The organism is Pigmentiphaga sp. MLSB6-MA01 (genome assembly GCF_058793475.1).
Map to the genome: position 1 here is coordinate 55,060 of NZ_JBXAFV010000010.1, position 110,528 is coordinate 165,587.

At 67.4% G+C, this 110,528-nt stretch carries 109 protein-coding genes and 1 pseudogene (2 of these 110 only partly in view); 51 read left to right on the top strand and 59 right to left on the bottom strand.

The features are described from left to right. The 12 genes from AC1Q6E_RS17005 to AC1Q6E_RS17060 all read right to left on the bottom strand — a co-directional run. Nucleotides 1–208, bottom strand: partial view of a 3-isopropylmalate dehydratase large subunit gene (locus AC1Q6E_RS17005; RefSeq protein WP_492573156.1) — the beginning only. The gene continues 1,052 nt to the left of window position 1, outside the view; only the first 208 of its 1,260 coding nucleotides appear in the window; the start codon lies at nucleotides 206–208; the stop codon falls past the left edge of the window. Nucleotides 209–227: 19 nt separating this feature from the next. Continuing rightward, nucleotides 228–1,148: a 2-dehydropantoate 2-reductase gene (locus AC1Q6E_RS17010; RefSeq protein WP_152798342.1), complete on the bottom strand. Its 921-nt coding sequence runs from the start codon at nucleotides 1,146–1,148 to the stop codon at nucleotides 228–230. 11 nt (nucleotides 1,149–1,159) lie between these two features. Continuing rightward, complete coding sequence (locus AC1Q6E_RS17015) at nucleotides 1,160–2,326, bottom strand: enolase C-terminal domain-like protein (RefSeq protein ID WP_152798343.1); 1,167 nt, start codon at nucleotides 2,324–2,326, stop codon at nucleotides 1,160–1,162. A gap of 183 nt (nucleotides 2,327–2,509) precedes the next feature. Continuing rightward, entirely contained in the window at nucleotides 2,510–5,185 is a 2,676-nt protein-coding gene (gene acnA, locus AC1Q6E_RS17020) for an aconitate hydratase AcnA (protein ID WP_492573157.1), read from the bottom strand. 1 nt (nucleotide 5,186) lies between these two features. After that, nucleotides 5,187–6,158: a tripartite tricarboxylate transporter substrate binding protein gene (locus AC1Q6E_RS17025; RefSeq protein WP_296561130.1), complete on the bottom strand. Its 972-nt coding sequence runs from the start codon at nucleotides 6,156–6,158 to the stop codon at nucleotides 5,187–5,189. A 5-nt stretch (nucleotides 6,159–6,163) separates the two neighbouring features. Next, the gene (locus AC1Q6E_RS17030; RefSeq protein WP_296561131.1) at nucleotides 6,164–7,348 is read right to left on the bottom strand and encodes a mandelate racemase/muconate lactonizing enzyme family protein; all 1,185 of its coding nucleotides are present in this window, start codon (nucleotides 7,346–7,348) and stop codon (nucleotides 6,164–6,166) included. Continuing rightward, nucleotides 7,345–7,653, bottom strand: coding sequence for a hypothetical protein (locus AC1Q6E_RS17035; RefSeq protein WP_296561132.1), 309 nt, complete (start codon nucleotides 7,651–7,653; stop codon nucleotides 7,345–7,347). The genes AC1Q6E_RS17030 and AC1Q6E_RS17035 overlap by 4 nt, the downstream gene beginning before the upstream one ends. Continuing rightward, nucleotides 7,640–8,020, bottom strand: coding sequence for a hypothetical protein (locus AC1Q6E_RS17040; RefSeq protein WP_152798346.1), 381 nt, complete (start codon nucleotides 8,018–8,020; stop codon nucleotides 7,640–7,642). The genes AC1Q6E_RS17035 and AC1Q6E_RS17040 overlap by 14 nt, the downstream gene beginning before the upstream one ends. Next, nucleotides 8,017–8,715, bottom strand: a complete 699-nt coding sequence (locus AC1Q6E_RS17045) for a succinate dehydrogenase/fumarate reductase iron-sulfur subunit (RefSeq protein WP_152798347.1) — start codon at nucleotides 8,713–8,715, stop codon at nucleotides 8,017–8,019. The genes AC1Q6E_RS17040 and AC1Q6E_RS17045 overlap by 4 nt, the downstream gene beginning before the upstream one ends. 29 nt (nucleotides 8,716–8,744) lie before the next feature. Then, nucleotides 8,745–10,505 carry an FAD-binding protein gene (locus AC1Q6E_RS17050; RefSeq protein WP_492573158.1) on the bottom strand — a complete coding sequence of 587 codons (1,761 nt, stop codon included), beginning with the start codon at nucleotides 10,503–10,505 and terminating at the stop codon, nucleotides 8,745–8,747. Then, nucleotides 10,502–11,203 carry an RraA family protein gene (locus AC1Q6E_RS17055; RefSeq protein WP_296561134.1) on the bottom strand — a complete coding sequence of 234 codons (702 nt, stop codon included), beginning with the start codon at nucleotides 11,201–11,203 and terminating at the stop codon, nucleotides 10,502–10,504. Before AC1Q6E_RS17055 ends, AC1Q6E_RS17050 begins: the two co-directional genes overlap by 4 nt. Nucleotides 11,204–11,342: 139 nt before the next feature. After that, on the bottom strand, nucleotides 11,343–12,299 hold the full coding sequence (locus tag AC1Q6E_RS17060; protein ID WP_152798350.1) for a LysR substrate-binding domain-containing protein: 957 nt from the start codon (nucleotides 12,297–12,299) through the stop codon (nucleotides 11,343–11,345). A gap of 172 nt (nucleotides 12,300–12,471) precedes the next feature. On the opposite strand from AC1Q6E_RS17060, the gene AC1Q6E_RS17065 reads away from it, so the two are divergent. Together AC1Q6E_RS17065 and pcaDC are read left to right on the top strand one after the other, a co-directional pair. After that, complete coding sequence (locus AC1Q6E_RS17065; RefSeq protein WP_296561136.1) at nucleotides 12,472–13,833, top strand: lyase family protein; 1,362 nt, start codon at nucleotides 12,472–12,474, stop codon at nucleotides 13,831–13,833. Between the two features lie 3 nt (nucleotides 13,834–13,836). Beyond that, nucleotides 13,837–15,009 carry a bifunctional 3-oxoadipate enol-lactonase/4-carboxymuconolactone decarboxylase PcaDC gene (gene pcaDC / locus AC1Q6E_RS17070; RefSeq protein WP_152798352.1) on the top strand — a complete coding sequence of 391 codons (1,173 nt, stop codon included), beginning with the start codon at nucleotides 13,837–13,839 and terminating at the stop codon, nucleotides 15,007–15,009. 84 nt (nucleotides 15,010–15,093) lie between these two features. On the opposite strand, the gene AC1Q6E_RS17075 is transcribed toward pcaDC, so the two are convergent. After that, nucleotides 15,094–16,122: an amidohydrolase family protein gene (locus tag AC1Q6E_RS17075; protein ID WP_492573159.1), complete on the bottom strand. Its 1,029-nt coding sequence runs from the start codon at nucleotides 16,120–16,122 to the stop codon at nucleotides 15,094–15,096. Then, on the bottom strand, nucleotides 16,119–16,895 hold the full coding sequence (locus tag AC1Q6E_RS17080) for an SDR family NAD(P)-dependent oxidoreductase (protein ID WP_296561141.1): 777 nt from the start codon (nucleotides 16,893–16,895) through the stop codon (nucleotides 16,119–16,121). Before AC1Q6E_RS17080 ends, AC1Q6E_RS17075 begins: the two co-directional genes overlap by 4 nt. A gap of 210 nt (nucleotides 16,896–17,105) precedes the next feature. On the opposite strand from AC1Q6E_RS17080, the gene AC1Q6E_RS17085 reads away from it, so the two are divergent. Continuing rightward, on the top strand, nucleotides 17,106–18,038 hold the full coding sequence (locus AC1Q6E_RS17085; RefSeq protein WP_152798355.1) for a LysR substrate-binding domain-containing protein: 933 nt from the start codon (nucleotides 17,106–17,108) through the stop codon (nucleotides 18,036–18,038). Nucleotides 18,039–18,053: 15 nt separating this feature from the next. Here AC1Q6E_RS17085 and AC1Q6E_RS17090 read toward each other — a convergent pair whose 3' ends face one another. The 10 genes from AC1Q6E_RS17090 to AC1Q6E_RS17135 form a co-directional block, all read right to left on the bottom strand. Continuing rightward, the gene (locus tag AC1Q6E_RS17090; RefSeq protein ID WP_492573160.1) at nucleotides 18,054–18,917 is read right to left on the bottom strand and encodes an alpha/beta fold hydrolase; all 864 of its coding nucleotides are present in this window, start codon (nucleotides 18,915–18,917) and stop codon (nucleotides 18,054–18,056) included. Between the two features lie 30 nt (nucleotides 18,918–18,947). After that, nucleotides 18,948–19,991, bottom strand: a complete 1,044-nt coding sequence (locus tag AC1Q6E_RS17095; protein ID WP_152798357.1) for a class III extradiol ring-cleavage dioxygenase family protein — start codon at nucleotides 19,989–19,991, stop codon at nucleotides 18,948–18,950. A 52-nt stretch (nucleotides 19,992–20,043) separates the two neighbouring features. Next, a complete protein-coding gene (locus AC1Q6E_RS17100; RefSeq protein WP_152798358.1) occupies nucleotides 20,044–20,604 on the bottom strand; it encodes a carboxymuconolactone decarboxylase family protein in 561 nt (186 codons plus the stop codon). A 14-nt stretch (nucleotides 20,605–20,618) separates the two neighbouring features. Then, the gene (locus tag AC1Q6E_RS17105; RefSeq protein ID WP_152798359.1) at nucleotides 20,619–21,110 is read right to left on the bottom strand and encodes an aromatic-ring-hydroxylating dioxygenase subunit beta; all 492 of its coding nucleotides are present in this window, start codon (nucleotides 21,108–21,110) and stop codon (nucleotides 20,619–20,621) included. 5 nt (nucleotides 21,111–21,115) lie between these two features. After that, on the bottom strand, nucleotides 21,116–22,453 hold the full coding sequence (locus AC1Q6E_RS17110) for an aromatic ring-hydroxylating oxygenase subunit alpha (RefSeq protein WP_492573161.1): 1,338 nt from the start codon (nucleotides 22,451–22,453) through the stop codon (nucleotides 21,116–21,118). Nucleotides 22,454–22,492: 39 nt separating this feature from the next. Then, nucleotides 22,493–23,299: an SDR family NAD(P)-dependent oxidoreductase gene (locus AC1Q6E_RS17115; RefSeq protein ID WP_492573162.1), complete on the bottom strand. Its 807-nt coding sequence runs from the start codon at nucleotides 23,297–23,299 to the stop codon at nucleotides 22,493–22,495. A gap of 2 nt (nucleotides 23,300–23,301) precedes the next feature. Next, on the bottom strand, nucleotides 23,302–24,174 hold the full coding sequence (locus tag AC1Q6E_RS17120) for a Bug family tripartite tricarboxylate transporter substrate binding protein (protein ID WP_296561150.1): 873 nt from the start codon (nucleotides 24,172–24,174) through the stop codon (nucleotides 23,302–23,304). 429 nt (nucleotides 24,175–24,603) lie between these two features. Further along, nucleotides 24,604–26,451, bottom strand: a complete 1,848-nt coding sequence (locus tag AC1Q6E_RS17125) for a PhoX family protein (protein ID WP_492573163.1) — start codon at nucleotides 26,449–26,451, stop codon at nucleotides 24,604–24,606. 145 nt (nucleotides 26,452–26,596) lie between these two features. Then, entirely contained in the window at nucleotides 26,597–27,370 is a 774-nt protein-coding gene (locus AC1Q6E_RS17130; protein ID WP_492573164.1) for a citryl-CoA lyase, read from the bottom strand. A gap of 59 nt (nucleotides 27,371–27,429) precedes the next feature. After that, on the bottom strand, nucleotides 27,430–29,022 hold the full coding sequence (locus AC1Q6E_RS17135; protein WP_296561151.1) for a class I adenylate-forming enzyme family protein: 1,593 nt from the start codon (nucleotides 29,020–29,022) through the stop codon (nucleotides 27,430–27,432). Between the two features lie 147 nt (nucleotides 29,023–29,169). Between AC1Q6E_RS17135 and AC1Q6E_RS17140 the strand changes: the two genes are divergently transcribed. The 5 genes and pseudogenes from AC1Q6E_RS17140 to AC1Q6E_RS17160 all read left to right on the top strand — a co-directional run bounded on the left by AC1Q6E_RS17140 (nucleotide 29,170) and on the right by AC1Q6E_RS17160 (nucleotide 34,898). Beyond that, on the top strand, nucleotides 29,170–30,144 hold the full coding sequence (locus AC1Q6E_RS17140; RefSeq protein ID WP_152798365.1) for a Bug family tripartite tricarboxylate transporter substrate binding protein: 975 nt from the start codon (nucleotides 29,170–29,172) through the stop codon (nucleotides 30,142–30,144). A 68-nt stretch (nucleotides 30,145–30,212) separates the two neighbouring features. Further along, nucleotides 30,213–30,905: a GntR family transcriptional regulator gene (locus AC1Q6E_RS17145; RefSeq protein WP_152799039.1), complete on the top strand. Its 693-nt coding sequence runs from the start codon at nucleotides 30,213–30,215 to the stop codon at nucleotides 30,903–30,905. A gap of 436 nt (nucleotides 30,906–31,341) precedes the next feature. Then, nucleotides 31,342–32,598, top strand: a pseudogene (locus AC1Q6E_RS17150) (malic enzyme-like NAD(P)-binding protein); the annotation flags it as partial. 231 nt (nucleotides 32,599–32,829) lie between these two features. After that, complete coding sequence (locus AC1Q6E_RS17155; RefSeq protein WP_296561153.1) at nucleotides 32,830–33,792, top strand: D-2-hydroxyacid dehydrogenase; 963 nt, start codon at nucleotides 32,830–32,832, stop codon at nucleotides 33,790–33,792. 101 nt (nucleotides 33,793–33,893) lie between these two features. Next, nucleotides 33,894–34,898, top strand: coding sequence for an Rpn family recombination-promoting nuclease/putative transposase (locus AC1Q6E_RS17160; RefSeq protein ID WP_492573165.1), 1,005 nt, complete (start codon nucleotides 33,894–33,896; stop codon nucleotides 34,896–34,898). A 6-nt stretch (nucleotides 34,899–34,904) separates the two neighbouring features. On the opposite strand, the gene queC is transcribed toward AC1Q6E_RS17160, so the two are convergent. The 3 genes from queC to AC1Q6E_RS17175 all read right to left on the bottom strand — a co-directional run bounded on the left by queC (nucleotide 34,905) and on the right by AC1Q6E_RS17175 (nucleotide 37,130). After that, the gene (gene queC, locus AC1Q6E_RS17165) at nucleotides 34,905–35,615 is read right to left on the bottom strand and encodes a 7-cyano-7-deazaguanine synthase QueC (RefSeq protein ID WP_152798369.1); all 711 of its coding nucleotides are present in this window, start codon (nucleotides 35,613–35,615) and stop codon (nucleotides 34,905–34,907) included. Continuing rightward, entirely contained in the window at nucleotides 35,615–35,776 is a 162-nt protein-coding gene (locus AC1Q6E_RS17170; RefSeq protein ID WP_296561156.1) for a DUF6726 family protein, read from the bottom strand. Before AC1Q6E_RS17170 ends, queC begins: the two co-directional genes overlap by 1 nt. 100 nt (nucleotides 35,777–35,876) lie before the next feature. Continuing rightward, nucleotides 35,877–37,130: an MFS transporter gene (locus AC1Q6E_RS17175; RefSeq protein ID WP_152798370.1), complete on the bottom strand. Its 1,254-nt coding sequence runs from the start codon at nucleotides 37,128–37,130 to the stop codon at nucleotides 35,877–35,879. 86 nt (nucleotides 37,131–37,216) lie between these two features. Between AC1Q6E_RS17175 and AC1Q6E_RS17180 the strand changes: the two genes are divergently transcribed. Then, nucleotides 37,217–37,996 (top strand): AraC family transcriptional regulator, encoded by a 780-nt coding sequence (locus AC1Q6E_RS17180; RefSeq protein ID WP_152798371.1) that lies wholly within the window; start codon nucleotides 37,217–37,219, stop codon nucleotides 37,994–37,996. A 22-nt stretch (nucleotides 37,997–38,018) separates the two neighbouring features. Here AC1Q6E_RS17180 and AC1Q6E_RS17185 read toward each other — a convergent pair whose 3' ends face one another. After that, complete coding sequence (locus AC1Q6E_RS17185; RefSeq protein ID WP_296561160.1) at nucleotides 38,019–38,876, bottom strand: TrmB family transcriptional regulator; 858 nt, start codon at nucleotides 38,874–38,876, stop codon at nucleotides 38,019–38,021. A 58-nt stretch (nucleotides 38,877–38,934) separates the two neighbouring features. Between AC1Q6E_RS17185 and AC1Q6E_RS17190 the strand changes: the two genes are divergently transcribed. Both AC1Q6E_RS17190 and AC1Q6E_RS17195 read left to right on the top strand, forming a co-directional pair. Then, nucleotides 38,935–39,903 (top strand): Bug family tripartite tricarboxylate transporter substrate binding protein, encoded by a 969-nt coding sequence (locus AC1Q6E_RS17190; protein WP_152798373.1) that lies wholly within the window; start codon nucleotides 38,935–38,937, stop codon nucleotides 39,901–39,903. A 1-nt stretch (nucleotide 39,904) separates the two neighbouring features. Continuing rightward, entirely contained in the window at nucleotides 39,905–41,035 is a 1,131-nt protein-coding gene (locus AC1Q6E_RS17195) for a CaiB/BaiF CoA transferase family protein (protein ID WP_296561162.1), read from the top strand. A gap of 67 nt (nucleotides 41,036–41,102) precedes the next feature. Here AC1Q6E_RS17195 and AC1Q6E_RS17200 read toward each other — a convergent pair whose 3' ends face one another. Further along, the gene (locus tag AC1Q6E_RS17200; RefSeq protein ID WP_152798375.1) at nucleotides 41,103–41,996 is read right to left on the bottom strand and encodes an MBL fold metallo-hydrolase; all 894 of its coding nucleotides are present in this window, start codon (nucleotides 41,994–41,996) and stop codon (nucleotides 41,103–41,105) included. A gap of 101 nt (nucleotides 41,997–42,097) precedes the next feature. On the opposite strand from AC1Q6E_RS17200, the gene AC1Q6E_RS17205 reads away from it, so the two are divergent. From AC1Q6E_RS17205 to AC1Q6E_RS17225, 5 genes are all read left to right on the top strand, one after another. After that, complete coding sequence (locus tag AC1Q6E_RS17205) at nucleotides 42,098–43,066, top strand: LysR substrate-binding domain-containing protein (RefSeq protein WP_492573166.1); 969 nt, start codon at nucleotides 42,098–42,100, stop codon at nucleotides 43,064–43,066. A 137-nt stretch (nucleotides 43,067–43,203) separates the two neighbouring features. Then, entirely contained in the window at nucleotides 43,204–44,013 is an 810-nt protein-coding gene (locus AC1Q6E_RS17210; protein ID WP_492573167.1) for a DODA-type extradiol aromatic ring-opening family dioxygenase, read from the top strand. A gap of 75 nt (nucleotides 44,014–44,088) precedes the next feature. Next, a complete protein-coding gene (locus tag AC1Q6E_RS17215) occupies nucleotides 44,089–44,496 on the top strand; it encodes a DoxX family protein (protein WP_152798378.1) in 408 nt (135 codons plus the stop codon). Between the two features lie 4 nt (nucleotides 44,497–44,500). Continuing rightward, nucleotides 44,501–45,385, top strand: a complete 885-nt coding sequence (locus AC1Q6E_RS17220; RefSeq protein WP_152798379.1) for a LysR family transcriptional regulator — start codon at nucleotides 44,501–44,503, stop codon at nucleotides 45,383–45,385. A gap of 65 nt (nucleotides 45,386–45,450) precedes the next feature. Further along, nucleotides 45,451–47,286 (top strand): ABCB family ABC transporter ATP-binding protein/permease, encoded by a 1,836-nt coding sequence (locus AC1Q6E_RS17225; RefSeq protein WP_492573168.1) that lies wholly within the window; start codon nucleotides 45,451–45,453, stop codon nucleotides 47,284–47,286. Between the two features lie 13 nt (nucleotides 47,287–47,299). Here AC1Q6E_RS17225 and AC1Q6E_RS17230 read toward each other — a convergent pair whose 3' ends face one another. Together AC1Q6E_RS17230 and AC1Q6E_RS17235 are read right to left on the bottom strand one after the other, a co-directional pair. After that, a complete protein-coding gene (locus tag AC1Q6E_RS17230; RefSeq protein ID WP_152798381.1) occupies nucleotides 47,300–47,959 on the bottom strand; it encodes a bifunctional 4-hydroxy-2-oxoglutarate aldolase/2-dehydro-3-deoxy-phosphogluconate aldolase in 660 nt (219 codons plus the stop codon). A 79-nt stretch (nucleotides 47,960–48,038) separates the two neighbouring features. Beyond that, entirely contained in the window at nucleotides 48,039–49,244 is a 1,206-nt protein-coding gene (locus tag AC1Q6E_RS17235; protein ID WP_152798382.1) for an MFS transporter, read from the bottom strand. 105 nt (nucleotides 49,245–49,349) lie between these two features. Here AC1Q6E_RS17235 and AC1Q6E_RS17240 point away from each other — a divergent pair, with 105 nt between their 5' ends. Both AC1Q6E_RS17240 and AC1Q6E_RS17245 read left to right on the top strand, forming a co-directional pair. Continuing rightward, nucleotides 49,350–50,255 carry a LysR family transcriptional regulator gene (locus AC1Q6E_RS17240; RefSeq protein WP_152798383.1) on the top strand — a complete coding sequence of 302 codons (906 nt, stop codon included), beginning with the start codon at nucleotides 49,350–49,352 and terminating at the stop codon, nucleotides 50,253–50,255. Continuing rightward, nucleotides 50,239–50,535: an acylphosphatase gene (locus AC1Q6E_RS17245; protein WP_152798384.1), complete on the top strand. Its 297-nt coding sequence runs from the start codon at nucleotides 50,239–50,241 to the stop codon at nucleotides 50,533–50,535. The genes AC1Q6E_RS17240 and AC1Q6E_RS17245 overlap by 17 nt, the downstream gene beginning before the upstream one ends. On the opposite strand, the gene AC1Q6E_RS17250 is transcribed toward AC1Q6E_RS17245, so the two are convergent. From AC1Q6E_RS17250 to AC1Q6E_RS17270, 5 genes are all read right to left on the bottom strand, one after another. After that, complete coding sequence (locus AC1Q6E_RS17250; protein ID WP_296561168.1) at nucleotides 50,536–52,008, bottom strand: aldehyde dehydrogenase family protein; 1,473 nt, start codon at nucleotides 52,006–52,008, stop codon at nucleotides 50,536–50,538. Between the two features lie 27 nt (nucleotides 52,009–52,035). Beyond that, complete coding sequence (locus AC1Q6E_RS17255; protein WP_492573169.1) at nucleotides 52,036–53,826, bottom strand: thiamine pyrophosphate-binding protein; 1,791 nt, start codon at nucleotides 53,824–53,826, stop codon at nucleotides 52,036–52,038. A 39-nt stretch (nucleotides 53,827–53,865) separates the two neighbouring features. Further along, the gene (locus AC1Q6E_RS17260) at nucleotides 53,866–54,840 is read right to left on the bottom strand and encodes a Bug family tripartite tricarboxylate transporter substrate binding protein (RefSeq protein ID WP_296561172.1); all 975 of its coding nucleotides are present in this window, start codon (nucleotides 54,838–54,840) and stop codon (nucleotides 53,866–53,868) included. A gap of 309 nt (nucleotides 54,841–55,149) precedes the next feature. Next, nucleotides 55,150–55,944: an enoyl-CoA hydratase-related protein gene (locus tag AC1Q6E_RS17265; protein WP_152798388.1), complete on the bottom strand. Its 795-nt coding sequence runs from the start codon at nucleotides 55,942–55,944 to the stop codon at nucleotides 55,150–55,152. Nucleotides 55,945–56,016: 72 nt separating this feature from the next. Further along, nucleotides 56,017–56,721, bottom strand: a complete 705-nt coding sequence (locus AC1Q6E_RS17270; protein ID WP_152798389.1) for a hypothetical protein — start codon at nucleotides 56,719–56,721, stop codon at nucleotides 56,017–56,019. 192 nt (nucleotides 56,722–56,913) lie between these two features. Here AC1Q6E_RS17270 and AC1Q6E_RS17275 point away from each other — a divergent pair, with 192 nt between their 5' ends. The 5 genes from AC1Q6E_RS17275 (at nucleotide 56,914) to AC1Q6E_RS17295 (ending at nucleotide 61,888) form a co-directional block, all read left to right on the top strand. Further along, nucleotides 56,914–57,741 carry a DUF3014 domain-containing protein gene (locus tag AC1Q6E_RS17275; RefSeq protein WP_492573170.1) on the top strand — a complete coding sequence of 276 codons (828 nt, stop codon included), beginning with the start codon at nucleotides 56,914–56,916 and terminating at the stop codon, nucleotides 57,739–57,741. A 223-nt stretch (nucleotides 57,742–57,964) separates the two neighbouring features. Then, complete coding sequence (locus AC1Q6E_RS17280; RefSeq protein WP_152798391.1) at nucleotides 57,965–58,951, top strand: tripartite tricarboxylate transporter substrate binding protein; 987 nt, start codon at nucleotides 57,965–57,967, stop codon at nucleotides 58,949–58,951. Nucleotides 58,952–58,971: 20 nt separating this feature from the next. Then, nucleotides 58,972–59,697 (top strand): SDR family NAD(P)-dependent oxidoreductase, encoded by a 726-nt coding sequence (locus AC1Q6E_RS17285; RefSeq protein WP_296558394.1) that lies wholly within the window; start codon nucleotides 58,972–58,974, stop codon nucleotides 59,695–59,697. Nucleotides 59,698–59,706: 9 nt separating this feature from the next. After that, nucleotides 59,707–60,591 (top strand): polysaccharide deacetylase family protein, encoded by an 885-nt coding sequence (locus tag AC1Q6E_RS17290; RefSeq protein WP_152798393.1) that lies wholly within the window; start codon nucleotides 59,707–59,709, stop codon nucleotides 60,589–60,591. Between the two features lie 16 nt (nucleotides 60,592–60,607). Beyond that, entirely contained in the window at nucleotides 60,608–61,888 is a 1,281-nt protein-coding gene (locus tag AC1Q6E_RS17295) for a M24 family metallopeptidase (RefSeq protein WP_296558392.1), read from the top strand. Nucleotides 61,889–61,901: 13 nt separating this feature from the next. Here AC1Q6E_RS17295 and AC1Q6E_RS17300 read toward each other — a convergent pair whose 3' ends face one another. Continuing rightward, nucleotides 61,902–62,885, bottom strand: coding sequence for a LysR family transcriptional regulator (locus tag AC1Q6E_RS17300; protein ID WP_492573171.1), 984 nt, complete (start codon nucleotides 62,883–62,885; stop codon nucleotides 61,902–61,904). A gap of 100 nt (nucleotides 62,886–62,985) precedes the next feature. Here AC1Q6E_RS17300 and AC1Q6E_RS17305 point away from each other — a divergent pair, with 100 nt between their 5' ends. The 4 genes from AC1Q6E_RS17305 (at nucleotide 62,986) to AC1Q6E_RS17320 (ending at nucleotide 68,013) form a co-directional block, all read left to right on the top strand. Then, nucleotides 62,986–63,672, top strand: a complete 687-nt coding sequence (locus tag AC1Q6E_RS17305) for an isochorismatase family protein (RefSeq protein WP_152798396.1) — start codon at nucleotides 62,986–62,988, stop codon at nucleotides 63,670–63,672. Between the two features lie 239 nt (nucleotides 63,673–63,911). After that, nucleotides 63,912–64,415, top strand: coding sequence for a (2Fe-2S)-binding protein (locus AC1Q6E_RS17310; protein WP_152798397.1), 504 nt, complete (start codon nucleotides 63,912–63,914; stop codon nucleotides 64,413–64,415). Continuing rightward, nucleotides 64,412–66,685, top strand: a complete 2,274-nt coding sequence (locus tag AC1Q6E_RS17315) for a xanthine dehydrogenase family protein molybdopterin-binding subunit (protein WP_296558387.1) — start codon at nucleotides 64,412–64,414, stop codon at nucleotides 66,683–66,685. The genes AC1Q6E_RS17310 and AC1Q6E_RS17315 overlap by 4 nt, the downstream gene beginning before the upstream one ends. Beyond that, entirely contained in the window at nucleotides 66,685–68,013 is a 1,329-nt protein-coding gene (locus AC1Q6E_RS17320) for a cytochrome c (protein WP_152798398.1), read from the top strand. The genes AC1Q6E_RS17315 and AC1Q6E_RS17320 overlap by 1 nt, the downstream gene beginning before the upstream one ends. Nucleotides 68,014–68,163: 150 nt before the next feature. On the opposite strand, the gene AC1Q6E_RS17325 is transcribed toward AC1Q6E_RS17320, so the two are convergent. From AC1Q6E_RS17325 to AC1Q6E_RS17365, 9 genes are all read right to left on the bottom strand, one after another. Next, nucleotides 68,164–69,255 (bottom strand): aromatic ring-hydroxylating oxygenase subunit alpha, encoded by a 1,092-nt coding sequence (locus AC1Q6E_RS17325; RefSeq protein ID WP_152798399.1) that lies wholly within the window; start codon nucleotides 69,253–69,255, stop codon nucleotides 68,164–68,166. Between the two features lie 198 nt (nucleotides 69,256–69,453). Continuing rightward, nucleotides 69,454–70,440 carry a Bug family tripartite tricarboxylate transporter substrate binding protein gene (locus tag AC1Q6E_RS17330; protein WP_296558381.1) on the bottom strand — a complete coding sequence of 329 codons (987 nt, stop codon included), beginning with the start codon at nucleotides 70,438–70,440 and terminating at the stop codon, nucleotides 69,454–69,456. Nucleotides 70,441–70,482: 42 nt separating this feature from the next. Then, nucleotides 70,483–71,058 carry an NAD(P)H-dependent oxidoreductase gene (locus AC1Q6E_RS17335; protein ID WP_152798401.1) on the bottom strand — a complete coding sequence of 192 codons (576 nt, stop codon included), beginning with the start codon at nucleotides 71,056–71,058 and terminating at the stop codon, nucleotides 70,483–70,485. A 35-nt stretch (nucleotides 71,059–71,093) separates the two neighbouring features. Further along, nucleotides 71,094–71,615 carry a DinB family protein gene (locus AC1Q6E_RS17340; protein WP_152798402.1) on the bottom strand — a complete coding sequence of 174 codons (522 nt, stop codon included), beginning with the start codon at nucleotides 71,613–71,615 and terminating at the stop codon, nucleotides 71,094–71,096. A gap of 20 nt (nucleotides 71,616–71,635) precedes the next feature. After that, nucleotides 71,636–72,700: an ABC transporter substrate-binding protein gene (locus tag AC1Q6E_RS17345; RefSeq protein ID WP_152798403.1), complete on the bottom strand. Its 1,065-nt coding sequence runs from the start codon at nucleotides 72,698–72,700 to the stop codon at nucleotides 71,636–71,638. A 31-nt stretch (nucleotides 72,701–72,731) separates the two neighbouring features. Continuing rightward, nucleotides 72,732–73,343, bottom strand: coding sequence for a nuclear transport factor 2 family protein (locus AC1Q6E_RS17350; RefSeq protein ID WP_492573172.1), 612 nt, complete (start codon nucleotides 73,341–73,343; stop codon nucleotides 72,732–72,734). A 10-nt stretch (nucleotides 73,344–73,353) separates the two neighbouring features. Beyond that, entirely contained in the window at nucleotides 73,354–74,559 is a 1,206-nt protein-coding gene (locus tag AC1Q6E_RS17355) for an FAD-dependent monooxygenase (protein WP_152798405.1), read from the bottom strand. After that, entirely contained in the window at nucleotides 74,556–74,765 is a 210-nt protein-coding gene (locus AC1Q6E_RS17360; protein WP_152798406.1) for a DUF2783 domain-containing protein, read from the bottom strand. Before AC1Q6E_RS17360 ends, AC1Q6E_RS17355 begins: the two co-directional genes overlap by 4 nt. A 14-nt stretch (nucleotides 74,766–74,779) precedes the next feature. Next, on the bottom strand, nucleotides 74,780–76,453 hold the full coding sequence (locus AC1Q6E_RS17365; protein ID WP_492573173.1) for an FAD-dependent oxidoreductase: 1,674 nt from the start codon (nucleotides 76,451–76,453) through the stop codon (nucleotides 74,780–74,782). 223 nt (nucleotides 76,454–76,676) lie between these two features. Here AC1Q6E_RS17365 and AC1Q6E_RS17370 point away from each other — a divergent pair, with 223 nt between their 5' ends. Beyond that, nucleotides 76,677–77,192, top strand: a complete 516-nt coding sequence (locus tag AC1Q6E_RS17370) for a MarR family winged helix-turn-helix transcriptional regulator (protein WP_296558368.1) — start codon at nucleotides 76,677–76,679, stop codon at nucleotides 77,190–77,192. Nucleotides 77,193–77,223: 31 nt separating this feature from the next. Here the strand turns inward: AC1Q6E_RS17370 and AC1Q6E_RS17375 are convergent, their stop codons facing one another. Further along, nucleotides 77,224–77,793, bottom strand: a complete 570-nt coding sequence (locus AC1Q6E_RS17375) for a flavin reductase family protein (RefSeq protein WP_152798409.1) — start codon at nucleotides 77,791–77,793, stop codon at nucleotides 77,224–77,226. Nucleotides 77,794–77,836: 43 nt separating this feature from the next. Between AC1Q6E_RS17375 and AC1Q6E_RS17380 the strand changes: the two genes are divergently transcribed. Beyond that, the gene (locus AC1Q6E_RS17380; RefSeq protein WP_152798410.1) at nucleotides 77,837–78,418 is read left to right on the top strand and encodes a GNAT family N-acetyltransferase; all 582 of its coding nucleotides are present in this window, start codon (nucleotides 77,837–77,839) and stop codon (nucleotides 78,416–78,418) included. 7 nt (nucleotides 78,419–78,425) lie between these two features. On the opposite strand, the gene AC1Q6E_RS17385 is transcribed toward AC1Q6E_RS17380, so the two are convergent. Next, nucleotides 78,426–78,764 carry a tRNA-binding protein gene (locus AC1Q6E_RS17385; protein ID WP_152798411.1) on the bottom strand — a complete coding sequence of 113 codons (339 nt, stop codon included), beginning with the start codon at nucleotides 78,762–78,764 and terminating at the stop codon, nucleotides 78,426–78,428. Between the two features lie 70 nt (nucleotides 78,765–78,834). Between AC1Q6E_RS17385 and AC1Q6E_RS17390 the strand changes: the two genes are divergently transcribed. Further along, the gene (locus AC1Q6E_RS17390; protein ID WP_152798412.1) at nucleotides 78,835–79,620 is read left to right on the top strand and encodes a class I SAM-dependent methyltransferase; all 786 of its coding nucleotides are present in this window, start codon (nucleotides 78,835–78,837) and stop codon (nucleotides 79,618–79,620) included. A 39-nt stretch (nucleotides 79,621–79,659) separates the two neighbouring features. Here the strand turns inward: AC1Q6E_RS17390 and AC1Q6E_RS17395 are convergent, their stop codons facing one another. The 5 genes from AC1Q6E_RS17395 to AC1Q6E_RS17415 all read right to left on the bottom strand — a co-directional run bounded on the left by AC1Q6E_RS17395 (nucleotide 79,660) and on the right by AC1Q6E_RS17415 (nucleotide 84,948). After that, nucleotides 79,660–80,967 carry an MFS transporter gene (locus tag AC1Q6E_RS17395; protein ID WP_152798413.1) on the bottom strand — a complete coding sequence of 436 codons (1,308 nt, stop codon included), beginning with the start codon at nucleotides 80,965–80,967 and terminating at the stop codon, nucleotides 79,660–79,662. 73 nt (nucleotides 80,968–81,040) lie between these two features. Beyond that, on the bottom strand, nucleotides 81,041–82,036 hold the full coding sequence (locus AC1Q6E_RS17400; RefSeq protein WP_152798414.1) for a tripartite tricarboxylate transporter substrate binding protein: 996 nt from the start codon (nucleotides 82,034–82,036) through the stop codon (nucleotides 81,041–81,043). Nucleotides 82,037–82,097: 61 nt separating this feature from the next. Beyond that, nucleotides 82,098–83,096, bottom strand: a complete 999-nt coding sequence (locus tag AC1Q6E_RS17405; protein WP_152798415.1) for a 2Fe-2S iron-sulfur cluster-binding protein — start codon at nucleotides 83,094–83,096, stop codon at nucleotides 82,098–82,100. Nucleotides 83,097–83,107: 11 nt separating this feature from the next. Continuing rightward, a complete protein-coding gene (locus tag AC1Q6E_RS17410) occupies nucleotides 83,108–83,605 on the bottom strand; it encodes an aromatic-ring-hydroxylating dioxygenase subunit beta (RefSeq protein WP_492573174.1) in 498 nt (165 codons plus the stop codon). Next, on the bottom strand, nucleotides 83,605–84,948 hold the full coding sequence (locus tag AC1Q6E_RS17415; RefSeq protein ID WP_296559343.1) for an aromatic ring-hydroxylating oxygenase subunit alpha: 1,344 nt from the start codon (nucleotides 84,946–84,948) through the stop codon (nucleotides 83,605–83,607). Before AC1Q6E_RS17415 ends, AC1Q6E_RS17410 begins: the two co-directional genes overlap by 1 nt. A gap of 102 nt (nucleotides 84,949–85,050) precedes the next feature. Between AC1Q6E_RS17415 and AC1Q6E_RS17420 the strand changes: the two genes are divergently transcribed. From AC1Q6E_RS17420 to AC1Q6E_RS17460, 9 genes are all read left to right on the top strand, one after another. Beyond that, on the top strand, nucleotides 85,051–86,013 hold the full coding sequence (locus AC1Q6E_RS17420; RefSeq protein ID WP_492573175.1) for a LysR family transcriptional regulator: 963 nt from the start codon (nucleotides 85,051–85,053) through the stop codon (nucleotides 86,011–86,013). A gap of 191 nt (nucleotides 86,014–86,204) precedes the next feature. Then, on the top strand, nucleotides 86,205–87,176 hold the full coding sequence (locus AC1Q6E_RS17425) for a dipeptidase (protein ID WP_296559345.1): 972 nt from the start codon (nucleotides 86,205–86,207) through the stop codon (nucleotides 87,174–87,176). 16 nt (nucleotides 87,177–87,192) lie between these two features. Then, on the top strand, nucleotides 87,193–87,957 hold the full coding sequence (locus AC1Q6E_RS17430; protein ID WP_152798420.1) for an RraA family protein: 765 nt from the start codon (nucleotides 87,193–87,195) through the stop codon (nucleotides 87,955–87,957). Next, nucleotides 87,954–88,319, top strand: coding sequence for an NIPSNAP family protein (locus AC1Q6E_RS17435; RefSeq protein ID WP_152798421.1), 366 nt, complete (start codon nucleotides 87,954–87,956; stop codon nucleotides 88,317–88,319). Before AC1Q6E_RS17430 ends, AC1Q6E_RS17435 begins: the two co-directional genes overlap by 4 nt. Nucleotides 88,320–88,363: 44 nt before the next feature. Continuing rightward, on the top strand, nucleotides 88,364–89,341 hold the full coding sequence (locus AC1Q6E_RS17440) for a Bug family tripartite tricarboxylate transporter substrate binding protein (RefSeq protein ID WP_492573176.1): 978 nt from the start codon (nucleotides 88,364–88,366) through the stop codon (nucleotides 89,339–89,341). 29 nt (nucleotides 89,342–89,370) lie between these two features. Beyond that, nucleotides 89,371–90,162 carry an IclR family transcriptional regulator gene (locus tag AC1Q6E_RS17445; RefSeq protein ID WP_492573177.1) on the top strand — a complete coding sequence of 264 codons (792 nt, stop codon included), beginning with the start codon at nucleotides 89,371–89,373 and terminating at the stop codon, nucleotides 90,160–90,162. A gap of 68 nt (nucleotides 90,163–90,230) precedes the next feature. Further along, entirely contained in the window at nucleotides 90,231–90,974 is a 744-nt protein-coding gene (locus AC1Q6E_RS17450; RefSeq protein WP_152798424.1) for an IclR family transcriptional regulator, read from the top strand. A 187-nt stretch (nucleotides 90,975–91,161) separates the two neighbouring features. Next, nucleotides 91,162–92,100, top strand: a complete 939-nt coding sequence (locus tag AC1Q6E_RS17455; protein WP_152798425.1) for an ABC transporter substrate-binding protein — start codon at nucleotides 91,162–91,164, stop codon at nucleotides 92,098–92,100. A gap of 68 nt (nucleotides 92,101–92,168) precedes the next feature. Beyond that, entirely contained in the window at nucleotides 92,169–93,137 is a 969-nt protein-coding gene (locus AC1Q6E_RS17460; protein WP_296559355.1) for a Bug family tripartite tricarboxylate transporter substrate binding protein, read from the top strand. 12 nt (nucleotides 93,138–93,149) lie between these two features. Here the strand turns inward: AC1Q6E_RS17460 and AC1Q6E_RS17465 are convergent, their stop codons facing one another. Both AC1Q6E_RS17465 and AC1Q6E_RS17470 read right to left on the bottom strand, forming a co-directional pair. Next, entirely contained in the window at nucleotides 93,150–93,884 is a 735-nt protein-coding gene (locus tag AC1Q6E_RS17465) for an ABC transporter substrate-binding protein (RefSeq protein WP_492573178.1), read from the bottom strand. A 59-nt stretch (nucleotides 93,885–93,943) separates the two neighbouring features. Continuing rightward, nucleotides 93,944–94,828, bottom strand: a complete 885-nt coding sequence (locus tag AC1Q6E_RS17470) for a LysR family transcriptional regulator (protein ID WP_296559357.1) — start codon at nucleotides 94,826–94,828, stop codon at nucleotides 93,944–93,946. A gap of 111 nt (nucleotides 94,829–94,939) precedes the next feature. Here AC1Q6E_RS17470 and AC1Q6E_RS17475 point away from each other — a divergent pair, with 111 nt between their 5' ends. Continuing rightward, a complete protein-coding gene (locus tag AC1Q6E_RS17475) occupies nucleotides 94,940–95,947 on the top strand; it encodes a Bug family tripartite tricarboxylate transporter substrate binding protein (protein WP_492573179.1) in 1,008 nt (335 codons plus the stop codon). Continuing rightward, complete coding sequence (locus AC1Q6E_RS17480; protein ID WP_296559361.1) at nucleotides 95,944–97,536, top strand: sulfatase family protein; 1,593 nt, start codon at nucleotides 95,944–95,946, stop codon at nucleotides 97,534–97,536. Before AC1Q6E_RS17475 ends, AC1Q6E_RS17480 begins: the two co-directional genes overlap by 4 nt. Nucleotides 97,537–97,560: 24 nt before the next feature. Here the strand turns inward: AC1Q6E_RS17480 and AC1Q6E_RS17485 are convergent, their stop codons facing one another. Then, nucleotides 97,561–98,217: a GntR family transcriptional regulator gene (locus AC1Q6E_RS17485; protein ID WP_296559363.1), complete on the bottom strand. Its 657-nt coding sequence runs from the start codon at nucleotides 98,215–98,217 to the stop codon at nucleotides 97,561–97,563. A 245-nt stretch (nucleotides 98,218–98,462) separates the two neighbouring features. Between AC1Q6E_RS17485 and AC1Q6E_RS17490 the strand changes: the two genes are divergently transcribed. The 3 genes from AC1Q6E_RS17490 to AC1Q6E_RS17500 all read left to right on the top strand — a co-directional run bounded on the left by AC1Q6E_RS17490 (nucleotide 98,463) and on the right by AC1Q6E_RS17500 (nucleotide 101,231). After that, on the top strand, nucleotides 98,463–99,389 hold the full coding sequence (locus tag AC1Q6E_RS17490) for a fumarylacetoacetate hydrolase family protein (RefSeq protein WP_296559365.1): 927 nt from the start codon (nucleotides 98,463–98,465) through the stop codon (nucleotides 99,387–99,389). 64 nt (nucleotides 99,390–99,453) lie between these two features. Then, entirely contained in the window at nucleotides 99,454–100,038 is a 585-nt protein-coding gene (locus AC1Q6E_RS17495) for a VOC family protein (protein WP_296559366.1), read from the top strand. 203 nt (nucleotides 100,039–100,241) lie between these two features. Then, complete coding sequence (locus AC1Q6E_RS17500) at nucleotides 100,242–101,231, top strand: Bug family tripartite tricarboxylate transporter substrate binding protein (RefSeq protein ID WP_152798429.1); 990 nt, start codon at nucleotides 100,242–100,244, stop codon at nucleotides 101,229–101,231. A gap of 33 nt (nucleotides 101,232–101,264) precedes the next feature. Here AC1Q6E_RS17500 and AC1Q6E_RS17505 read toward each other — a convergent pair whose 3' ends face one another. Together AC1Q6E_RS17505 and gcvA are read right to left on the bottom strand one after the other, a co-directional pair. Beyond that, on the bottom strand, nucleotides 101,265–102,287 hold the full coding sequence (locus AC1Q6E_RS17505) for a Bug family tripartite tricarboxylate transporter substrate binding protein (protein ID WP_492573182.1): 1,023 nt from the start codon (nucleotides 102,285–102,287) through the stop codon (nucleotides 101,265–101,267). 96 nt (nucleotides 102,288–102,383) lie between these two features. Then, nucleotides 102,384–103,298 carry a transcriptional regulator GcvA gene (gene gcvA / locus AC1Q6E_RS17510; RefSeq protein WP_296559371.1) on the bottom strand — a complete coding sequence of 305 codons (915 nt, stop codon included), beginning with the start codon at nucleotides 103,296–103,298 and terminating at the stop codon, nucleotides 102,384–102,386. Nucleotides 103,299–103,452: 154 nt separating this feature from the next. Here gcvA and AC1Q6E_RS17515 point away from each other — a divergent pair, with 154 nt between their 5' ends. From AC1Q6E_RS17515 to AC1Q6E_RS17535, 5 genes are all read left to right on the top strand, one after another. Beyond that, on the top strand, nucleotides 103,453–104,247 hold the full coding sequence (locus AC1Q6E_RS17515; protein ID WP_296559373.1) for a class II aldolase/adducin family protein: 795 nt from the start codon (nucleotides 103,453–103,455) through the stop codon (nucleotides 104,245–104,247). 10 nt (nucleotides 104,248–104,257) lie between these two features. After that, nucleotides 104,258–105,475 (top strand): NADP-dependent isocitrate dehydrogenase, encoded by a 1,218-nt coding sequence (locus tag AC1Q6E_RS17520; RefSeq protein WP_492573183.1) that lies wholly within the window; start codon nucleotides 104,258–104,260, stop codon nucleotides 105,473–105,475. 152 nt (nucleotides 105,476–105,627) lie between these two features. Continuing rightward, on the top strand, nucleotides 105,628–106,413 hold the full coding sequence (locus AC1Q6E_RS17525) for an enoyl-CoA hydratase/isomerase family protein (protein WP_296559377.1): 786 nt from the start codon (nucleotides 105,628–105,630) through the stop codon (nucleotides 106,411–106,413). A gap of 12 nt (nucleotides 106,414–106,425) precedes the next feature. After that, on the top strand, nucleotides 106,426–107,625 hold the full coding sequence (locus tag AC1Q6E_RS17530; RefSeq protein WP_296559378.1) for a CaiB/BaiF CoA transferase family protein: 1,200 nt from the start codon (nucleotides 106,426–106,428) through the stop codon (nucleotides 107,623–107,625). A gap of 49 nt (nucleotides 107,626–107,674) precedes the next feature. Then, a complete protein-coding gene (locus tag AC1Q6E_RS17535; protein ID WP_492573184.1) occupies nucleotides 107,675–108,643 on the top strand; it encodes a Bug family tripartite tricarboxylate transporter substrate binding protein in 969 nt (322 codons plus the stop codon). Nucleotides 108,644–108,677: 34 nt separating this feature from the next. Here the strand turns inward: AC1Q6E_RS17535 and AC1Q6E_RS17540 are convergent, their stop codons facing one another. Further along, nucleotides 108,678–109,451, bottom strand: coding sequence for an IclR family transcriptional regulator (locus AC1Q6E_RS17540; RefSeq protein ID WP_152798436.1), 774 nt, complete (start codon nucleotides 109,449–109,451; stop codon nucleotides 108,678–108,680). Nucleotides 109,452–109,504: 53 nt separating this feature from the next. Here AC1Q6E_RS17540 and AC1Q6E_RS17545 point away from each other — a divergent pair, with 53 nt between their 5' ends. Beyond that, nucleotides 109,505–110,434: a fumarylacetoacetate hydrolase family protein gene (locus AC1Q6E_RS17545; RefSeq protein WP_492573185.1), complete on the top strand. Its 930-nt coding sequence runs from the start codon at nucleotides 109,505–109,507 to the stop codon at nucleotides 110,432–110,434. Nucleotides 110,435–110,465: 31 nt separating this feature from the next. Beyond that, nucleotides 110,466–110,528: the beginning of a DUF2164 domain-containing protein gene (locus AC1Q6E_RS17550; RefSeq protein ID WP_152798438.1), read on the top strand. 216 nt of this gene lie beyond the right edge of the window; only the first 63 of its 279 coding nucleotides appear in the window; the start codon lies at nucleotides 110,466–110,468; its stop codon lies beyond the right edge, outside the window.

Sequence of the window (110,528 nt, forward strand, 5' to 3'; positions counted from 1 at the left end):
GTGGCGCGAAATGATCGCCCACCAGCACCGCCAGATCCGGGTCACGCAGCCGCGTCACGCCCATCTGCGCCAGCCGCTCGAAGGCGATCGGCCCGCTGACGTCGTTCAGCAGCGCGCGGTCGATCCGGGCCGTCACGATCTCGCCCGCGCGCACCCGGTCGCGTCCGGCGTGGCGGGCGAAGATCTTCTCGGTGGCGGTCATGCCCATGGCCGGCTCCCGGATGCCATCAACGTGCCGCGCGGCGCTCGCGCTGGCGGACCAGCGCCGTCAGCGTCGCGTTGACCGGCGCCTGCATGCCCGCCAGGGCCGCCTCCCGGGGCACGGCGCCGTTGATGACGTCGATCTCGCTGGGCCGCCCATTTTCGAGGTCCTGCAGCAACGAAGGCCTGGCGTCGGGAATCTTCGCGCCGAAAGCCCGCACGTGGGCCACCGGATCCTGCACGGACAGGGCGACGCCGCGCGCCCGGGCGACTTCCCAGGCCTCGACCGCCGCGGCCCGGCTGACCGGCCCCATGTCGGCGTCGTCCATGACCTCGCCCACCGTCATGCCGGTCAGCGCGCAGGGCGCGCTGTAGGCCACGTTGCAGATCAACTTCTCCCACTGCATGGCGGCGATGTTGTCCACCGCCTCGGCCTTGAATCCGGCCGCGCGCCACAGGCCGGCGATCTCGTCCACCCGCTCGCGCGCCAGCGTCGAATAGGCGCCCATGCGGATAATTTCCATTCCATTGTGGAAGGTGTGCCCGGGGCCGCGCATCTGCGCGCCGAAGCCGCCGGCGATGCCCACCGCCACCCGCTCCGCGCCCACCGCCCGCGCCACGAGATCGGCGCTGCCCATGCCGTTCTGGATGGTCAACACCCGGGTAGCGGGCCCCACGGCCGGGACCAGCCGGCCCGCCGCCTCGCCCACGTGCGCGGCCTTGACCGCCACGACGATCAGGTCCACGGGCTCGTCGGGCACCTGCTCCACGGCCCGCACCCGTACCACCCGGTCGCCGCTCGCCCCCTCCACCCGCAGGCCGTGGTCGCGCATCGCGGCGACGTGCTCGCGCCAGGTGTCCACCGCCACCACGTCGTTGCCGCTGCCCGCCAGCAGGCCGGCATAGATGGAGCCCATGGCCCCGCACCCCATCACCAGGATCTTCATGCGCGTCTCCTTCACGCCAGCAGTTGTTCGATCGCTTCGCGCAGCTCCGGCTTGCGCTCCAACCCAAAGCCCGGCGCGGCCGACGGCGCGATGCGGCCGTCGCCCGCCACGCATTCGTCGCAATAGCCGCCGAAGGGCTGGAACACGCCGGGATAGGCCTCGCAGCCGCCCAGTTGCAGCCCCACGGCGATGTGCAGGTTGATCAGGTGGCCGCCATGGGGATAGAGCTGCGCCCGCCGGTAGCCGTGCGCGTCCATCTCGGCCAGGATGCGGCCATACTCCGTCAGTCCGTAGCTCAGCCCCGCGTCCATCTGGAAGATGTCCCGGTCCGCCCGCATGCCGCCGAACCGCAGCAGGTTGCGCACGTCCGCGGCCGAGAACAGGTTCTCGCCCGTGGCCACCGCGCCCGGATAGCCTTCGATGAACCGGCGGTTGGCATCGAAGTCCAGCGGATCGCAGGCCTCCTCGAACCAGCGCAGCCCGTACGACGCCATGGCTTTCCCATAGGCGGCCGCCTCGCCTGCCGAGAAACGGCCGTTGGCATCGACCGCCAGCCGGGACCCGTCGCCCGCGACCTCCAGCGCCGCCTCGACCCGCGCGACGTCGGTGGCCAGGTCGGCGCCACCTATCTTCATCTTGAAGGCCGAGAACCCCATGTCGCGATAGCGCAGCAGTTCGTCGCGCAGGATGGCGCAAGGATCGCCGGGATAGTAATAGCCGCCCGCGGCATAGACGTCCACGTCGTCGCGCAGGCGGGAGACCCCGTGCGCGCGGCCGATGGTCTGGAATGCCGGCTCGTCGTCCAGCTTGGCGTTCAGGTCCCAGAACGCCAGCTCGAGCGCGGCCACCGCCGCGGCCCGGTCGCCGTGGCCGCCCGGCTTCTCGTTGCGCATCGCGCAGGCATACACCTTCGCGGGATCGAAGCGGCGGCCCGACGCGTCCAGCAGGGATTCCGGACCCGCTGCCAGCAGGCGCGGAAAGAAACGCTCGCGCAGCAATCCCCCCTGGGCATAGCGGCCGATGGAATCGAAGGCGATGCCGGCCACCGGTTTGCCGTCGCGCACGACGTCGGTGATGACCGCGACCAGCGAGACGGTGTGCTCCGAGAAGTTGACCAGGGCATTGGAGATGTTGCCGCGCAGGGGAACGGAGATCTCCCGCAGCTCTTTGATGATCATAGGTGTCGCATTCCTGTCGTCCTGGCGTGGCGTAGGCATCGAGGCCCGGCGGCCGTTGTCGATTCGTTGAAGGCGAGAATAATGCACACGTGTGCATTTATCAAGAAAAAAATTTGGCGCGCTTATCCGGTGATTGACCGAAAGGCGCGCCACATTGCACGTCCGGCCTCGACGCGACGGGTTTCAAATCCGTTCCAGCAAATACCGCAGAATCCCGCCATGCCTGGCGTATTCGATCTCCGTCCGGGTATCCAGCCGCAAAACCACCGGTACTTCGAGCCGCCCACCTCCTGCTCGCAGTATGGAAAGCCTCAATTCCGACCGCGGTTCCAACTTCATCGACAGGCCCGAGAGCGCGAACGTCTCGCTGCCGTCCAGGTCGAGCGACGCGATCGACACATCGGCAGGCAACTGGCAGGGCAGAACGCCCATTCCGGCAAGATTGCTCCGGTGAATGCGTTCGAAGCTGCTGGCAATGACTGCTTTCACCCCCAGCATGCGTGTCGCCTTGGCCGCCCAATCGCGGGCGCTGCCCGTGCCATAGTCATGGCCGGCGAAGACGACCAGGGGAACGCCAGCCTGGCGATAGCGCATGGCCGCGTCGAACAGCGGCATGCGCTTCCCCCCGGGATGGAACAAGGTCCATGGCCCCTCCCCCCCTGGAATCATCAGATTGCGTAGACGAATGTTGCCAAAGCCTCCGCGTATCATGACTTCATGATTCATGCGCCGCGCGCCGTAGGAGCCCAGGGCATCGGCTGGGACACCGCTGTCCCGCAGGTAGCGGCCGGCCGGAGAGTCGGCGTCGATCGGCCCGATGGGGCTGATGTGATCCGTCGTGACGGAGTCCCCCAGGATCAGCAACGCCCGCCCTCCGCCGAAGTCCTCCAGGGGGGATCGCCCCAGGGCCGGGTCGGTGAAATAGGGCGGCTCCTGGATGAAGGTGGATCCCGCGTCCCATGGATAGAGGCTGCCGGGTATGTCCGGCAGCCGGTCCCACCGGGAACTGCCCTGACCGAGCTGGTTGACGTAGATCTCGCGATAGGCCTGCGGATCGGTAACCGAGGCAAGCATCGATGCCAATGTGGCATCGTCGGGCCAGAGCTCCGCCAGGAATACCGGCTGTCCCGCCTGATCGATGCCCAGCGGATCGCTTGCCAGGTCGATGTCCACCGTTCCGGCCAGGGCATAGGCGACAACCAGGGGTGGGCTGGCCAGCCAGCTCGCGCGCAGCGCGGGGTGAATGCGAGCCTCGAAGTTCCGATTGCCCGACAGCACCGCGCACCCGACGACGCCGCTCGCGCGCAACATATCCATGGCCTCGGCGTCCAGCGGACCGGAATTGCCTACGCATGTCATACAGCCGTATCCCACGGCCTGGAAGCCCAGCGCGTCGAGCGAGCGCTGGAGATTCGTTCTCTCCAGATAGGCGGTCACCGCGCGGGACCCTGGCGACATGGATGTCTTGACCCAAGGCCGGACGACCATGCCGCGCTTGACGGCCGCATCGGCGATCAGGCCGGCAGCAAGCATGACCGAGGGATTGGACGTGTTGGTGCAGGACGTAATGGCCGCAATCAGGATGTCGCCATCCCTGGGTTGATACGTTCCGTCCGCATCCTTGTCCTGCCGCCAGCACGGCTCGCCCCGTCCGTACCCTCCCTTCCCGGCCGGGGTCTGAACGACCCGGCGAAAGACCTGCTTCACATCCCGGAGATCGACGCGGTCCTGAGGGCGCCTGGGCCCCGCGACCGATGGCCCCATATCCCCCAGATCGACGTCGACATACCGCGTATAGCGAACGTCGCGTTCGGCGGGGTCGCCAAAGCACCCCTGCAACGTCAGGTAGCGCTCCAGATCGGCGATCGCTTGAGGGCCTCGTCCGGTCTCTGTCAAATAGCGCACGCTTTGCCGATCGAAGGGAAAGAACCCCACCGTCGCGCCGTACTCCGGCGCCATGTTGGCGATCGTCGCGCGATCGGGTACGGTCAAACCCGCGACCCCCTCGCCGATGAACTCCACGAACTGCCCCACGACGCCGGCTGCGCGCAAGATCTGCGTAAGGTGCAGCACCAGGTCGGTCGCCGTCACCCCGGGCCGCAACGAACCCACCAGGCGTACCCCGACGACATCGGGGGCCAGGAAGCCGACCGGCTCCCCCAGCATGGCTGCCTGAGCCTCGATACCGCCCACGCCCCAGCCCATCACCCCCAGACCGGAGATCATGCAGGTATGCGAATCGGTACCCACCAACGAGTCAGGGAAATATACGTCGCCATCCCGCAGCAACCCGGTTGACAGGTACTCCAGATTGACCTGATGCAGGATGCCGAACCCCGGAGGAATCAGCCGGATGCCGTCGATCTCCCGCATCGCCCACTTGACGAAGCCGAATCGCTCGCCGTTTTGCTCGAATTCTCGTTGCTCATTGTGCTTGCGCGCACCAGGCACTCCGCTGACATCGACTTCGATTGCGTGGTCGATCACCATGTCTACCGGGACACGCGGGCGCACGCTTTCGAGCGGCCGCCCCGTTCGAGCGGCCGCGCCGCGCAGCGCGGCCAGGTCTCCCAGAAGGGGGATGCCCGCCACGTCCTGCAGCACGATGCGTCCCACCACGAAGGGGATTTCCTGCGTTCTTGCCGCATTCGGCTGCCAGTTCGCCAGGTCGCGGACATCCTGCTCCAGGACACGCGTGCCATCGCAATTGCGCAGCAACGACTCAAGAACGATACGCAAGGTGAACGGCAGCCTGCGGATCCCGGGCAGCCCGGTTTCCGCCAGCGCATCCAGAGAATAGAAGCATCCTGCCTGCCCGTTCACCCCCAATGGCCTCAGGCATCGATCGCGCAACGACATTTCAATCGACCCTCGCTCCCGACTGCTTGATGACCACTCCCCATCGTTCCATTTCGCTTCGGATGTATGCGTCGAATTGCTCCGGCGTGCTGCCGATCGGTTCTGCGCCGTCCGCGGCTATCTTCGCCCTTACGTCCGCCATCCCCAGCACCTTGACGGTTTCGTCGTGAAGACGATCGATGATCTCCTTCGGAGTGCCGGCCGGCGCCAGCAAGCCGTACCAGCCATATACGGAATAATCCGGATACCCCGCTTCCGCTACGGTGGGCACATCGGGCAGCAGGCTCAGGCGCTTCGAACTGGTGACCCCGATGACGCGCACCTTGCCGTCACGAACGAACGGCAGGCCGGACACGACGGTTGGAAAGAAGGCCTGCGTATGTCCGGCGATCGTGTCGACCAGCGCGGGACTGGCGCCCTTGTACGGAACGTGGATGGCATCGAATCCGGCCAGCATCTTCAACTGCTCCATGCCCAGGTGTCCCAGCAGACCGGATCCGGACGACGCATAGGTGACCCCCGGTGTTTTCTTCGCATAGGCGACAAACTGCGGCACGCTCTTTACCGGCAGTTGGGGGTTGACCACGAACAGGTAGGGCTGGCTGGTCAACTGCGTGATGGGAATGAAATCCTTCAATGTATCGAACGGCAGATTCCTGTAGAGATTGGGATTGGTCGCATGGCTGGCGGTGACGACCAGCAGCGTATAGCCGTCTGGCTTGGCGCGCGCGACCATCTCCGCCGCGATATTTCCCCCCGCGCCGCCGCGATTCTCGACGATGACGGACTGGCCCAGCCCGGCCGCGAGCTTTTCCGCCACGATCCTGGAGACGATATCCGTCCCGCCGCCCGGCGCGACGGGCAGGACCAGGCGAATCGGTCGTTCGGGGTAGCCCGCCCACACGCTCCATGGGGCCAGGCCCCAGGTGGCAACCAGGCTCATACAGAGCGTCGACATCATCGATGGCTTCATGGCATTTATCTCCGTGTCTCTCTGCCGATATGTTCGAGGCGTAGCGTGTAGCGACGCAGTGCCGCCTCATCGATGGTCACCCCGAGCCCGGCAGAGGTCGGAACTTCCACATTGCCGTCACGAATGACGAAATCGGTTTCCACAACAAGCGGGTCGGGCGCCACCGTATTCAAGCCGAAGGTGAACTCGGCGCCGCCAAAGAACCGGTCGGGACGCACTCCCGCGCAAAAGTGCGCCGCGGCCGCGGCTTCCAGTTGCGACTGAACCGCGAGGCCGCCACAATTGACGAGAAGATTCGCAGCCTCGGCAATCGCGGCCATCTTCCTCGCGGTGGTGAATCCGCCCACCTTGTAAAGCTTGATGCAATAGGCATCCACGGCGCGCGCGCTCGCCAGCGCCAGCGCATCCTGGAGCGTGAACAGGCTTTCGTCGGCCATGACGGGGATTCCACGCGCCACCTGCCTGATCTCGGCCAGGCCGGCCAGGTCGCGCCGGTCGACCGGCTGCTCGATATAGGCGATGCCGATCGTCCTCAAGGCATCGACGGCCTGCAACGCATCGGGGACCGTCCAACCGGTATTGGGGTCGATTCCCACCACAATCGAATCGCCCAACGCCCGACGCACGGCTTCGATATGGCGTACGTCCTGCCGCCAGCCTCGGTGGTCCCCGCCCTTGATGCACAGGATTCCAATGCCATACTGCTCGGCGGCCATCGTCGCCTCCGCGACAATGGCACCCACATCCCCGGCCAGGCTGACCGACCATTCCAGGGGAATACGGGTTCGACACGGTCCGCCCAGGAAGGTATGCGCCGGGACGCCGCAGGCCTTCCCCATCGCATCGATGACCGCCATCTCGAGCACCGCGCGCGCGGCCGGATTGCCGGCCAGGCGTCGATCGAACATCGCATTCATGCTTTCCAGGCCGCACAACTGCTGTCCTATCAGAGCCGGGCCGTAGATATCGCGGATCGCCGCCACGACACTGTGCGTCGTGTCCGCCACGAAATGTCCCGGAGCGATCGGCCGCACCTGGCCGTATCCCGTCACTCCGTCGGCATGGATCTTCACGAGCACGGGTTTGCCCAGTTCCTGTCCGGACGGACCCGTGTCATAGCTGCCGCTTGAGAACGTCCGCTGCAGTCGAACGGGCAGATCCGTGACGTGAACGTCGATCGCGTCGATCATGACAGGCCTGCCATGACCAGGATGCCCGCGACCACCACCACCGCGCTCCAGCTCCAGGCAAGGAAGGTCGCCTTTGAAGCATGGTTCGCCGCGGGTGCGATACGTCGCAGCCCCGAGTAGCCGTGCACCACGATAGACACCAGCAACAGCGCCAGCACCCAGCTCTGGCGCCCCATTTCCGGAGCCAGGGCGTGAATCGCCACCAGCGGCCCCAAGGCAAGGCCCGACAAACGCTGCACCCACCAGACCCATACCGGCGTGCGGCGGAACTCCCTGCCGAATACCTCCCGACTAGAAGCCGGCATAGCGCCCCCATTCCCGCAATAGCGGAAGCAGACTCAACCCCACGATGCCCCATAGCGACAGGCGATAGTCGATGCGCACACCGAGATCGCCGACCAGCAGCCTCAACCCATAGAGGGTGTGGAAGACCAGGCTGAAATAAAGCACGCCATGCAACCAGGGCTGCTGCTGCAGCGGCCCCAGCCATGCGGCGTTCAAGAACATGAGAGGCGGAAAATGGCGAACGGCCTGCACCAAGGTGTGAGCCAGCACGAATAGGATGATCACGACACCGCTCACCCGGTGCAGCAGGCGCGAGACGTTGCCAATGAGCAATCCCCGCGACTGCCGCGTCGTGTCCCGGGGCAGGGCGATGGCATGCGTCCTCATGACCTGCTCCTCGCGCCCAGCACAGCATCCCGCCGCAATTCCCGTATTTCCTGGGCGGGGCTCAGATCCGCCGGGCAAAGCTGGGTGCACACATCGCATCCAAAACACTCCAGCAGCCCGCTTTCCATCGCGCTGTCGACCCGGTCCTGATCGTTGGCCGGATGCTTGTGCATGTAGCCCAGTTTGAGCATGAACGCGGGTCCGTCGAATGGACGCTCCGCCACGGCTGGGCAGGCGGACACGCAAATCATGCAGGCGAGGCAGGAATCAAGATGCCCGATCCTCTCCGCAAGCCCGGGATCCATCGGCAGCGGTTGCGCGGCGCCGGCCGCGGGAGGCGCCGGCGTCAGCGCCAACCTGGCATATCGCTCTTCGATCTCGGTGCGATCGATCACGAGATCCCGGATGACGGGGAAGGGCGTCAACGGTTCAATCCGCATCCGCGGAACACAACGTTCCTGGCAAGCCAGGACCGGAACGCCGTTCACCTTGACCGCGCACGTACCGCAGCGCCCGATACGACACGCGAACTGGAAGGCCAGATCGCCCGCGCTGGTCGCATAGATGCGGCGAATCACATCGAGCACACGCATATTGCCTGCCCCCGTCACGACATACCGCTCGTATCGAGGCCCCGCGTCCTCTCCCGGCGAATAGCGCCTTATCTCGGCTTCGACGGTCATCTCATCGTTCATGCGTTACCTCTGGATAAGGAAATGCGGTTCTACCTGCCGACGGCTACGGCCGGCTCTCTCGCCGCCTCGATACCGACGACCTCCTGGCGGGCCGCGAGCATCCGGCCGCGAACCTTGTCCACGCAGATATTGGCGCGCCAGTGCGGATCCGACTCCGGATAGTCGGTGCGATAGTGCGCTCCGCGCGTCTCCGTGCGCAGCAGCGACGCCGTCGCCATCGCCTCGCCGATGTCCAGCATGTTCTCGAGCTCCATGACCTCCATCCATTCCCGGTTGAGAATGCGGGTCTTGCCTGTCACGAACAACTGCGCAAGCGACTGTTCGCGCAGCGCGGAGAACGCGGTCAAGGTGGATGTCAGCGATTTTTCGCTACGGACCAGACCGACGTTGTCCCACATCAATTTCTGGATGCGTTGCTTGAGCTCGCAGGGGCGTAGCCCGCCGTCTCTTCTCAACGGCGCCTCGAGCGCCTGCACCCGCGCCAAGGCATGCTTGACGCCGGAGGCATCCGGCTCGCTCCGCTGCGCGACATGCTCGGCCGCCGCCATGCCGGCACGCCGTCCGAAAACCTGTATGTCCGGCATGGAGCTTCCACCCAGGCGATTGGCGCCATGCACGCCGCCGGCCGCTTCCCCGCTCACGAACAACCCGGGAACGGACGAACGGCACCAGGCATCGACCTGAACGCCGCCAAGCGTGTAAAGCGCGCTGGGCATGACCTGGATCGGCTTCTGGAACCGTGCCTGGTCTTCTCCGTAGTTCTCCAGCAGCCTCTTGACGTATATGGGCCGCTCTTTCAAGAACGATTCGAAGACCCTGGGGTCCGGCACCATGAGTACCCCTCCTTCCGGGGTTCCCCGGCCCTCGAGGATTTCCAGCATGATGGCGCGAGCGAGTACGTCCCGCGTACTACCCTCGCGGCGGACCGGATCATGCTTCAGGACAAAGCGTTCTCCTTGATTGTTGAGGAGGTGGGCCGCATCGGCATTGGGGTCGTAGTGCCGCATCCCATAATGGGCGGGCTCGGTCAAGGTGTAGCCGCGCGCACTTGGCGGATAGACGAACGAGATGGGAATGAACTGCATGAACTCGATGTCCACCAGTCTTGCCCCCGCCCGCAATGCAATGGCGATGCCATCGCCGGTATTGATGACCGGCCCCGAGCTGGTTTCGTAGAGTTGCGACGTCCCGCCCGTCGCGATGATGACGGCCTTGCAGGGAAAATAGCGCCACATGCCGGCGGCCATGTCGAGCGCCAGCGCCCCGCATGCATGACCGTCGTCCGCCTGTGCCACCTCCACCAGCATGTGGAATCCCAGGACGGGAATGCGGCGCTTGTACAACTGATGCAGCATGACCTCGGTAATGCCGATGCCCTCGTCGACCGACCCGATGGTACGGACAAAACTGCCGCCCCCCGTCATGGTCAGCACATAGCGGCGATCCTCCTTGCGATCCCAAGCCAGCCCGTATGACTCGAGATCGTAGGCGCGATCCATGGCCTCTTCGGCAAGCGCGCGCGCCATGTGGTGGTTGTTGATGTGGCAGCCGGAATCGAGCGTGTCTCCAAGAAACGCCCCCGTGCTGTCGGCCGGATTCTGACCGGAGACCGCGTTATAGCGCCCCCCCGACATGCGGGTGTGATTGGCACGTGGCGGTCCCTTCGCCAACAGGGCAACACGTGCGCCGCGATCATGCGCCTCGATGGCGGCTCGCATCCCGGCGGCGCCGCTGCCCGCGATGATGATGTCATAGGCGGCCTCTACCTTGAAGGCTTGTTCCGCGCTCATTGCCCGTCCCCACGCCCGACCACCTCTATCTTTCCGCGCAACGACTCGGCCAGCCAGTCCTCGCCGTGCACGATCTCCAGCGGGCGCTTGCCGGCACGAATATCGAGGGCTTGCTGGTGCTCCATCTGCATGCGTTGCTTGGCCTGCGCAAGAATCTCCGCGGCGTCGCCGAAGGGAACTACCGCAATGCCGTCGTCGTCTCCGACGATGACATCGCCAGGCTGCACGACCACGCCTCCAACGGAAATCGGAACGTTGATCGATCCCGGCGTGTTCTTCTGGGCCGATCTCGGGCAGCCGCCCCGCGCGAATACCGGAAACCCGTCCGCGCGCAGCAAGCGCAAGTCTCGAACGAAGCCGCTGGACACCACGCCCACCGCCCCTCGCTTGCGGGCCTCCAGCGACATGTTGTGGCCGAACGACCCGGTCATGCTTCCGGGTCCGGCGTCGATCACCAGGACATCACCCGGCTGTACCAGTTGCAGCGCCCGATGGGTGGTGATGTTGTCGTCCGGGTAATTCAGGACGGTGAGCGCGATGCCAACCAGCGGAACATCGGCCACAAGGGGGCGGATGTCCCCCGCCATGACGCCATGACGTCCCATGGTGTCGGCCAATGTGGATGTCCATATGCCGTTGAACCCGGGTAGCAGCGAGAGGTGACGCCGATCACGACGTTCGATGATCTTCTTGTACATGGCCCATCCATCCTGTGCCATCCGCAGAGAGTCGGGGTGGCTCAGGGGCATGGTCATGGACGAGGGATATTCTTGCCAATGCAAACTTTCCGCGGAGTATGCAACTACTGCATACCTTGCCTGTCGCCGGACTGCCGTGTCAGAGCGACGGCAGCTCCCGCCTGACTGCCCGCAGCCCCCGTGCGGAAGCCGCTTGATGAATTTGAGCGACCGTCAACGTGGGCGCGAACATCTGTATGAAATCCAGGGAATAGCCCCGGAGATAGGTCTTGGGCCGAATGACCACGTTGAGCCGGCTGGGTTCGAACAACATGTTTGCAGGAATGCGGCGCAATTGCTTGTCGCGTTTGGGATCAAAAGCAACGTCGGCGAGTATCGCGATACCCAATCCCATCTCGACATAGGCCTTGCTGACGTCGGCATCAATCGCACTCAGCATCACCGTAGGCGTCAGTTGCGCGTCATGAAAGGCCCGATCGACGATGGACCTGCCACTGAACCCTTCGGCATAGGTAATGATGGGATAACGGGCGATCGCTTCCAGCGTCGGAGGACGAAGCCGCAGCAAGGGATGCCGGGGCGGGGTGACGACAATCCGGGGCAGGAGATAACAGGGAATCTGGACGACATCCGCGCGGGGACCGGTTTCCGTGCAGATCGCGATGTCGGCCTGGCCTCTGGCCACCAGGTCGCAACACTGGACCGGCGTGGCTTGCATCAGGCCAAGCGTGACTCCGCGGTATTTCTGCTTGAACTTCTGAATGATGGCCGGCAGCGTGTACCGGGCCTGCGTATGGGTCGTCGCCACGGTCAGGCTGCCTCGACCGGGATCGGTCCGCTCCTGGGCCACGCGGGTGATATCCCGTGCGTCGTTCATGATGCGGCGAGCGATCTCCACGATCTCGCGGCCTTGATCCGTCAACCGGATCAACCGGCTGCGATTGCGCTCGAACAGGACGACCCCCAGCTCCGCTTCCAGTTGTTGAATCTGCCGACTCAGGGCGGGCTGTGAACGGTGGAGGGCTTCGGCAGCTTGCGACAGGTGCAAGCCTTTTTCGACGATTTCGCACAACGCTTTCAAATGAAGCAGGTTCATGGACGACCTCATCCGGCATGACGGCCGGACAAGTATGGCTGATATCGGCGGACGCGATTTCCGCCCGGACATATGGCCCGTTTCCCTACGGAAATCCCCGGAACCCGATATGGCTGTCGTGCTATCGTCATGCCCGTCCTCTTCTGCTCGACTCATCCGCCACGGCACTCCCATGGACGCTCTGAACGCCTTCTTCTCGACGCCCGCCATCCGGGCCATCTGGACCGACCAGGCGGTGATCGCCGCCATGGTCCGCTTCGAGGCCGAACTGGCCGCCGCGCAGCGCGATTGCGGCGTCATCCCGGCCGAGGCGGCCGCGGCCATCATCGATACCTGCTCGTCTTTTTCGCTCGACGCCGACAAGCTGGCGGCCGATGCCCGCGTGGCCGGCACCATGGCCATTCCACTGGTCAAGATGCTCAAGGCCGCGGTGGCCAGGCGCGACGAAGGCGCCGCCGCCTACGTGCACTACGGCTCGACCAGCCAGGACCTCGCCGATACCGCGATGGTCACGCTGGCGCGGCAGTCGCTGGACCTGCTGCGGGCCGAGCTGGTCCGGCTGGGCGATGCGCTGGCCACGCAGGTCGAAGCGCATCGGCGCACGCCTCTGCTCGGCCGCACGCTGATCCAGCCCGCCGCCCCGGTCACCTTCGGCTGGAAGGTCGCCGGCTGGCTCGACGCCGCGGGCCGCAGCAGCGTGGCGCTCGCGCGCGCGGGCGGCGAAGCCTGCACGCTGCAATTCGGGGGCGCCAACGGCACGCTGGCCACCCACTACGGCGAAGGCCAGCGCGTCGCGCGGGTGCTGGCCGACAGGCTGGGCCTGCGCGTGCCCGCGATCTCGTGGCAGGGCGGACGCGACCGCCTGGCGCGGCTGGGCAGCGAACTGGCCATCCTGTGCGGCGCGCTGGGCAAGATCGGCCGCGACATTTCCCTGCTCATGCAGGCCGAGGTGGCCGAGGCTTTCGAACCCGCCGGCGAAGGCCGAGGCGGATCGTCGGCCATGCCGCACAAGCGCAATCCCGTTTCCAGCATGTACCTGATGGATGCCGCGTATCGCGCCCCCGCGCTCGCCTCCATCCTGGCCGGCGAGCTTGCCTCCGAACATGAACGCGGCCTGGGCACCTGGCCCAACTCGCTGCCGGTGCTGGCCGACCTGTTCAGCCTCGCGGCCAGCGGCATCGCCGCCGCGGTCGACATCGCCGAAGGCATGCGCGTCGATGCGCAGGCCATGCAGGCGAACATCGACCGCCTGTACGGGGTCGTCTATTCGGAAGGCATCTCGCTGCGGCTGTCGGCCCTGCTCGGACCGGCCCGGGCGCAGCGCATCGTCGGCCAGGTGTGCGAGCAGGCCATTTCCCGGCGCACGCCCGTGGCCGAACTGCTCAAGCAGATTCCCGAAGTCACCGCCGTGCTCGGCGCGGCGGACATCGACACCCTGGCCGGCCCTCAGCCGCAGATAGCCGCCTGCCAGCCCATGTGCAGCGCCGTGCTGTACCAATGGCAGGAACAGAAAAACCTTATCCAGGAGGACTAGAACATGCCCCACGTTGTCAGCGGCGACGCCCGCATCTACTGGCGCAGCGACGGCGACGAGAATCTGCCGCCGCTGGTACTGGGCAATTCCATCGGCACCGATTTCTCGGTCTGGGACGACGTGCTGCCGCGCCTGATGCGCCACTTCCGCGTGATCCGCTTCGACGCGCGCGGCCATGGCGCCTCGGACGCCCCCGCCGGCGACTACACGCTGGAGCAACTGGGCAACGACCTGGACGCCGTCGCCACCGCCGCCGGCGCCGAGACTTTCGATTACGCCGGCGTATCGCTGGGCGGCATGATCGGCATGTGGTACGGCATCAACAAGCCCGGCCGCCTGCGCCGGCTCGTGCTGTGCAACACCTCCTGCCAGATGGACCCGCAGGCCTGGCGCGCCCGCATCGACGCCGTGCGCGCCAACGGCATGGCCAGCATCGTCGACATGGCCATGGGCCGCTTCTTCACGCCAGAGTACGTCGCGCGCAACAACGTCGCGTTCCAGCGCGTGCGCAACACCTTCCTGCAGACCTCCGCGACCGGGTACACCGGCTGCTGCGCGGCCATCCGCGACATGCAGGTGGCCGACGACCTGCACCGCATCGCCGTGCCCACGCTGGTCGTCACCGGCGAGCGCGACATCTCCACCACGCCGGCCGCCGGCGAGTTCATCGCCGGCAGGATCCCGGGCGCCACGATCCGCATGCTGCCCGCCGCCCACATCGCGGCCAGCGAAGTGCCGCTGCAGTTCTGCGACACCCTGGTCGAATTCCTGACCGATCCGCCGGTCGAGACCGAACAGGACCGCTACGACTACGGCATGGCACGCCGCCGCCAGGTCCTGAGCCCGGCCTACGTCGACGCCCGCAACGCCGCGATCACGCCCTTCAACCGCCGCTTCCAGGCCTTCATCACGCGCTATGCGTGGGGCGAGGTGTGGACTTCCAGCCGCTTCGAGGACACCACCCGGCGCATTGCCGTGCTGTCGATGATGCTGGCGCTGGGCCGCTGGGAAGAGTTCGAGATGCACGTGGCCGCCGCGCTGCGCGCCGGTATCGAGCCCGCCGTGATCGAGGAAACGCTGGTGCAGGCCGCCATCTACTGCGGCGTGCCCGCGGCCAATACCGGTTTCCACCTGGCCGGCAAGGTCATCGAGAAGCACAAGGCCGCCCAGCAGTAAAGGTCCCGGCCTCTCGCCGGGGGGCTGCCGCGAGGCGGCCGGGACCCCGACATGGCGGCGCGCGTCAATACGCGGCGAAGGTTTTCACCCCGGTTCGCCAGCCGCCATGCCGAGCCAGCGCTCCGCATTCAGGCGGCACAATTGCGCCTGGACACGATCGCTCAAGCCGCTGCCCTCGATCCGCCCGACCGGATCACGCTCGCGGATCCGGAACGGGTAATCGGTGCCGGCGCAGATCTGGCTCTCGCCGAAGCAATGAATGAGCCGCCGCAGCGCATCGGTCTCGTAGACCAGGTTGTCGTAGTACATCAGGCGTACGACTTCGGCAGGCGCCACGGGCATCGAGTCGCGCAGGGCAGGGTTCACCTCCCATCCATGCTGCAAACGCGGCAACAACGACGCCAGCGTTCCTCCCCCATGGCTGAAGGCGATGCGGAGCCGGGGGTGGCGCAGCATCAACCCCGAGGTGACCAGCGAGGCAGCCGCCAGGCCGGTTTCCCCCGGGAAAGCAAGAATCTGCACCAACCCGTCTCCCACGAGACGCTCAGTGCCGACAGGCCTCAAGGGGTGCACGAAAATCGCGGCGCCCAGCCTTTCCGCCGCGTCGAAAAAGGGCGAAAGACAAGGATCCCCCAAGACCACGCCATTGACATTGGTTCCTATCTCGACCCCCGCGAGCCCCAGCTCCTCCACCAGGAATTCAAGTTCGCCGATCGCCGTATCCACATGCTGCAGCGGCACGGTACCCAACCCGACGAATCGATCCGGCGCCGATGCCACCATCTCCGCTATGCTTTCGTTCAGGAAACGCGCCAGGTTGGCGCCATCTTCGGTGGCCAGCCAGTACGACAGCAGCTCGGGCATCGGCGACAGCACCTGCCTGTCGACCCGCTGTTCGTCCATGGCTTGCATGCGCTTCGTTTCATCCCAGCAGGCATCGGCAACCGTGCGATAGACGGACCCCGACATCATGACGTGCCGGTGACACGCATGCGCCGGCACCGTCGACGGCCAGCGGACGTTTGAATGTTTTCCCGCATACGCGGGGAAGCGCTCGGGAACGACATGAGTATGGATGTCGATGCATCCACAACTGAAGCCGGCATGGATCATGGCATCGCGCTTCCGCCATTGAGGCTGATGTCCTGCCCCGTCATGAACGCGCTCTCCTGGCGAGCCAGGAATGCCACCATGTCGCACACCTCGTCGATCTCCACCCCCCGTCCCTTGGGCACCACACGCACGAACTCCTTGGTCACTTCCTTGTTGGCGGCCAATGCGTCACGGTGGCGCTTCGTATTGATCACGCACGGAGATACCGTATTGACGGTGATGTCGTGCTGCGCGAACTCCCGGGCCAGGCCCACCATCAGACCGACCACGCCGCCCTTCGCGGCGTTGTAGCCCGCATGATTGGGGATGCCGGTCCTGAGTGAGTCGGCGCCGATATTGATGATGCGGCCATGGTCGGCCTCGACCATATGGGGCAACACCTTGTGGCAGCACCATACCGTCGTCCAGAGGTTGCGATTGAATGTAGCCGCCAGCGATGCCGCATCGTGCTCCAGGAACGGCCGGATCACGCCGCTACCGGCGTTGTTGACCAGTACGTCGATCCGGCCCCACCGCGCCATGACGCGGTCGGTCATCGCCTGTACCTGCGACTCGGAGCCGAGGTCCCCCGCAAACCACGCCACGCCGGCCGGACCGATGCCCTGCGCCTGGGCAATGTCCTGGATCACTTGCTCGACCGCCGGATCGACATCGGCGGCCATGACGCACATGCCCTCGCGCAGCAGGCGCGCGGCAATGCCGCGCCCCACCCCTCCTATGCCCGCTCCCACACCGGTCACGATCGCCACCCGTGAGGGGTGGCGGCGTTTCATTGCCTTTGCTTCGCTCATCGTGCAGCCGACTCCGCTTGAAAGATATGCATCCATGCGGCGGCCATGTTGACACGCACGAAACAGGCGGAGCAACGCACTTATTGACGCGCAGGGGCAGGAAAACTATCGCCCCCGTTGTCGGACGCTCCCTTGCCGGTGCAAGATTGCACATGGCGACCGCTCATCGTTAGCCTCAACACTGTCAAGTCCATGTCGAAACTACCGCCGCTAAACGCTGTCCGCGCCTTTGAAGCCGCGGCTCGGCACATCAGCTTTTCCAAGGCTGCCGAAGAACTTCACGTGACCCGTGGCGCCATCAGCCGCCAGGTCGCCCTGTTGGAATCGTGGCTCAATCGCCCGTTGTTCGTGCGAGGCGCGGCCCAGCTCACGCTCACCAACGTCGGCAGCAATTTCCTGACGGAGGCCTCTGCGGCACTGAACCGGTTGTCGTTTGCCGCGGAGTACCTCCGGAATCAGGAAACCGACGTCGTGATCCGGCTCAATGCCCCGCCGACCTTCACCATGCGATGGCTGATGGCCCGAATGCCGACGTTCCTGCGCCGGCATCCGCATATCGATCTGCGTGTCGCGACCTATCGCCCGACGGATACGATCCGCGAAGAAGAGTTCGACGTCGGCATAAGGGGCCGATGGGCGCCGCTGGAGGGCGTGACGTCGATTCCTTTCATCCAGGAAAACATCATTCCCGTCTGCCACCCCGACTTGCTCGACGGCCGCAAGCCGCTACGGGTGGACGACATCGCCAACCACACCCTGATCACCTACTCCACCGAGTCCTACACCTGGCCACAGTGGCTGGCCGCGATGGGACGGCCGACGCTCGCGCCGGCGCGCATACTGCGCTTCGATCCGATGTATTTCGGATTGCAGGCGGCCCAGGAAGGACTCGGCCTCGTGCTGCTGCCTACCTTCATCGTCGTGGACGATCTCATCGGCGGCAAGCTGTGCGCGCCGTTCGGCATGCAGGGGGTGCGGCGGCGTCACTACTACGTGAGCAGCCAGCCCACGTCGCATCTGTCCGAGACGATCGGCACATTTTCCGAGTACCTGATCCAGGAAGGCTCGACGACTGATCAGCTCATCCAGGACTGGTCCAGGGAGTCGGGCTTCGGCCCGACATGACACGCCGGCGCCTCATCAGGCCAGAAAGTCTTTCACCATCCGGTTGAACTCGTCGGCATGTTCCCACTGGGCCCAATGTCCGCAGCGGCTGAAGACGTGCAGCCGTGCGCGCTGCAAGCCCCACAGCAGACGCAGGCCGATGTCCATGGGAACGAACCGATCGTCACGTCCCCAGATCACCAGCGCCGGCGTGGCGATCTCGCGCAAACGATGGCCGACGTCGGGATACAGGTTGGGGCTGGTCTCCAGGCTCCTGACGAAGTTGTCGAGGTGATCGCGACGCGCCAGCATGTTGTCAAGTCGTGCCTTGAACAACTCCTCGGTCATGCTGCTGGCGTCGTAGATGAAGACGTTCATCATGCGCTTCAGGTTCTCGATCGTCGGATCGCGGTAGAGCGCATTGATGAGCTTGATGCCCTCGGTCGGGGCGGGAACGAATTGGCTGCCGCTCGTGCCGCCGCCCATCAGGACCAGCTTGCCGACGCGCCCGGGATGGGCAAGCGCGAACGCGACCGCGCTGTGCGCGCCCATCGAGTTGCCGATGAGGTGCGCTTTGTCGATTCCAAGCGCATCCATCGTGCCTTTGAGGGCACGGGCATTCAGGTCCGAGCGTGAACCCGTGCAGACAATCGGGTCGCTCTTGCTCCAACCCGGCATGTCGAGCAGAACGATGCGGTAGCCGGCGTCCACCAGCGGCAGGACGTTGCGATGGAAGTTCGCCCAGCCGCTCGCCCCGGGCCCGGACCCGTGCAGCATGACCACTGTTTCGGCACCCTGGCCCGCGTCGTTGTAGTGGACCTGCAGGTCCAGGTCGCCCTCCCTGATGCGGACGAATCTGCTGGTCGCCGCGTCGGTCAGCGCCGCGATTGAATCAGTCATGTCGATCTCCTTGGACAATGGATGCAGGTGTCACGCGGGTGGCGCGATCAGGAACACCTTCGAGGAATTGAAGATCCAGGTCTCGATGAAGGCCGTCTCCTTGGGCTTGCGGTCAAGGGCATGCAGGGCTCCGGCCAGACACGACCAGTTCAGGACCTCCTGCTGGCCGCTGTCCTCGATGGCCGAAGCGGGGTAGTCGCGCCAGGTCTGGTAATCCCCGGTCCTGAGCGCCTCGTACAGGCGCAGGTCAGCCTGGGTATCGGGATAGAGAAGATGAGTCTTGGCCGAGAGAAAGGCATGCGACCAGCCCGAGGATGCCAGGATCGCCACTCGCCACGGCGACGCGGCAAGAATGCGGGCGATTTCTCCACCGAGATCGAAAAGACGGCGGGGCGTGGGCGCCGGCGGGTCCAGGTCGTCCTCCGTCAGCTTTCTGTCGAAGCGGGGACGGCTGCCCCGTTGGCATATGACCTTGCGGCCGTACGAGTTCACCGTGACCGGAAGAATCGGATAGGGAAACCCCTTGCGGTCGTAATCCAGGTAGAAGATCGCGTTGGAGAAAGCATGGCCCAGCGGATGATGCAGCGGCTTGTACGAGTAAGCGACGTCGAATTCCGCCTCGATCAGTGCCTTGACCAGCGCCTTGCCGGCAACCTGGTGCCCCGGAACATGAAACGTCTGCTCCAGGGGTTCATCCCAGACGTTGTTCACCGCACGCGGGTGGAACGCGAAGGAGGGGTGCGCGCAAACGCAAAAGGGCGGGACGACGTCCTCCCTGAAGTTCTCGTGCTGATCGTCTCCCCAGATGAGCACGAAGTCGGGATTGAAGGCATCAAGCTCGGCGCGGACACGGCGCATCTCCCCGACAAGCTGCTCGCGATGCTTCCTGGCACTGGCCGTCCCTTCATCATCGCCCCATTCTTCCCTCATCCCGGCCGGCCAGCCCTGGGGCGAGCGCAGCGGTTCGGGTAGTTCCGGGTTCTTCAGCATGCCCTTCAGAATGCTCGACATCTGCTCGTCGTGCCCCGAAAGCGGCGGGTAGTGACTGATGCCCAGGGCCAGGATTTCTGCCATATGTGTTCTTCCTCGGGAGTTCGATGAGTGGACGTATGCGAAAGACGGGGATTCAGGCGCCGCCTTCCGGTATCGCGACGTCGTAGAAATTGAGCGTCATCGCGATCATGGTGTAGAGGCCGGCCAGGCCGATCCTGTCGGCGACGCCCTCATGGCCGAAGTGGGCCAATGCCTCCTGATACAACGCGTCATCCACCGCCCTGTCCTCGTGCAAGCCATCGGCCAGCCTGTAGGTCAGGCTTTCGCCCCTGTCGTCGAAGCACGGATCCTTCCGCACGCGGATCGCCTCGATCTCCGAAGCCGTCAGACCGGCCTTCGTCGCATGGCGAACGTGCATCGCCCATTCGAACCTGGCTTGCCAAAAGCGGGCATTGACGAGCACCGTGATTTCCTTTTCCCGCTTGCTGATGGACGGTGCGGTTTCAGAGACATAGAGCCCAAACGGCTCCACGGCCTCGGCAAAGGGTACGTTGTGCAGCCAGGCGCGCAGGTTGATGGGCACGCGGCCGCGCGGGCCGGCGCTGACACGATCGAAGAATGCGCCCTGGGCAGGGTCGAGCTGGCTGCGGTCGAGTTCGAACGCCTCGCGCCCGCGCGGAAAAACCTTGGTCATGACACCCCTCCCGTTCACAGAATGATGGAAACCCTGCCTTGCGCCCGCAGCGAATCCGACGCGATGACCGCGCGCTTGCGCTTGATCGAGATCCGATCGCCCGCCACGCGGACGAGCTCGTATATCGAATAGCCCGGGAAGACCTCGCTTCCTTCCTTGCGGCTGCGGTAGAGCACGTAGTTGCAGGTGACCGTCGTCACGCCGTCCCGTGCGCCGTCCACGATCACGTTGCTGACGATGCGCCGCAGCACGGAATGCGGGAACTCGGCATGGGCCTGCCTCTTGAGCAGCCGCTTGGCGCGCTCGGCCAGGCGAAGCCGGTCGTCATAGACCAGGAACAGGTCCTTGCCCGCCTCGGCGCGAGGATTGTCTATGGGGGGGACGAGGTACTCGCCATCGGGCTCGAACAGCTCGGACCATTCCACCAGTTGCCATTCGTCCAGCAGGCGGGCTTCGCGAAAGAGAAAATCTTCAGCTTCGGTACGGGTCAATGCGGTGCTATTCATGATGCTCAGACTCCCTTCAGTTGCGCCTTGTCGCCGCTGCCCGTCATCAACTGCCGCCACCGCCTCCAGAACGTTCTCAGTTGGAGCTCTTCCGTCTTCGACGGCCGTTCCGACTGCATGCCACGCGAGCAGTCGTTGTACTGGTCGGGAAATGCGGCGTAGCCCTTCTGCGCGGACTCCAGCATCTCCACGTCGTCGGGCGTCGCGAAGCCTGCCGGTCCAAGAAATTCCACGAATCCCTTCATCCGTCTGTCGCGGGACGACTCGGATTCGCCGATCGGGGCCAGCGCCCAGGAATTGATCTTCATCTGCCCGGCCGCCGTCGGGTAGAAGGTCCGGATCGTGACGGCCATGATGTCGTTCACCACAAGATTGGGGAAGATCACGACGTTGCGGTCGCCGTTGACGACCACGTCGCCGCGTTCCCGGCCGAGGCGGGCATGGATTTCGGCGGCCAGCGCCTCGATCTCGGGCTTGGCCTCTTCGCCAAAGCCGGGCACCCAGCGCGCATAGGGGCGGCCCCAGCCGGCCACGCCGATGGATTCTCCGACGGCGTGGCCATTGCCCAGATTCTTCACCCATCCCTGGGCGCCCATCACACGCTTCGGCCGCTCGCCGTCGCGGATGCGGATGTAGTCGAAGTACGTGGAATGGGTGAACTGACCGTGGTAGCCGTCGTAACTGTTCTCGGCCAACATTTTCCAGTTGGCTTTCGCGCTGTACTCCTGCGTGCCGCCGACGACTTCCATGCCCTGCGGGCCGTGGTCGGCGACATAGGCGAGATAGTCCGCCGCTTCCGCCAGGTAGTCGACCAGCGACTCCACATCAGGGTCGAAGCAGATGAAGATGAATCCCTTGAATTCCTCCATCCTGGGAACAGGCTTGAGATTCAGCGAACCGTCGTCGTTCGCATTCTCCGGCAGTTGCTCCCGTCCGGGCATGTTCGCAAGTTCGCCTCGACAATCGAACACCCATGAGTGGTAGGGACAGGTAAATCTGCGCGTCGAACCCGCTTTCTCGCTGCAAACCGCGGCCCCGCGGTGCGTGCAGGCGTTGTTGAATGCCCTGAGCGCGCCATCGGGGTCGCGCACGAGCAGAATCGGGCGGCCCACGACATCGCGTGTGATGAAGTCGCCGGGCTGGCGTACCTCCGACGCATGCGCGAGATAGAGCCAGCAGCGATCGAAGATCCTCTGGTGCTCGACATCGAGGATTTCCGGATCGGTGAACGCTCCCCGGTTGACCTTGAATACCGCTCGCTCGCGGTCATCGATGATGGAATGGACGATCCGATGCTGCACGGCATCCGGGACCGGAACAAACTCAGGCATGATGTTTCCCATCCAGTTGGCAATTTTTTCGTGGCAGGGGGCGAACCCCTTTCAGAGCAGGGGCCTGAGCCCCCCATCCATGGCGACACCGCTGCCCAGCACGTAGCTCGCACGTTTACTGGCAAGAAACAGCACGACGTCCGCTACTTCGCTCGGCTCGCCGAAGCGTCCCAACGGTATTTCGCCGGCCGAGGCCCGCATCCGTTCCTCATCGGTTCGCCAGGCGCCATCGACCGCGGCGGCAAACCGCCGTGTCAAACGTTCCGTGGCAATGGAAGCCGGGTTGACGGCATTGATGCGCACCCCATGCTTCCCCCAGGCCTGGGCGAGGCCCGCCGTGGCCAGCATCAAGGCGGCGTTGGCCGCGCCGCCTGGCAGATGCGTCGAAGTCGGCACCCGGCCTCCCTTGCCGATCACGTTCACGATGGCCAGCCCGGCGTTCTCGCCAGGATTTCCGTCTCGACGCGCATGGAACCGCCGCAGGAGCACCGTGCACATGTTGATATAGGGCATGAACTTCGACTCGAAGCCGTCCCGCCAGGCGGTTTCGTCCAGTTTCGTGTAATCGCTGCGTGCCGCCGCGCCGGCACAATTGACGAGCACATCGACAGGGCCGATCAATGTTTCCACGGCGACGACGGCACGCTCGGCCTCGGACTCGCGGCACAGATCGGCCGACACCGCCACTACGTCGCCGCCGCCGGCAATCCGCGAGCGAGCTTGCTCGAGCGCCTCGGGCCGGCGGCCCAGGATAGCCACCTTCGCCCCTTCGTCCACGAATGCGCGAGCACACGCGAGCCCGATTCCGGAGCTTCCCCCGGTTACCATCACGGTCTTTCCTTCCAGCCCCAGATCCATTGTCACTGCGCCATGATCTGTGCGGCCTTGACGGACTCCGCCATCAACTTGCCAAGCTCGTCCATCTCGGTGATCACGCCCGCGGAGTCGCTCGCCACCACCTGGAAGCCATGGTCGGTCACCGTCCGGGCCGCGAAGTCGGGTTGTTTCAGGACGCTCTGTACAGCCTTGCTGGCCTTGGCCACGACGTCGGGCGGTGTTTCCCGAGGCAGCAGCAACACCATGTAGATGGCGGACGTCAGGCCGGGAAAACCCAGCTCTTCCGTCGTCGGAACATCCGGAAGATCGGGCAGCCGCTTTCTGGCCGCCGCGGCCAGGATCTTCAGGCGACCCGCCTCCAGCAGGGGCTTGGCGGTTCCCGGGCTCATCACCGACAACGGCACTTCCCCGGCGGACATGGCCTGCATCGTCGGCGCGACGCCCTTGTAGGGAATCATCACGAAGTTCGCGTTCGTCATGCCGCCCAGCCTGGAATAGAACAGATGCGGATGGCTGCCTATTCCCCAGGAACCGTACGACAGGCCCTTCGGATCCTGCTTCGCCATCTCGATCAGCTCGGCCAGCGTATTGGCCGGAAAGCTCTTCGTGGCGACGACCACCTGATCGGCCCGGGTCAACACGGAGATGCCCACGAAGTCGCGCTTATAGTCGTAGGGCAAGTTCTTCATCGTGAACTTGTTCGTCACCAGATGCGCTTCGGTGGCCGCAAGCCAGGTATATCCGTCAGGCTGGCTATTCTTTACCGCGACGGCGCCCACCACGCCACTGGCTCCCGGCTTGTTCTCGACGATGACGGGCTGCCGCCACCGCTCCTGCAACTCCTTCCCGATGGCACGGGAGATGATGTCCAGATAGCCCCCAGGGGACGAACTCACGATGATCCGGATAGGTCTGTCCGGGAACTCCGCAAGGGCGGGACTCGCGATACAGGACGTGGCCGCAAGACAAGCCGCCCATTGCCGCATCCGGCTGATACCCGTTCTCCAACGACTGGGGGTTGTCTCGATCATGCTATCTCCTGTGTTGAGCCTTGGGCTTCTGATCAGGGAGGCAATGATGGTCGCCAAGCGCGGAGAGTTCAAAGCAAATTTCGTGACCCAGCGGGAGCAAAACTCAACGATCCGCCCCGGCCCCCCGGGGCCTGTGGCCGGCCGCGGCCTCCCCGCCCGGGTCATCGCGAACCAAGCCACGGCCAATGGAAGAAAACCGGAAACCTGGGTCGAAAAAAAACCCGGATGGCCAGGCCATCCGGGCTGTAAATGGGGGTGCGCCCGAACCTCGGGCAACGCCCCCTCCTTGATCGCTCAGGCGCCCACGGGCTTGCCGTCCTTCCTGCTCACCACGATCGTGGCCGACCGCGCGTCGCCGCCGCCGGCGCGCTTGGTGTTCCATACGCCGTTCGGGTGCTGGATGTTGATGAAGAAAGTCGCCAGGTCGGGGGTATAGGCAATGCCCGTGATCTCGCAACCCTTGGGCCCCACCAGGAAGCGCCTGGACTCCCCCGTCTCCTGGTCGATGTAGTACATCGAGTTGTTGCCGAAGATGTTGGTGATGTTCGAGCCCGTGCCCGAATCGGTCTGCACCCACAGGCGGCCCTGCGGATCGACGCGGATGCCATCCGGGCTGGAGAACTCATCGCCCTGGATGTTGCCGGTCACGTTGGCCGCGGCGCCGTCCGCCGGATCCTGGCCGGCCAGCAGCAGCAGTTCCCACTCGAAGGTCGTGGCCAGCGGGGAATCGCCGCGCTCCTTCCAGCGCACGATGTGGCCGTGCGAGTTGCTGATACGCGGGTTGGCGGCGCTGGTGCGCTTGCGGCTGCCGTTGTTGGTCAGCGTGCAATAGACGGTCTTGTCCACGCCCACCGTGATCCATTCCGGACGGTCCATCAACGTCGCGCCTGCCACGCGCGCGGCGCTCTTGGTGTTGATCAGGACGTCGGCCTGGCTGGCGAAGTTGACGATGACAGGCGCGGGGGCCTTGTCCGGCGCGGTCTGCGTGTAGTTGCCCGGATCGATGGCGTTCAGCGTAAGGTTGTTCTTGCCGTGCGTCAGCTCGACCCAGTTGCCGGTGCCGTCGTCGTTGAAGCGAGCCGCGTACAACGTGCCTTCGTCCAGCAGGTTCAGGTTGGCGGCGCGGTTCTTGGGATCGTAGGCCTGGCTGGGGATGAACTTGTAGATGCAGCCGGGCGTGCCGTCGTCGCCCATGTAGAACGCGACGCGGTTGGCCTCGTTCGTCATGTAGGCGGTGTTCTCGTGGTCGAAGCGGCCCATGGCGGTGCGCTTGACCGCGGTCGACGCCGGCGCGTAGGGATCGATCTCGACCACCCAGCCGTAGCCCTTCTCGTCCTGCGTGGGATCCAGGTAGTTGTCGGTCGTCTCTTCGCAGGTCAGGTACGTACCCCAGGGCGTCGGGCCGCTGGCGCAGTTGTTCAGCGTACCCACCACCTTGCGGGTGCTGTTGACCGCCGGGGCGGCCGGGCCGCCGACGTTGTAGACCGTGTTGCCGGTATAGCGCTTGTTGTAGCGGGAGTTGGCCTTGACCGCCCACGAGCCGTCGTCGCCGCGCGCGATTTCGACGACCGAGACACCGACGTTCGACAGTCGCGTCTTGATGCCGTCCACGGTCAGGTTCAGCGTGGCGTTATCGGTGCTTTCGTGGTTCAGGACCAGCAAGCCGCCCTGGTTGGGGCCGACGCCGTCCAGCGCGTAGTAGTGCATGCCGTCGTGCTGGCCACCGGCCTGCGTCTCGGTGTCCGGCCACGACTGGGGCGTGCCGGCGTAGCCGGCGGAACCCGCTTCGCACTTGTCGCCGGCCGAGTACAGCACCTGCACCTCGTAGTCCTTGGGCACGGTCACGGTGTCGGCCGTTATCTTGTCGGCCAGCCGTTCGAACTTGACCGAATAGTCGGGCCCGACCGGATCGGTGTCGCCACCGCCACCGCCCGGCGCGGGCGTGGAATCGCCATCGCTGCCACAGGCCGCCAGCGACGTGGCACCGAACACCGACAGGATAGACAGGCCGAAACTGTTTTTCAGCAGCGTGCGGCGAGCGGGATTGGCGGCGACGATCTCGTCGAACATCTGGCCGGGGACGGTGACTTCTCCCTGCGCCTCGCGATACGGGGCGCGCAACTTATCTGTCAGATAGGACATTCAAATCTCGTGGTGTGGAAAAACGGCTTTAAGCTTTTTGTCAGCTAAACCGACCGCGAGGTTAAAAGGCCCACGTGACATACAAGTTACGACAGGGTGAAGTCCGTCCCGCGCGCGGGGCGGACCCGGTACCGGCGAACAGGCGTCACCGCAGATGCGCGGTGGCTTCTTCCTCGACCATGGCCTTGATCTCGCGGGCCATCGGTTCGCGCAGTTCTTCCAGCACATGCGCCACCAGCCCGATGGCTCGCGACATGACGCCTATGCCCCGGACCACGCGCCAGGGAATGCCCAGTTCGCTGGCGACGGCGGCGATGGCACCGGTGGCGTTGACCGGCAGGCTCTTGCCCAGCCGGGCCTGCGCGGCCTCGGCCACCGCCTGCATCAGCGCCACATAGGGGCCGTCGAAACCGTTTTCGCGGGCGATCTCGAACAGGCGCGGAGCGCGCGGATCGACCGGCTTGTGCATATGGTGGCCGATGCCCGGTACCGTGCGGCCGCGCGCCGCGTGGTCGTCGACGATGCGGACGGCCAGGGCGGCGATGTCGCCGGGCGTTGCCGGATCCGGCAAGGCATCCTGCAACATGCGGGCGGCGTTCTCCATGCTGCCGACGAACACGCTGCCCAGGCCGCTCAGCCCGGCCGCCACCGCGGCCTGCATGGCCTCGGGGGCGCCCGCCAGCGTCATGCGGGTCACGATGGCGCTGGGCGTCATGCCATGCTCGACCAGGATCACCGCCAGCGCGTTGAATACACGCGACTCACGCTCGTCGGGCAGGCGGTCCATCATTTCCAGGAAGGCCATGTCGCCCAGCGAGACCTTGCCCATGATGTCCTGGCACAGGTCCAGCCCCTTGATGGTGATCTTGTCTTCGGTACTCCAGCAGATGTCGGTCTTGAGTTGCTTGCGCTTGGCCATGGGTCATGTCTCCTTCGATGTCCGGTTCGCATTGTGCCCGCAGCGGACGGGCGGTGGGATCAGGCTTGCAGATCCACGGTCCGTTCCTTGACGGCGGGATCGTCGCGCAGCAGGTTCTTGGCGATCTTGTGCGTGGGCGTGTGCGGCAGTTCGGGCAGCAGCGCCACGTAGCGCGGCACCTTGATGGCGGCCAGCCGGGCCCGGCACCACTCGGCCACGTCGGCCTCGGACACCACCGCGCCAGGGCGCGGCGCCACCACTACCAGGATCTCGTCCTCGCCCAGTTCGGACGGCACGGCCAGGGCCGCCGCCTCGAACACGGCGGGGTGTTCATTGATGACCATCTCCAGTTCGGCCGCGGCGATATTTTCACCGCGGCGCCGGATGATGTCCTTCTTGCGCGAGACGTGGAAGAAAAAGCCGTCGGCGTCGCGCCGGACCAGATCGCCGGTCTTGAGCCATTCGCCGGCGAAGGCCTGGCGGGTCTGTTCGGGGTCGCGGAAATACCCCTGCATGACGATGGGCGTGGCCACCCAGAGTTCGCCGATCTCGTCCACGCCGACATCGTGGCCGGCATCGTCGACCACCCGGCACCGCGCCCAGGGCCGGGCCGGATCGGGGTGCCCGGCCACCACGCCCATGCTGCCCGGCTTGTCCGGCCCGCCATAGGGATTGCAGGTGACGCCCGGGATCTCGGTCATGCCGAATCCCGAGAACAGGTGCGGCACCCCGAATTCGTCGCGGAAAGCGGGCGCCGATTTTCTCCGCACGCCGTACACCGCGCGCAGGCGGTGATCGGGCCGGTACTCGCGCCGGTCGCGGGACGCCAGGATGGTGCCGATGGCCTCGATGATGTTGACCACCGTGGCGCCGTTGTCGGCCGCCACCTGCCAGAAGGCGGAGGCGGAAAAGCGCGGCACGAGGATCATGGCGGCGCCCGACGCCAGCGCGCCGCCCACCGAGTAGAACAAGGCATTCATGTGGAAGAACGGCAGGATGATCATCAGCCTGTCGTCCGGCTGCACATGCACGCGCGCGACGTTGGCCTCGCCGGCCGTCACCAGGTTGTACTGGCTGTGCATGACGCCTTTGGGGAAACCGGTGGTGCCGGAGGTGTAGATGATGACGCAGGTGTCGGACGCTGCCGGGGTGGGCAGCGGGACATCGGCAACCGGCTGCGCGAGCGCGGCGGCCAGCGACCCGGGATCGGCCGCCGGGCCATCCATCGTCATCAGCCACGGGGGCGCCGGACATTCGGCGGCGATAGGCCGCAACAGGTCGAGCAGGCGCGCCTCGGCCAGGATGCCCTGCACCTCGGCGTGCCGCAGCGCGTAGCCCATCTCGCGCGGACCGAACTCGGGATTGACCGGCACCATGGTGGCCCCCAGCCGGGCCAGCGCGAACAGCGCCAGCACATGCGCCTTGTCGTTGCGCCCGGCCACCGCCACGCGCGAACCGGAACCGATCCCCCGCGCCGCCAGCGCCTGTGCCAGGCGCTCGTACCGCTGCCCGAATTCGGCCCAGGTCCAGCGTTCGCCGTCCTGTATCAGGAAGGGCTCGGCCGCGCGGACAGCGCACCGGCTCCGGAAGGCATCGTGCAACGTCCCGTCGTGGGGACGATAACTGTTCAGGACTTCGAGCGGACTTTTCATGGCCGAGCGGCGTGGAACAGGATTCGACGTCGCCAGTTTACTTCCTGGATACTTAAGTACACAATTGCATTCAAACGAATACCAGAAAGCCCGATCACCGCCTGCGGCGGCGCCACGGGCACGAACCCGGCCCCCTCAGGAGGAGACATGAAGCACGCATTCGGCGCAGCGGTCTGTCTGGCCGCTTTCGCCTTGCCCGGCCACGCCGCGCCGGTCGACAACTATCCCGAAAGACCCGTCCGCATCGTGGTGCCGTTCGCCGCCGGCGGTGGCGGCGATTTCATCGCCCGCGCCTTCGCCGACAAACTGTCGGCCACCATCAAGCAGCCGGTCATCATCGACAACCGCGGCGGCGGCAATACCGTGACGGGCACCGAGGCCGTGGCCAAGGCCGAACCCGACGGCTATACGCTGCTGATCGTCAGCCCCAGCTTCGCCACCAATCCCACGCTGCTGCCCAAGCTGCCCTACAGGACGCCGGACGATTTCGCGCCCGTCGGCCTGGTCATCACCTACGCGATGGGACTGGCCGCGCGCGGCAACCTGCCCGCCAACGACATCCCCCAATTGCTGGAACTGGCTGCCAGGCAGCCGGGCAAGCTGACCATCGCCACCTCGGGCGAGGGATCCGCCTCCCACATGGCGACCGAGCTGTTCAAGGCCGCCACCCACGCCAACATCCTGGACGTGCCGTATCGCGGCGCCGGTCCCGCCATGCTCGACGTCGCCAGCGGCCATGTGGACCTGGCCTTCACCGGCCTGTCGCAGATCAAGCCCCACCTGGACAGCAAACGGGCCAAGCTGCTGGCCACGAGCGGACTGCGGCGCCTGCAATCGGCGCCCGACATCCGAACCATCGCCGAACAGGGCGTCAAGGATTTCGAGGCGGTGGTGTGGTGGGGCGTGTTCGCGCCGGCCGGCACGCCCAAGCCCATCATCGACAAGATCAACGGCGCGCTGCGCACCAGCCTCGCGGACCCGGAGGTCGCCAAGCGTTTCGAGGTCATCGACGGCGAAGTCCGCGTGTCCTCGCCGGAGGAATTCGGCCGCTTCGTGCGGGAGGAGATCGCCCGCTGGAGCAAGCTGCTCAAACCTTCCAAGGCCGCGACGGCCTCGCCTTGAGCGCGGGCAGGGGGCGAGGGACGGACTTGGTTATGATCCCTGCTTTGCCACCCGCCATTTCGCCGTCCATGCCCAGAAAGAAAGCGGCGCCTGCCGCGCCTAGCGCGAAAAGCCTGGGACAGGCCTCGTGCTCGCGCAGCGAGCAGGCCTACCAGTATGTGCGCACCGCCATCCGCACCGGCGAACTGGCTCCCGGCACGCGGCTGCGCGAGATCGAACTGGCCGAGCTGCTGGGCCTGAGCCGCACGCCGGTACGCGAAGCCCTGAGCCGCCTGGAGAGCGAAGGGCTCGTCGTGAACGAATCCGGCCGCGGGCTCATCGTGACCGAACTCGATCAGAGCATGGTCAACGAGCTGTACGTCATGCGCGAGGTGCTGGAAGGCACGGCGGCGCGGCTGGCCGCGCGCCACGCCTCCGACGTGGAAGTCTCGGCCCTGCGGGAGATCGCCGACCGCGATGCCCACCTGGCCGGCCAGCCCGAGCAGCTCGCGATCAACAACCGCTTCTTCCATGAAACGCTGTACCGCTGCGCCCACAACCGCTATCTGCTGAAAACGCTCAACTCGTTGCAGGAGTCGATGGCGCTGCTGGGTCCCACCACCCTGGCCATGGCCGGACGCGCCGACAGCAGTTCGCGCGAGCACCAGGAAATGGTGGCGGCGCTGGAACGGCGCGACCCCGACCTTGCCGAACGGATCACGCGGGAACACATCCGCGCCGCCTACAAGGTGCGGCTCACCCGCATGCTCCGCGCGCTGTGACGCACGCGCCGGCCCGGGCTTGGGGGGCCTGTCGGCACTAGTTGTCTTGCCGCAACTATCGCCCCCGCCGCAATACGCGAACCGACGCGGCGGAATCCGCCGCGGAGGCCGGATGCCTCGCCGCGTTCCGCGGGCCTGGCCGTACCGGTTTGTTGTAACGCAGCATCTCTTTTCGCCTGCGCCAACGGCCGCGTTCATGATCTGCGTACCCCCCACCTCTGAACTTGGCCACACGCCGCGATGCTGCGTCGCATGATAGTTGCGAAGCACATCCTCCTTGGCATCTGCCGGGCTACGCGGCCCCGGCATCCCCCATGCGCACGGCCCCGGGAGCACCGCCCCGCGCGGCCCGGCCGGCCGCGGGAAGCGTCGTGCCGTGCTCAACCGGGCATACAATGTTCGTTCACGTGCCGCTGACTGTTCTATATATAAAACAATGGATTCTTCGCTTACCGATCAGGCGCTCGCCTATCACCAGTTCCCCATTCCCGGAAAAATCTCCGTCGTTCCCACCAAGCCGCTCGACAACCAGCATGACCTGTCGCTGGCCTATTCGCCCGGTGTCGCCGCCGCGTGCGAAGCCATCGCCAACGATCAGCAGACCACGCGCTACTACACGTCGCGCTCGAACCTGGTGGCGGTCATCTCGAATGGCACCGCGGTGCTCGGCCTGGGCAACATCGGCCCGTACGCCGCCAAGCCGGTCATGGAAGGCAAGGCCTGCCTGTTCCAGAAATTCGCGGGCATCAACGTCTTCGACATCGAACTGGCCGAGACGGATCCCGACAAGCTGGTCGACGCCATCGCGATGATGGAACCCACTTTCGGCGGCATCAATCTCGAGGACATCAAGGCGCCCGAATGCTTCTACATCGAGCGCAAGCTGACCGAACGCATGTCGATCCCGGTTTTCCATGACGACCAGCATGGCACGGCCATCGTCGCGTCCGCCGGCATCGTCAACGGCCTGAAGCTGGCCGAGAAATCGCTGGACCGGGTCAAGCTGGTCTGCTCGGGCGCCGGCGCCGCGGCGATCGCGTGCCTGGACCTGCTGGTGCGCCAGGGGCTGAAGAAAGAAAACATCCTGCTCGTGGATTCCAAGGGCGTGGTCTACGAAGGCCGCGACGCGTCGATGGAATTCAACAAGTCACGCTACGCCTCGACCAGCACGGCGCGCACGCTGGCCGACGCGGTCAAGGACGCCGACATTTTCCTGGGATGTTCCGCCGCCGGATTGCTCACGCCCGAAATGGTCTCGACCATGGCGCTGCGCCCCCTGATCCTGGCGCTGGCCAACCCCGAACCCGAGATCCGCCCGGAAGTGGCCCGCGCCGTCCGCTCGGACTGCCTGATCGCGACGGGACGTTCGGACTACCCGAACCAGGTCAACAACGTCCTTTGCTTCCCCTTCCTGTTCCGCGGCGCGCTGGACGTCGACGCCATGCGCATCACCGACGAGATGAAGCTGGCCTGCGTGAACGCCATCGCCCGCCTCGCCCAGCAGCCCATTCCGCCCGAAGTCGCCAAGGCCTATCCCAACCACAAGCTGGAATTCGGCCCCGACTACTTCATCCCCACGCCGTTCGATCCCCGCCTGATCAGCGAGGTCGCGTCGGCCGTCGCGCTGGCCGCGATGGATTCGGGCGTCGCGCGCCGTCCCATCGGCGACATCGACGCCTATCGCCAATCGCTGCTGAAGTAGTTTTCCCCCTACGCCCTTCGGGCGCCCAGTATGGCGAGCCCCCAGCCGCTACGCGGCTGCCCCCCAAGGGGGCCGGGACCCGCCTTGGGGCGGCCCGGCGCCAGGTCCCGTGGGACGATGCGCGTGGACCGGCAAGGCCGGATCCACCGCATCCTGGATCGGGTCGCGTGATGTGCGATCCGCCGTATCCTGGATTTGCAGATTTTCAGTAGAGGCCTTCTCATGTCGTACGCGCACAAGATCGTCTTCCTGGACCGGGCCAGCCTGCAGGCCACCATCCGGCCGCCCGCCTTTTCCCACGCCTGGGTCGATCACGAGATCACGTCCCGCGATGACGTGGTGGCACGCCTGCGGAATGCCTCCATCGCGGTCACCAACAAGATACCGCTGCGCCGCGCCGAACTGGACCAGTTGCCAGACCTGAAAATGATCGCCGTTGCGGCGACCGGCACGGACATCATCGACCTGGCCGCCTGCCAGGAGCGCGGCATCGTCGTCTCCAACATCCGCAATTACGCCACGGCCTCGCTGCCCGAGCATACGTTCGCGCTCATCCTAGCGCTGCGCCGCAACCTGCGCGCCTATGCCGCCGACGTCGAAGCGGGCAGGTGGCAGCGGTCGCAGCAGTTCTGTTTCCTCGACTATCCGATACGCGACCTGGCCGGCAGCCGGCTGGGCATCGTGGGCTACGGCGCGCTGGGACGGTCGGTGGCCGCGCTGGGCCGCGCCTTCGGCATGGAGACCTGCGTCGCCAGCCGCTCGCCGGTGGACGAGCCGGGCATCGCCAACCTGCCCCTGCCGGAACTGCTGCGAACCTCGGACGTCGTCACGCTGCACCTGCCGCTCAGCGCCGCCACGCGCAACATGATCGGCCGCGCCGAACTGGCCTCCATGAAGCCCACCGCGCTGCTCATCAACACCGCGCGCGGCGGGCTGGTGGACGAGGCGGCGCTGGCCGAGGCCCTGCGCGCCGGCACCATCGCCGGTGCCGGCTTCGACGTGGCGGACGGCGAGCCCCCTGCCGACGCCAATCCGCTGCTGCATGTCAGGCAACCCAATTTCATCCTGACCCCGCACGTGGCCTGGGCCAGCCAGGAAGCCATGCAGACACTGGCGGACCAACTGGTGGACAACCTGGAAGCCTTCGTCGCGGGCAAGCCGCGCAACGTGGTCTTGCCCAAGTAGCACTCGCACGTACGCGCAATTCCTCATGGGCGGTCCGTAGCCGTCGATCGTCCGGGGTACGGTCCGGAGGCTAGTGTGGAGGGGACTTTCAAGGACCTTCCATGCTGCCCTCCACCGACCTCGCTCCTTCCCGACGGGCACCGCCCCCTCTGCTCGACCTGCGCAACGACCTGGTCTTCAAGCTGCTGTTCACGCGGGCGCCGCACCTGCTGGCCGACCTGATCAACGCCGTGCGCCACGACGAGGCCCCGATCGTCGTCGAACGCATACTCAATCCCCAGATCGATGCCGGCGACCTGGACGGCAAGACCATCGTGCTGGACCTGCACGCGCGCGACGCGACCGGCCAGCTCTACAACATCGAGATGCAGGTTCGGCGCTACGAGCGCTGGCCGGCCCGCAGCGCCTACTACCTGGCCCGCACGCTGTCCGAGCAGATCCAGCGCGGCCAGGACTACGAACTCCTGAAGCCGGCGATCGCCATCCATTTCCTGGCGCACGATCTGTTCGACGACCCGGCGCAGGCGAACTGGCGCTTCGAATTGCGCGATCGCCGCCAACCCACGATACGGCTGGGCAAGGAACTCCAGCTGCATATAATTGAACTACCCAAGGCGGAGCGCCTGGGGTGCCTGCCGGCGGCGCTGTCGGCCTGGGTCGCGTGCTTCCAGCACGGATGGGAGGAAGCCAGCATGAAGGACATCACCCACGAACCGGTGCGCGAAGCGGTCGGAAGACTGAAAGTCCTGACCATGGACGAAGACGCGCGCTGGCGGGCCTATGCCCGCGAAAAGGCGATCGCCGACGATGCTGCGGCGCTGGCCTACGCAACCCGGACAGGGATGGAACAAGGTCTTGAGCAAGGCCGTGCGCGAGGCCTTGAACAGGGCCTTGAACAGGGCCTTGAACAGGGCCTTGAACGGGGGCGTGAACAGGGCCGTCGGCAAGGCGAGTCCGCCTTGCTCGAACGCATCCTGGCCCGCCGCTTCGGCCCCCTGCCCGATGCCACGATCCAGCGCTTGCGCGACGCATCGGACGCCGACCTGGAAACCTGGTCCGTCAACGTGCTCGATGCCGCGACGCTGGCCGAGGTATTCGGCGAATAGGCGGCGCTACGCGCCGCCCGGCACCTGCCGCCAGCGGCCATAACCCGCCGCCCGCAGTTCGCAGGCGGGGCAGGTCCCGCACCCGTAACCCCAGTCGAATCGCTTGCTGCGATCGCCCAGGTAGCAGGTATGGCTGTGCTCGGCCACGACCTCGACCAGCGCGTCGCCGCCCAGGTCCTCGGCCAGTTGCCAGGTCTGGGCCTTGTCCAGCCACATCAGCGGCGTCTCGAAAGTGAAACGCTGCCCCATGCCCAGCGACACCGCTACTTGCAGGGCCTTGACGGTATCGTCGCGGCAATCGGGATAGCCGGAAAAATCGGTTTCGCACATGCCGCCGACCACGACTTCCAGCCCGCGGCGGTAAGCCAGCGCCGCGGCCATGGTCAGGAAGACCAGGTTGCGGCCCGGGACGAAGGTGTTGGGCAATCCGGCGCTGTTCAGCCGGATCTCGGTATCGCGCGTGAGCGCGGTATCGCTCAGGGCGCCCAGCACCGACAGGTCGATGGCGTGGTCCTCGCCCAGCCGCGGCGCCCAGTCCGGAAAGCGGGCGCGGATCTCGCGCAGCACGTTCTGGCGGGCATCGAGCTCCACGCGATGCCGCTGGCCGTAGTCGAAGCCCACGGTCTCGACCGTGGCATAGCGGCCCAGGGCCCAGGCCAGGCAGGTCGTGGAGTCCTGGCCGCCGGAGAACAGGACGAGAGCCTTGCGCGCGTCCATCAGTCGATGACCGCCGCGCAGGCGTCGGTGGGCGCGGCGGCGATGTCGCCCACCACGGGCACGATCTTGAGGCCGGCGGAGGCGATGCGGCAAGGCGCGGCCACCACGCCGCAGCCGTTCAGCGCGGTCGCGCAGACGAAGGCAAACAGAAGGCTTTTCATGAAACCCTGGCAGAGGAGAGTCGTGCGTGTCGACACCAGGGTAGCACTATAGAATGGCGCGGCCCGCACCGGGAGCCCTCGGCCGCCGGTGCGTGGCCCGTCAGGCCTTGGCCAGGACCGGCTTGGCGCGCGGCCGGCCCAGGTCCGGCAGGAACGCGGTCAGCAGCCCCAGCAGCGGCAGGAACGAGCACAGATGGTAGACGTACTCGATGCTGGTCACGTCGGCCACCTTGCCCAGCACCGCGGCCCCCAGTCCGCCCATGCCGAAGGCGAAGCCGAAGAACAGGCCCGACACGGTGCCCACCTTGCCCGGCATCAGTTCCTGGGCAAACACCAGGATCGCCGAAAAGGCCGACGCCAGGATCAGGCCGATGACGAAGCTCAGGACGCCGGTCCACGCCAGGTCCACGTAGGGCAGCACGAGCGCGAACGGCGCCACGCCCAGGATCGAACCCCAGATCACTTTCTTGCGGCCGATGCGGTCGCCGATGGGACCGCCCAGTATCGTGCCCAGGGCCACCGCGATCAGGAAGGCGAACAGATGCATCTGCGCGGCCTGCACCGAAACGTCGAAGCGGTGCATCAGGTAGAAGGTGTAGTAGCTCGTGAAGCTCGCCATGTAGAAATACTTGGAGAACAGGAGCGTGAGCAGGATGGCCATCGAACCCGTGACCGTCCCGCGGCTGAGCGTCGGCGCGGGTGCCGCCGGGCGGGCCTTGCGCGGGCCGGACAGGTGCTGCCGCTTGTACCAGGCCCCCACCTGGTAGAGCACGACCATGGCCAGCAGCGCGGCCAGCGCGAACCACGCCAGGCTGTCCTGGCCGCGCGGGATGATGAACCAGGCGGCCAGCAGCGGCCCCATGGCGCTGCCGGCATTGCCGCCCACCTGGAAGATGGACTGCGCCAGGCCGTGGCGGCCGCCCGACACCAGGCGCGCAACGCGCGACGATTCGGGATGGAAGATGGACGACCCGGTGCCCAGCAGCGCCGCGGCCACCAGCAACATGGCATAGTTGGGCGCGTAGGCCAGCAGCACGATGCCGGCCATGCTGCACGCCATGCCCATGGGCAGCGAATAGGGCTTGGGATGGCGGTCGGTGTACAGGCCGACCAGCGGCTGCAGCAGCGAGGCGGTCAACTGATAAAGCAGCGTGATCAGGCCGATCTGCGTGAACGACAGCGAGAACTCGCTTTTCAGCAGCGGATACACCGCCAGGATCAGCGACTGCAGCATGTCGTTCAGGAAGTGCGAGAAGCTGATCGCGCCCAGTATCTTGAAGCCGGTGCGTTCAGCCTGGGCGGGCGGAATCTGGGCAGGGTTGACGCTTTGCATGGTGTCTCTGGAAACGCCCATCGGGCTCAGGGTTTTTACGTATTTGGGTAAGCGTACCTGCCAAGATTGCGCCTGTCTTGCGAAAATAAGGCACATGCCTTTTAGAAATGGACAAAAGTTCTCTTTTTCCCGACTACCACGACTATGACCGCCGCGAACGGCCGGTCACGGCCATGGCCAAGGACTTCCCGTCGGGCTACCGCACGGGTCCGCACCAGCACCCTTCGGGCCAGCTCGTCTACGCCCTGCACGGCGTCGTGGTCGCGCATACCGAGATGGGGCGGTGGGTCGTGCCGCCCACCCGGGCGTTATGGATGCCGCCGTCGATACGCCACGAACTGCGCATGGTGGGCGCGGTGCGGATGCGCACCGCCTACATCCATGCGGAGGCCTCCCGGCAGTTGCCGCCCCATTGTTCGGTGATGGCGATCTCCCCGCTGCTGCGCGAGCTGATCCTGGCGGCGATCGACATCCACGGCCCCTACGGCGACGACACGCGCGATGGCCGGGTAATGCGGCTGCTGCTGGACGAGCTGCGGCAATTGCCCACGCTTCCGCTGCGCCTGCCCCGGCCTGCCGATCCCCGCCTGCAGGCGGTATGCGAAGCCATCGTCGCCACCCCCGACGACAAGACCACCGCCCAGGGCTGGGCGGGGCGCCTGGGGGTGGACGCCAAGACCGTGCACCGCCTTTTCGTGCGCGAGACCGGCATGACCTTCGGCCAATGGCGCCAGCAGGCGCGGCTGCTGGCCGCGCTGGAGCGGCTGGCCGAAGGCGCGAAGATCCTGGACGTGGCGCTGGAGTTGGGCTACGCCAGCCCCAGCGCGTTCTCGACCATGTTCAAGCGGCAGTTCGGCGTGGCGCCGAGCGCGTTCTTCGACCAGTAGGCCGGTCGGCGCCGGCCCGCGGCTAGCCGGCATCCCCCAGCAGCGGCCGTTCCATTCCAGGCGGACGATGGAGCGACCGCAACCGCTTGAGTTCGCCCGCGATCGCGGCGCCATCCGGCCCCGCCGCCAGCTCCGCGAGAAAGATTTCATGCAGCAGGTAGGAATGCAGTTGATACGTCAGCGCATGGTCCTGCAGGGACGTGACCGTGGGCGCGTCGGTGAACACCGCGGTGGTCACGGAACGTCCGTCCCGGGCCAGGGTCAGCAACGCGTCAGTGGCGCTGGTCAGGCGCGCACCATTGCCTTCGTGGGGATACACGCGGCATGATGCGAACCGCCGCCGCAACGCCCGCCAGGGGCCGAAGGCGATCACGGTTATCTCCACGCCCCGCAGCACGGCAGCCTCGATGTCTTCGGCCAGGGACCGGATGGTCGTGCCTTCTCCCTTGATCCATGCATAGCGGGTCGCCGCTCCCAACTCCTGGCGCAGGAACTCCAGGCACGCCTCCGCCCCCGAGGCCGTCCGGATCGATCCGTGATTGCGCGACTGCATGCGGCGCGTCATCTGCCCGGCAAACCAGTCGCACTCGCCCGCCAGGCCGGTCGTCAGTCTCCCCACCATCGACTTCGGATCGGCCGGCGCATAAGTGACGGGCCGGTCATGCACCACCGTGACCGCCTCCAGCTCGCACAGGCGTTCGAGCGCCCGATAGGTGTTGGCGCGCTGCAGGCCGGCTCGCTTGGCGACCTGGTAGGCCGTGGCCGGATAACCCTGGGCCAGCTCCAGCCACACGGCCGCCTCGTAGCCGGAGAACCCCAGGCGCTTGAGCAATTGCAGGGAGCGGGGGTCGGCCCGCTCGGTGGAGGATAGTAGTTTCATTCGCTACCAGGAGATCGATAGGATGGGCGGCAAATAACGATACCGGGAGGTAGGCATTATGGGCATCAAACGACGCGGCATGCTGCTGGGCATGCTGGCCGCTACCGGCGGCGCCTGGGCGGCCAGCGGTGGAAAGCGGTGGCCGTCCATGCCGGTCACGCTGACGGTACCCTTCTCCCCGGGCGGGGGCACCGACATGCTGGCGCGGACGATCGCCGAAAAACTGTCGGCCCGGCTGGGCGTATCGGTCATCGTCGAAAACAAACCCGGAGCGGCGGGCAACATCGGTGCCGAGATGGTGGCTCGGGATACCACGGCGCACCGGCTGCTCTTCACCACGGCCTCGATCGCCGTCAATCCTTCCCTGTATAAGAACCTGCGCTATGACGTACGCAAGGACCTGGTCCCGGTCTCGCTGCTGACCTCCTCGCCCCTGGTACTGGCCGTGCCTGGCAAGAGCGACATCCATTCCGTCGATGACCTGCGCCGACAGGCCGCGCGACGAGACGGCGGGCTGAACTACGGCTCGCCTGGTACCGGGACGACCAGCCACCTCGGCTGCGCGGCGCTATCGCGTGAGGCTGGCCTGGCGTCCACCCATATTCCCTACAAGGGCGCGGGGCAGGTCACGACCGCGCTGATCGCCGGAGAGATCGACTTCACCATGCTCGCCGCCGTGGCCGCGGCAGGCCATGTCCGCACCGGGGCCATACGCGCCATCGGCATCGCGGGCAGGCGCTCTCCTCCCGGCATGGAGTCCGTGCCGTTGCTCGCCACGAGCTACCCCCAGGTGGAATTCGACAATTGGCAGGCGCTGTTCGCTCCACCGGGATTCGACGCGCAAGACGTCGCCGGCCTGCAGCGCGGACTGGCGGCCATCCTCGCGCTGCCCGATGTCGCGGAGAAAATACGCGGCGACGGCGCCGCGCCACTGGGCCTGGCGCCCCAGGCCACCGCCCGGCTGGTGGACGAGGAGGTCGCCCGATACGCAAAGATCGTCAAGGACTTCCAGATCCAGGTTGGCTGACATGGCATCGACCGGTATTCCGCTTCCCCTGGCCGGCATGAAAGTGCTGGATGCCACCCGGGTCCTGGCAGGCCCATATTGCACCTATCTGCTGGGGCTGCTCGGCGCCGAGGTCGTCCGCGTGGAACGGCCGGGCGGCGACACCATCCGGTGGCGGCGGCGCGCCAATTCCGCGCTCGGCGCGGCGGGCCTCTCGACCGACTACATCGCCCAGGCCTGCAACAAGGACGTGGTCTACCTCGACCTGGCACACGCCGCCGGCCAGGCCATGTTCCTTGATCGGCTGGCCGGGTCGGACGTGCTGGTGGAGAACTTCCGCACGGGAGCGCTGGCGCGCCTGGGGCTGGACGAGGCCCGGATACGCGCGGCGCGTCCAGGACTCGTCTGGTGTTCGATCACCGGCTACGGCGGGGCGGGCGCGCGCGCGGCCTATCCCGCCTACGACAGTGTCATTCAGGCGGCCAGCGGAATGATGAATCTGACCGGTGACGCGCGCTCCGGCCCGATGAAGGCGGGCGCCCCCGTGATCGACTACGCCAGCGGCCTGAACGCGGCGTTGGGCGTGATGGCCGCGTGGATAGGACAACGGCGGCATTCCCGGTTCGAGGGCACGCGCGTCGAAGTATCGATGCTGGATTCGGCGCTGGCGCTGATGCACAGCACGGTGGCCGGCCACCTGAACGGGACGGAATCCCTGGAGGGACGCGGCAACGCCGCTTCCAGCGGCAACCCGCTGTCCCGCTGCTACGATGCGGCGGACGGGCGGGTATGCATCGCCGTCAACGAGCCGCACCAGCGGCGGGCGCTGCTGGCTGCCCTCGGCCTGGCGGCGCTATCCGGGCTGGACGACCATGCCTTGTCCGGCCACGTGCAGGCGGCGATTCGCCAACGCTCCGTGCCGGACCTGGACGCCTCGCTCAACACGGCCGGCGCGCCATGCGCGCCGGTCCAGGGACTGGACCGCGCGGTCGCGGCGGCGTGCGCCGCCGACCCCGGCTTCGTCCGTTCGCCCCCCGGCGCGCCCGCGATGCGTATCGTCGGATTGCCATTTCGCCTGGACGGTAGCCGCGGCGCGCTCACGCAGGCTCCCGGGGCGCCGGCACCTCGGGAAAGCCCTCCGGCATCCGCTTGAACCACTCAGGCCGCGCCAGGTGCGCGGCCTGGCCGCAATCCCGCAAGACACACAGGCTGGCGCGGGGCTACAGGTCGATGCGCATCAAGTCGTGGGCCAGGCGCAACGGGCCGTCGTAGTTCTTGCGTATGTCGGCCGCGATCTCGTCCATCAGGTGCGGTCCCATCAACTCCACCGGCATGTGCTTGGCGCCGGCGCGCCGGAGCACCGGGCTGGTCGAATCGAAGTGGCCGAAGTGCGTGGCCACCAGGCTCTTCACATTGGCGCGGCGGGCGATCTTGCCCAGGTCCGTGGGACTGGTATGGGAATAGGTCCCCACGCCGGTCTTGGCGCGGTGGGCGATGAAGGACTCGGGGAAGGTGCACTCGTGGATCAGCAGGTCGGCGTCCTGGGCCAGCCGCACCATGGCGTCACAGGGGGCGGTGTCGCCGCTGAACGCGATGACCTTGCCCTCGGCCTCGACCCGCACCCCGAAGCATTCGCAGATGTCGCGCGGGATGTGCTCGACCCAGTCCACCGAGATCTTCACCTTGTCGTCCTCGAACACCACGCCGGGCTGGACCTCGCGCACCTCGGGCCGCGCCGCCTCGATGTTCTCCTGGCGCACGGGATAGGCGCTGCGGGCGCGGAAATCGGCCTGGAACGCGCCATGCTCGAACAGATGATCGACGAAATGCCGGGTGCCCTTGGGGCCCAGCACCAGCGGCGCGCCGGTCTTGTTCAGCATCCAGCTGGAGATGACGAAATAGGGGTAGTCGCAGATGTGGTCGTGGTGCAGGTGGGTCAGGAAGACGAAACCCACCTTGGCCGGGTCCACGTTGGCGCGCACCATCTGCCGCGTGGCGCCTTCACCGCAGTCGAACAGGTAGTGCCGGTCCTCGTCCAGCGTGAGCAGGATGGCGGACTGGCCACGGTCGGGGTCGGGCAGCGCGGCGCCCGTGCCCAGCATGGTGATCTTCATCGGGGATCTCTCGGGGGGGGGGAAAACGAACCCAGTGTAGGCACGCAGTGACTACCAATACATAAATTCTTAGAATCAAGTGAAAACCAATAGGAATCACCTTGGATAACAGCTACCACGTCCCCTCCATCCGCCAGATACGTTCGAGATTGCGGCTGCGCCATCTCGATCTGCTCGAAACGCTGCATGCCACCGGCAGCGTGCACAAGGCGGCGGCGCGCCTGGGCATGACCCAGCCCGCCGCCAGCAAGCTGCTGGTGGAGCTGGAAGAGGCCTTTGGCGTGCCGCTGTTCGTGCGCTCGCGCCGCGGCATCACGCCCACGCCCTACGGCGAGGCCCTGGTGCAGAGGACCGGCGCACTGTTGGCGGACCTGGACGGCGCCCGCAACGAGATCGAGGCGCTGACCCGGGGCGCCACCGGCCGCGTGCGCGCCGGTGTACTGCAGGTCGTGCTGCCGGTGCTGGTGCCGCGCGCGCTGGCGCGCATGCACGAGGCCCACGCGGGCATCACCGTCATGATCCAGGAGGGCACCAACGACCTGCTGCTGTCGGCCCTGGCGCGGGGAGAACTCGACTGCATCATCGGACGCCTGATGCCGGGCGCCGTGCAGCCCATGTTCCGCACCGAGGTCCTGTACGAAGAACCCATCGACGTCGTGGCGCGGGCAGGCCATCCGCTCGCGCGCTCGAACCGCCTGACGCCCGCCGCGCTGGCGCGGCAATCGTGGATCCTGCCCCCGCCCGACGCGCCGCTGCGCCAGCGCATCGACGCCTACTTCGCCGAACAAGGCCTGGCGCTGGGCGTCCCGCTGGCGGAATCGGTATCGCTGCTGGCCAACGAAGTCCTGCTGCGCAACACCGACGTGCTGGCCACCATGCCGCGTGGCGTCGCCCGGCACTACGCCCGGCTGGGAGTACTCACCATCCTGAACTTCCGGCCATCCTGGGCCTTGCCTTCCGTAGGCGTCGTGCTACGCTCGGACGTGGCGCCGTCACCCGCGCTGGCGTTCTTCCTGCGGATGGTCCGGGAAGAAGCCGCCGGACTGCGCCAGCAAGCGGAACAGGAGTAAAGGCTGAGGCCTGAAAACATATCGTCCCGCACTGTGGATCATCAACGTACAGGAAACGAACTCTTCCTTTTTATGCGGTTGATTGCCTGACAGTACGCGCCTATATTGCCGACAAAGGCCACGCCACAGGAGCTGCCATGTCCGCCTCGAGCGCCCACCGTCTGCCCACGTTCTTCATTCCCCATGGAGGAGGTCCCTGCTTCTTCATGGAATGGCCCGGCGATCCCCATATGTGGGACCGCATGGCCGGTTTCCTCAAGGGACTCGCCGCGTCGGCAGGCCCCCGTCCCGAAGCGGTGCTGGTGATTTCCGGCCACTGGGAAGAAGACGACTTCACCGTCAATGCCAGCCCCAACCCGCCGCTGCTGTTCGACTACTACGGCTTTCCCGAACACACCTATCAGTTGCAGTACCCGGCGCCCGGTTCGCCCGCGCTGGCCGGGCGCGTGCGCGAACTGCTGGGGCAGGCGGGCATCGCTTCCGGCTCGAACACCGATCGGGGGCTGGACCACGGCGTGTTCGTGCCGTTCAAGCTGATCTTTCCCGATGCCGACATTCCCGTCGTCCAGCTATCCATGAAAACGGGCCTGGATCCGGCGGCCCACCTGGCCGCGGGCCGCGCGCTCGCGCCGCTGCGCGACGAAGGCGTGCTGATCGTGGGCAGCGGCATGAGCTTCCACAACATGCGAGGCTTCGCGCCGGCGTTCAAGCCGGCCTCGCTGCGCTTCGACGACTGGCTGGCCGAGACCGTGGCGCTGCCGCGCGAGGCGCGCGAACAGGCGCTGGCGAACTGGACGTCGGCGCCCGACGCGCGCGTCTCGCAGCCCCGGCCCGACCACCTGTTGCCGTTGATGGTAGCGGCGGGTGCCGCCGGCGACGATCCCGGCAGCCGCATTTTCCAGGATGAAGTCATGAACGTAGTCGTCTCCGCCACCCGTTTTGGGTAGGGAAGCCACCCCCGGCGCCCTGGGTCGGACACAGCCTTTTTTCACCCGCGTGCCACTCTTGAAGGAAAACAGCAAATGCAGACCTCGACCAACGACACCCTGGCCATCTGGGCCCCGCGCGCGCAAGCCGTCATGCGCATCGTCATCGCCTATGTGTTCCTGCAGCACGGCACGGCCAAGTTCTTCGACATTCCCTCGCTGGGCATGCAAGGCATCCAGCTGTTCTCGCTGATGGGCCTGGCGGGCGTGCTGGAGATCGGTGGCGGACTGCTGATGATCCTGGGGTTGTTCACCCGGCCGGTGGCCTTCATCCTGTGCGGCTTCACGGCCGTGGCCTATTTCATGGCGCATGCGCCCAAGGCCTTCCTGAGCCCGCTGCAGAACGGCGGCGAACCGGCCGTGCTGTACTGCTTCGTGTTCCTGTTCTTCGCCGTGGCGGGCGCGGGCGCCTTCAGCATCGACGCGTCGCGCGGCAAGGCCTGAGGACTTGGACACGCTGGTCAGCATGAAGGTGTTCCGCCTCGTGGTCGAGGCGGGCAGCTTCGCGCGGGCGGCCGGGCAGTTGGGCATCTCGCCGGCCATGGCCAGCAAGCACCTGGCCCACCTGGAACGCAGCCTGGGCGCCCGCCTGCTCAATCGCACCAGCCGGCACGTCAGCCCGACCGAGGCGGGGCAGGTCTATTTCGAGCAGTGCTGCGAGGCGCTGGACCTGCTGGACAACGCCGAGGCCACCCTGCAGGACAGCCATGCCGAGCCGCGCGGCCAGTTGAAGGTCACCGCGCCGGTCTGGTGCGCCAACGGCCGCTTCGCCGGCATGCTGGCGTGCTACCGCGAGCGCTACCCGCGCGTGGCCATCGACCTGCGCCTGAGCAACTACAAGGTGGACCTGGCCGAGGAGGGTTTCGATCTGGCCCTGCGCGCCACCGCGGCCCAGAACGCGCCGTCGCTGATCGTGCGGCCGCTGTGCGAGGTCCGCTTCGTGCTGACGGCCTCGCGCGATTACGTGGACCGGCACGGCCCCTTCGAGTCGCCGGCCCAACTGGCCGACCATCCGGCCGTCCTGCCCGCCTACGTCAAGCGGCCCGAGGAAATCCCGCTGCAGGGACCCGCGGGGCCCGCGACGCTGCGCCTGCCCACGGCCCTGAAGACGGATGATTCCTCCCTGGCGCGCCACAGCCTGCTGGCGGGCATCGGTCCCGGCTACCTGCCGGAATGGCTGATCGCCGACGACCTGGCCAGCGGCGCGCTGGTGCGCCTGCTGCCGCAGTACCGGCCGCCGGCCGTGACCCTGTACGCCGCCTACACCAGCCGCAAGTTCATGGCGCCCAAGGTGCGGACCTTCATCGACTTCTTCAGCGAGGCCTTCGGCTAGCCTCCGGACGCACCACGGCCATCCATAGGCGTATCGTTGCCATCATTGCATCCCGGAAACTTGCCTTGAACACACCTGCTCCTGCCCGCCGCCCCGGCGGCGGCCTGGCCACCCTCCGCACCCTGCTTCCCTATCTGTGGCCGGCCCATGCCCCCCGGCTGCGCCTGCGCATCGTGGCCGCCATGGCGCTGCTGATAGCCGCCAAGGTCGCCAACGTCTACGTCCCCATCTTCTACAAGTCGGCGGTGGACGCCCTAGGCGGCACGGCGGCCGCCGTGCTGGCCATCCCGGTGGGGATGATCCTGGCCTACGGCGGCGCCCGCGTCCTGTCGCTGGTGTTCTCCGAGCTGCGCGACGCGGTGTTCGCCCGCGTGGCGCAGAACGCCATCCGCGTCGTCGGCCTGCAGGTGTTCCGCCACCTGCACGGGCTGGCGCTGCGCTTCCACCTGGCCCGCCAGACCGGCGGGCTGACGCGTTCCATCGAACGCGGCACACGGGCGATCAGCACGCTGCTGTCCTACATGCTGTTCAACGTGCTGCCCACGCTGTTCGAGATCGGGCTGGTCACCGCCATCCTGTGGCACATGTTCGACGCCTGGTTCGCGCTGGCGACCCTGGCCACGGTGGTGCTGTACATCGCCTACACGCTGCTCGTCACGGAATGGCGCACGAAGTTCCGGCGCCAGATGAACGAGACCGACTCCGAGGCCAACACCAAGGCCATCGACAGCCTGCTCAACTACGAAACCGTGAAGTACTTCGGCAACGAGGAGCACGAGGCGCGGCGCTACGACCACGCACTGGAGCGCTACGAGCGCGCGGCGGTCAAGAGCCAGGTCAGCCTGTCGCTGCTGAACATCGGCCAGGCCGCCATCATCTCGGTCGGCCTGACCGTGGTGATGTGGATGGCGGCGCGCGGCATCGTCGCCGGACACCTGAGCATCGGCGATTTCGTGTTGGTCAACGCCTACCTGCTACAGCTCTACCAGCCGCTGAATTTCTTCGGCTTCGTCTACCGCGAGATCAAGCAGTCGCTGATCGACATGGATCGCATGTTCGACCTGCTGTCGGAAGACCGCGAGATCGCCGACGAACCCGGCGCGCCCGACCTGCACGTGGACGGCGCCACCGTCGAATTCCGCCACGTGGTGTTCGGCTACGATCCGAGGCGCCTGATCCTGAAGGACGTCAGCTTCACCGTGCCCGCGGGCAGGACCGTGGCCGTGGTCGGCTCCTCGGGCGCGGGCAAATCCACCCTCAGCCGCCTGCTGTTCCGCTTCTACGACGTCAGCGGCGGGGCGATCCTGATCGATGGCCAGGACATCCGCAAGATCAGCCAGTCCAGCCTGCGCGCGGCCATCGGCATCGTGCCGCAGGACACCGTGCTGTTCAACGACACCATCTACTACAACATCGCCTATGGACGCCCGGGCGCGACCCAGGCCGAGATCGAGGAAGCGGCGCGCCTGGCCCACATCCACGACTTCATCCTCGCCATGCCCGACGGCTACCAGACCGTGGTGGGCGAACGCGGACTGAAACTTTCGGGCGGCGAGAAACAGCGCGTGGCCATTGCCCGGACCATTCTGAAGCGGCCGGCGGTGCTGGTATTCGACGAGGCCACCAGCGCGCTGGACACGCACACCGAACGCGAGATCCAGGGCAACCTGCGCGAGGTCAGCCGCGGGCGCACCACGCTGACCATCGCCCATCGCCTGTCCACCGTCATCGACGCCGACGAGATCATCGTGCTGGACGGTGGCAGGGTGGTGGAACGAGGCCGCCACCACCAGTTGCTGACCCTGGACGGCGCCTATGCCGCCATGTGGCGGCGGCAACAGGAGAGTACGGCCGGGGGCGACGAGCTCGAGCCCTATCAGGCCGCCGGGCAAATCTCGTAACGCGCGCGCCCGGTCAGGCGGCGCCGGCGTCCTGCAGCGTGGCCCGCAGCGCCGCCACCAGGGCCTCGGTGTCGCGCGCGGCGAGCCGCGCCTTGTCGAACAGGTTGCTGCCCATGCCGACGATGTCGGCGCCCGCGCGGAAATAGGCCGCCATGTTGTCGCGCGTCACGCCCCCGGTCGGGCAGAAGGACGTGTCTGGAAAGACCGCCTTCACCGCGGCCAGGTGGCCCGGACCGCCGGTATCGGCGGGAAATATCTTCACCACGTCGGCGCCGGCCGCCTTGGCCGCGATGATCTCGGTGGGCGTGAACGCGCCCAGCATGCTCAGGGCGCCCGCCGCGCCCGCCAGTTCCACCAGCGCCGGCACGACTCCCGGCGCGACCAGGAAATCGGCGCCCGCCTCCAGGGCCGACCGGGCCTGCCCGGCATCCAGCACGGTGCCCACGCCGATCAGCACATCCGTCTGGCCGGCCCGTTCGGCCTGCGCGCGCAGCGACCGCAGGACATCCAGCACGCCGGGAATGGTCCACGTCAGTTCGATGCCCCGGCAGCCGGCGCGCAGTGCCACCTGCGCGGCGTAGAGGGCGGTTTCGGCATCCTGGTAGCGCAATACGGGGATCAGGCGCGCGGCCCGCAGCACGGCCCAGCGATGCTGGGGGATGGAATCGGCCATGTTCGTCGTCCGGGAAGAGTCCGACCACAGGCTAGCATGGCGCGCGGCGCACGCCTGTAAGAGGCGGCAACGCCCGCCGTCAGTGCGTGGACGGCGCGGCGGCGGCGGGGCCGCGCGGCCGCATGGTCCACGCCGCCACGGACGCCAGCGCGGCCACCGCTCCGCCGATCGACACGCCGTGCCAGCCGGCATGCGCATAGAGCCAGGCCGATGCCAGCGAACCCAGCGAACCGCCGATGAAATAGCTCGTCATGTAGGCCGCGGTCAGGCGGCCCCGCGCCTCGGGGCGGATGCGGTAAATGGCGTTCTGGTTGCTGATGTGCGCCGCCTGGGCGCCCAGGTCCATCAGGATCACGCCAAGCAGCAGCAGCGCCACGGAATACTGGCCGAACGCGATCGGCAGCCACGACACCAGCAGCACCGCCAAGCCGAAGCGCGTGGCCGTCTCGCCCTTGCCGCGGTCGGCCAGCCGGCCCACCCGCGCGGCGGCCAGCGCGCCGGCCGCGCCCGCCAGGCCGAACAGGCCGATGGTGAAGGTGGAATAGCCGAACGGCGGCGCCGACAGCAGAAATGCCAGCGAAGTCCAGAACATCGCGAAGCTGGCGAAGGTCAGGGCGCCCAGCACGGCGCGGGTACGCAGCACCGGCTCCTGGGCGAACAGCGCGGCGATCGACGCGATCAGCCGGGGATACGCCATGCCGGCGGCCTGCGCCGGATGGTGCGGCAGCGACCGGCGCAGGATGAAAGCCAGCGCCGCCATCAGTATGGCGGCGATCCCGTAGACCAGGCGCCAGTTGCCCAGCGCCGCGACCAGGCCCGCGAAGGTGCGCGCCAGCAGGATGCCCAGCAGCAGGCCGCTCATCAGCGTGCCGACGACCTTGCCGCGCTCGTTCGGCGCGGCCAGCGTGGCGCCGAAGGGCACGAGCACCTGGGCGACCACCGAGAACAGCCCGGCCACCGTCGTGCCGGCCAGCAACACCGGCAGGTTGCCCGCCAGCGCGCTGGCGCACAGCCCGCCGGCGGCCAGCAGCGTCATCACGAAGATCAGGTTGCGCCGGTCGAGCAGGTCGCCCAGCGGGACCAGCAGGAACAGGCCCACGGCATAGCTGACCTGGGCCGCCGTCACGATGGAGCCGGCCTCGGGCACCGACAGGCCGAGGTCGTCGGCAATGACGTGCAGCAGGGGCTGGGCGTAGTAGTTGGCCGCCACGGTCAGGCCGGTGGCGATGGACATCAGCCAGACCAGGCCGGGACTCAGGGAAGGGGGTGCAGCGTGTGTCGTCATGACAGCATTATTCCGTACGATGCATTGATGAATCCAATGCATAATTCTCATCTCTTCCATCTTATTTCAAGATAGATTGCCGCCTGCCGGCGGCAAGCACCGGCCATGAACCTGCGACAGATCGAATACGCGATAGCCGTGGCCGAGGAAGCCAGCTTCACCCGCGCCGCGCGGCGCTGCCATACGGTGCAGTCCGCGCTCAGTCACCAGGTCGCCAAGCTGGAAGAAGAGCTCGGTGCGAGCCTGTTCGAGCGGACCTCGCGCAGCGTGCGCCTGACGCCCGCGGGCGAAGCCTTCCTTGCCGCCGCGCGCCGGGCGGTGGCAGCAACCGGCCGCATCGCCGCGGAAGTGGCGGCCGCGCAGGGCCGGGTCCAGGGCGTCCTGTCGGTGGGGACCATCTCCACGCTGACCAGCGTCGATCTCGTCGACGTCCTGGCCCGCTTCCATGCGCTCCACCCGCAGGTGGACATCCGCCTGAACGTCGGCATGAGCGAAACGCTGATCGCCAATATCCGCGAGCGTCGCGCCGACGTCGGCTTCGTCGGCCTTTGGCCGGAAGCGCCGCTGCCCGCGCTGCCTCACCGCCTGCTGGCGGATGAGAAACTGGTGGCCCTGCTGCCGCCGGACCACGCCTGCGCCAGGCGCCGTTCGCTGTCGCTGGCCGAACTGGCACGTTTTCCGCTGGTAGACTTCCACGCAGGCAGCGGGGCGCGCAGGCAGACCGACGACGCCTTCGGCGCCGCGCGCATCGAACGGCACGTGCACTTCGAGGTCGACCATATCGACCTGCTGCGCCGGATCGTGGGCAAGGGGCTGGCCGTGGGGCTGGTGCCCAGTTCGCTCGCCGCCATGGCCGACGGCCTGCGCGCGGTGGCCATCACCGACGCCCCGCGCCGCAGGGTCTACGCCGTCTGGTCGGCCACCCCCAGCCCGGCCGCCGCCGCGTTCCTGGCCCTGCTCGAGCAATTCCTACCCAACCATTCCCGAACCGACCATGCAAGAACTCGATAGCTCCCCATCCCTGGAAACCGTCATCGTCCACGTGACCGGCAGGGTCCAGGGCGTGGGCTACCGCCTGGCCACGGTCCGACGCGCCCACATGGTGGGCGTGGGCGGCTGGGTCCGCAACAACGACGACGGCTCGGTCGAAGCGCTGGTGCAGGGCACCCCCGACCAGGTCGACCAGATGCTCGAATGGATGCGCCAGGGTCCGCCGCAGGCGCGCGTGGACGATCTCGCGAGCGAACGCCGGTTCATCGACCGCCGGTTCGCCCGCTTCGAGCAGCAGTGATCAGCCCAGCTTGACGTTCACGTTCTTGGTGTAGGTGAACTCCAGCAGTTCGGCGAAGCATTCCTCGCGGCCGATGCCCGATTGCTTGACGCCGCCGAACGGCGCGCCCAGGAAGTGCTGGCTGGTGTTGTTGATCCACACGTAGCCCGTCGTCATGCGCCGGGCGGCCCGGTGCGCCGTGTCCAGGTCGCGGGTCCAGATCGACCCGGTCAGCCCGAAATCCACGTCGTTCACCTGCTCGAACAGCGCATCCTCGTCGCGCCACTTGAACACCGACAGGATGGGGCCGAAGACTTCCTCGCGCGCCAGCCGCATGTGCGGCTGCACGTCGGCGAACACCGTCGGCTCGAAGAAGAACCCCTGCGCCAGCGCCGGATCGGCGGGCCGCTTGCCGCCGCTCACCAGCCGCGCCCCTTCGGCCAGGGCGGACGCGACGAAGCCCTCGACCTTCTGCAATTGCGCCTGGCTGACCAGCGCCCCCATGGTGGTGGCCGGATCGATGGGAATGCCCGGCTTGTGGCGCTCGGGCAGCAGGCGGGCCACGGCCTCGAGCACGCGGTCGTGGATGGACTCGTGCAGGAAGGCGCGGCTGGTGGAACCGCAGCTCTGGCCCGACCAGGTGAAGTTCATGCCGCCGATGATGCCCTGCACCAGCTTGTCCAGATCGGCATCCGGGTAGGCGATCAGCGCGTTCTTGCCGCCCAGCTCCAGCAGCACCGGCTTCAGGTCGCGCGCCGCCGTCTCCATGACCGCCTTACCGGTCGGCACGCCGCCGATCAGCGTGACCTTGCGCACCAGCGGATGCCGCGACATGGCGTCGCCGCACTCGCGGCCGCCGCACAGGAAGTTCACCACGCCGGGCGGAAAGATGTCCCCCACCAGCTCGGCCAGCCGGATGATGGACAGCGGCGCCTGGTCGGGCGCCTTGACCACCACCGTGTTGCCCGCGGCCAGCGGCGCGGCGATGCGCAGCGCCGCGAACATCAGCGGATGGTTGTAGGCGACGATGCGCGCGATCACGCCCATGGGTTCGCGCACGGTGTAGTTCAGGTTGCCGTCGCCCATGGGTATCGTCTCGCCCTTGACTTCGGCGGCCAGGCCGGCGAAGTACTCCAGCCCGTCGGCGGCGAAGCCGGCATCGTTCAGCAGGGCGGAGACGGGATTCCCGTTGTTCAGCGAATCGAGCTGCGCCAGCGGCAGCGCATGTTCGCGCAGGACGGCGGCGGCGCGGCGCAGGTAGTCGGCCCGGCGGGCCGGCGGCAGGCTGGCCCAGGCCGGAAAGGCGGCCTGCGCGGCGCGCACGGCGGCGTCCACGTCGTCCGCGCCGGCCACCGGGGCCTGGGTGATGGCTTCGTCGTAGGCGGGGTTGATGGTGTCGGCATACAGGCCGGCGGCCGGTTCATGCCAGGCGCCGCCGTAGTACAGGCTGCGCCGGGTGGGAAGGATGCCCGGGGGGATCTCATGAGCACGCATGGAAGACTCTCTTGGAAAATGCGGAAGCTAGTGGTTGGAACGGGTCAGGCCCGCGGTCATGGCGGGGTTGTAGCCGGGCTGGACGATGGCATCGACGACCACGATGCCGCCCTGCCTGACCGCCGCGACGGCCTCGGCCAGGACGCGCGCCAGTTCGTCCGCGCGGCGGACGGGACCGATGCCGGTCAGTCCCTGCGCCCGGGCGATCGCCGCCAGGTCCGGGGCGGGTTCGTCAATGCGCTGGCCGACCCAGCGGTTCTCGACCGGCCGCCCACGCTGGCGCGCCACGCGCTCCTGGTGGATCTCGTCGTTGAAGAACGAGTGGTTGTTGCAGACGATCATCAGCATGGGGATGCCGGCATGGGCGGCCGTCCACAGCGCGTTGACGCCCATCATGTAGTCGCCGTCGCCGATCAGCGCCACCGGCAGGCGGTCGCCGCCCTTGAGCGCCAGCGCCGATCCGATCGCCATGCCGGGACCCGAGCCCACGCCGCCGCCGCCGTCGTAGCCGACGAAATCCAGCGGATGCCGGAAGTCCCAGAACTCGCCGCTCCAACTGAGCGGCAGCCGCGTCAGGCACGTCGGCGCATCGCCCAGCACCTTGCGCAGCACGGCGGCCACCGTGGGCACGGTCATGGGCGCGGCCGGGTCCCCGGGTATCGCCGGACCCGGCACCGGCGCCTTCGGCGGCGCCGGCCCGCGGCGCGGCGCCACGTGTTCGTTCAGCAGCGCGACCGCGGGCTCGGGCTCGGACAGCAGGAAGAGATCGACCGGCGGCAGGCCCTGGTGGTCCATGCTCCAGCCGTTGTGGCTGTAGTGGTCCACCGACACCTGGATGACGCGGCTGCCCACCGGATCGGCGCCCCAGGCCTGCTTGAGCGTGCCGGCCAGGTCCAGCCAGTCCAGGCTCAGCACCACGTCGGCCTCGCGCAGCACCTTCTGCGCCTCGGGATGCAGGAACATGCCGCTGGGCGCGGCATGCAGCGGATGATCGGTGGGGAAGGCGGCGCCCACCTTCAGGTCGGTCAGCACCTGCGCCCGCAGGGTCTCGGCCAGGCGCACGCGCGCCGCCCATCCTTCCTCGGACCGCGACACCCGCCCGGCCAGGATGACGGGACGCTTCGCCTGCGACAGCCAGGCCGCCGCCTGCCGTACCTGCTCGTCCGCGGGACGGGCCGGCGGCGGCGGCAGGTAGCGGGCGGGATCGGGCAGCGGGATGTCCTCGTCGCAGCGCGCCTCCTGCACCGCCGCATCCAGGCAGACATAGACCGGGCCATGCGGCGCCGTGGTCGCGATCTGGCGGGCGCGCAGCAGGGCTTCCAGCGCGGCGGGCACCGACGCGGGCTGGGCATCCCACTTGACGAAGTGCCGCACCAGCGCGCCCTGGTCCTGCGCGGTGTGGATCCAGTCTATCCATGGCCGCCGCTTGGCCGCGTCCACCGGCCCCGTCGCGCCCAGGACGATCACCGGCGCGCGGTCCACCCAGGCATCGTAGATGGCCATGGATCCGTGCATCAGGCCGACGTTCGCATGCAGCGCCGCGCCCAGCGGCTTGCCGGTGACCTTGGCATAGCCGTGCGCGATGGCGACCGCGTGCTCTTCGTGCAGCACGACGATCATCTGCGGCTGGCGGTTGCCCAGGTGGTTGACCAAGCTGTCGTGCAGGCCGCGATAGCTCGACCCCGGATTCAGGATCAGATATGGAATGTCCAGTTCGCGCAGCAGGTCGGCGATCCTGTCGCTTCCCCATGCCACGCCGTCGTGTTCCCACGGCTGCGGTTCATCGCGTCGCACCAGCGATTCGGTCGAGGACTTCATGGTGTTTCCTGTGTATGAAGAATGAGGCGAAAAGAGGATTCAATCGACGCGGATGTTGGCGCGCTTGATGACCTCGGCCCAGCGCTTGCGGTCGTCGCGCATCATCCGGTCCAGCTCGGCCGGCGTGCTGGTGGCGGCCTGTATGCCCTGCTCGGCCAGCTTGGCCTGCACCGCCGGCATCTTCAGCGCGCGGTTCAGCTCGGTGTTCAGCTTCTGCACGATCTCGGGCGGCGTGCCGGCGGGCGCGATCAACCCGATCCAGATGTCGCTCGCGAAGTCCGGCACCTTCTCGGCGATGGCGGGCACCTCGGGCAGCGCCTGGAGCCGCTGCGCGCCCGTCACGCCCAGCGCCTTGAGCCGGCCGTTCTGGATATAGGGCAGCGCCGAATTGATGGGGCAGAACATGACGTCCACCGTACCCGCCAGCACGTCCACCAGGGCCGGGTTCGAGCCTTTGTAGGGAACGTGGGTCATCTGGGTGGAAGTCAACGACTGGAAAATCTCGGCCGACATATGCTGCGGGCTGCCCGAACCGGCCGACGCATAGGTCAGCCTGCCCGGCTGGGCCTTGGCCATGGCCACCAGTTCGTCGATGGAGCCGGCCTTCGACGAACTGGGCACGACCAGCGTCATCGGCAGCGTGGCCATCAAGCCGATTCCCATCAGGTCCTTCTGCACGTCGAAGGGCAGTTTGGGATACAGCGCGGGATTGACCGCCACGGTCTGGTTGGGCGCGATCCCCAGCGTATAGCCGTCGGGCCTGGCCTTGGCCACCTGGTCGGTGCCGATATTGCCGGCGGCGCCAGGCTTGTTCTCCACCACGAAAGGCTGGCCCAGCGTCTTGGACATTTCCTCGCCCAGCACGCGCGCCAGCACGTCGTTCGACCCGCCCGGCGGCAAGGGCACGATGATGCGTATGGGCTTGTTGGGATAGTCCTGGGCGGACGCGGCCGGAATGGCGCAACAACCGATGAGCGCCGCGGCGAACGCCGCGCGGCAGGGGTGCTTCATCATGTCTCCTCGCTATGGGCCCGCATCGCTCGACGCGGCAGGCGTCACGCGGCGGGCCGGTTCGTTGGCGGGGCCATGATAGGGACTCGCATCAGGGCGTTCAATCTTGAATATTGAATCAATTCACTCAACCTTGAATGCCGATTCAATGCTTGAACACGAAGCGATGGGTGCGTGCCGGCGCGGACGGCGGCGGCGGTCGTCACGGGCTGAGACGGAACGGGAGGGAAATGAAAGAAGGCGGCCGGCGAGCCGGCCTGGAGGAAGGAACGAAGCCGCCGCGGCCGGAAACGGCCGCGGCGGCTTCGGGACTCAACGTCCCTTGAACACCGGGGCGCGCTTCTCGATGAAGGCGCGCATGCCTTCCTTCTGGTCCTGGCTGTCGAACAGCCGCTCGAAAGCGCGTCGCTCGATGGCCAGCCCGGCTTCCAGGCTGGCGTCCGCGCCCAGCCGCACGGCGTCGCGGATGGCGCGCACCGCCAGCGGCGGCATGGCGCAGATCTGGCCCGCGACGGCCACGGCACGCTCGAGCGCGGTCCCGTCGGGCACCAGTTCGCTGACCATGTTGGAATGATAGGCCGTCCTGGCCGGGATGCGATCGCCCGTCAGCGACCACAGCAGCGTCTTGTACTTGCCCGCCGAGCGCAGCAGCCGCTGCGTGCCGCCGCCGCCCGGAATGATGCCCACCTTGATCTCGGGCTGGCCGAAGCTCGCGCCCTCGGCCGCGATGATGATGTCGCAGGCCAGCGCCAGCTCGCATCCGCCGCCCAGCGCGAAGCCCTCGACCGCGGCGATGACCGGCTTGCCCAGCCCGCGCAGCACGTGGAACACCTGGTCGCCGCCCTGCAGGGCGTGGTCCGTGGGCTGCATGGTGGACATCTCGACGATGTCCGAACCCGCGACGAAATAGCCGCCGGCGCCGGTCAGCACGATGCAGCCGATGGCCGGATCCTGTTCGAACTCACGCAGGCAGCGCACCAGCGTGGCCTTGACCTCGGCATTGAGGGCGTTCTTGCGCTCGGGGCGGTCGATGATGATGACACCGACGCTGTCGTGACGCTCTTGGCGCACCGGCGCCTTGTTCTGTTGGACTTGACTGTCAGACATGGGAAATCCAGTGGAGTGGGGGACCATCGCGGACCAGGAGCTTCGAGAATACACAAAAATGGCGGCGCGCCCTCAGCCTCCCCGCAGGCGCGCCGTCTCTTCGGGCGACCGGCCCGCATCGAGCACGTGCATGAGCCGGTAGACGCGATGCTCCGGCACGCCCCACGAACCGCCCATGCCCCCCAGCGCGGCGCCGATGGCATCGTGCTGCCGGTCCAGCCAATGCTCTTCCTGGGCCTCGATCAGCACCACCAGGGCGCTTGCGCTGTCGCTCGGCGCCGCCGCCTGCAAGCCCGGTACCGGCGGCGCCCGGTCGTCGATCAGGCCGACATGCACGCCGACGATGCCGTCCAGCCTGCCCAGGCTATCGGCCAGGGCCCGGACCGCCGGGCCCGCCGGCGCCTCGCCGTGGGCACCTCGCAGGAGGGTCGCCTGCATCGCGGCGCCCATCCCGTCTCCCTGGCTGGCCAGCGTACGGCAGGGCGCCCGCAGGAAGCGGCCGAACGACACGCGCATGCGCTGCGTCCAGGCCGTGGGGTGCATGATCAGATGCAGGTAGGCCGCGGAATACATGGCATCGATGGACGCCAGTTCGTACAGCGTGAAATAGGGCAGGCCGGCGTCCTGGCGATTCACATAGCGGCGGGCCCGGACGATGCCAGGCATGGTCAGGCGTTCCGGCACATGCTCCACCGAATGCCAGACGTTGTATTCGTCGTCGCGGGCGGGATCGAAGCCGTTGAACAGCGCCAGAAAAGCGGTGCCAGCCAATGCCATGGACATCTCGAAAGGAAGGGTCGGGGACGACTATGCGTGTTTCGCACAGGCCGCGCAACCTGCGCCGCCACCCGGCCGCCGTGCCTTTCCCGCACGCGACGATGCCGATGCGGCAACAGCCCCGGGGCCGGCCTGTGAACGGTCCCGCTCGGCTGGTACAGTGTCCGTGGATCCAACCGACATAGGCGCGCCATGAACCGACTGTCTTCCCTCGTCGTCGTGCTGGCCCTGGCGGCCATCGGCACCGGCCTTTACCTGTGGCTGCGGCCGCAGCCCGAGCCGCCGGCGTCCGTCGCGGAATCTCCGCCGGCGGTCACCGAGCCCGCCGAGCCGCCCGCGCCTCCTCCGCCCGAACCGGAGATCCAGCATCCCATCGAACCGGCCGCCACGGCCGGGGCGGCCGAGCCGCCGGCGCCGCCCGACATCACCGTGGCCTTGACCGGCCTCCTGGGCAGGGATGCGGTGCTGTCCTTCTTCAACCTGGACCACTTCATCCAGCGCGCGGTGGCCACGGTGGACAACCTTGCCCGCCCGCATGCGCCACCGAGGGTCTGGCCGGTCAATCCCGCGCAGGGCCGCTTCACGGTCGATGGCGCCGCGCCCGACGAACGGATCGCCGCCGCCAACTACAACCGCTACCGGCCCTTCGTGGCGGCCGTCACGGCCGTCGGCACCGACAAGGCGGCGGCGCTCTACAAGCAGCTCTATCCCCAGTTCCAGAAAGCCTACGAGGACCTCGGCTATCCGCGGGGCTACTTCAACGACCGGCTGGTGGCGGTGATCGACACGCTGCTCGCGACGCCGGAGCCGGCCGACCCACCGGCCGTGAACCTGCCCGAGGTGAAGGGCCCCAGGGAGCTCCAGCGTCCGTGGGTGCGCTACGAGTTCTCCGACCCCGCGCTGGAATCACTGACATCGGGCCAGAAAATCCTGCTGCGCATGGGCCCGGACAACTGGCGCGCGCTCAAGGCCAAGCTGGCGGACTTCCGGCGCCAGGTCACGCATTCGATGGCACGCTGACAAACGCTTTTCCACCGGAACGCGAAGGGCCGGGGCGGCCCGGAACCACCTGGGAGGGTGTCGCCCCGCCGCCGACATGGATTAAGTTTTTCTTAATACACACGAAAAATACATCGTTTGACGCGTTTGACTGCGGATTTCTAGACTTCTTCGTAAAGATTTTCTTGCGATAGCAGCCCGGTGACACGGGCCGCTTCCTTCCCCGCACCGAAGGAGTCTCACCATGCCCAGCACCCGACGCAGCATCCTGGCCCAGGCCGCGGGCCTCGCGCTCGCCACTTCGCTCCCCCGCTCCCCCCTGTTCGCCGCTCCCGCCTGGAAGGTGAGCGGCCCCATCCGCCTGATCGTTCCCTATCCCCCCGGCGGCGGCACCGACGTGGCGGCCCGGCTGCTGGCGGCGGGCATGAAGGACCGGCTCGGGCATCCGCTGATCGTCGAAAACCGCCCGGGGGCCAACGGGGTGATCGCCGCCAACATGGTCTACGAGGCCAAGCCCGACGGGCTGACCTGGCTGTTCGGCGTCTCGGACATCATCGCCACCACGCCCAACGTCAACCCGAAGATCGTCAAATTCGACACCACGCGCTACAGCGCGGTGGCGCCCGTGGGCCGCGGCGGATACGTCCTCGCCACGCTTGCCGAACGCGCCCGGCCCACGCTCCAGGAAGTGCTGGCGGAGATCCGGACCCCCGGCTCCCGGTTCACCTATGGACATTGGGGACCGGGCAGCATGTCGCAAATGGCGATGGAGCAGTTCAAGCTGGAAAACGGCATCCCGCAGTTGACGGCGATTCCCTTCGGCGGTTCGGCAGCGGTGCTCAACGCCGTGCTGGGCGGGCACATCGACTACGCCTTCATCACGCCCAATCTGGCCGCGCCCAACCGCGACAAGCTCAAGATGTACGCCGTCAGTTCGGCCGAGCGGATACCGCTGCTGCCGGACCTGCCCACGCTCAAGGAGCTGGGTTATCGCACCCACGCGGAAACACTCTACGGCGTGTTCGCGCCGCCCGGCACGCCCGAGGCGGCCATCCGGTTCTTCAACGACGAAATCCTGCGGGTCACCGGCGAAGAGTCCTTCATCAAGCGCCTGGTCGACCTGGGCTACGCCCCGATTCCGATGACGCCCCAGGAAATGGGCGACTACGTCCGGGCCGAGCTCAAGCAGTGGGGCGAGTTGGTCAGGCAGACCCACATCCAGGTCGACTGAGCTTCGAGAGAACCACACCCATGACCCATCATTTCGAAGGCCGCAGCGTCGTCGTCTCCGGCGCGTGCGGCGGACTCGGCCAGGCCCTGGCCCAGGCATTCGGCGAACGGGGCGCCCGCCTCGTGCTGCTCGACCGGGACGCCGCCGAACTGGACGCGCTGGCGGCACGCCTGGATCCCGGTGCCCGCACCGCGGTCTACGACCAGGCGGATCCGGCCTCCATCGCGCAAGCCATGTCGTCGGTCGGAACGATCGACGTTTTCATCAACAACGCCGCATACATGATCCGCAAGCCCCTCTTGGACATGGAGGACGGCGAAGTCCGCCACCTGATCGACGTGAACCTGACCGGCGCCATCCTGATGGCGATGGCGGCGGCCAGGGCCATGCGCGATCGCGGCGGCGTCATCGTCAACCTCGCGTCCCAGCTGGCGTTCACCAGCGAGCACGAACGCGCGGTCTACAGCGCCGCCAAGGCCGGCCTGGTGCAGTTCACGAAGAACGCGGCGCGCGAATGGATACGGCACGGCATCCGGGTCTGCGCGATCGCGCCGGGCGTCGTGCGGACCAACATGACGGACAACCTGAGCGACGAGGTCAGGCGGCGCCTGATGTCGCGCGTGCCGACCGGAGAGATGATCGGACCCGATGCCATCGCCCGGCTGGTGGCCCTTATCGCATCCGACGAGGCCTCGTCCTTCGTTGGCCAGACCCTCATCGCCGACAACGGCTATCTGCTCCAATAGGTGCCCCGCATGACCTTCGACACCAAGAACGACCGCTACCGCTTCTCGTCCATCGCTTCCCGCCCCGCCTATGCCTGGCCGAACGGCAGCCGCCTGGCCGTCTACATCGCGCTGAACGTCGAGGCCTTCGAATATGGCCGCAACCCTGGCCCGGACTTCACGACCATGCCGGCGGCGCCGTTCCACCGCGGCTACGCGTATCGGGACTATGGCAACCGGGTCGGCATCGTCCGCATTCACGATGCGTTCGCCGAACAGGAGCGGCCCCTGGCGATCCTGGCCAATCTCTCGGTCTACGACGCCTGCCCGGAAATCCTGGTCCCGTTCCGCCGGCGGGGCGACGAGTTCGTCGGCCACGGCCGCACCAATTCGGAACGCCAGCTCGACATGCCGGAGGACCAGGAGCGGGCAATGCTGCTGGCGGTCCGGGCCCGCATGGAGCGGGAGGAAGGCACGCCGCCTTCCGGCTGGCTGGGTCCGTTCATCTCGCAAAGCCCCCGCACGCCCGAACTGCTCGTCGAGACCGGCTATCGCTACATGCTCGACTGGTGGTTCGACGACCAGCCGCAATACTTCAGGACCGATCGCGGTCCCATCCTTGCGGTGCCCTACCCGTCGATGGAAATGAACGACATCCCCGCGCTGATCAACCGCGGACTGTCCGACGCGGATTTCGAAGCCATGCTGATTTCCGGCTTCGACCAGATGCTGGCCGAGTCGCGCCGGCGCCCGCTGGTGTACGCGGTCTCCATCCACACGTTCCTGATGGGCCAGCCGCACCGGACAGGCATCCTCACGCGCCTGCTGCGGCACATCCGGCGCCACGCGGACGACGTCTGGTTCACCACGCCCGGCCGCATCGCCGACCATGTCCTTTCCCTGCAGCAAGCCTAGCAAAACGGAACCCGCCATGCCCACGACCTCTTCGCGACCGCCCATCGCCTCGCCCGTCCCGCCGCTCAGCGACCTCGACCGGATCCGCGCCTTCATGCGCGGCCAGGGTGTCGACCTGCTGCTCGGCAAGGAAGACAGCGCGCTGTACTACCTGTCGGGCCACCATTCGGACTCGACGCTGTGCCACTTCTACGACGACTGGGCCTGCGCGCTGGTACCGGCCGGCGCGGACGCGCCGCCGGCGCTGCTGATCCAGGAATACGACCTGGCCTACCAGGCCACGCGTCCCACCTGGCTGCCCGAGCTGCGCGTGTATGGCTCTCCCTGGTCCAGCGCCGGCACGCTGCTGCAGGACATCGAGGCCGGACACGGCATCGAGACCGAGCTGCGGCAACCGATACGCGACCTGCTGGCCAGGACCGCCGACCACCGGACCGACGAACTGACCGATGCGATCCGCGCCTACGTGGAAGAACATTTCGGCAACCGGACGATCACGCTGGCCTGCGACGATCTGCGTTTTCACCAGACGCTTCGGCAGGCCCTGGGAGAACGCGTCCGGCTCGTGGATGCCCGGCCGCTGCTGCGGCGGATCCGGGCGGTCAAGACCCCGGCCGAGCTCCAGTTGCTGACCCGCACCGCGCAGATCAATGCGGCGGCCCTGCGCAGCGCCGCCCGGTCCGTGCGGGCCGAGGCACCGTGGGAAGACATGGTCCAGGCCTATCGCCGGACGTTGGCCGAACACGCGGCCAAGCCCCGGGGCGAGCGCGGCATGCTGTTCAACAGCGGCCCCGATGGAAGCTTCGTGCTTGACCACGACTACGTCGAGCGCAAGCGCTTCGCGCCGGGCGACACCGTCGTGATGGATGCCATCTGCGAATACCGCCTCTATCTGGGCGACATGGCCCGCACGGCCGTGATCGGCGAGGCCTCGCCCTCCCAGAAGCATTTGTTCAAGGCGGTGCGCACGGCGCTGGAAGAAGGCGAGCTTGCCATGAAGGCGGGCGCGCGCACCGGCGCAATCGCGGATATCGCCGCGGACGCGATACGCCGCCACGGCCTGCGCCCCGAACTGACGACGCTGACGCTGCACCCGATCGGACTGGACATCTTCGACTACGCCGAGCCCGGCCACATCCGCGACGGATGGACGCTGGAGAACGATTCCGTGGTCAATTTCGAGGTCTTCTATCGCGATTCGGAATACGGCGGCGTCCACCTGGAAGACTCGGTACTGATCGGCGCCGCCGGCGCGCGCGCCCTGGTCCCCGAACCGCGGGACCTGATGGAGCTTTGACGACCGGACGCCGTCAGGAACGGGCTCGCGGGGCCTCTTCGTAGCGGGCCACGACGCGCTTGAGATTGAGGCAGAGTTGCTCGGCCACGTCGGGAAGTCCGCAATGGGGATTGCGCACGAGGTAATAGCCGGCATCGCCGGCGGCATCGTCCGCCGCCGGCGGACCGAGCGGACAGACCAGGGCACCGGAAGCCAGTTCGCGCTTGACCAGGGCGCCCCGGGCCAGGGCGACGCCCAGGCCGGCCAGCGCCGCTTCGACGACCAGGTTCGGATTGGAGAAACGCGAACCCGATTTCACGTCGACGCCGGCCACGTTCCTCGCCGCGAACCAGTCGGCCCACGATGGCACCGCGGAGTCGTTGACCTCGGCGACTTCGTGGATCAGATGATGGTGGCGCAGGTCCTCCGGGCGGGCGACCGGCTGCGCGGCAAGCAGGCGGGGATGGCAGACCGGCACCTCGAACGTGGGCACGAGCAGTTCGCTGCCCTGGCCGAAGAATCGTCCGCTGCCATGGATGACGGCGAGATCGATATTGGTGTCGTCCAGGTGGAAGGGCACGAGCGAGGTCGACACCCAGAAGTCGCAACGATCGGTATCCGCTGTCAATTCATGGAAGTGCGGAATCAGCCAGCGCACGGCGAACGAAGGCGGCACGGAAAGCCTGAAACTGCGCCGCAGCCGCTGCCCCTCGGCGAGGTTCATCGCGTTGAGCAGATGGTCGAAGCTTTTGCGCAATTCGGGCAGGCACGCCCGCCCGGCATCGGTCAGCACGAACTTGCGGTTCTGGCGCTTGAACAGGACCTGGCCGGCGTAGTTCTCGAGCAGCCGGATCTGCTGGCTGACGGCCGCGGCGGTCACATTCAGCTCTTCCGCGGCACGAGTACAGGAACCGTGGCGGGCCACGCTTTCGAAGGCACGCAGGGAAATCAGGGAGGGAATGCGACGCAGCAGAGTGAACTTATCGTTATTGCCTTCGGGCTCTTGATCGCTTTGCATGAACGGCGTGCCGGGAGCGGGCATGAAAGGCGGTCAATATAAGTCAGGGCCCATGCCCTGTAAATTCTTTCGGCCAGCCGGCCGCGAACAGGATCATGCCATGCAAGACTGGAACGAACTTTTTTCCCAGGAAGAACTGGACATCTACGACACCGCGGGCTTCGGCCGCAAGAGCGGCATCGGCAGACGTCCCGCGCTACTGGTGATCGACATTCAATACCGCACCGTCGGGACCCGGCGCCTGCCGATACGCGAAGCCCAGCGCGAATTCCCGACCGCATGCGGCGAACGCGGCTGGGAAGCCATCGACGCCCTCCAGCCGGTCATGCGCCTGTTCCGCGCACGCGGCTGGCCGGTCATCTATGCATACGTCGCCCCCAAGGCGAAGACCGACGGCGGCCGGCTGGCGCAGAAGGTGCCCGCCATCATGGACATTCCGCCGGCCGGCTACGAGTTCGTCGCCGAACTCGCCCCCGGGCCCTCGGACATCCTGATACCGAAGAAGCATCCGAGCGCCTTCTTCGGCACCGCGCTCACCAGCCACCTGATCGACCTGGGCGTGGACACGCTGGTGGTCGGGGGATGCACCACCAGCGGCTGCGTCCGTGCGAGCGTGGTGGATGCTTTCTCACTGAATTTCCGGGTCGTCGTTCCCGCCGAATGCGTCTACGACCGGACCCCGACGCCGCACCGGGCCAATCTTTTCGACATGGCCCAGAAATATGCCGACGTCATGCCGACGGAACAGGCCATCGCGGCGTTGAAGGCGCTGCCCGAGCCCGCGTAGAACGCCGGCGCAGACACGGAGGAAGGCGGGACATTACCGGCCGCTCGGTTTGCATTTGCATTTTCATTGGTGCAAACCCCAGGTCTTTTCCAGGGCGGCGCCATGCGCGGCGCGCCCCTCCGGCCGCAACAAGTCGACACATCTGCGCGCCCCCTTCCGCCACGGCCCGGATAGGGTAATGGTGGCCCGCTCTTCCCATGGAAGCCGGTCGGTCCAACGCCCCCACACAGGAAACGAACATGGCATCACTCAAACTCCAGGTGAACGGCGGAGAACGTTCCGTCGAAGCCGACAAGGACACCCCTCTGCTCTACATCCTGCGCAACGACCTGGCCCTGAACGGACCGAAATTCGGCTGCGGACTGGGCGAGTGCGGCGCCTGTACGGTGCTGATCGACGGCAAGGCCGCGCGCTCCTGCCTGATCCCGGCGGGCAGCGTGGAAGGCCGGCCCATCGTCACCCTGGAGGGCCTGGCCAAGGGCGACGCCCTCGATCCCGTGCAGCAGGCGTTCATCGACGAGAACGCGGCGCAGTGCGGCTATTGCATCAACGGCATGATCATGGCCGCGCGGGCGCTGCTGGACCGCAACCCGCGCCCCACCGAAGACGAGATCAAGCAGGCGCTGGCCTACAACCTGTGCCGCTGCGGCACCCACCTCGAAATCATCAGCGCGGTGCGGCGCGCCGCCGAACTCCAGGGCAAGGCCGCGCCCAGGACCGCCATGGCGGAGGGCGCGCGATGAGTACGCCCATGCACGCCCCGCGCCTCTCGCGCCGCCAATTCCTGGCCGCCACCGGCAGCCTCGCCGTCACCTTCACCTTTCCCGCCCTGGTCAAGCGCGGCATGGCCGCTGCCGGCCCCGCGACCGACGCCGGCTCGCAACTGGTGGACAAGAACCTCGTCTCGGCCTACGTACAGCTGATGGCCGACGGCACCGTCCGCGCCTGCAACGGCCACGTGGACCTGGGAACGGGTATCCGTACCGCGTTCACGCAGATCGTTGCCGAGGAACTGGACGTCGACATGAGCCAGGTCACGATGGTGCTGGGCGATACCGACGTCACGCCCAACCAGGGGCCCACGATCGCCAGCAACTCGGTGCAGGCCTCCGCCGTCCCCATGCGCAAGGCCGCCGCGCAGATCCGCCGGCATCTGCTGGAAGAAGCGGCGCGGCGCCACGGCGTGCCCGTCGCGTCGCTGGTCACCCAAAATGGCCAGGTGCTGCGCGCCAGTGGCGAGCGGCTCGCGTCCTACGGCGAACTGATCGGCAACGACGCGCAGTCGGTGCCGCTGGCGGCCGACGTCCAGCTCAAGCCCGTCTCGGCCTACACGGTCGTCGGCCACCCCGTGCCCCGCATCGACATTCCCGCCAAGGTCACCGGCAAGCTCACCTACGTCCATGACATGCGGGTGCCGGGCATGCTGCACGCGCGCATCGTGCGTCCCCCCTACCTGGGCCGCGACTCGGGCGGCATGGTGGCCTCCAGCCTGGAATCGGTGGACGAGTCCTCGGTGGCCAAGGTGCGGTCGCTGGTGAAGATCGTGGTCATCAAGGATTTCGTGGCGGTCGTCGCGCGGCGCGAGGAAGACGCCATCCTGGCTTCGCGCCTCCTGAAGGTGAAATGGAAGGCGCCGCCGGCACTGGGTTCCATGGCCTCGCTGACCGACGCGCTGGCGTCCCAACCCTCCAAGCAGCGCCCGCTGAGCCGGAAGGGCGACCCGGACAAGGCCCTGGCGGCGGCCAGTCATACGGTGAAGGCCACCTACGTGTGGCCCTACCAGATGCACGGCTCCATCGGCCCCTCGTGCGGCCTGGCTGACTGGAAGGACCAGAAACTGACCGTCTGGAGCGGCAGCCAGAACCCCCACAACCTGCACAGCGACATCGCCAGGATGCTCGACATCCCCGAAGACCGCATCCGCGTGGTGCGGATGGAGGCCTCGGGCTGCTACGGCCGCAACTGCGCCGACGACGCCTCCGCCGACGCCGCCGTGCTGGCGCGCGAACTGGGCCAGCCCGTGCGCGTGCAGTACATGCGCGAGGAAGAACACGCCTGGGAACCCAAGGGCACGGCCCAGACCATGGACGTGCACGGCGGCATCGCCGGCGCCGACTCGCTGGTCTATCGCTTCGGCACCCGCTATCCCTCGAACGGCTCGCCGCTGCTGGCCTCGCTGCTGATGGGCAAGGAGAAGGCCGAGGCCACGGTGTTCGAGATGGGCGACCGCACCGCCATTCCGCAGTACCGCGCCTCGGACCTGGACATCGTGGCGCTGGACATGGCCCCCATCGTGCGCGCTTCGTGGATGCGCGGCGTGGCCGCGCTGCCTAACGTCTTCGCCCACGAATCCTTCATGGATGAACTCGCGGCCAAGGAAGGCGCCGATCCAGTCGAGTTCCGCCTGCGCTTCATGGAGGACCCGCGCCCCATCGCGCTGCTCAAGGCCGTGGCCGGGAAGGCCGGCTGGCAGCCGCGCAAGGCGCCGGCCGAACGGCCCACCAAGGGCATCGTCAAGGGCCGCGGCGTCTCCCAGCACCAGTACGTGCACGGCACCTTCCCCGGCGTGGGCGCCTCGTGGTGCGCCTGGGTGGCCGACGTCGAGGTCGACCTGGATACCGGCAAGGTCCGCGTGACCCACGTCGTGGCCGGCCAGGACTGCGGCCTGATGATCAACCCCGACGGCGTGCGCCACCAGGTCCAGGGCAACGTCATCCAGACCGTCAGCCGCACGCTCAAGGAAAGCGTGAGCTTCGACCAGAACGGCGTCTCCAGCCTGGAATGGGGCGCCTACCCCATCCTCAAGTTCACCGACCTGCCCGAGGTCGACGTGGTGCTGATGCCGCCCGACGGCAATCCGCCATTGGGGTCGGGCGAATCGGCGTCCGTCCCCGGGCCCGCCGCCATTGCCAACGCGATCTTCGACGCCACCGGCCTGCGCCTGCGTGAAGCGCCCTTCACCCCCGAACGCGTGCGCGCGGCCCTGGCCGCCGCCAACAAGGAGGCCAAATAATGAGCCGCGCAGCCAAGTGGTCGCTGACCCTCGTCATCCTGCTGGCCGTCATCGCGGCCGGCGTCGCCCTGTTCGCGCACGAATCCGAGATCCCGACCGCGTCGATCGATCCCAGGCAGTTCCCCGCGGAACAGGTCCGGCGGGGCCAGGAAGTCGCCTCCGCCAGCATGTGCGTCGTCTGCCACACCGCCCCGGGCGGGGCGGTGAACGCGGGCGGGTTCCACATGGAGACGCCCTTTGGCGTCATCGTCTCGACCAACATCACGCCCGACACCGAGACCGGCATAGGCGGCTGGTCGTTCGAGGCCTTCGAGCGCGCCATGCGTCGCGGCGTCGCGCGCGACGGCACGCACCTCTACCCGGCCTTCCCCTACACCTCGTTCACCAAAATGACCGACGAGGACATGCGCGGCCTGTACGCCTACATGATGAGCCAGCCCCCGGTGCACAACGAGCCGCAAGCCACCCGCCTGCCGTTCCCGTTCAACCAGCGCGTGCTGATGGCGGGGTGGAACCTGCTGTTCCTGGATCGCGATCCGGTCGCCAAGGTGGCCTCGGAATCGGAAGCCTGGAACCGCGGCCAGTACCTCGCGGTCGCGCTGGGCCACTGCAGCGCCTGCCACACGCCCCGCAACGCGCTGGGCGCCGAGGAAGGCGGCAAGTCCTACCTGGGCGGCGGCAGCGCCGAAGGCTGGATCGCGCCCGCGCTCAACGCCTCGTCCAAGGCGCCGATCACGTGGACCGGGCAGGCCCTGTTCGAGTACCTGCGCACGGGCTATTCCGACCAGCACGGCGCGGCGGGCGGATCCATGACACCGGTGGTGCGCGTCGGCACCTCGCAGATCGCCGAAGCCGACACCCGCGCGCTGGCCACCTACATCGCCAGCCAGATGGCCGGCGCGGCGCAAGGCAAATCCGGCCTCACGACGCAACAGCGCGAGGCGGCGGCACAGGCCGCGGTGGCCACCACCGACACGCTGGGCGCCCGCATCTACGCCAACGCGTGCGCGGCCTGCCACCACCCCGGCCCCGGCGGCCCGGACCTGTTCGGCACCCAGCCGCCGCTGTGGCTGGCCACCTCGCTGAACCTGGAACAACCCGACAACGTGATCCGCTACATCCTGAACGGCACCCAGCACGACGCGGGCAACCCGCGTGGCGGCCACATGCCCGGCTACGCGTACGCGCTGAACGATGCGCAGGTCACGGCCGTGGCGCAGTTCATGCGCGCATCCTTCACCGGCCAGCCGGCCTGGAACGACGTGCAGGACGCGGTCAGGCGGATCCGGGGCGAGTATCCGCTGGCGTTGCAGGGTAGGGAGCAGTAACGGGGAACGGGCGAGCTTCGGACCGAGGCTCGCCCATTTGTTCGTAGGGATGATTTTCGTCCATAAACGAAAATCATCCCTACGAGGCAACCATGAAAAGCAGGTCCCATGACGACGCAATGGCGGAGCGATCCTCCGCCTGACTGCCCTTCAACCCGCCGCGGCCGCCCGCGCCGTTGCCGCTTCGGCGGAGGCCGCGACGCGGCTGGCCCGTTCGGCGGCTTCCGCGGCCAGCAGGCGATCCAGCACGACGCGCGACTGCACGCCGCCGGAATCGATGTTGAGCTTCAGGATCTTGCGGCCCGGGTTCTCGGACAGGTTGCGCTGCTGCGCTTCCAGCATGTCCAGGTCCTCGCCGAAGATCTTGCCCTGGCCTTCGCGGATGGTGGCGGTGAGCTGTTCGTCGTCGGGCTTGAAGTTGCGCGCCATGCCCCAGAAGTACCAGATCGAGGTCTCGGTCTCGGGCGTGATGAAATCGACCACGATGCTGGAGGCCTTGGACTCGGCCGGCGCGTCATAGCCGCCCTTGCCGGCGTGCGCCACGCCCACTTCGATCAGCACGTGGCTGGGCGGGGTGAAGCGGCAGATCTGCCAGCGGTCGCACGGCACGTCGTCGGCCAGGCCGTTGCCGCGCAGCGCGGCGGCCCAGAACGGGGGCGGCTTGATGTTTTCCATGTGGCGGCTGGTCACGACCTCGTCGCCGATGGTCTTGGTGGCGGGCGCCGATTCCTCGATCTCGGCCTGGCCGATGCTGCTGGCGTGGACGTAGGTCTCATGGGTGAGGTCCATGAGGTTGTCGATCATGAGGCGGTAGTCGCAATGGATGTGGTACAGGCCGCCGCCGTAGGCCCAGTCGGGGCTTTCGGCCCATTCCAGGTGGTGGATCCTGGCGGGATCGGCCAGTTCGGCGTCGCCCGGCCAGACCCAGATGAAGCCGTAGCGTTCCACGGCGGGGTAGCTGCGGATGCTGGGGAAGGCGCGCACGCGCTGCCCGGTCATGCCGGCGCAGGTGCCGTCCGGGTTCATGCGCAGGCCGTGGTAGCCGCACACCAGTTCGCCCTTGTCGATGAAGCCCAGCGACAGCGGCGCGCCGCGATGGGGACAGAAATCCTCCAGCGCGGACACCTTGCCGTCCTGGCCCCGGTAGAAGACCATGCGTTCGCCGCAGATCTGGCGGCCCAGCGGTTTTTCGGCGACTTCATCGGGGGTACAGGCGACGTACCAGGTGTTCTTCAGAAACATGGTCTTCCTCCAGGAGCCCGGCCCGTGGCAGCGGCAGGGCGCATGCGAGGAACGGAGCATCATCAAATCTGTATACAGGTTGATTTTGCTCCGGAATCAAAACGAGGGAAACAGCGGGAAAACCCTAGTATTTTTGCGCCATAACACCGGAAGCAGTCTTACCCTGCTGAAAATCTGTATACAGGCTTGCGCGGCCCGTTATTGCTCCAGCGTGATGCCCCGCTTCCGGATCACGTCTCCCCAGCGCTTGAGATCGCCGGCGGTCAGCGCCGCCATCTCGGCCTTGCCCCCCTCCAGCGGTTCGACGCCGATCTCGCGCAGGCGCGTCTGGACGTCGGGACTCTTCACGATGGCTTGCAGGGCGGCCGACAATTTGTCCACGGTGGCCGCGGGCGTCCCCGCCGGCACGACCACGCCCTGCCAGGCATAGGCCACGATGTCACCCACTCCGGCCTCGGCCAGCGTCGGGACCTCCGGCAGCGAGGGCAGGCGGGCCGCCTCGGCCACGCCCAGCGCGCGCAGCTTGCCCGCCTGGACCTGCCGCATGCCGGTGGGCACGCCGATGAACGAGACGCCGATGTGGCCGCCCAGCAGGTCCTGGGTCAGCGGCGCGGTGCCTTTGTAGGGCACGTGCAGCAGCGGCGCGCCGGTCATTTCCTTGAACAGTTCGCCGGCCAGGTGCTGCGGACTGCCCAGGCCGGGCGAGGCATAGCCCATGGATCCGCCCGCGGCCTTGGCCAGGCGCACCAGCGACGCGACCGAGTCCGCCGGCACCACCTGCGGATTCACCACCAGCAGCAGCGGAAACTTGCCGTACAGGGCCACCGGCGCGAAGTCACGCGACGGGACGTAGGGCAGTTTCTTGTAGAGCAGGGGGTTGAAGACGACCGTGCCGTTGTCGACCGAGAACAGCGTGTAGCCGTCCGGGGCCGATTTCGCCGCCGTTTCTGCCGCGACGATGGTGGCCGCGCCGGGGTGGTTCTCGACGATGACGGGCTGCCCCAGCTTCTCGGCCAGCCTGGCCGCCAGGATCCGTACCGCGTTGTCGCTGCCCCCGCCGGCGGGGTAGCCGACGATCCACCGCAAAGGCTTGGCCGGGAACCCCTGTGCATGAACGCCGGGGGAGGCCAGGCCCACCATCGCAATGCCCCCGATCTGCAGCAACCGCTTCATCAATCCGAACATCGCCATTCTCCGGTTGGAATATGTCTGGACGCCGTTCGCCCCTCAGGGCTGGGCTCGTCCGCGCCGCACGAACTGCACGAATTTCTCCAGGGCCGCCATCTGCCGGCCCAGGATCTCCCGGGTAGGGGCGTCGGTCAGCGCGCCGGCCGCATCGAACTTGGCCGGCGCCATGCCGATGAAGATCTCGGGTTTGTTCAACACCAGCGCATCCAGGAAGACCATGATCTTGCGCAGGTCGTACTGCGACCGCGCGCCGCCCAGCGGCCCCTGGGTGGCGCTGAGGATGGCGACCGGCTTGCCGGCGAAGGGCTGGTCGTCGCCCCGGGAGATCCAGTCGATCGCATTCTTCAGCACGCCGGACACCGAGAAGTTGTATTCCGGGCTGGCGATCAGCACCGCATCGGCGTCGCGCACGGCCTCCCGGGCCCGCCGGACGGCATCGGGCATGCCCTCGGCCAGGACATCGGCGTCGAACATCGGAAAGTTCCGGATGTCGAGCACCGACAATTCCATGCTCGGCGGCATGAGGCTGCCCGCGGCCTCGAGGGCCCGCCGGTTGTAGGAGGCTTTGCGCAGGCTGCCGCACAGGCCCGCGATGCGTAGGGGGGAAGTCGTCATGGGTCAGGATCGCAAGAGAAGAAAAGTGAACGGCATCAGGCCATGATGGCCGGATTGAACTCGAAGAACTCGGGTCCCACCACGTCGCTCTGCCGCAGATAGATATCGATGTTGCCCACGTGGAAGGCGCGATGGGCGTACATGCCCCACAGCAGCCCCATGCCGGACCATTCGCGGCCGACGAAGTGGACTTTCTTGCCAAGCTCGGCGGGCGTATAGCGGCCCAGCGCCTCGAGATTCTCCTCGTGCAGGGCGAGCGCCGTCGTGCGCAGGTCCGTGCCGTCGAAACGGGCCGCGGCGGCGGGATCGCTGGGCAGGGGAATGACGCCGCCGGGCTCGCAGGCCGGAATGGCGCGCACCCAGTTGCGCTCGGCCAGCACGGTATGGATCAGCAGGCTGCGCACCGTGATGCGCGACACTCGCGTGCCGAAGCGCGTGCTGGCGTTCTCGATCGGCGCCCAGTCCATCTTGCCGGCGTCCATGCGCGCCACCCAGTCGTCGGAATAGCGGACCAGCCGGTCGAACAGGGTCAGGAAACGGGTGAATTCCTCGGGCATGGCGATCTCCTTTCTTGTGTTCACAGGGGCACGGCCGCTTCGCCGGCCAATATTTCCCGGGCTCGCCGCAGCGGACCGTGGTCGACGAAATCCTCGAAGGCGATGGGCGCGGCCAGGAAGCCGTGCCGCAGCAGGTGGTCGTGCTGCACCCGCAGCGCCTCCACCCACTCGGGCCGCAGGTCGACCTCGAGTTGGCGATGCACGTCTTGCGGAAAAGCCGCGTCCACGAGTTCCTCGGGCAGGCCGGTATCGGCGGCGATGATGCGCTTGGCCTCGCGTTCGTTGGCCTGTGCCCAGGCGGCCGCGCGCAGGACGGCGGCCAGGCAGCGCGCCACCAGTTCCGGCTGCTCGGCCAGCAGGTCCTCGCTCACGGTCAGGGCCAGCGGCGCGTCGTTGTTCACGCGGCCGGCCAGGTCGGGGCTGGCGGCCGCATCGGCGATGGCGACCGCCCCGGTGAACCCCATGACCACGGCGGCGATCGCGCCCTGGCTGTACAGCGCGTCCACCTCGCCCCGGACCAGCGCGAAGGCTTCCTCGCGCTGATGGCCCAGCATGCAGTGCGCGCCCCAGAGGGTGGCCGTCTGGGCGGTGGAGGCCGTCGCCCCGTCCATGAAAGTGCGGTTGGTCGAGACCGGCGTCATCGCCACGTCGTCCATGGTCATGCCTTCAAGCGCCAACGCGAGTTCGGTGCCCCGCAGCGACGAGGCCTTCCAGAAATCGATGGAATCGCCGGCGCGTATCGGCAGCGACACCTTCCTGCCGGCCAGCGCGCGCACCGAGGCGATGCCGCTGTCGGGCATGACCAGCATGGGCTTGATGCTGTCGTTCCACGACAGGCCGATCAGCTTGACCCGGCCGCCGCGCGAACGGGTCACCAGCGGGGGGCCGTTGCCGCCGTGGCGGAACGAGTTGGGCTGGGAATGGTGGAAATGCGACTGCCTGACCTGATTGTCGGTGCTCGATGCGAGCGACCGCGCCACGATGCCGTCGCGCGCCAGCTCGGCATCGAGGAAACCGCGCTCGACGGCGACGCCGAATGCCGTCGGCACCGGGCAGCGGGTGTACCAGAGAGTGGAAGGATTCATCGTGCGGGACTCACCGTTCAATGGAGAATGTTCACTGCCCATCGCGCCGCTCCAGCCAGGCCCAGGCGTCGCGCCGCAATTGCCGCTCGGCCTCGCTGCCGCCCACCACCGTGGAGGCGGGCACGTCGCGGCCCTTCCTGCGTTGCCGCAGGCGCATGAAGGCCAGCCCCGCATCCGGGGTGGCCAGGTCGACCTCGCGCAGCCAGGCGGGCGCCTCGCCCTGCGCCGGATCGAGCCGGTCCTTGTCGAAGATCGCCGTCCAGTGCAGGATGCCCCACTTGCCCGCGCGCCGTTCCACCTGGTCGAGGAAGCGGCAGTGGCCGGTGTAGTCGAACAGCTGTCCGTCGATGTATTCGCGGATCAGGATGGCCATGTCGGACTCCAGCAGGGCCCGGTCGCCGCGCTGCTCCACGCGGCAGTTCCCGACCCCGTGCTTGCCGTGTTCGCCGGGCTTGCGCGCCGCGTCGCTGGCCGCCAGCAGCGGCACCAGGTCCGCGACCTTGCCGTTGAACCACGAGATGCTGGCCGTCGCCTCCGGATGGAAGCAGCCGGACATGCCGGTGAAATCGCCCTGGTCGCGATGGAAGGCCCACCGCTGCCGCAGGCTTCGTATGGCGAGGTCGTCGTCGGCGGAAGAAGACATGGCGGCGCTCCTAGGCGAAAGGCTGCTCGATGGCGTCGTAGCCATAGACCCAGTCGTAGCGGTCCTCGACGCGGTCCGGCTCCCACTCGCGCCGGATGTGGTCCCGCGCGCTGCCGGCCTCGGCCAGCACGGGCGCATGGACCCGCGTGATCTGGGCCGCCGACTCGTTCACGATCCTCGTGGTCCGCTCGACCCGCATGCGTTCGTACGACGCCAGCGCGGCGGGGATGTCGCCGGGCGTGCGCCGCAGGCAGCGGCCCAGCACCATGGCGTCTTCCAGCGCCATGTTGGCGCCCTGGGCCATGAAGGGCAGCGTGCTGTGGCAGGCGTCGCCCAGCAAGGCAACGTGTCCCCGCACCCAGACGGGCAGGGTGTCGCGCACGATCAGGGCCCACTTGTAGGGCACCTCGATGCGTTCGATCATCGCGATCACGTCCTCGTGCCAGCCCTGGAAATCCCCCAGGCACTCTTCGATCGTGCCGCGCGCGTTCCACGACTCGACCGTCCAGTCCGCCCGATCCACCATGCCGATGAAGTTCAGCATCCGTCCCTTGCGGATCGGGTAGGTCAGCACGTGCGCGGTCGGGCCCAGCCACGACACCCCCCCCGTGCGGTTGATCGATGCCGGCAGGCGGTCGGCCTCGATCAGGCCACGCCAGGCCATGCAGCCGGTGAACCGGGGCTGGTCAGCGCCGAACAGGGACTGGCGCACCTTGGAATGGACGCCGTCGGCGCCGATCAGCGCGTCGGCCCGGACGGTCTGGCCCGAGGCCAGGCGCATTTCGGCGCCGCCGTCCGCCGTACCCAGCGAAGCGAAGGCGGCATTCAGGTGGATCGCGTCGCGCTTCTCGCGCCGCACGGCATCCAGCAGCAGCGCATGCAGGTCGGCGCGGTGAAACGTCAGGTAGGGCGCGCCGTACTTCGAGACGGACGCGGCGCCCAGCTCCAGGTAGCGGTTGGCATCCGCGGTGTTCCAGACGCGGATCTCCTTGCCCTGGGTCTGGGTGCCCAGCTCGAACATGGCCTCACCCAGCCCCCAGGCCCGGAGCAGCCGCGTGCCGTTGGGGCTGATCTGCACGCCGGCGCCCACCTCGCCCAGCTCGGCCGCCTGTTCGTAGATGTCCACGTCGAAGCCCTGCTTGAGCAGGGCCAGCCCGGCGGCCAGGCCACCTATGCCGGCGCCGGCGATGGCGATGCGTGTGTCGCGCGTGCTCATGCCAGCTCCTCGTGCCGCAGGTCGCGCAGCGCGGCCTCGATGACCTGTTCCAGCCGGCCCGGATCGGGCAGCATGGACGACAGCGCCAGGGCGACCTTGGCCAGGAAGACCGCCTCCTTGTCCGGCCCGGCCTCGTTCAGCGCGATGGCCAGCGCCTCCCAATTGCGTTCCAGCAGCCCCGCGGGCAATGTCTGTTCAACCAGCATGGTCCAACTCCTCTTTACTCTTTACCCTGTACCGCGCGCACCAGGCGCGGCAACACCGTTTCGGGTTCCCAGGCGCGCCACCGCGCCATCACGTGTCCATCGGGCCGGACGAGGTACACCGTACCTGGCCTCGCGTCGAAGGCCCCGGCGACCCCGGCGTCATCGACCGCGACGGCATCGACGCCAAACGGCACCCCCATCGAGCCTCGCAGGGCGTCCAGGCGCCGTGACTTGTCGGCCAACCCATCGTCGCCGAACACCAGCAGCGTGAAATCCTTGCCCAACCTGTCGTGCAGGAAGACCGGTCCACCGGCCGACGCGCCGCACGGCAGGTTCGGGCACACGGCGCCGGGCGCGGGGCCGTGGCCGAACGACCCATCGTCCGGCAGGCGCAGCGCCGACCCGGTCATGCGCAGTTCCGTTACCTGGCGCGGATTGATCAGCTCGCGCACGAAGGGTTCGCTGACCGCCAGCGACAGCACCGCTTCCTGCATGACGGCGTGTCCGCGCGTGGGCGGCGTCATGAAGCGCGTGCTCTTCTCCGCCAGCGCCATGTTCTGCCTGGCCGCGTCCACGCGTTCGATCGAATAGGTATCCAGCAAGGCCGGCGTGGCGTGTCCCGCCGCCACGCTCGCCAGCTTCCAGCCCAGGTTGTGCGCGTCGTCCACGCCGCCGTTCATGCCCCGCGCGCCGAAGATGGGCACCAGATGCGCGGCGTCGCCGGCGAACAGCACGCGGCCGTCGCGGTAGTCGTCCAGCGTCAGGCTGTGCGCGCGGTACGGGCTGATCCAGTCGATCTGCCAGTCGGCCGTCTCGCCTATCGATGTCAGGAACTCGGTCACCCGCTGGCGTACCCGCTGGGGCTGGATCTCCTGTTCCAGGTCCTCGTCGGGCAGCAGTTGGTAGTCGATGCGCCAGATGTCGAAGGGCTGCTTGTGCATGATGATGGTCGCCCCGGGAAATGCCGGCGGATCGAACCAGACGCGCCGGCCGGGCGGCTCCTTGCTGCGCATCTGGATGTCGACGATCAGGTAGCGGCCTTCGTACACGCTGCCGCGCAGTTCCTTGCCCAGCGAGCGGCGCACCGCGCTGCGGCCGCCGTCGCAGGCCACCAGCCACTGCGCATGCAGCGCGTAGGAACCGGACGGCGTATGGACCTGGGCGGTCACCCGTTCGCCGTCCTGCTCGACCTGTTCCACGCGCGACGACCAGCGCAGGGACACGTTGGGGCAGGCGCGCAGCGCCTCGTAAAGGTATTGCTCGACGTGGCACTGCGCCAGCGACACCATGGGCGGATGCTTGAGCCGGGCATCCTGCTGCACCTGGAAATCCAGCACCAGCTTGTCCCGGTAGTAGCTGCGCCCCCCCTTCCACGACACGCCGGTCTCGACGAAGCGGGTGCCCGCGCCGATGCGCTCGAAGATCTCCAGGCTGCGCCGCGCGGTGCCGACCGCGCGGCTGCCGCGGTTGACCGTGTCGTCTTCCTCCAGCACCACCACTTCGATGCCGCGCCGGGCGAGCTCCAGCGCCACGGTCAGGCCGACGGGTCCCGCCCCGGCCACGACCACCTGATGCACCGGCGCTTCCCCGCGCATTTCCGCGGGAAGCTCGAAAGGATGATGCACATAGTCGAAGTACAGGGAGTCATATCGCGCGCCGCTGCCCGATATGCCTTCGGTCGATGCCATGCTGGCCACTCCATCAAGAATCGATATGCGGCCCAAGCGCCGCAATTAGTTTCTTACGAAACCAATTTCCGGTAGTATTAGTTTCCCGTGAAACCAAGTCAAGCGATTTTCGATGACGCGCGGACTAGGCAAAACCCGCATGCCGACAAGTGCGGACTCTGCGTTCGCCGCGGCAAGAGGGCTAGAATTCGCCCTTTGGCATCCAGACTCCAGCTTCGTCCCCATGGCCACCAAGCGCTCGACGTCCGCTTCCCCCCGCTCGGCGGGCGAACTCCCTTCCCTGCACCTCGACGCCTTCCTGCCCTATAGGCTGAACATGTTGTCCAGCCTGGTCGCCGACCGCTTCGCGCGCAGCTACGCGGCGTATTCCGAGCGTTTCGGCATCGACGGACCGCGCTGGCGCGTGATTTCCTTCCTGGGGGAGAGGCGCGGCACGGAAGAGGAACACGGCGCGATGACGGCACGCGACATCTGCGCCAAGACCCGCATGACCAAGGTCATGGTGTCGCGCGCGATCACCGATCTCGAAGCCGCGGGGCTGATCCGGCGCCGCCCCAACGAGAACGACAGGCGCGAGGCCTTCCTGGACCTGACCGATGCCGGCGAGGCGGTCTACCGGGCCGTCGTTCCTGTCGCCCTGGAATTCCAGGAAGACCTGCTGGCGGATCTGTCGCCGCAGGAACGCGCGACGCTGTTCCGCGTCATCGACAAGCTGCAGGGCCGCGCCCTGAAGATGTAATGGCCGTCCTTATGGCGGAGGCGGTGTCCCGCTAGGCCGGCTTTTCGATCTCGAACGCCGCTCCCGTCTCGAAGAAATTCCCGCCCGCGACGTAGTGGATGCTGCGCGGCATGCCGGGCTCGAACTCCCAGTGCCCGTTCCGGAATGCCCGCGGATCCGCCCAGGCCGCGACCACCTCGCCCAGGAACAGGTCGTAGCGTTCCTGGACATGCGGTTCCGGTATGACCCGGCACTCCAGCCATCCGAGGCAGCCTTCGATCAACGGCGCGCCGATGGCCTCGCCCGGAAACGCGTCCAGGCCATGCCCGCTCCACTTGTCCCGGTCCCGGCCGGACAGGCTGCCGGCATCCAGCGTGGCCTGCGCCAGTTCGCGCGACGGCACGTTCAGCGAAAACTCGCCCGATCCTTCCACCAGTTCGCGCGTCAGCGTATGGCGGTCGATCACCACCGCGACTTTGGGCGGCGCATAGTCCAGCGGCATCGACCACGCCGCCGCCATGACATTGCTGCGCCCGCCGTGGGCACTGCCCACCAGCACGGTGGGACCATGGTTCAGCAGCCGGTAGCACTTGGCGAGTTCAACGGGCAGGCGTTGCGGCATGGGAGTCTCGGGATGCAGAATGTCCTCCTCACAGGATACCGCGATGCCCGTTCCCATTCTTTCCACGCCGCGCCTGCAGTTGCGGCCCCTGGCGCTGGCCGACGCCCCGGCCATCCAGCATGCCTTCGCGCGCTGGGAGATCGTGCGCTTCCTGGCCGACCGCGTGCCCTGGCCGTACCCGCCAGACGGCGCGCTGGCGTTCCTGCGCGACGCGGCGCTGCCGGCCATGGCGCAGGGACGCGAATGGCACTGGAGCCTGCGGCCCAAACAAGAGCCGGACCGGCTGATCGGCGTGATCAGCCTGATGGACGACCCGGACAACAACCGCGGCTTCTGGATCGTGCCGGAATGGCAAGGCCAGGGCCTGATGACGGAAGCGGCCGACGCGGTCACGGACTACTGGTTCGGGATACTGGGCAAGCCCAGGCTGCGCGTGCCCAAGGCCGCGGCCAACCTCGCGTCCAGCCGGATCTCGGCACGCGGCGGCATGCGCATGGTCGCCACCGAAGAACGCGGCTACGTGTCGGGCAGGCTGCCCAGCGAAATCTGGGAGATCACGCGCGAAGAATGGCTGGCGCGGCGCGACGTCGACGCGCCGGCGGACCGGGGCGCGGATTCAGCGTGAACCGGCCCTAGAGCAGCCGCGTGCCCAGCGGCACATCCTTGTCCGGCACGCACAGGGCCACATGGCCGTTCTCGTCATGGAAACCCGTCACCAGGCATTCCGACATCAGCGGCCCGATCTGCTTGCGCGGAAAGTTGACCACCGCCACCACCAGCCGGCCCACCAGATCCTCCGGCTGATAGTGGTGCGTGATCTGCGCGCTCGACTTGCGCACGCCCAGCTCCTCGCCGAAATCCACTTGCAGCACATAGGCGGGCTTGCGCGCCTGGACGAACACCTCTGCGCCGACGACGCGGCCCACGCGCAGCTCGACCTTCATGAAGTCGTCCCAGTTGATTTCGTGCATACGGCCTCCATGCCCGGCAAACGCGCATGGTAAAACAGATCGCCCCCCCGCGATTCAATGGAGAGAACACATGGACAGCACGAGCGCCATCCATCACTCGGCCGCCGACGGCTACACCAAAGGGGCCGACACCTACGTCCGCGGGCGTCCCGACTATCCGCCGGAAATCGCCGGCTGGCTGCGCGACACGCTGGGCCTGCATGCCGGCGCCGCCGTACTGGACCTGGGCGCGGGCACCGGCAAATTCACGCCCCGGCTGCTTGCCACGGGCGCCAGCGTGATCGCCGTGGAACCGGTGGCCGCCATGCTGGACAAGCTGGCCGCGGCTCATCCGGACGTCCGGCCGCTGGTCGGCACCGCCGACGCCATTCCGCTGCCGGATGCCAGCGTCGACGCGGTCGTGTGCGCGCAGGCCTTTCACTGGTTCGCCACGGCCGAAGCCCTGGACGAAATCCATCGCGTGCTGAAGCCGGGCGGCCGGCTGGGGCTGGTCTGGAACATGCGCGACGCGCGCGTGCCCTGGGTGGCCGGCATGGACCGCATCGTCAATGAATTCGAGGGCGACGCCCCCCGCTATTACACCGGCGCGTGGCGCCAGGCCTTCCCCCACCCCGGCTTCGGCGCCATGGACGAACGGCACTACGCCAACGGCCACGCCGGGTCCCCGGAAGACGTGATCCTGAACCGGGTGCGCTCCACCAGTTTCATTTCGGCACTCCCGCCGGAGAAACGTGCGCACGTAGATGAGCGGTTGCAGGCGCTGATCGACGCCGAGCCCGAATTGCACGGCCGCGCCGTCGTGACCGTGCCCTACGATACCGCCGCGTATTGCCTGGTGAAGACGGATCCGGCGTAGGGCGCCATGCCCGGACCCTCCGCGACGATCGGACCGGCCCTAGCCGGGGTCCGCGGCGCGTTCGGCGGTCCCGCGCATCGCCCGCATTTCCCGTTTCAGCGATAGCGCGAGTATCGCGGCCGCGCCCAGGCAACCGGCCATGGCGGCCATGCCCAGCGAGAAACTGCCGGTACTTTCCTTGATCCACCCCATCAGGTAGGGACCGGCGAAGCCGCCCAGGTTGCCGACCGAGTTGATCAGTGCGATGCCGCCCGCCGCCGCCGTGCCCTGGAGGAACAACGGCGGCATCGCCCAGAACGGCCCCAGGCAGGCATAGATGCCGACCGAGGCCAGCCCCAGGCAGCACAACGCCATCCACGGCGTGCCGAAGTAGAGGCTGGCGAGCAGGCCGGCGACGCTGACCAGGGCCGCGGCCGCGACGTGCCCGGCGCGTTCGCCGTGCTTGTCGCTGTGGCGCCCCCAGGCCAACATCGCCACCGCGCTGACGGCATAGGGCGCGGCCACGATAAAGCCGACCGCGGCGTTCGAATACCCCATCGCCTTGGCGATCTGCGGCAGCCACAGGCCGATGCCGTACAACCCGATGACGATGCCGAAGTACACGCCGCACAGGACCAGCACGCGCCGGTCCGCCAGGGCCGGCCACATGGCGTGGTGGCTGCGGCCGGAAGCGGCGAGCCGGTCCCGCGCGAGGTCGGCCTCGACGATCTCGCGCTCACGCGGAGACAGCCATTTCGCGGTGGCGGGACGGTCCGGCAGCGCGAACAGGACGACAATGCCGAGCAGGCACGAAGGCAGTCCTTCCAGAATGAACAACCATTGCCAGCCCTTGAGCCCCATCACGTCGTCCATGCCGACCAGGAGGCCGGAGACCGGCGAGCCGACCGCGCTGGCCAGCGGCACCGCGGCCATGAAAAGCGCGATGAACTTCGCGCGGTGCCGGGCCGGGAACCAGTACGTCAGGTAGAGCAGCATGCCCGGCAGGAATCCCGCCTCGGCCACCCCGAGCAGGAAGCGCAGCGTGAGAAAGCTCGCGGTGCCCGACACGAAGGCCATGGCCGCCGAGATCAGGCCCCACGTGACCATGATCCGCGCGATCCACAGGCGCGCGCCGACCTTCTCCAGGATGAGGTTGCTGGGAACCTCGAACAGGAAGTAGCCGATGAAGAAGATGCCGGCGCCCCAGCCGAAGATGGTCGGCGTGAAGCCCAGGTCCTGGTTCATGGTCAGCGCGGCGAAGCTGATGTTCACCCGGTCCAGGAAAGCCATGAGGTACAGCAGCATCATCAAGGGAATGATGCGCGCGCTGATCTTGCGGTAAGGATCGATCGGCGAATTGGTCTCCATGCCCGCTCCGGTGGGATGCCCTCTCTGGCCGCGCCCATCGTAGCGCATTCCCCCCGGAGCGTGGCCGGCGCGGCTAGCGCGTGATGCCCTTGCTCTCGATCAGCGCGCCCAGCATGTCGTAGTCCTTCCTGAGGTTCTGCTTGAATACCTCGGGCGAGGTCATATAGGGCTCGGCCGACAATTCCTTCAGGCGCGCGCGCACGTCGGGCGCCCCGGCCGCCTTCGCGAAGGCCTGGTGGATGCGGGCCACCAGCGCCGGCGGCGTGCCCGCCGGCACGAACAGGCCGGTCCACTGGTGCGGATTGAACGTGGGATAGCCCGCCTCGGCGAAGGTGGGCACGTCCGGCAGCGCGTCCATGCGCTGGTCGCTGGTCACCGCCAGCGCGCGCACCTTCCCGCCCAGCGCCTGGGGCACCGCCAGGGTGGCCGAGATCAGCAGCGCCTGCACGTGCCCGCCCACCAGGTCGGTCATGGCGGGGCTGCCGCCCTTGTAGGGCGCGTGCACCATGTCCATCCGGGTCATGTCCTTGAACACCTCGAAGAACAGATGATTGCTGGTTCCAGCGCCGGGGCTCGCGTAGGAATACTTGCCCGGCGAGGCGGCGGCGAACGAGACCAGCTCCTTGACGGACTTCACCGGCAGCGAGGGATTGACCAGCATGACCAGCGGAATACGGACCAGCTGGCTGACCGGCTGGAGGTCCCGGAACATGTCATAGGACAGTCCCTTGTAGAGATGCGGATTGGCCGGCACGCCATCGGCGGTCATCAGCAGCGTGTAGCCGTCCGGCTCGGCCCGCGCCACGGCGCCTTCAGCCACGGTGCCGCCGGCCGCGGGACGGTTCTCGATGATGACCGGCTGGCCGAAGATCTCGGTCAGGCGCGGCTGGAAGGCCCGGGCGATGATGTCGGTGAGTCCGCCCGGCGCGAAGGCCACGACGATGCGGATCGGCTTGGCGGGCCACGCCTGTTCATTCGCGCCGGCGGCGGCGTGGATGGACAGCAGGCTGCCGGCCACGAACAGACAGGCGGCGCGCCGGGTACGGACGGACGGAATGGACTTGGGCATGCTTGTCTCCAATATGTAGGGCACTGCGTGACACTGCGGTCACTCGCGATCCGGCCGGTGCTTAGGCCGAGGGAAGGAACTTCTCGGCCCGGACCCGGTGGCGGTCCACGCCCCGTGCCGCCAGCCAGCCGGCACAGGACTCGATCATGGGCGGTGGGCCGCATAGATAGACATCGGGCGCATCCCGCAGCATGTCGTCGCGCAGCAGTTGCGTGACATGGCCGCTGGCGCCGGCCCATCCCTCGCGGGAGACCGCGATGCGCTCGATCTCGACCCGCAGGATGCCGGCCAGCCCGGCCAGTTGCTCGTGGGCGAAGAACTCCGCCGCCGCGTTGGCCCCGACCAGCAGTCGGACCGGCGGCGCCGGCCGGGGCCCGCGCGCCAGGTGGCCCAGCATGGACAGGAAGGGCGCCAACCCCGTCCCGCCGGCGACCAGCAGCAGCGGGCGGCCGTTCTCGCGCAGGTAGAAATGGCCGGACGGCGGTGTCAGCGCCAGCGCGTCGCCAACGGTCGCGCGCCGGGCGAGATAGGTGCTCATGGCGCCGTCCGGGACCAGCTTGTGGAAGAACTCCAGCAGCTTGCCGCCCGGCAGGTTGGCGAACGAATAGGCTCGCGACACGCCGGCGCCGGGCACCGACAGGTTGGCATACTGGCCCGGCAGGAAATCCAGCGGCTGGTCGATCTCCAGCCGCGTCCGCACGACCGTGGACGAGACGCGCTCGACCGCCGCCAGCCGCGCCGCGATGGACGCCGGCGCGTGCCCGGCCTGGAAGTCGGAAGGATAGGGCAGCTCCACCACGCATGGCGAGCGCGGCCGCATCTTGCACAGCAGTGTCTGCCCCTGGTCGCGCTCGTCGCGCGACAAGGCCTCGTCACTGTAGTCGTCCAGCTCGAACTCGCCCGCCGTGCACCAGGCCTTGCATTCGCCGCACGCGCCTTCCAGGCAGTCGTGGGCCAGTTGCACCGAGGCGCGATAGGCGGCCTGGTAGACCACCTCGCCGGGCCGGGCCGGGAACCGGACCGTCCGGCCGTCCTCGAAGATCGCGGTGATGTCATGCATGGTGCGGCCGCCTAGATGTGATAGACATCGACCGTGCCTTCGATCTTCTCGTCGATCATCACGATGCGCTTGCGCGCGATCTTCAGCCCGCCGCCCGTGCGCCGCAGCGTGTAGTCGTAGCGCCCGCCCCGCGTGGCCTGGCCGCGCGGCCCCACGCAATGCGCCAGCCAGGACGCGGTCACCTCGACCTCGTCGCCGGACTGCCCGGTGACCAGGATGTTGGTCGTCTGGTGCGCGGTCCGGTCCAGCGGCAGCGACGCGAACGAATCGCGGCTGCGGATGCGGAACACGCGTTCCTCCAGGCCCAGCCGGGAATCCATGTGCATCAGGCACAGCTGCGTGCGCGGGTCGGTGGTCAGGGTGTCTTCCGACAGCCAGGCGGGCACGAAGTACTCGACGTCCGGCGCGAACAGATCGAGCCACGCATCCCAGTTCTTCTCGTCCAGGTAGATGGCCTCGCGGGCCAGCAAGGTGGATACCTGCGCGTGCAGGTCGGTATCGACGGCCATCAGTCCCGCTCCTCGTTCATCACCCGCAGCCAGTGGCGGTAGTAGCCCTGGTAGAAGACCTCGTGGTCCCAGTTGTCGGACGCCGCGACCGCCTCGCAGCCTATGTCCATCAGCGGCTGGCATTGCGCGCCGGGCCGCATGGCCTTTTCCCCCCGGCCGTAGTCGTTCCACCGGCTGAGCCTGGCCTCGCCGCCGACGGCGGTGTCCTCCAGCGCGGCGATGTCGTCCGAGGTGGCCATGCCCGTGGGCAGGTAGAAATCCACGAACTTGCGCAGCCGCGACGCCCGGGCCTCGGGGCTCTCGCCGCGCGGCGCGATGCACTGGATGCGGACCTCGGTGCGGTCCGCCGACAGCGGCCGCAGGATGCGGATCTGCGTCGAGGGCTGGTCGAACAACAGCATGTTGGGGAACAGGTAGAGATTGCGCCCCATGCCGACCATCCAGTCCACTTTGCGCTCGTCGAACTCGCCCAGCAGGCGCTCGCGGGCTTCGTACAGCGGAGCGGCCTCCGGCGTCGAGCGCCGGGCCCAGATGCCGATGTGGCCGTTGCCGAAATCCGCGGTGCCCGATTCGACCCTGCCCACGATGCGGCCAGCCTCGGTCTTCTGCGTGCCGGCGCCGCCGCGCGCTTCCTCGCGCATGGTCATCGTGGCGGCGAAGACGCGGTGGACGGTGCTGACGTGATAGCCGTCGACGCCGTTCTCGCCGCCCATCTTCCAGTTGCCGCGGATGATGTAGGTGGAATCGCCCTCGACCACCTCCAGCCCCTCGGGCGACTGGTCGGCCATCAGGTCTATCCAGGCCCGGGTCGGCCCCAGGTGGTCCGCCAGTTCGCCCACGTCGGCGCGCAGGCTGCCGAATACGAAGCCCCGGTAGCTGTCCACCCGGGGCACCACCTTCAGGCCAAAGCCGTCGCGCAGGGTCTCGTCGTCCGCGTAGGCGCCGGTCTCCTGGTTCTTGATCTTGATGCAGCGCCCCGTCTCGGCATAGGTCCAGCCGTGGAAGCGGCAGGTGAAGCTCCTGGCCGATCCCTTGCGCAGGGGCGCGACCACGGTGCCCCGGTGCGCGCAGGCATTGACGAAGGCGCCGATGCTGCCGTCCTTGCGGCGGTTCACCACCACGGGCTGGCGCCCCATGTAGCGCGTCACGTAATCGCCGTGCCGGGCCAGCTCGCTTTCGTGGCACAGGTAGACCCAACCGCCTTCGAAAATGCGGGCCATCTCGGCCTCGAACAGCGCCTGATCCCGGTAGATCCCGCGGTCGACCAGGAACCTGCCGTTGTCCGCGTCGTCCAGCACGTACCCGGAAAATCCGGGCCCGCTGGCGGGTGTCGATGTACTCATCGTCTCGCTCCACTCGATATGGAGCGAATCTTAGGTTTGGGGTAGATATATGTAAAATGAAATGATTGAATCTCTTTCATTCTTCAAAAGAATGACACAGGCATGGACAAGCCGTTGTCGCGCAAGCTGGACCTGAACCTGCTGGACCTGTTCGATGCCATCTACCGCACGCGCAACCTCACGGCGGCGGGCAAGGCGCTGGGGCTGAGCCAGCCCGCGATGAGCCACGCGCTGGCCCGCTTGCGCGACATGTACGGCGATCCGCTGTTCGTACGGCTGGCCAAGGGCGTGGAACCCACGCCTTTCGCCGACGAACTCGTGGGGCCGGTCTCCCAGGCCTTGCAGATCCTGGCCCAGACGCTGGAGAAGGGCTCCTTCGTGCCCGCGACCGCGCGCCGCGTGTTCCGCCTGGCGATGACCGACATCGGTGAACACACCTTCCTGCCCCGGCTCATCCTCCATCTCCAGCACCACGCGCCGCGGCTGTGCGTGGAGACGATCGCCACCAGCGCGAGCCCGGAGGAACTGGCCCAGGAACTGTCGAAGGGAACCATCGACCTCGCCCTGGGCGCCATCAATCCCGACATCGCCGGCGTGCGCAGCCGGATCCTGTTCTCGGACGTCTATGCCTGCGTGGCCCGGCCGTCCACGGTGCCCCGCGGCACGCTCAACCTGGCGGAGTTCAAGCGGGCACGCCATGTCGTGCCGAACGTCGCGGGCACCAACCATTCGGTGCTGATCGACCGCATGCTGGTCGCCAACGGCATGAGCGTGCAGGTGGTGGCGCGGGTGACGCACTTCCTGGCCATCGCCGAACTGGTGGCCGACACCGACGTCGTCGCCATCATGCCGCGCAACCTCGCGCTGTCGGTGGCGCGGCGCTGGGGCCTGTGCCACTTCGCCCCGCCGGTGCAGATGCCGGGCTACGACGTCATGGTCTATTGGCACAAGCGCCATGACCAGGAGCCGGGCAATACATGGTTGCGGCAGGCGATCGTGGAACTGTTCCAGGGCGGGCCGCAACCCGCCCCGGCGGTGGCAAGGACGCGTCGCCCGGCCCGCTGACCGCGCCTGGCGGCGTACCGGCCTTCCCCTGCGGGTCTCGCCCGCGGCCTGGCGGGCACCGGTTCGCGCCGTTTTCTCATTCTGGTCCATATATCGGACCATCAATCTCGACATGGCATTCCTTCAAACCGAAAATCCTGGTCTCGCTGGTCCATATTACGGACCGGCATTCACTAGGAAAGCCATCGAGCATGATCAAGGTATTCGACTTGCTGAACGGCGCGCGCATGACCGCCGCCTACGCCGAGGCCAGCCTGGCCCACGGCGTGGAAGCCGTCCACATCACGCTGAACAATTTTCGCGGCATCAATCCCGTTCCCGACCTGCGCCATTCGCTGAACCAGCTGGCCGACTACCGCGCGCACCTCGCCACCCTGTCTGACCTGGTCCAGGTAGTCGAGGACGCGGACGGCTTCGAGCGCGCCAGGCAGGCAGGCAAGCTGGGCATCGTGCTGGGCTACCAGAACGTGCCCGGCGTGGAGCGCGACCTGAAGCTGATGGAGCTCTTCCACGCGCTGGGCGTGCGCGTGATCCAGGTCGCGCACAACATCCGCAACCTGTATGGCGACGGCTGCGCCGAGCCGGCCGACGCCGGCCTGTCCTCGCTCGGACGTGAGTTGGTGGGCGTGCTGAACGACCTGGGCATCGTCATCGACCTGTCGCACGTGGGCGACCGCAGCGGCCTGGACGTGCTGGCCATCTCGCGCCATCCGGTGGCGGTGACGCATGCCAACGCCTACACCCTGTGCCCCAACGCCCGCAACAAGAGCGACGCCCTGCTGGACGCGCTCAAGGCCAACGGCGGCGTGCTTGGCATCACCTATCTGCCGCCGCTGGTGCGCATGCCGGGCGAGACCCCGGGCGTGCAGGACGTGGTGGCGCACATCCGCTATGCCGTCGACCGCATCGGCGTGGCGCACGTGGGCATAGGGTCGGATTTCATCACCGACCAGCCGGCCGAGCGCTACCAGGAATTCATGCGCAAGCCCGAGGTCTACGGGACCTGGCCGTGGCGCTATCCCATCGACGGCCTGCAGGCCCAGCAGGACATGCTGGCCGGCCTGGCGGACATCGGCCTGGCACGCCGGGACATCGACGCCATCGCCCGCGACAACTTCCTTCGCCTCTTCCATATCGTCATGGCGGGCACGCCCGCCGCCTGACCCCCAAGGACACTCCATGACCAGCAAGACTCCCCTGGGCAAGCTGCCCGCCGCCGTCTTCGGCGATCTCGACATCCCCCGCTATCCGCAATCCGTCATCGACGCCTTCCTCGCCCTGGAGGACCTGACCGGCACCGTGTCCGACGCCATGGACGAGCTCGGCCTGTGCGGGGTGGTTCCGGGCTGCGACCTGCCGCCCACGCTGCCCGGACGGCGCATGGCCGGCCCGGCGCTGACACTGCGCAACGTCGAACAGCGCGACGACGCCTACAAGGGCGCCAAGGACCGCATCTCGAAGATGGCCGAGATCGAGGCGCACAACCTGGCCGAGCCCGGCGACGTGCTCGTGATCGAAGGCGTGCCCGGCATCTCCAACATGGGCGGGCTGTCGGCCGCCATCGCCAGGCGCCAGGGCGAGGCGGGCGCCGTCATCGACGGCGCCATCCGCGACGTGGAGCAGTCGCGCTCGCAGGACTTCCCGATCTGGTCGCGCGGCGTCAGCTCCATCACGGGCAAGTGGCGGCTGGAGACGGTCGCCATCAACGGCATCGTCCACATACGCGGCGTGCAGGTGCGGCCCGGCGACCTGGTGGTGGCCGACGAAGGCGCCATCTGCTTCATCCCGCGCGAGGCCGTCGAGACCGTGCTCAAGCGCGCGCAGGAAATCGGCGAAGGCGAGGCCCGCCGCTACCAGGACATCCAGGCCGGCATGCCCATTCCCGAACTGGCCAGGCGCACCCACGTCTACAAGTTCAGCCAGGACCAGCGGGAGGCGACATGATCGTCGAACAACGGCTCTACACCTACCATCCGGGCAACCTCGACGCCTTCGTCGCGCTGTACAGGAAGGAAGGCATGGCGGCGCAGATGCGCCACCTGCCCGCGCTGCTGGGCTACTACGTGAGCGAGATCGGCGCCCTGAACCAGACCGTCACGCAGTGGGGCTACCGGAGCCTGCAACAGCGCATGGACTGCCGCGACGCGCTGTTCGCCGATCCGGACTGGAAGGCCTTCCTGGTCCAGGCCAGGCCGCTGATGCTGTCGCAGGAATGCCGCATCCTCAAGCCCGCTCCCTTCTTCCGCGACCGCCTGGCCCATCTCATCGACGACGCGCGCGGCCTGGACCTGTCCGGCCAACCCTGACGCACGACGACACGGGCCGCGACAGGCCCGCAACGGAGACACACATGTTCAAACCCCTCATCCACTGGGCGGCCGCCTTCGCGCTGGCCGCCACCGCCGCCGCGCCGGCCCACGCCGCCGACTACCCCACCCGCCCCGTCCGGCTGCTGGTGCCGTTCTCGCCGGGCGGCGGCATCGACCAACTGGCCCGCATCGCCGCGGTGAAGATGGCCGAAGACCTCAAACAGCAGGTCATCGTGGAAAACATGGCCGGCGCCGGCGGCGCCATCGCCGCCAAGACCGTGGCCAACGCGACGCCCGATGGCTACACCTTGATCTTCAATTCCTCGTCCGCCGTCGCCACCGGCCTGCTGGGCAAGGACCGGCTGGGCTTCGATCCCGTCAAGGACTTCGCGCCCGTGTCCCTGGTCGCCCAGTTCCCGCTGGTCATGGTCGTCAATCCCAAGGTGCCGGCGCGGAACATGAAGGAGTTCGTCGAGCTGCTCCGGAAGAATCCCGACAAGTACAACTACGCGTCTTCCGGCAACGGCACCGCCATCCACCTGGCCTCCGAACTGTTCAAGACCCTGGCCGGCGTCAACATGCAGCACGTGCCCTACAAGGGCACGGCGGCGGCCATGCAGGACCTGCTGGGCGGACGCATCCACATGATGCTGGACGGCGTGCCGCCGCAGATCGGCAACATCCATGAAGGCCGGGTGCGGGCGCTGGGCGTGACCACCACCGAGCGCTCGGCCATGCTGCCCGACGTGCCCACCGTGGCCGAAGCCGTGCCCGGCTACGCGTTTCCGTTCTGGGTCGCGATCTACGCGCCGGCGGGCACGCCCAAGCCCGTCCTGGACCGCCTGGCCGCGGCCGTCTCGGCCGCCGCGAAAGACCCGCAGTCGCGCCAGCGATTCAAGGATGCCGGGTCCGAGGCGGTCGGCTCCACGCCCGCGGAGCTGGCCGCGTTCTGGAAGCAGCAGATCGATCTGTACAGCGGCATCGTCAGCAAGACCGGCATCAAGCTGGACGGCGAGTGACGGCCACCCTGCATGCTACGATGCGCGCCATGAATCGTCCCGACACCAGCGGCGCGCAGACCGTGGACCGGGCCGTCGCGGTGCTGCGGCTCCTGGCGTCGGCCGGCGAATCCGGCCTGCGCCTGATCGACCTCCAGCATGCCTCCGGCCTGTCCAAGCCCACCGTGCACCGGCTGCTGACGTCGCTGTTGCAGCATGGCCTGGTCGAACAGGACGAGGACACCCGGCGCTACCGCCTGGGCATGGAGATGGCGGTGCTGGGATGGTCCGTTTCCAGCGGCCGCGCCGACCTGCGCCAGCTGTGCGGGCCCGACATGCAGGCGCTGGCCGACGAGACCGGCGACACCGCCTTCCTGGCGGTGCGCTCGGGCTACGACACCGTCTGCATCGAACGCAAGATGGGCCCTTATCCCATCAAGGCCTTCACCGTCGACGTCGGCACGCGCCGACCGCTGGGCGTGGGGGCGGGCGGCATCATCATGATCGCGGCCCTGCCCGAGGACGAGGCGGAGCTGGTGTTCGAATCGATACGCGAACCGCTGCGCGCCTATCCCAACGTGTCCGAACCGTCGCTGCGGGCCGCCGTCGCGCGGGCGCGCGAGGACGGCTACGCGCTGAGCGACGGCCTGGTCATGACCGGCGTGCGCGGCCTGGCGGTGCGGGTGTCGGATGCGCACGGCGCCCCCATGGCGGCGCTGAGCCTGAGCGCGGTGCAGGATCGGATACGTCCCGAGCGGGTGCCGGCCCTGGTCAAGGCGCTGGAAGAAAGAAGAAAGCGCATCGAGCGCAGCCTGGCGGGGCCGGGGCGGCGCCAGCGGTAGCCGGCGGGACAAGCGAATCCGCGCGAGATAAACTCGCCGGTGGTCCGCAACCGGATTTTCTTCTTCCCATGATCGACAAGACCCTTTCGAAGGGCCTGAAACTGCTGGAGGCCCTGGCGGACAGCGACACGCCGCGCGGGGTGACCAACATCGCCAGCGAGCTCGAACTTTCCAAGAGCAACGCGCACCGCCTGTTGCAGACGCTGGCCGCGCTCGGCTATGTCGATTCCGTCGAAGGCAAGTATTTCGCCACGCCCAAGATCTGGAGCCTGGGCGAGAAAATCGTAGGACGCCTGGCGGTCCGCGCCGTGGCCTTGCCCGAAATGGAAAGCCTCGCGCTCGAGACACAGGAAACGGTGCATTTGTCGATACTCGACAAGACCGAGGTCATCTATCTCGAGAAGATCGACAGCCCGCAGCCCATCCGGGCGTACACCGAGGTCGGCGGCCGCGCGCCCGCCAGCGCCGTCGCGACGGGCAAGGCGATGCTGGCCTACCAGGACGACGACATCATCGCCGCCGCCGCCGCGCGGCTCGCCCCCCATACGCGCCTGTCCCTGCCCGACGGCGATGCCCTGCGCAAGGAACTCGCCGGCGTGCTCAAGCTCGGCTATGCGATCAACCGCGGCGAATGGCGAGAGCGGATAGGCGGCCTGGCCGCCCCCGTTTTCAATCGCTACGGCAAGGCCATTGCCGCCATCGGCATTTCAGGCCCGACCGACCGCCTCACGCCGAAGCGGATGCGCGACCATGCGCAGCGGGTTTGCGAGGCCGCCCGCCGGGTCTCGGAAAAGCTCGGCTCCTCCGCCTGATCCCATCCCCCGTCGTTTCCGCCTGACCGCCTCGCGTCTTCATATGGACGCCGAGGCCATCCGGCGTCGTCCCCGCACGCATCTCCCGATTGACGGCCTTGCGCGCCGATGTTTATCATAGGTTCGTAATTTTGATACGCCGTTCTCTATTTCAGAACAAACGGGCAGTGCATAGAAGGAGACATTCATGCAAGGGCAACACAATGGGCCGGGCAGACCCTATCGGGTCGGCCTGATCCATGTGGTCGCGAAAGGCGACCCGGTCATCGACACGCAGGACATCGTCGATTTCAAACGAGGAATGGAGGCCATCGGCTATCGGGAAAACGTCGACGTGGTCTACCAGGAGTTGTACGGCAACCGCGACCAGGACCTCATCCAGGCCCATGCCGAGGCCCTCGTCGCCTGGCCCGCGGACGTGATCGTTTCTTTCCTGACCAATGCCAACATCGCCCTCAAGAAGGCCACGCGGGACGTGAAAATCCCCGTCGTCTGCTGGGCCACCAACCACATCGAAGCAGGGCTGGCCGAGAGCTACCGGCGGCCGGGCATGAATTTCACCGGCTTCTCCTACATCCCCTACAACAATTGGGCCAAGGTCAGGCTGCTGAAGATGGCGGTTCCCGGCCTGACCCGCATCGGCCATCTCTACAACCCGACCTATTCGCCCGCTCCCGCCGTGATGCGCGAATTCGCCGACGCCGCGCGCGCCATGGGCTGCGAAATGCCGATCTACGAAACGCTGCGCACCGAGGACTTCGAGTCCAGCGTCCTCGCCATGAAACGGGACGGCTGCCAGGCCGTCCTGGTCGGCCCCCATGCGCTGTTCAACATGAACGGCGAAGTCCTGGGCAGGCTTTTCCTGGATGCGCGGCTGCCCGCCGTGGGCAATCAGATGTCCATCACCCGGGCGGGCGGCCTGGCGACCATCAGCCCGGGCAAGAAGAAAGGCTGGCCGATGATGGCGCAGGTCGTCGACCAGATACTGCACGGCGCGGATCCCGCGCAGATCCCCATCGATCGCAGCATGCGCGGGCCGACCACGCTCAACCTGAACAACGCCCGGCGGCTGGGACTCCAGCTCCCCGCGTCCCTGATCGACGAAGCGGATGTGTTGATCGAATGAAAGCGCCGCCTTGGGCGGCGGCGTGATTGGCAGTCAACACATCAACCGAGGTCGGTCGTATGAACAGCATGAGATTCCTTGCATTCGCCAGCCTGCTCGCTGGCACGGTGGCCACCATCCCCTGCGTCGCGGCCGACGCATCGAACTACCCCGAGCGGCCCATACGCGTGGTCGTCAACTATGCGCCGGGCGGCAGCAGCGATTCCCTGGCGCGCTCGGCGCTGGCCGACCTGGAGTCCTTCCTGGGACAAGGCGTCATCGTCGACAACCGCCCCGGCGCCAACGGCAACATCGGCACAGGCTTCGTCGCCAAATCCGCCCCCGACGGATACACCCTGGGCGTCAGCGGCCTGTCGGGGGTCACCAACTCCTTCCTTTATCGCAACCAGAGCTACGATTTCTTCAAGGACCTGGTTCCCGTGGCGATGATCGCCCGCAACCCGGGCGTGCTGATCGTCAACAAGTCCCTGCCGATACGGACGGCGCAGGAACTGGTGCAGTACGCCAAGGCGCATCCCGGCAAGCTGAACTTCGCTTCCGGCGGACGCGGATCGAGCCTGCACTTGAACGGAGAAATCTTCAAGAGCGCCGCGGGCGTGGATATCGTCCACGTTCCCTACCGCGGGGAAGCGCCCGCCTTGAATGACCTGGTGGGCGGACAGGTCCAGATGATGTTCGCGGTACTGGCTTCGGCCAAGCCCTTCATCGACCAGGGATTGGTCCGGGCCCTGGCGGTCACCAGTCCGGAACGCACGGACCTGATGCCCGACCTGCCCACCTTGCGTGAGTCGGGCATCGGCTTCGGGCTGTACTCCTGGGCGGCGATTTTCGCGCCCGCCGGCACACCCAGGCCCATCCTGGAAAAGCTGAACGTGGCGATCAGAAAGGCCATCGCCCAGCCGAAAACCACCGAACGCTTGAGGGAAATGGGTGCCGAGACCGTGGACATGGATCTCGCGCAGATCAAGGCCTACAGCGACCAGGAGCAACGGTTCTGGGCCGGCGTGTTCTCCAAGCTGCATGTGCAGATGGACTAGCCGGCGCGGCGCTCAGTTCCCGGCGCGGGGCACCGCCGCGCCGGTGATCCCGTGACGCGCCAGCGCCTGCTGGACAAAGCCCGACGCCTTCATTTCCTCGACGAAAGCCCGCAGGTAATCGCCGGCGGCTCCGCCCCGCGACTTGGGCAGGCCCATGGCCTGCCGGATCAGCATGAAATGTCCGGGCAGGAGATGCACGCCCCCCAGCCGCCCCGCGTCGGCTTCGAGCTGCTGGCGCACGCCTGCGGCCACGTCGGCCCCGCTTTCCAGGAACACGTCGACCACGGCCGGCGAGGTCGGCGCCCGCTCGATGTCCGCCTGCTGCAGGCTGCGGCTCAGGTAGAGGTCGTAGGCGCTGCCCTTGCCGACCGTGACCCGCACGCCCGGCCGGTCCACGTCGGCATGGGCGACGATGGGCGAGCCGTCGCGCACGAGGTAGGCGCCTTCGATCACCACGTAGGCATCGGTAAAGGCAATGTGCTCGCCGCGCTTGGGGTCGATGGCGAAGAAGCCGATGTCGGCCTGCTCGGCGGCCACCGCCTCGACCGACTCGCCGGCCGACGGGAAGACCACCAGTTCCAGCCGCGCGCCCAGCCGCCGTGCCAGTTCCCGCGCCAGGTCCACGGACACCCCGCGCGCGCCGTGTTCGTCGTCGCGGCTGGCAAGAATGGGATTGCCGACGTTGATGGAGGCGCGCAGGACTTGCCTGGGCGTGAAGGCGGCGCGGAGGGCTTCGGTCGGTTGCATGGTGGGCTCGGGAACGATGTCAGGCCAGGGGCAAGAGTACACGAAACGGGCGGCGCGCCTCATCCGGCCTCGGCCAGTTCGCGTATCGCTGCCTCGAGCCGCCGGACAGGATCCTCGATGGGCCCGGGATAGCGATACAGGCAGACGTCGTACTGCGGCAGTCCTTCGACGATCATCAGGCGCTGCAGCGGCGCGCCGCCGAAACTGTCGGCGATCTTCTGCATGGGAATGATGCCCATCAGGTCGCCTTGTGAAACGACCGTCATCAGGGTCAGGTAATCCGGGCACTGCGCGACAATGCGGGGTCCGGCCAGCTTGCGGACCCGGAATGCTTCCTCGGCCATGCCGCCGGGCGAGCGGTCCTTGCCCACCACCACCCAGCCCACATCGCGCAGTTCCATCAGCGACCCGGCCTGGGCCAGCGGATGGCCCTTGCGCGAGAAAATGGCCGGCTCGTTCCTGAACAGGGGCACTTCGAGCAGATGCGGATACGCCGCGCTGCGAGGCCGCGGGCATATCGCCAGGTCCAGGTCACCCGCCTCCAGGGACAGCAACAGTTCCTGCGACGATCCGTTGAAAATGCGCAGGGGCGCCACGTCGCCCTGTCCGGCCCAGCCGGATACCAGGCAGGGACCATAGGCAAGAGCCGCACCGGCCGAGATGCCCAGCCTGACGCCACGCGCGGGCAGCGACGGCTCCTGCGTCTCCCGAAGATGGCGAATGGTGATGTCGAACCGGCTCGATTGCGCCGCCAGGGTATGCGCCGCCGGCGTCGGTAGCACGCGGCCGCCGACACGCGTCATCAAGGGCATGCCCAGCTCCCGTTCCAGGGCCTGGAGCGCCTGGCTGATGGCGGGCTGCGTCACGCCCGCCTCGCGCGCGGCGGCCGACAACCCGCCTTTTTCCACCACCAGCCGGAGGAAATCGAGATGCCGTGTGTTCATAAGAATTGCTTATGGAGAGAAGCGGGCATGCATTGCATTCGAAGGGCCCGCTTCACAAACTTGTGACCGGGGCGACATATTGCCGCCGGATCGGAATCGGAGACGAATCGAATGCTATCTACTTTGGCAAGACGCCCGCGCCGCGGGGCCAAGGGCCCGGTGCTGGCCTGCCTGCTGCTGGGCCCGTGGCTGGCGTTGGCGCCACCCGGCGCCCAGGCGTTCCCGGACAAACCCATGCGCATCATTATTCCATACACCCCCGGCGGGCCGGTCGATCTGACCGTGCGCCTCATCCAGCCGCAACTCGAAGCGGCCTTCGGCAAACCCCTGGTCGTGGAGTACAAGTCGGGAGCCGGCGGTGCGATAGGCGTACAAAGCGCCGCGGCGGCCAAGCCTGACGGCTACACGCTGGTCGTGGCCGCCACCAACAACATCGTCATCGATCCCTTCCTGAAGAAGGGCGAGACCTTCGATCCCCTGCGCGAACTCCAGCCTCTGATCAAGGTAGCGGAGATTCCCGCCGTGCTGTTCACCAACCGGCAACAGGACGCGAAGAACTGGGAAGCCTTGCGCGCCGGCGCGGCCAGGACCGGACGGGTGCTGAACTTCGGGTCGCCCGGCGTCGGCACCACGCCTCATCTGTCGAGCATCCTGCTGGCGAAAGCCACCGGCCTGCCCATCACGCACGTCGCCTATCGCGGCGCGCAGCCCGCGGTGCAGGCGCTGATGGCCAACGAGGTCCAGTTGTTCATGGGTGCCGCCGGCCTGCTCGCGGGACAGGTCCAGGGCGGCCAGGTCGTTCCCCTGGCCGTCTCGGCGCCCGAACGGCTGGCCGTCATGCCGGACGTGCCGACCGTCAAGGAGGCCGGCATCCCCGACGTGCTCGCCAACAACTGGCTGCTGCTCGCCGCGCCCAAGGGCTTGCCCCGCGACGTCGCCGAGCGCATCGAACGGGTCTTCGGCGAGGTGCTCGGCTCGGAGGAAAGCCGTTCGCGCTATGCGGCGCAGGGCATGGTGCCATCGGGCAGGACAGGCGCGCCGCTGCTGGCCGACCTGCGGGCCGAGGCCGGAAAGTGGCGGACCCTGATCCGCGGCGAAGGCCTGGAGGAAGGCCAATGACGCCGCGCCCCAACTTCCTGGTGTTCATCACCGACCAGCATCGCGCCGACCACCTGGGCTGCTATGGCAACCCCGCCATCAGAACACCGCACATCGATGCGCTGGCCGCGCAGGGAACGCGCTTCGACCGGTTCTACGTGGCCAGTCCTGTCTGCATGGCCAACCGGGCCACCTTGATGACGGGGCGCATGCCGTCCCTGCATGGCGTCCGGCACAACGGCATCGCGCTGTCGCGCGATGCGACGACCTTCGTCGACCTGCTGCGCGCCGGCGGCTACCGCACCGCGCTGATCGGCAAGTCCCACCTGCAGAACATGGGCCACGACGGTCCGGGCCGCAAGCGCTGGACGGCGGGACTGGGCGATCTGGATCCCCCGGCCGCCCTGCGCGATGCCGGCACTCGCGCCCGGGCGGGGGCCGCCTACGACAACGAATGGACCCCTTATTGGGAAGAAAACCCGGGGCACACGGTCTCCCTGCCCTTCTATGGCTTCGACCACGTGCGCTTGTGCACTTTCCACGGCGACCAGGTCGGCGCCGACTACGCGCGCTGGCTGGAAGCCCGCCATCCGGGCTCAAACCGCTTGCGCGGCAGGGAGCACGCCATTCCCGACGGCCGCTACAGCGCGCCGCAGGCATGGCGCACGCGCGTACCGGAATCGCTCTATCCGACCTCGTACATCGCGGACGAAGCCACCGGCTTCCTGTCCGGCCAGGATCGGGGCAGCGGCGACAAGCCCTTCTTCCTGGCCTGCTCCTTCCCCGATCCGCACCATCCCTATACGCCGCCCGGAAAATACTGGGACATGTACGATCCGGACAGCATCGCGCTGCCCGCCTCCTTCTGGAACCGCGGCTCGACTCCTCTGGTCTCGTCGGTGCATCGCGACACCGCCCAGGGTCGGTACAGCCGCGAAGGCTATATACCGTTCGGCGTCACCGAACGCGAAGCGCGGGAGATCATCGCGCTGACCTACGGCATGATCTCGATGATCGACGATGCGATCGGCCGCATCATGGCCGCGCTGCGGGAAAGCGGCCAGGACCGGAATACGGTCGTCCTCTTCACCAGCGACCATGGCGACTGGATGGGCGATCACGGCCTGATGCTCAAGGGTCCCCTGCATTACCAGGGCCTGATCCGCGTACCTTTCATCTGGCGCGATCCCGCCGCCGACAGGCCGCCGCACGCCGTCGACCGGGACATGGCCGGCACCGTGGATATCGGCCGCACCGTGCTGGGCCGCGCCGGCATCAATCCCTACAACGGCATGCAGGGCATCGATCTGCTGGCCCCATCGAGACCCGCCGGGCGAACCATGGTGGTCGAGAGCGAGCAGGTCATGCACAAGTTCGACCAGGGCCGTTCGTTCAGGGTGAGGAGCCTGGTGGACCCGCGCTATCGCCTGTCCGTGTCGGACATCGACGAAATCGGCGAACTCTATGACCTGGACCAGGATCCGGCGGAAACGGCCAATCTCTGGACGTCCGCGCCGCATCAGGCCGTGAAGGCACGCCTGCTCGAACGACTTTGCCGCGAGCAGATCCGACTGGGAGACGAGGCGCCATTGCCTACCGCACTGGCTTGAGGCGCCCGCCCCCGGGGAGGGCGGTCAGCCGTGAACTCCGGCGCGTTGCGCTTCGATCTGCTCCATCACGTGGAGCGTCAGCCGGGTGGTGTGGCTGCGCATGGCCAGGTAGGCCTGCTCGGGCTGCCCGGCCAGCACCGCTTCCACGATCTTCTCATGTTCGCGGTGCGAGGTCTCGAAACGGCGCTCGACGCCGCTTTGCGCGGCACGGACCGGCGCGAGGCGGTCGCGCAGGTTCTCCACCTGCGCGACCAGGGTCTGGTTCTGCGTGCCCTGGCAAATGAGCTGGTGGAAGCGCGCATTGAGCCGGAGATAGGCATCGGCATCGCCGCGCCCGGCCACCCGCTGGGTTTCTTCGTGCAGCAGTTCCAGCTGGCGGCGCTGCATGGCGCTCATGCGCTGGGTGGCGATCCGGCAGCAGAGGGACTCCAGCTCGCACAGGGCCTCGAGCATGTCGGCAAGCTGTTCGGCGCTGACGTTGGCCACCACGCCGCCCCGACGCGGCACCAGTTCGATCAGGCCACGGGCATTGAGCAGGCGGAGCGCCTCGCGAATGGGCGTGCGCGATACCTGGAAGCGCTCGGCCAGCGAAGGCTCTTCGAGCTTCTCGCCAGGGGCCAGGGTACCCGCAATGATCTCGTCAGCCAGCGACTGGCTGATCCGAGCGGCAATGGTGGTCACGAGAGCATCCTTCCATATGGACCATCGAATGCCGGCGGATTATACGCGGCGCCTATCCCGCCATGAACATAAACGGCATCCGGACATTCTTGCTTCTGATTTGGAACACACTTGGCAAAAATATTATTTCAAACATGTTGACGTGTATACACGATGATCTTAAAGTATTCCTAACCGAGGGACGACCCTGGCGACGCCGCCAGCCCGTCCCATGGCTTCCCTATACACAGCAACAAGGAGATCCCGTGAACTGGCACGGTCTGGCGACTTATCAGCGCGGCGGCAGCAAGCATCCTGGCCTGGTGGTCAACGACACCCTGTACGACCTGGCTCAATTGGCGAAGGCCTGCGACGTGGACCCGGCCCGCGTGGCGGGAGGCATAGGCGCGCTGATCGCGGATTGGGCCGGCAGCGGCCCGCTGGTCGCCACGATGGCCGCTCGCGCCGCCCAGCTCGCCGCGAGCGGCCGGCTCGCCGCGGTGGAAGGCGCCACCTATGCGGTCCCCTACCAGCCCCGCCGCATCTTCGCGACGGCTTCCAATTTCTACGAACACGCCGACGAGATGGGCACCAAGCTGGCGGCGCGCAGCGAAAGCCAGCCCTATATCTTCATGAAGGCCGAAACCAGCGTGGTCGCCACCGGCGAAAACGTCCAGATGCCGCCCGAGACCAGCCGTCTCGATTGGGAAGTGGAACTGGGCGTGGTCATCGGCAAGACCTGCCGCCACGTGTCGGTCGACGATGCGCTGTCGGCCATCGCCGCCTATACCGTCTTCAACGACATCAGCGCCCGCGACCTCAACCGCCGCACCGACTATCCGTTCACGCACGACTGGTTCCGCGGCAAGAGCTTCGACACCTTCGGTCCCATGGGTCCGTGGCTGGTGCCGGCGGACTGCATCGGCGATCCCCAGCAACTGCGCATGTCGCTGGCGGTCAACGGCGAAACCATGCAGGACGGCAGCACCTCGGAAATGATCTTCTCGGTGGCCGAACAGATCGCCTACCTGTCGCGCATCCTGACCCTGCATCCCGGCGACTTCATCGCCACCGGCACGCCCGACGGCGTGGGCATGGGGCGCGGCGTGTACCTGAAGGCGGGAGACACGATGGTGGCGCGGATCGAGAACATCGGTACGATCGAAAACACCGTCGTACAGGAAAGCCGGTAGGACGACATGCCGACGATCCCACCCCTACCATGCCACCGGGCCGCGGGCCCGCAAGGAGGCAGCCGTGACATCCCCTGACCAGCAACCGGTCGCACCCATCCGTACACGCAAGCTCGGGCACCTGGTGCTGATGGTGCGCGACCTCGACGCCTCCACGCGCTTCTATACCGAGGTCATGGGCCTGCGCGTCTCCGACCGCATCGGCGACCAGATGGTCTTCCTGCGGGCGGGTGAAGACCACCACGACCTGGCCCTGTCCCGCATCCCCGATGACGCCGCCGACCGCGACGATCTGCCTCGCTACACGCGCCCCGGCCTCGAGCACTTCTCGTACTACGTCGAATCGGTCGAGGAAATGCGCCGCGCCGTGGACGTGGCCCGCCAGCTGGGCGTGACGATCGAACGCGGCATCGGCCAGCACGGCCCCGGCTCGAACTGGTTCCTGGTATTCAAGGATCCGGACGGCAACAACGTCGAGATCTATACCGACATGGACCAGATCCCGGTTACCGCCGACCACCAGCCGCAGACCTGGGAACGCAACCTGGAGTCGTTCGACCGGCACCGCCTCGCCCATTTCGTCGTCCAGCCGCCCGCCGCGGTGCTGGCGGCCAAGGACGGCAAGAAAAACGCAGGACAAAAAGACTGAGCACGGGCGCCGCGGTTCCGGCGCCCGCCAGCCCAGCACGTAGGAATCCGGCGCGGAAGGGGGCTCTTTCCATCGGCATCGCCGCGGCGCATTCGCGCTCGGGAGACCCTTTGCGCGCCCGTTATCCGGCCGCCGGCCGCGCTCGCATCGAACGACGGCCCGCTCCATCGACAACAATGACGACCGATGAAGGAGACAACACCATGAAACCCCTCCAGCAATGGCTGCGCCGCGTTCCCCTGGGCCTCGCTGCGGCCGCGATCGCGGCGGGTCCCGCCGCCGCCCTGGCCGCCGATGCCTGGCCCAGCCGGCCGGTCACCATCGTGGTGCCGTTCGCCCCCGGCGGCAATACGGACATGATGGCCCGCATGATGGCCGAACGCATGAGCAAGGTGTTCGGCAAGCCCTTCATCGTGGACAACAAGGGGGGCGCGGCCGGCACCATCGCCGCCGAACAGGTCTCGCGCGCCCAGCCCGACGGCTATACGCTGTTCATGGCGACCATGACGCAGATCGTCACGGCGCCCATGACCAACAAGATCCGCTACGACCCGATACGCGACCTCGCCCCCATCATCAACGTGGGCGGCAACCCCTTCGTGCTGGCGGTCAATCCCCAGCGCAACTTCCGCACCGTGACCGATCTCGTCAACTATGCCAAGGCCAACCCCGGCAAGCTGAACGTAGGCCACGGCGGCAACGGCACGCTGACCCATCTGTCGGCGCTGCTGTTCCTGAGCCGCGTCGGCGTGACCGCCACCACGGTTCCCTACCGCGGCGGCGCGCCGGCCCTGGCCGACGTGCTGGCCGGCCAGATCGACATGTACAGCGCCAGCGTCTCGGAAGTCATGTCCTACGCCAAGACGCCCGAAAAGCTCACGCTGCTGGCGGTCTCCAGCGACAAGCGCCTGCCGCAGCTGCCGTCGGTTCCCACCATCGCGGAAACCTACCCGGGCCACGAGGTCGACACCTGGAACGGGTTGATGGGTCCCGCGGGCATGCCCGCTGACGTGGTCGCCAGGCTGGCCGAGGAAGGCCGCAAGATGATCAACGAGCCGTCCTTCCGCGCGCAGCTCGAGAACGCCGGCATCACGCCGCTGGGTGAAATGCCCGACGCGTTCGCCGCCCGCATCAAGGCGGAAACGGCGAAGTGGAAGCCGGTGATCCAGGCAGCGGGGATCGAACCGCAATAAGCGGTCCTGGAGACGGTCGGCGCATCGGCCTCGCTACTCGGGCGTAATCCCTGCCTGCTTGACCAGCGCCGACCACTTCTTGAGCTCCTTGCCCTGGTAGACGGCCAGTTCCTGGGGCGTGGAGCTGCGCGGGTCCACGTTCAGTTCGCGCATCTTGCTCCGTACCGCGGGCAACGCCAGGAACCTGGACAGGCTCTTGTTCAGGCGATCGACCACCGGCTGGGGCGTACCCGCCGGGGCGAAAATCGCGAACCAGTTCTGGATCTCGTACCCGGGCAGGCCCGCCTCCGACATCGTCGGCACATCGGGCATCAGCTCGCTGCGCTGATCGCTGGTGATGGCAAGTGCCCGCAGCGATCCCTGGTTGACCAGCGGCACCGCCGCCACGATGCCTGAAAAATACATCTCCACCTGCCCCGCCAGCAGGTCGTTCAAGGCGGGGCCGCCTCCCTTGTAGGGCACGTGCACGATGTCGACCGCCGCCATCGTCTTGAACAGTTCCGCGGCAAGGTGGGTCGGCGTGCCGACGCCGGCGGAAGCAAAATTGAGCCTGCCCGGCGCGGCCTTGGCCCGGGCGATCAATTCCCCCACGCTGCGGAACGGCTGGCGCGCGCCCACGACCAGCAACGACGGCGACGTACCGACCATGCCCACCGGCGAGAAATCCGCCACCGCATCGTAGGGCAGCCTGGAATACAGGCTGGGCGCGATTCCCAGCGACGCGGTGCCGCCCAGCAGCAGCGTGTAGCCGTCCGGCGCCGCCTTGGCCACCATGTCCGCGCCTATGGTCCCGCCCGCGCCGCCTTTGTTCTCGATGACGATGGGCTGGCCCAGGTCCTTGCCGACCTCGGTTGCCAGCAAGCGGCCCAGCACGTCATTCGGCCCGCCGGGCGGGAACGGGATCATCATGCGGATGGGACGATCCGGGTAGGATGCGGCAACGGCGGCGGCACAGGCACAGCTCATGGCCACGCCGGCCAGCAGGCGGCCGGCGCCCTGGTGCAGTCGATGGAGGAAAGGAGGAGGGGCAGAGGGAATCCGGGCGGAATGCGGCATGAGGTCTCCTTGGATACCGGCGGCCCCTGCTTGGGAGACCGTCGAATTGCCGCTGATCGTAGAAGGGGCCCGCCACCGCGCACAAACCAGTATTTCTCACTCGGCCTTGAACTTTTCTAACGACCTGGCCGTGCCGCAGGCCACGAGCCACTCACGGAAAGCGCAGATCTTCGAGTCGTCGGCCCGCGCCTGCGGACAGACCAGGTGATAGCCGCGCGCGCGGCGCAGCACGAAGGGATGAGGCGCCACCAGGATTCCCTGCTCGAGGTCCTTGGCCACGTAGCGAAGCTGGCCCAGCGCGACGCCCAGCCCTTGTATGGCGCATTGGTAGATCACGCTCAGGTCTTCGTAGTGGACGTCGCTGGCCGAGACCTTCCTGGCCGCGCCTGCCGCGGCGATCCAGTCGGACCAGTGCTGCGGCCGCCGGTTCGAATGCAGCAGCGGCAATTTCAACAACGCCCCGGTACTGCCTCCGGCAGGCAGGGCGGCCGCCAGTTCCGGCGCCATGACCGGCGTCAGCGCATCGCTGAACAACAAATCGCTGCGCAGGCCCTCCCACGGTCCGTCGCCGTACAGGATGCCGACATCGACGGTATCGCGGCGGAAATCCACCGCGTCCACGCTGGCCGCCAGGCGGATCTTGATCGTCGGATGGGCGTGCTGGAAGGCGGGCAACAGCGGGATCAGCCAGCGCAGGAAGAAGGTCGTGTGCCCTCTTACCGTCAATACCTGCGCCGAGCCCGACGACACCAGCTCCTGCGTGGCGCGCACGATCTGCCCGAACGCGACGCTGAGCCCCTTGGCATAGACCTCGCCGCCGCGCGTCAGCCTGGGCGGCCGCTCGGTCCGGTCGAACAAGGCAAAGCCCAGCCAGGTCTCCAGCGCCTTGACCTGATGGCTGACCGCGCCCGGCGTGATGTGCAGCTCGGCGGCGGCCTCGGTGAAGCTCAGGTGGCGAGCCGCGCTTTCGAACACACGCAGCGGATTCAAAGGAGGAAGCTGAGGGTTCATGGCCATGCTCCAGCATTAGTTTTTCTAAAAACTGGATGAAGTATTTTGGATGGCGACGCGCGGGGAAGCCGCCTTAAGATGGTCCGGCCGGCCGCCGCGAACTTGTCGCGGCAGACTACATCATCCGTCAGTGCGGCGGAAGCAGGAGCATTGCGTGAGCCCAGACTACTCCACCGATTTCCCTTCGCTCAAAGACACGGTCGACGCCGCCGAATGGCGCACCCGCACGGACCTGGCCGCGTGCTACCGGCTGATGGACCGGTACGGCATGACCGACATGATCTACAACCACATCACCGCGCAGATCCCGGGCAAGCACGAGCGCCTGCTGATCAATCTCTACGGCCTGCTGTACAAGGAAATCACCGCGTCGAACCTCGTGGAGATCGACTACGGCGGCCACGTCCATCGCTGTCCGGACACCGCCTACGGCATCAACCGGTCCGGCTACGTGATCCACGGCTGCATCCACCGGGCGCGGCCCGACGTGCATTGCATCATCCACACCCATACCCGCGCGGGCATGGCGGTGTCGGCCATGGCCTGCGGCCTGCTGCCCATCACCCAGACGGCTTCGCGCTTCCACGGACACATCGCCGAACACGCATTCGAAGGTCCCGCCATCGACCTGGAAGAACAGGCCCGCCTGGTCGCCGACCTCGGCCCGCACAACGCCATGATCCTGCGCAACCACGGCCTGCTGGTCTGTGCGCCTTCGATCGCGCAGGCGTTCAACCTCATGTACCAGCTCGAGATGGCGTGCCGCGCCCAGGTCGATGCCGTGGCGGGCGGTATCGCGCAGGTCCGCCTTCCCTCCGAGGAAGTGCTGGCGCGCGCCGCGCATCTCTACCAGCCCGGCACCCGCAGGCCCTACGGCGAACTGGAATGGCATGCGATGCTGCGCTGGCTGGAAGCCGAGCCCGGGGGTTTCCCGCGCCACGACCGCTGAGCGAGACCGCATGCGCAAAATCACCTTTCGCCATCCCATCGTCGAGATCGATGGCGATGAAATGACGCGCGTCATCTGGGCCTGGATCAAGGAAACGCTCATCCTGCCCCACGTGGACGGCGAGCTGCAGTACTTCGATCTCGGCATACACAATCGCGACGCGACACGCGACCAGGTGACGCTGGACGCCGCGCATGCCACGCTGCGCCACGGCGTGGCGGTCAAGTGCGCGACCATCACGCACGACGCGGCGCGGATGCGTGAATTCGGCTCGCCCGCCATGCTGCCCAGCCCCAACGCCACGCTGCGCAACATCCTGAACGGCACGGTGTTCCGCGAGCCCATCTGCTGCGCCAACATTCCCCGCCTCGTGCCGCACTGGGACCGCCCCATCGTCATCGCGCGCCACGCATTCGGCGATCACTCCAACGCCGGACAGATCGAGCTGCCCGGGCCCGGCACGCTCAGCCTGCGCTTCACGCCCGACGACGGCGGCGCTCCGCTCGAACGCGAGGTCTGCCGCACCGACGGCCCGGGCATCGCCCTGGCCATGTACAACCTCGACGCGTCGATCGCCGGCTTCGCGCGCGCCGTGTTCCGCTACGGGCTCCAGCGCCGCTACCCCGTCTACCTGTCGACCAAGCACACCATCATCAAGACCTACGATGGCCGCTTCTCCGCGCTTTTCCAGGAGATCTTCGAACGCGAGTTCGCGCGGGCCTATCGCGCGGCCGGCCTGGCCTACGAACATCGGTTGATCGACGACATGGTGGCGAGCGCGCTCCGGTGGCGGGGCGGCTACATCTGGGCTTGCAAGAACTATGACGGCGACGTGCAATCGGACGCCGTCGCCCAAGGCTACGGATCCCTTGGCCTCATGGCATCGGTGCTGATCACGCCCGACGGGCGCGCCTTCGAAGCGGAGGCCGCCCACGGCACGGTCACGCGCCACTACCGCGAACACCAGGCCGGACGAGAAACCTCGACCAATCCGATCGCCTCCATCTACGCCTGGTCGCGCGGACTTCGGCAGCGCGCGGAACTGGACGATACACCCGCTCTCGCCGCATTCGCCGCCGCGCTGGAGCGATCCTGCACCGCGACCGTGGAGGCGGGCTTCATGACCCGGGACCTGGCGGCCCTGGTACATCCCGGCCAGGCGTGGCTGAACACACGGGCCTTCCTCGAACGCGTCGCGGCAACCTTGCACCGCGAACTGGCCGCCTGAGGCCTCCCGGGCGTGCCGCGCCGGCGCGCTTCATCTCCTTGTTTTTCACATATGTGAAATAGCTTTCACACTGGTGAAAGCAGCGTCCTCCTGGCGTTTCCCGTCGAGATAATGCGCCGCACCCGATGCACGCGGCCACGACAGGAGACACCATGCCCCAGCACATCAGAATCGACCGACACGGCCCCATCTGGCGAGTCGTCATCGATCGCCCGGCGTCCAAGAACGCCCACGATCTCCAGACCTTCCAGGAACTGGTCGCCGCCTTCGACCAGGTCGAGGCCGACCCGGACTGCCGCTGCGCCATCCTGACCGGCGCCGGCGACATCTTCAGCGCCGGCCAGGACCTGCGCTTCACCGGGCAGGCGGATCCCCAGGCCATCGACGCCTACGGCCGCTGGAACGTCGCCGCCCGCCAGCGCATCCAGCGCAACGCCAAACCCGTGGTCGCGGCGGTGAACGGCCCGGCCATCGGCGGCGGCGTCTACCTGGCCACGTCCTGCGACCTCGTGGTCGCCGTCGACACCGCCTTCTTCCAGATGCGCGAAATCCAGGCCGGCAACCACAGCGGCGGCGCCTTCCTGTTCACCATCGGGCGCGCCCGCTCGCTGGAACTGTCACTGCTGGGCGGTCGCCTGCCCGCGCCGCAGGCGCTGGAGTGGGGGCTGATCAACCGCTGCGTGCCGGCGGCGGACTTCGATGCCGCCGTGGACGAACTGGCGGCCGCGCTGGCCGACCTGCCGCCGCTGGCCATCCGCTACACCAAGAGCGCGACCAACCTGCTGCTGGACATGGCCGGCTTCAGCAACCACATGGAGGCCGGCTCGCCGATGCAGCGCTACCTGGGCCTGACGCCCGACGGCCGCGAGGCCAAGCGCGCCTTCAACGAGCGCCGCAAGCCGGTCTTCACCGGCCAGTTCCCCCGCGTCGCCGAGTAGGAGAACCCGATCGTGCCCCAACCCCTGCAAGGCTGCCGGGTCGTCGACTTCACGCACGTGCTGTCGGGCCCCATCGCCACCAACTTCCTGCGCCTGCTCGGCGCCGAGGTCATCAAGATCGAATCGGCCGCCGGCGACACCATGCGCAACTACGGCGGCATCCAGTATGCCGATGGCATGGGCCCATCGTTCGCGTCGGTCAACTCGGGCAAGAAGTCCATCGTGCTCGATCTCAAGCACGACGCCGACGTGGCGGTCGCGCGCGAGCTGATCGCCGGCGCCGACGTGGTGACCGAGAATTTCCGGCCCGGCGTGATGGACCGCCTGGGCCTGGGCTACGAAGCCTGCAAGGCCCTCAACCCGCGCATCGTCTTCTGCTCGATCTCGGGCTACGGACAGCGCGGCGAGGTCCGCCACCAGCCCGCGATCGACCAGATCATCCAGAGCACCTCGGGCATGATGAGCCTGAGCGGCGAACCCGGCACCCCGCCCATCCGCATCGGCTATCCGGCGGTCGATACCTATTCGGGCCTGCTGGCTGCCTTCGCCATCGTCTCGGCCCTGCTGCAACGCGGCCGCGACGGCCAGGCGCAGCAGGTGGACGTAGCCATGTTCGACGCCGCGCTGGTGCTGATGATCTCGATGGCCGGCCCGCACCTGCTGACCGGCAAGCGCCCCGCCAAGCAGGGCAACCGCGGCTACAGCATGTCGCCCACCGCCGATACCTTTCCGGCCGCCTCGGGGCATCTCACCCTGGGCGCGGTCCGCCAGGACCAGTTCGAACGGCTGTGCCGCGTCATCGGCCGCGAGGACCTGATCGCCGATCCACGTTTCAAGGATCGCGGCACGCGGGTCACGCATGGCGAAGCCCTGCAGCACGAGGTCCGCCAGGCACTGGCCGGCCGCGAAGCCGCCGAGTGGGCAAGCCTGCTCAATGCGGCCGGCGTACCGGCCGGAGAAGTCCGCGAGCTTCCCGAGGCGCTGGCGCAGCCCCATCTGGACGACAGGCAATTACTGTTGTCGATCCCGGCCGGCGACCAGGCCCTGCGCGTGCTCAATGCGGGCTTCTGCTACGAACACGACGGCCCGGGCGTGGACGCGCCGCCGCCGGCACTGGGCCAGCACACGGCCGAGATCCTGGCCAGCCTGGGCCGCACGCCCGAACAGATCGCCGCCTTCCTGCACCGCGAGGATTCCAAGGCGGAATCCTGACACCACGGGGCCCAGGCCCGAGTACGACAATATCCCAAGGAGACAACTCATGAAGATCATGCATCTTGCCAGCGCCCTGTGCGCACTGGCCCTTTCGGCCACGGCCGCGCAAGCGCGCGACGCCGCCTATCCCGCCCAGCCGATCCGCCTGATCGTGCCCTTCGCGCCCGGCAGCACCAGCGACACGTCGGGCCGCGTCATCGCGCAGCAGCTCGCCAGCCGCCTCGGCCAGGCGGTCACCGTGGACAACATGCCGGGAGCCGACGGCCGCATCGGCATCATGGCGGCCAAGAACGCGCCGGCCGACGGCTACACCCTGGTGCTGGGCAGCTGGACCAATCTGTCGGTCAATCCCATCGTCGTCAAGGACCTGCCCTACGATCCGCTCAAGGACTTCAAGCCCATCTCGGGCGTTACCCGCAGCATGCTGGGCATCGCCGTGCCGGCCAACTCGCCGTACAAGACGCTGGCCGACCTCGTCGCCGCGGCCAAGGCGCAGCCCGAGAAGCTGAACTTCGGCAACTTCGCCTGGGGCTACCGCCTGGCCACCGAATGGTTCTCCAGCATCGCCGGGATCCGCTTCACCCCGATCTCGTACAAATCGACCAGCCAGATGAACACCGACCTGATCGGCGGACAGATCGACGTGGCGATGGACGGCGTCGCCTCGCTGGCGCCGTCGGCCAAGGCCGCCAAGCTGCGCATCCTCGCGGTCACCGGGGAAAAGCGCCACGTCGAGTTTCCGGACGTGCCCACCATCCGTGAAAGCGGCTATCCCGACTACACCATCTATGGCTGGTCGGCGTTGATGGCGCGCACGGAAGTCAGCGACGCGATCACCCGGCGCCTGGCCGACACCATGAAGGAGGTGCTCGACTCCAAGCCGATCCAGGAGTTCGCCGAAAAGGGCGGCTCCGAACTGCTCAAGCGCGACCCCGAACAGATGCGCGCCTTCAACGTGAAGGAAATCGCGACACTGCGCACGGTTGCCGACAAGGCCGGGCTGGTCGCGCAGTGAAACCGGCCGGACCGGTGCGGCACGCGCGCCCCGCTCAGTGCCCGAACTTGTCCGGCAAGGCCTCCATATGCTTGCGATGAAGCTCCACCACCCGCTGCAGCGCCCTCAGGAAATCGAGCTTCTTGGCGCGCAGCGCCACGAGGCTCGCGCCGATGCCCAGGGCCATCGGCGGCTGATGAACCGGCGCGGCCAGCAGCAGCGTGATGATGCCGGCCCCCGGCGTCGACACGCCTTCGCTGTAGGCATAGCCGCTTTCGCGGTACTGCTGGATACGCTTGCCCAGTTCCGCCATCGACACCCGGTGCTCCGGCAATTCGTGCGCGTTGATCTGGTTGACCAGCGCCCACAGCTCGGACGGCGGCTTGAGCGACAGCAGCACGGTGCCCATGGCCGACCGCAGCAGCGGCCGCAGCGTGCCCGGCGCCACGTCGCGCCGGTGCAGGGCGTCCGGGCCGCGCACCACGTGGATGTACTGCACGTGGTGGCCGCTCTGTATCCCCAGCGTGGGCGTACCGCCCGTTTCCTCGCGCATCTGGTACATCAGCCGGGCGATCGTGCCGTCGGCCATCAGCGCATCGTTGACCCAGATGCCCAGCAGCGCCGCTTTCACCGTCGGCACGAAGGTCCGCTCGCTGGACGAATGGTCGAGATAGCCCATCTCGCTCAGCGTACGCAGCAGGGCCAGCGTGCTCGAGGCTGGATAATCCAGCGCCGCGGCGATCTCGCTCAGCGTCGCGGGCGCCTTGCGCCGCGCGAAGAACTCCAGAATCTCTATGGCCCGTTGGGCCGACTTGACCTTGGGCGCCATGCTCTTGCCTCCACCGTTGCGCCTACCCGCATTCTTTCAGCCAGGAACGAACCATGAAACTCGCCACCATTGAACTCGGCGGCCGCCAACTGCCCGCACTCTTCCTGGACGACGGCCGCGTCTGCGACCTCCAGGCCTTCGCCCAGGCCGCCCCGCCCGCCACGCTGCCCTTCCCGTGGCCCGAGACCGGCCGCCTGACCATGATCGACCTGGCCGCCGGCGGCGCCGCCACCTGGGCCTGGTGCCGCGACATCGCCGCCGTCGCCGACGCCCACCTGATCCAGCCCGGCAGCTACCGCCTGCTGGCGCCCATCCCGCGCCCGCCCAAGAACATCTTCTGCCTGGGCCGCAATTATAGGGAGCACATCCAGGAAGATAACGTCTCGCGCAACCTCGACACCGACGTGCCCCAGCATCCGCAGTTCTTCACCAAGCCCTGGACCGCCATCGTGCCGCACGAAGGCGCCATCCGCTACGACCAGCGCGTCACCCGCCGCCTGGACTACGAGGTCGAACTCGCCGTCGTCATCGGCCAGGGCGGCCGCGACATCGCCGAAGCCGACGCTCCCGGCCACATCTTCGGCTACACCATCCTGAACGACATCAGCGCCCGCGACCTGCAGAAACGCCACGACCAATGGTTCAAGGGCAAGGCCATCGACGGCAGCTGCCCCTTCGGCCCCTGGATCGTCTCGCCGGAAGCGGTGGGCGATCCCCATGCGCTGCGCATCTCGCTCAAGGTCAACGGCGAACAGCGCCAGGACGCCAGCACCAGCGCGATGATCTTCTCCATCCCGCGCACCATCGCATCGCTGTCCTCGGGGCTGACGCTGGAGCCGGGCGACGTGATCGCCACCGGCACGCCCTCGGGCGTCGGCTATGCGATGAATCCGCGCCAGTGGCTCAAGGACGGAGACGTGATCGAGTGCGAGATCGAGAAGATCGGGACGTTGGTGAACCGGGTGGAGGAAGTGATAAATTGACCGGCCCGACGCCCCCTGACAGCAAGCCGGCATGACCATCGAACTCGACAAGCAGGTCCGGACCACCGCCATCGCTTCGATCCAGCGGTACTTC

Bases quoted from the DNA above. Each gene is read 5' to 3' on its own strand.
- AC1Q6E_RS17200 (WP_152798375.1), bottom strand. From the start codon at position 41,996: ATGAAGATCACCATGCTGGGCACGGGCGCCGCGCTGCCCGACCCCGAC.
- AC1Q6E_RS17480 (WP_296559361.1), top strand. From the start codon at position 95,944: ATGACGCCGCGCCCCAACTTCCTGGTGTTCATCACCGACCAGCATCGC.
- AC1Q6E_RS17430 (WP_152798420.1), top strand. From the start codon at position 87,193: ATGACCAGCAAGACTCCCCTGGGCAAGCTGCCCGCCGCCGTCTTCGGC.
- AC1Q6E_RS17095 (WP_152798357.1), bottom strand. From the start codon at position 19,991: ATGGCAGAAATCCTGGCCCTGGGCATCAGTCACTACCCGCCGCTTTCG.
- AC1Q6E_RS17275 (WP_492573170.1), top strand. From the start codon at position 56,914: ATGAACCGACTGTCTTCCCTCGTCGTCGTGCTGGCCCTGGCGGCCATC.
- AC1Q6E_RS17445 (WP_492573177.1), top strand. From the start codon at position 89,371: ATGAATCGTCCCGACACCAGCGGCGCGCAGACCGTGGACCGGGCCGTC.
- AC1Q6E_RS17540 (WP_152798436.1), bottom strand. From the start codon at position 109,451: ATGGCGCCCAAGGTCAAGTCGGCCCAACGGGCCATAGAGATTCTGGAG.
- AC1Q6E_RS17360 (WP_152798406.1), bottom strand. From the start codon at position 74,765: ATGCTGGTTGAACAGACATTGCCCGCGGGGCTGCTGGAACGCAATTGG.
- AC1Q6E_RS17425 (WP_296559345.1), top strand. From the start codon at position 86,205: ATGATCAAGGTATTCGACTTGCTGAACGGCGCGCGCATGACCGCCGCC.
- AC1Q6E_RS17080 (WP_296561141.1), bottom strand. From the start codon at position 16,895: ATGAAACGCCGCCACCCCTCACGGGTGGCGATCGTGACCGGTGTGGGA.
- AC1Q6E_RS17285 (WP_296558394.1), top strand. From the start codon at position 58,972: ATGACCCATCATTTCGAAGGCCGCAGCGTCGTCGTCTCCGGCGCGTGC.
- AC1Q6E_RS17065 (WP_296561136.1), top strand. From the start codon at position 12,472: ATGGACGCTCTGAACGCCTTCTTCTCGACGCCCGCCATCCGGGCCATC.
- AC1Q6E_RS17535 (WP_492573184.1), top strand. From the start codon at position 107,675: ATGAAGATCATGCATCTTGCCAGCGCCCTGTGCGCACTGGCCCTTTCG.
- AC1Q6E_RS17135 (WP_296561151.1), bottom strand. From the start codon at position 29,022: ATGAAAAGTCCGCTCGAAGTCCTGAACAGTTATCGTCCCCACGACGGG.
- AC1Q6E_RS17175 (WP_152798370.1), bottom strand. From the start codon at position 37,130: ATGGGCGTTTCCAGAGACACCATGCAAAGCGTCAACCCTGCCCAGATT.
- AC1Q6E_RS17245 (WP_152798384.1), top strand. From the start codon at position 50,239: ATGCAAGAACTCGATAGCTCCCCATCCCTGGAAACCGTCATCGTCCAC.
- AC1Q6E_RS17545 (WP_492573185.1), top strand. From the start codon at position 109,505: ATGAAACTCGCCACCATTGAACTCGGCGGCCGCCAACTGCCCGCACTC.
- AC1Q6E_RS17345 (WP_152798403.1), bottom strand. From the start codon at position 72,700: ATGAATCCTTCCACTCTCTGGTACACCCGCTGCCCGGTGCCGACGGCA.
- AC1Q6E_RS17125 (WP_492573163.1), bottom strand. From the start codon at position 26,451: ATGTCCTATCTGACAGATAAGTTGCGCGCCCCGTATCGCGAGGCGCAG.
- AC1Q6E_RS17420 (WP_492573175.1), top strand. From the start codon at position 85,051: ATGGACAAGCCGTTGTCGCGCAAGCTGGACCTGAACCTGCTGGACCTG.
- AC1Q6E_RS17295 (WP_296558392.1), top strand. From the start codon at position 60,608: ATGCCCACGACCTCTTCGCGACCGCCCATCGCCTCGCCCGTCCCGCCG.
- AC1Q6E_RS17030 (WP_296561131.1), bottom strand. From the start codon at position 7,348: ATGATCGACGCGATCGACGTTCACGTCACGGATCTGCCCGTTCGACTG.
- AC1Q6E_RS17045 (WP_152798347.1), bottom strand. From the start codon at position 8,715: ATGAACGATGAGATGACCGTCGAAGCCGAGATAAGGCGCTATTCGCCG.
- gcvA (WP_296559371.1), bottom strand. From the start codon at position 103,298: ATGAACCCTCAGCTTCCTCCTTTGAATCCGCTGCGTGTGTTCGAAAGC.
- AC1Q6E_RS17505 (WP_492573182.1), bottom strand. From the start codon at position 102,287: ATGCCGCATTCCGCCCGGATTCCCTCTGCCCCTCCTCCTTTCCTCCAT.
- AC1Q6E_RS17015 (WP_152798343.1), bottom strand. From the start codon at position 2,326: ATGATCATCAAAGAGCTGCGGGAGATCTCCGTTCCCCTGCGCGGCAAC.
- AC1Q6E_RS17395 (WP_152798413.1), bottom strand. From the start codon at position 80,967: ATGGAGACCAATTCGCCGATCGATCCTTACCGCAAGATCAGCGCGCGC.
- AC1Q6E_RS17025 (WP_296561130.1), bottom strand. From the start codon at position 6,158: ATGAAGCCATCGATGATGTCGACGCTCTGTATGAGCCTGGTTGCCACC.
- AC1Q6E_RS17270 (WP_152798389.1), bottom strand. From the start codon at position 56,721: ATGGCATTGGCTGGCACCGCTTTTCTGGCGCTGTTCAACGGCTTCGAT.
- AC1Q6E_RS17410 (WP_492573174.1), bottom strand. From the start codon at position 83,605: ATGGCCGTCGATACCGACCTGCACGCGCAGGTATCCACCTTGCTGGCC.
- AC1Q6E_RS17300 (WP_492573171.1), bottom strand. From the start codon at position 62,885: ATGCAAAGCGATCAAGAGCCCGAAGGCAATAACGATAAGTTCACTCTG.
- AC1Q6E_RS17010 (WP_152798342.1), bottom strand. From the start codon at position 1,148: ATGAAGATCCTGGTGATGGGGTGCGGGGCCATGGGCTCCATCTATGCC.
- AC1Q6E_RS17365 (WP_492573173.1), bottom strand. From the start codon at position 76,453: ATGGCATCGACCGAAGGCATATCGGGCAGCGGCGCGCGATATGACTCC.
- AC1Q6E_RS17520 (WP_492573183.1), top strand. From the start codon at position 104,258: ATGCGCAAAATCACCTTTCGCCATCCCATCGTCGAGATCGATGGCGAT.
- AC1Q6E_RS17385 (WP_152798411.1), bottom strand. From the start codon at position 78,764: ATGCACGAAATCAACTGGGACGACTTCATGAAGGTCGAGCTGCGCGTG.
- AC1Q6E_RS17060 (WP_152798350.1), bottom strand. From the start codon at position 12,299: ATGAACCTGCTTCATTTGAAAGCGTTGTGCGAAATCGTCGAAAAAGGC.
- AC1Q6E_RS17375 (WP_152798409.1), bottom strand. From the start codon at position 77,793: ATGCCGCAACGCCTGCCCGTTGAACTCGCCAAGTGCTACCGGCTGCTG.
- AC1Q6E_RS17190 (WP_152798373.1), top strand. From the start codon at position 38,935: ATGGGCATCAAACGACGCGGCATGCTGCTGGGCATGCTGGCCGCTACC.
- AC1Q6E_RS17340 (WP_152798402.1), bottom strand. From the start codon at position 71,615: ATGCCCGAGGAATTCACCCGTTTCCTGACCCTGTTCGACCGGCTGGTC.
- AC1Q6E_RS17040 (WP_152798346.1), bottom strand. From the start codon at position 8,020: ATGAGGACGCATGCCATCGCCCTGCCCCGGGACACGACGCGGCAGTCG.
- AC1Q6E_RS17370 (WP_296558368.1), top strand. From the start codon at position 76,677: ATGGCCACCAAGCGCTCGACGTCCGCTTCCCCCCGCTCGGCGGGCGAA.
- AC1Q6E_RS17235 (WP_152798382.1), bottom strand. From the start codon at position 49,244: ATGACGACACACGCTGCACCCCCTTCCCTGAGTCCCGGCCTGGTCTGG.
- AC1Q6E_RS17215 (WP_152798378.1), top strand. From the start codon at position 44,089: ATGCAGACCTCGACCAACGACACCCTGGCCATCTGGGCCCCGCGCGCG.
- AC1Q6E_RS17170 (WP_296561156.1), bottom strand. From the start codon at position 35,776: ATGAAAAGCCTTCTGTTTGCCTTCGTCTGCGCGACCGCGCTGAACGGC.
- AC1Q6E_RS17470 (WP_296559357.1), bottom strand. From the start codon at position 94,828: ATGAACACACGGCATCTCGATTTCCTCCGGCTGGTGGTGGAAAAAGGC.
- AC1Q6E_RS17415 (WP_296559343.1), bottom strand. From the start codon at position 84,948: ATGAGTACATCGACACCCGCCAGCGGGCCCGGATTTTCCGGGTACGTG.
- AC1Q6E_RS17380 (WP_152798410.1), top strand. From the start codon at position 77,837: ATGCCCGTTCCCATTCTTTCCACGCCGCGCCTGCAGTTGCGGCCCCTG.
- AC1Q6E_RS17210 (WP_492573167.1), top strand. From the start codon at position 43,204: ATGTCCGCCTCGAGCGCCCACCGTCTGCCCACGTTCTTCATTCCCCAT.
- queC (WP_152798369.1), bottom strand. From the start codon at position 35,615: ATGGACGCGCGCAAGGCTCTCGTCCTGTTCTCCGGCGGCCAGGACTCC.
- AC1Q6E_RS17075 (WP_492573159.1), bottom strand. From the start codon at position 16,122: ATGATCCATGCCGGCTTCAGTTGTGGATGCATCGACATCCATACTCAT.
- pcaDC (WP_152798352.1), top strand. From the start codon at position 13,837: ATGCCCCACGTTGTCAGCGGCGACGCCCGCATCTACTGGCGCAGCGAC.
- AC1Q6E_RS17315 (WP_296558387.1), top strand. From the start codon at position 64,412: ATGAGTACGCCCATGCACGCCCCGCGCCTCTCGCGCCGCCAATTCCTG.
- AC1Q6E_RS17260 (WP_296561172.1), bottom strand. From the start codon at position 54,840: ATGATGAAGCACCCCTGCCGCGCGGCGTTCGCCGCGGCGCTCATCGGT.
- AC1Q6E_RS17250 (WP_296561168.1), bottom strand. From the start codon at position 52,008: ATGCGTGCTCATGAGATCCCCCCGGGCATCCTTCCCACCCGGCGCAGC.
- AC1Q6E_RS17450 (WP_152798424.1), top strand. From the start codon at position 90,231: ATGATCGACAAGACCCTTTCGAAGGGCCTGAAACTGCTGGAGGCCCTG.
- AC1Q6E_RS17475 (WP_492573179.1), top strand. From the start codon at position 94,940: ATGCTATCTACTTTGGCAAGACGCCCGCGCCGCGGGGCCAAGGGCCCG.
- AC1Q6E_RS17400 (WP_152798414.1), bottom strand. From the start codon at position 82,036: ATGCCCAAGTCCATTCCGTCCGTCCGTACCCGGCGCGCCGCCTGTCTG.
- acnA (WP_492573157.1), bottom strand. From the start codon at position 5,185: ATGTCGTTGCGCGATCGATGCCTGAGGCCATTGGGGGTGAACGGGCAG.
- AC1Q6E_RS17255 (WP_492573169.1), bottom strand. From the start codon at position 53,826: ATGAAGTCCTCGACCGAATCGCTGGTGCGACGCGATGAACCGCAGCCG.
- AC1Q6E_RS17035 (WP_296561132.1), bottom strand. From the start codon at position 7,653: ATGCCGGCTTCTAGTCGGGAGGTATTCGGCAGGGAGTTCCGCCGCACG.
- AC1Q6E_RS17230 (WP_152798381.1), bottom strand. From the start codon at position 47,959: ATGGCCGATTCCATCCCCCAGCATCGCTGGGCCGTGCTGCGGGCCGCG.
- AC1Q6E_RS17130 (WP_492573164.1), bottom strand. From the start codon at position 27,370: ATGGCCAAGCGCAAGCAACTCAAGACCGACATCTGCTGGAGTACCGAA.
- AC1Q6E_RS17140 (WP_152798365.1), top strand. From the start codon at position 29,170: ATGAAGCACGCATTCGGCGCAGCGGTCTGTCTGGCCGCTTTCGCCTTG.
- AC1Q6E_RS17290 (WP_152798393.1), top strand. From the start codon at position 59,707: ATGACCTTCGACACCAAGAACGACCGCTACCGCTTCTCGTCCATCGCT.
- AC1Q6E_RS17465 (WP_492573178.1), bottom strand. From the start codon at position 93,884: ATGCAACCGACCGAAGCCCTCCGCGCCGCCTTCACGCCCAGGCAAGTC.
- AC1Q6E_RS17055 (WP_296561134.1), bottom strand. From the start codon at position 11,203: ATGTACAAGAAGATCATCGAACGTCGTGATCGGCGTCACCTCTCGCTG.
- AC1Q6E_RS17455 (WP_152798425.1), top strand. From the start codon at position 91,162: ATGCAAGGGCAACACAATGGGCCGGGCAGACCCTATCGGGTCGGCCTG.
- AC1Q6E_RS17500 (WP_152798429.1), top strand. From the start codon at position 100,242: ATGAAACCCCTCCAGCAATGGCTGCGCCGCGTTCCCCTGGGCCTCGCT.
- AC1Q6E_RS17405 (WP_152798415.1), bottom strand. From the start codon at position 83,096: ATGCATGACATCACCGCGATCTTCGAGGACGGCCGGACGGTCCGGTTC.
- AC1Q6E_RS17195 (WP_296561162.1), top strand. From the start codon at position 39,905: ATGGCATCGACCGGTATTCCGCTTCCCCTGGCCGGCATGAAAGTGCTG.
- AC1Q6E_RS17350 (WP_492573172.1), bottom strand. From the start codon at position 73,343: ATGTCTTCTTCCGCCGACGACGACCTCGCCATACGAAGCCTGCGGCAG.
- AC1Q6E_RS17335 (WP_152798401.1), bottom strand. From the start codon at position 71,058: ATGACGACTTCCCCCCTACGCATCGCGGGCCTGTGCGGCAGCCTGCGC.
- AC1Q6E_RS17390 (WP_152798412.1), top strand. From the start codon at position 78,835: ATGGACAGCACGAGCGCCATCCATCACTCGGCCGCCGACGGCTACACC.
- AC1Q6E_RS17100 (WP_152798358.1), bottom strand. From the start codon at position 20,604: ATGACCAAGGTTTTTCCGCGCGGGCGCGAGGCGTTCGAACTCGACCGC.
- AC1Q6E_RS17440 (WP_492573176.1), top strand. From the start codon at position 88,364: ATGTTCAAACCCCTCATCCACTGGGCGGCCGCCTTCGCGCTGGCCGCC.
- AC1Q6E_RS17435 (WP_152798421.1), top strand. From the start codon at position 87,954: ATGATCGTCGAACAACGGCTCTACACCTACCATCCGGGCAACCTCGAC.
- AC1Q6E_RS17110 (WP_492573161.1), bottom strand. From the start codon at position 22,453: ATGGGAAACATCATGCCTGAGTTTGTTCCGGTCCCGGATGCCGTGCAG.
- AC1Q6E_RS17355 (WP_152798405.1), bottom strand. From the start codon at position 74,559: ATGAGCACGCGCGACACACGCATCGCCATCGCCGGCGCCGGCATAGGT.
- AC1Q6E_RS17115 (WP_492573162.1), bottom strand. From the start codon at position 23,299: ATGGATCTGGGGCTGGAAGGAAAGACCGTGATGGTAACCGGGGGAAGC.
- AC1Q6E_RS17145 (WP_152799039.1), top strand. From the start codon at position 30,213: ATGCCCAGAAAGAAAGCGGCGCCTGCCGCGCCTAGCGCGAAAAGCCTG.
- AC1Q6E_RS17185 (WP_296561160.1), bottom strand. From the start codon at position 38,876: ATGAAACTACTATCCTCCACCGAGCGGGCCGACCCCCGCTCCCTGCAA.
- AC1Q6E_RS17160 (WP_492573165.1), top strand. From the start codon at position 33,894: ATGCTGCCCTCCACCGACCTCGCTCCTTCCCGACGGGCACCGCCCCCT.
- AC1Q6E_RS17240 (WP_152798383.1), top strand. From the start codon at position 49,350: ATGAACCTGCGACAGATCGAATACGCGATAGCCGTGGCCGAGGAAGCC.
- AC1Q6E_RS17320 (WP_152798398.1), top strand. From the start codon at position 66,685: ATGAGCCGCGCAGCCAAGTGGTCGCTGACCCTCGTCATCCTGCTGGCC.
- AC1Q6E_RS17265 (WP_152798388.1), bottom strand. From the start codon at position 55,944: ATGTCTGACAGTCAAGTCCAACAGAACAAGGCGCCGGTGCGCCAAGAG.
- AC1Q6E_RS17305 (WP_152798396.1), top strand. From the start codon at position 62,986: ATGCAAGACTGGAACGAACTTTTTTCCCAGGAAGAACTGGACATCTAC.
- AC1Q6E_RS17155 (WP_296561153.1), top strand. From the start codon at position 32,830: ATGTCGTACGCGCACAAGATCGTCTTCCTGGACCGGGCCAGCCTGCAG.
- AC1Q6E_RS17325 (WP_152798399.1), bottom strand. From the start codon at position 69,255: ATGTTTCTGAAGAACACCTGGTACGTCGCCTGTACCCCCGATGAAGTC.
- AC1Q6E_RS17310 (WP_152798397.1), top strand. From the start codon at position 63,912: ATGGCATCACTCAAACTCCAGGTGAACGGCGGAGAACGTTCCGTCGAA.
- AC1Q6E_RS17280 (WP_152798391.1), top strand. From the start codon at position 57,965: ATGCCCAGCACCCGACGCAGCATCCTGGCCCAGGCCGCGGGCCTCGCG.
- AC1Q6E_RS17330 (WP_296558381.1), bottom strand. From the start codon at position 70,440: ATGTTCGGATTGATGAAGCGGTTGCTGCAGATCGGGGGCATTGCGATG.
- AC1Q6E_RS17525 (WP_296559377.1), top strand. From the start codon at position 105,628: ATGCCCCAGCACATCAGAATCGACCGACACGGCCCCATCTGGCGAGTC.
- AC1Q6E_RS17085 (WP_152798355.1), top strand. From the start codon at position 17,106: ATGTCGAAACTACCGCCGCTAAACGCTGTCCGCGCCTTTGAAGCCGCG.
- AC1Q6E_RS17090 (WP_492573160.1), bottom strand. From the start codon at position 18,917: ATGACTGATTCAATCGCGGCGCTGACCGACGCGGCGACCAGCAGATTC.
- AC1Q6E_RS17460 (WP_296559355.1), top strand. From the start codon at position 92,169: ATGAGATTCCTTGCATTCGCCAGCCTGCTCGCTGGCACGGTGGCCACC.
- AC1Q6E_RS17105 (WP_152798359.1), bottom strand. From the start codon at position 21,110: ATGAATAGCACCGCATTGACCCGTACCGAAGCTGAAGATTTTCTCTTT.
- AC1Q6E_RS17180 (WP_152798371.1), top strand. From the start codon at position 37,217: ATGGACAAAAGTTCTCTTTTTCCCGACTACCACGACTATGACCGCCGC.
- AC1Q6E_RS17050 (WP_492573158.1), bottom strand. From the start codon at position 10,505: ATGAGCGCGGAACAAGCCTTCAAGGTAGAGGCCGCCTATGACATCATC.